The organism is Qipengyuania sp. RANM35 (assembly GCF_041021145.2).
Classification (GTDB): domain Bacteria; phylum Pseudomonadota; class Alphaproteobacteria; order Sphingomonadales; family Sphingomonadaceae; genus Qipengyuania; species Qipengyuania soli.
Genome location: NZ_CM196433.1, coordinates 2544282 through 2654415 on the forward strand (window position 1 = coordinate 2544282; position 110134 = coordinate 2654415).

Sequence of the window (110134 nt, forward strand, 5' to 3'; positions counted from 1 at the left end):
GATCGATACCGGCGCCGCTCTTCAGGAGCACGTGGGTGATCGACTGAACTCCATCGTCGACAAGTATTTCAACCGCGCGATCTCCTCGCATGTCACCTTTGGCAAGGGGCCGGGCGGTTCCTTCACTTCCGATATCGTCACCCATGTCATGCAAGGCCTGATCTTAAAGGGTCACGCCGAAGCCCACGACGTGCACCAGGCATTCGATTCCGCAGCGGGCAAGATCGAAAAGCAGCTGCGCCGTTACAAGCGACGGATCCAGGATCGTCACGAGCAAGCCAGTCACGCCATTCGCGAAGAAGAGGCGGCCTACACAATTCTTGGCGCTCCCGACACGGACGACGAGGAAGAGGTCACCGCCGACAGCCCTCCGATCATCGCCGAAACGCGTGCGATCATCCCCGAATGCAGCGTGGCCGATGCGGTGATGATGCTCGACCTGCAGAACGCCAATGCCCTGCTGTTCAAGAACGCGGGGAGCGAACAGCACAATATGGTCTATCGCCGTCACGACGGATCGATCGGCTGGGTCGAGCCGCGCTAGACAAGCGGAGGACGGTATGACCGGGGCCGCAATAAGCGGGGCGGAGCGTCATTTTCGCGCGCTCGAGAACCTATATGCGTCAGCCCCGGTCAATGCGCTGTTTCGCTCAAGCATCGAAATTCCCGGTGATGGACTCTCGCGCATCACATTCTACGTGTCGGAGGAGTTCTACCACGCTGCAGGAGCTGCGCATGGTACGATCTACTTCAAGATGCTCGACGATGCAGCTTTCTATGCAGCCAACAGCCTCGTAACCGATCGCTTCCTCCTGACAACCTCCTTCAACCTCCATTTCACCAAGCCGGTGCGTGACGGAAAGGTGGTCGCGGAGGGGAAATGGATCAGCGGTCGGAAGCGAGTCTTCGTCGCGGAAGCTCGGCTCATTGATGCCGAGGGAGAAGAGATCGGCCGAGGCACAGGCACTTTCATGCGCTCACACATCGCCCTTTCGGGGCTATCGGGCTACGCACTGGAAGATGCGGCATGAGCGACGCACGGCTCCCTGCCCATCTCGAAGTGAGCGCCCTACTTCGCCTCGTGGAAAGCAATGGCGGCTTCGCGGCAGTGCTTAAACGTGGCGAACGAGACGCGGGAACGATCCTGATATTAACGACTGACCGTGGCAATAATGCCATCCTGTGGGAGCGTATGCCCCATCTCGACGGCACGCGCCCATACACCGCTTCACGCAAGCAAGATATTGAAAATAAGATTGATTTCGAAGAATATGTCGGTCGCAGGATGAAGCAGGACCCCGATGCCTGGGTGATCGAACTGGATATCGTTAACGCAGAACGCTTCATCTCAACCATGGTTACTTAGGTTGACACGGTTTCAGTTGTGACTATGTGGCGCCCCACTTCGATGCGGAGGCGGCGTCAGTTCGGCAATACGGCCGACGCGCTAGCACGCAGACGGGGGATGGCCGGCAGGCCCGCAACGGACCCGATTACCACGACGCAATAAACGCGCGTGGGTCCCAGCCTGCGCCAGACCATCAACCGCCGAATGTTTCGGAATCATGGTTCGCAAGACTACCGGTTTTACCGCGGCGATCGCGGCTGCCGTAACACTAACTTTTGTCGGGATGGATAGTTCCGGCGCAAACGCCCAGGTCGCAGCGAATGCGACTCAGATCACCGCCTCCGAGGCACCGCTGACCGAAGAGGTCGTGCCGGTCTTCGTGGAGAAGGAAGTGGTCCAAGAGCTTCCCGAGGAAGCTCGTGAAGAAATTCAGGAATCCGAGGAAGAGCCGCGCGCACAAAGCCTGCGCGAACTGGTCGCAGCCATGCCGGCGACCGGCGAGCTTTCAGCCGAACTCCAGTGCCTTGCCGGCGCAATTTACTTCGAATCGCGCGGCGAACCCCTTTCCGGCCAGCTGGCTGTGGCACAGGTGATCATCAATCGCAGCCAGGACGGGCGCTTCCCCTCCAGCTATTGCGGTGTGGTCTACCAGCGCTCGCAATTCTCCTTCGTGAAGGGCGGTCGCATGCCGCATATTCGCACGAGTTCCGCTGCATGGCGCAATGCCAAGGCGATCGCGCGCATTGCGCATCGCGGCCTGTGGGACAGCGAAGCCGGCGAAGCACTCTATTTCCATGCCAAGTACGTGAAGCCCAGCTGGAGCCGCAAGAAGGTCGCCACGGCGACCATCGATACGCACGTCTTCTATCGCTGATTGCGGCTGACGCTTGCGTTAAACGTGGCCGTCGCCTGGCGCGGCGGCCCTCCTGCTACGAGTGATCCGCGATCTCGACCCAGACCGGGGTATGGTCGCTGGCTTTCTCGCGTCCGCGATATTCCTTATCGACGCCCGCCGCGGTCATGCGATCGGCCAGCTCGGGTGACAGGAGCAGGTGGTCGATCCGAAATCCATGGTCGCGCTGCCATGCGCCTGCCTGGTAATCCCAATAGGTCCAAACGCCACCGCGTGGGTTGAGCGTGTTGATCGCATCGGTCCAGCCGTCCCCAAGCAAACGGGCATAGGCGTCGCGCGACTCGGGCTGCATCAGCGCGTCGTCCTGCATCGCCTTGACCGACCAGACGTCCTTGTCTTCGGGGATCACATTGAAGTCGCCAAGCACGACAGCCGGGATTTCCTCGGCCCAGATCTCGCGCATACGGGCGCGCAGCTTGTCCATCCACGCAAGCTTATAATCGAACTTGGGCCCGGGATGCGGATTGCCGTTGGGCAGGTAGAGGTTGCAGATGCGCACGCCGTTGACCTCGGCCTCGAGATAGCGAGCCTGTTCGCCCTCGCCGTCCTTGGGACCGTCGATCCCCAGGCCGCGCTTGATTTCGAGCGGCTCGACGCCATCGGCAAGGATGGCGACGCCGTTGAAACTCTTCTGGCCATGCCAGATCGCCTTGTAGCCGATGGCTTCGAACTCGTCGGCAGGGAATCCGTCGTCCATCGTCTTGATTTCCTGCAAGCAGGCGACGGTGGGCCGGGTCCCCTCGAGCCATTCCTTCAGCCGCGGCAGGCGGGCCTTGATACCGTTGATGTTGAAGCTGGCGATTTTCATCGCCCGGACACTAGATGCCGAAACTCGATCCGCAACCGCAACCTGCAGCGGCTTGCGGATTTTCGACCCGGAATGCGGCGCCGCCAAGCGATTCGACGAAATCCACCGTGCTACCGGCGACGAGGTCCAGGCTGACGGGGTCGACGACGAGCCGGACGCCCGCGGTTTCGCTCACCGCATCATCCCCTTCGGGAGCGGCAGCGAGGTCGAACTTGTACTGGAAGCCCGAACAGCCGCCTCCTTCAACCGACAGGCGCAGGATAGCGGGCTTGGCCTGTTTCTGCGCGATAGCGGAAACGCGAGCGGCTGCGGCCTCGGTCAAGGTGGGCGTGGTGTTCATCTGCTGGATGTAGGGTGCCTGGCGCCCCGCCTCAAGCGGTCTGGATATACTCGCGCATGGCCTCGGCTTCGCTCTGGATCTCGTCGAGGCGGGCCTTCACCAGATCGCCGATGGATATGAAGCCGCACATCGCCTCGCCATCCACGACCGGCAAGTGACGGATGCGCCGGCGCGTCATCAGGGCCAGCGCGTCGAGAATGCCTGTCCGTCGCTCGACCGTTATCGGTGGCGAGGTCATGACCTCGCCCATCGACCGGGACAAGCATGCATCCCCTTCGTTTGCCAGCCTGTAGACCACATCGCGTTCGGAAAAGATGCCGACGACCCGCCCATGTTCCATGACCGGCAGGGCACCGATGCGACGGTCCGCCAGGATCGCTATGGCGTCGCGAACGGGTGTGTCGACTCCGCAGGATATGACCTCCGCGCTCGTCCGCCCCGCGATCATGGTACCGATGTCCATTGCCACCTCCTCCGCAAGCTATGCGGGGAGAATGCCATTTTCAGGGCCGAAAAGCGAATCGTGCACACATCAGCCATTGAATCCGTTCAGCCCAATGTCCAAACGCCTTGAACATGAGCAGGAAGTCCCCCCTCGATGATCCCCAGCAGGCAGCATTCGCCTGGGCCCGATTCCGGCGGATCATGCGCTTCATGTTCCTGCTTACCATCGGGGTGGTAGCCATATCGCTCGCGCTGCTGTGGAAGTTCGGGACCGAGGAGGTCTCGATCCACTACTATATCGCCGCGGCTCTAGGCATCGGTTTCACCATGCTGCTGGCGAGCGCGCTGATGGGCCTGATGTTCCTCTCGTCGGGCACCGGCCACGATGAGGCCATCGAGGATCCGCTGAACGACCGCGACTAGTCGGCTTCGGGACGCAAGCGGTACTCCTCTACGGGCACACCGCCGATGAGGTGGCGCTGGATGATCGCTTCGAGCGCTTCTTCGTTGCACGAATGGTACCAGACGTTGTCCGGCCAGACGACCGCGATCGGCCCCGCCTCACAAATCTGGAGGCAGTCGGCCTTGGTCCGCTGGACCTTGCCGCCCGGCCCCACGAGGCCGAGCTCCTTAAGTCGCTTCTTGAGGAATTTCCACGCAGCCTCGCCCTCCTCGCGGCGACAGCATTTCTGCTTCTCGGAAATCGCGCACAGGAAGATCTGCCGCTCGACCGTCGCCCCGCCAATCTTGGCGAGCGCGGCCTCGGCCTTGCGCAGATCCTTGGCCTTTGCACTCATTCGGCGACCTTCAGCCAACGGTCGAGCCACGCGAACACAGTGTTGTGCCATTGCAGCGAGTTCTTAGGCTTGAGCACCCAGTGGTTCTCGTCCGGAAAGACCAGAAGCTGGCTGGGAATCCCGCGCATCTGCAGTGCCGTGAAAGAGGCGATGCCCTGCGTGTAGGGAATGCGGAAATCCTTTTCGCCGGTGATGACCAGCATCGGCGTCTTCCACTTGTCCACGTGGTTCGCCGGATTCCAGCGTTCGTAGGCTGCGGGGTCCTCGTAATATTTCTTGCCGCCATGCTCCCAGATGTCGAACCACAGCTCCTCGGTCTCGTAGGCCATGGCCCGGGCATCGAAAACGCCGTCATGCTGGACGAGGCAGTCGAAGCGGTCCGACCACTGCCCTGCGATCCAGTTCATCATGTAGCCGCCGTATGACGCGCCCATGGCGCAGGCTCGCGTGCCGTCGATCTGCTTGTCGATCGAAAGCGCGTGGGCGAGGCCCTTCTGCAGGTCCTCGAGCGGTTTGCCGCCCCAGTCGTTCCGAATGCTGTCGGTGAAGGCCTGGCCGTATCCGGTGGACCCGTGAAAATCGACCGAGATGACCGCATATCCCTGGCTTGCGACGACGCGCGGGTTCCAGCGGTTCGACCAGCTGTCGTTGAACGACCCCTGCGGTCCCCCATGGACGTAGAGGATGGCGGGCAGCTTGCCCTGAATGCCGTCGGGCTTGGTGATCTGACCCCAGACCGTGTCGCCATTCGCGCCGGGGAAGCTGAAGCGTTCGACCGAAACCGGGGCGAGCGTGCCCATGCGGCTCATCGCGACATCGGTCAGCGGCTTCGCCTGACCCCACTTGCGCGAGAGATACATTTCCGGCGGCGCGCCGATCGAATCGCGGGTGAACAGCAGGCCGCCAGAGCGCAGCGGGACGACATTGCCGATGTGGGCCTCGTTCCCGGCCATAAGGTCAAGCTTTTCGACCGCGCCGCTGCGCGGATCGATCCGGAACGCGGGTGTGTCGAGTACATCCTGAGCCGTTGCGACAATCCAGCGCGAATCCGGCGTCCACGCAAGCGAGCCGAAAGAGAGGTCGGCCTTGGCCGTGAGTGCACTAAGCTTGCCGGTCTTCAGGTCGCGCAGCATGACGACTTGCCTGTCGGCCTCGTAGGTCGGACGTTCCATCGCAACGTATGCGAGGTACCGCCCGTCGGGCGAGGGTGCGGGCAGCATGTCCATCGCCTCGTTCGCAGCGGTCAGGTTCACCGGTCCGCTGCCGGAAAGATCCGACCACCAGATGTCGAGGTTGGTGGAATAGGGCTCCTTCGCATCCGCCTCGCGCGCCACGAAATAGAGGCTCTTGCCGTCGGGTGCGAAGGCAATGTCCTCATTGCCGCCGAAGGGCATGGTTGGCGTATCGCCGCTGGGGCCACCGGCCCCATCCGGACCGTCCGCGGCAATACCATTACCGGCGACTTCCCCGTTCTGGAGCTGGAAAACAAAAGTGCGGTTGTATGTGCCCGGCGTTTCCCAGTGATCCCAGTGCCGCACGAAACCGCCGTCGCCTTGGTAGAGACGCCCCGTCCCCGGACCGGGCGTGAAGGGCTTTGCGCTGTCATCGCAATCGAGCGAGGCGCACGCGCGGGAAATCTCGGTGAAGACAGCGATCCGCTTGGCATCCTGCGAGAGGACGAAACCGTTCACCGCGCGTGGTAGGCGGGTGACCTGAGCTGCATCGCTAACCGTGCCATCTACCGCCACTCGGGCGCGCCAGACCTGGCTGGTCGCCGCGTCGCCGCCATCGGCATCGTCGGCGAGGTAGTAAAGCCATCCGTCGCCGCCGAAGCGTGCATCCGAGGCTTCGAGGTCGAGCCTTATCGGCTTCGCGTCGAGCTGTTTCAGCGAGCGCAGGCAAAGAGCGCCCTTACGCGCATAGGTCTCCGGATCGGTCTCGGTCACCGGATAGACGGCAAGCGTATCCGTGGGATCCACTGCAGGCGCGCCAAGGCGCGGCATGGTGACGAGGTCCTGCGCGCTCATCGGCTCGCGGCTCTCGGCAGCGAGCGGGTTGGCAGCGAGGAGCGCAAAGGCGCTGGCGAACGGGATTGCGACCCGGATGCTTCTTGTCATGTGCGCGGCTCTAGGCCCGCGCGACGGCAAAGTTAAGGGGGTGTCGTCAGGACTTCTTGCCGGCGATGCGGGCGATCTCGGCCTTGACCAGTTCCTCGACCATGGCGGGAAGATTGTCATCGAGCCATTGCGCCAGCATCGGGCGAAGCATTTCGCGCACCAGTCCTTCGAGCGAGGTTTCGCCGGAACGGACGATCTGCGGCGCCTTGCCGGGCTGCGCGAGCATGGCGAGGGCGGCAAAGTTCTGCCGCATCGCTTCGCGCGTGTCGCCGCGGGTGAGGGCGTCCTCGTCCTCTTCATCCGCCGCGTCGACACATTCAGGTTCGGCGTGCGCGTGCTCCATCGCGTAGTCGGAATCGAGTTCCAGGACCTCGATGGCCTCCTCCTCGTCGGCAGGTTCGACGACGTCTTCGCGCTCCGCGGTTGCGCGACGACGGCGTTCGGCGATCATGCCGTCGCGATTGTCGCGCGCAATGACCTTCTTGATCGAGTCAAGGATCTCTTCGACCGACGGTTCACCCGGTTGCTGCATCGTGCCTCACTGCCCCTGTCCCGAATCGGGACCACCGATTCGCCTGAAGCCCTCAATAACCGGTTTGCGAAGTGATTTCATCCTCTTCCGGGACGTCGGCATTTGGTGCAGGCACGTCGACTGTGCGCGTGGACTGCACTTCGGGGTCGGATTCGCTCTCCCAATCGAACCACTTTCCCTTGACCCGGTCGTAGTTCGTGGCCGGATCGTAGAGGATGCCTTCGCCGACGAACCCGAGATCGCGGGCCTCTGCCCGGCCCATGGCTGCGAGCAGCGAGAAGCCGGCGACGTAGGCATTGCGGCGCGCGGTAACGAGCTGGACCTGGGAGCGCAGCAATTCCTGTTCGGCATTGAGCACGTCGAGGATGGTACGATTGCCGATCGAGTTCTCGGCCCGCACGCCTTCGAGGCTTAGCGATGCCGAATCGACGGCCACCTGGCTGCTTTCGATGATTGCGAGGGCTGCCTTCCAGCTCGACCATGCGGCCCGGACTTGCGCGATGACATCGCGTTCGGTGGCGATCACCTGCTCGAGAGCAGCGGCCGAGCGGGCCTGTGCCTGGCGTTCGAGCGCTGCGGGCAAGCCGCCTTGGAACAGCGGCAGGCGTAGCGAGACACCCACCTGGCCGTCACGCCCCGATTGCGAAGGCGCTGCAGTACCATCGGCCAGGCGCAGCGAGTTGAGCGTATTCTGGTAATCGTAGCCCGCGAATACCGAAACGCGGGGCAGGCGGCCCGATCCGGCAACGTCGATATCGTATTCCGATGCCCGCGCACGCTCCTTGGCAGCGAGGAGATCGGGGTTGTTTTCGAGCGCCACATCGACTGCCGAATCGACGTCTGACGGAAGGTTCGGCAGCGGCGGGGGCGGCTGGAGATTGTCGGGAGCTTTGCCGACAAGCGCGATGTAGTTCTCGCGCGCGCTGATGAGGTTGGCCTGCGCGCTGCGAAGATCGCCCTGGGCGAGGGCGAGGCGTGACTGCGATTGCGCCACGTCGGTGCGCGTGAGATCACCGATCTCGAAACGGTCGCTGGTCGCTTGCAGGTTTACACCCAGCACGTCGACCTGGTTGGACGAGAGCGCCACTACTGCCTGGCCTCGCAGCACATCCATGTAGGCGGCAACAACCTGGGTGAATATCGCGCTTTCCGTTCCTCGGAGGTCGGCTTGGCCCGCCTCTACACGGTTCTCGGCGGCTTTGATCGAATTGCGGACCGCGCCACCGGAATAGATCGGCACGCCAAGGTCGACGCCAGCGCTGAAGAGGCGGTCGGGACCGTTCGGCGAAGCGCCCTCGACAATCTCCGTGTAAGTCGCAGTGCTCGAGACATTTGGTCGGCCCGCGCTCTTCTCGATGACGACGCTCTCGTCGGTTGCGCGCTGCCCTGCGCGTGCTGCAAGCAGGAGAGGGTTATGCAGGTATGCTTCGGTGAGCGCTTCCTGCAGCGTGTCGGCGGATGCCGGCACCGCAAGAACGCATCCGGCAAGCGCAGTGGTTACTGCCAGCCGACGGGCGACGCCGTTCAATCGCATTCAGAAACTCCAGCTAGCGGGCCGGTCGAACTGGCGCAGCCGCGGCACGCCGATTTCGGCTAGCGGCAGCAGTGCCAGCGACCCTGCGGCCTTGCGGCCCGTGGCGAGGCGCGTGACACCGTTCTCAACCAGACCTGTCACGATGCGGCCGCCTTCGGCGACCAGCTTGGCAATGGCAGCGGGGAGGTGTTCAACCGCCCCGTCGATAAGGACAAGGCTGTAGGCCCCCTTCTTGCGGCCACCCAGCGCCTCTTCGGGATCCATGGAACGCAGCGAGCCGACCAGTGGCTCCACAAGCGCAGCGAGATAACCGCTGCCACCGACGATAACGAGCACATCGTCACCGGAATTGGGCTGGGCTTCCGCAAGCATCATCCCGTGGAACAGCGGGGACGGCAGCGCCTTGCCTTCGCCAAGCCGGATTGCGCGGTCGGTATAGGCGGTGCTTCGCAGCGCTTCGGGCACGAAGTCCTCGCGGGCGACGGTGCCCATGCGTTCGAGAACGAAGGCTTCGTTGACTCCGCTGGTGCGAAGCTGGCTATCGATCATCGCGCGGCGTGCGGCGGCAAAATCGGACGTGGGGGCGAGGGTCGTGGTCATGGTCTCTTGCACTGTATTATTCGAATAACACGCTAGGTCAAGCTTGCGTTGCTTTAAGCGCAAGCGCCCTTGTGTCCAAGCGCTTTGACCAATGGCGGCAATCGTGACTAGGGAGGAGCGCAAATCTGCAACAAGGGAATGCGCCGCGATGAGCGACATGGTGACCATCAGCGAAGACGACCTGATCGAGAGCGTCGCCGACGCACTGCAATACATCTCCTATTACCATCCGATGGATTACATCCGCGCCTTGGGCGAGGCCTATGAGGCGGAGAAAGGCCCGGCGGCGAAGGATGCGATCGCGCAGATCCTCACCAACAGCCGCATGTGCGCAGAGGGGCATCGGCCGATTTGCCAGGACACGGGCATCGTCAACGTCTTCGTGAAATGGGGCCAGAATTGCCGACTGGGTTCGGACAAGTCGCTGCAGGAGGTTGTCGATGAGGGTGTACGCCGCGCCTACAACCATCCGGACAACAAGCTGCGCGCCTCGATCCTTGCAGATCCCGCCTTCACCCGCCGCAACACGCGCGACAACACACCGAGCGTCCTTTCTGTTGAGATGGTCCCGGGCAACACCGTCAGCATCGATGTTGCGGCCAAGGGCGGCGGCAGCGAGAATAAGTCGAAGTTCAAGATGATGAACCCCAGCGACAATATCGTCGAATGGGTGGTCGAGCAAATTCCCTCGATGGGTGCCGGCTGGTGCCCGCCGGGCATGCTCGGCATCGGCATTGGCGGGACGGCCGAGCACTGCATGAAGCTCGCCAAGCTCTCGCTGATGGACCCGATCGACATGGGCCAGTTGAAGGCACGTGGTGCACAGACCGATATCGAGCAGTTGCGCATCGACATCTTCGATGCCGTCAATGCCATGGGTGTCGGCGCACAGGGGCTGGGCGGTCTTTCGACTGTTCTCGATGTGAAGATTCTCGATGCGCCCTGCCATGCTGCGGGCAAGCCGATCGCGATGATCCCGAACTGCGCCGCCACGCGGCATGCGCATTTCACGCTCGACGGCAGCGGACCGGCCTATCTCGATCCGCCGAACATCGCCGAATATCCCCAAGTCACCTGGCAGCCTGATGCGGCTGCGAAGCGGGTCGACCTCGACAACCTTACTCCGGAAGAAGTGGCCAGCTGGCAGGACGGTGACCGCCTGCTGCTGTCGGGCAAGATGCTCACCGGGCGCGATGCGGCGCACAAGCGCATCAAGGACATGCTCGATGCGGGAGAGCAGCTGCCGGTCGATTTCAAGGGGCGTGCGATATACTATGTCGGCCCGGTCGACCCCGTGATGGGTGAAGTTGTCGGCCCTGCCGGACCGACTACGGCCACCCGCATGGACAAGTTCACCGAGATGATGCTCGACCTCGGGCTGCTTGCGATGATCGGCAAGGCCGAGCGCGGCCACAATGCGGTCGAGGTGATCAGTCGTTTCAAGGTCGCCTACCTGATGGCGACCGGTGGTGCGGCTTATCTCGTCAGCAGAGCGATCAAGGGTGCGCGGGTCGTGGCCTTCGAGGATCTTGGCATGGAAGCCATCTACGAGTTCGAGGTGCAGGACATGCCGGTGACGGTGGCGGTCGATGCGCGGGGCAACAACGTCCACACGCTTGCGCCTGCCGAATGGCGCCGTCGCATCGCCGAAGGGGATTTCGAGCCCGCCGAATGACGTTGCGCTCGACCAACCGCACAGGAATGTCGACCGCGGCTCTGGCAATCGGCGGGCGCGAAGGGCAGAGCTAAGCTGTTTTGACGTTCGACCACTCTCTTGCGGATTCTCCGGCGCGACTGACCCTTCGCACGGTCCTGATGTCGATCATCGGGCTGTGGCTGGCCTATTTCGTCATATTCACCTTGCGCGGGTTTATTGTCGGCCTCGACATCCAGCCCGACTTGCTGATGCGCCGTGGTCTGGTGGTGGCTGGCGGCGTGGTTGCGACCGTGCTGTTATGGATGGTCCTGCGCCTCTTCGATCATCGCTCGCTGGCGCTTCAGATCAGTGCGGCGGTGCTCTTGGCCCTGCCGACATCCATGCTGATCGCGCAGATCAACAAGGCGGTTTTCGCCGACGTGCAGGACAAGCTGGAAAGCAAGATTGCGGCCGAACGCGGCTTCTCGCTCAAGCGTGACGAAGCGGGCAACATCATCATCGAGGCGCCGACACCGGGCAGCGGAGAGTTCGACGATTCGCTCAGGCCGACCTCCCCAGTCCTCGGCAAGGTGGTCCTGCCGGGCGAAACCACACGCGACCAATGGCTGAGGCTCATCGAGCTGGCGTTAAGCCAGTACTTCCTGCTACTGGCATGGGCGGCGATCTACTTCGCGTTGCTCGCCGGGGCACGGGCGCGCGAGGCCGAGCGGCGTGGCGAGCGATTCCGTTCGGCCGCCAAGGCCGCAGAGCTGCGTTCGCTGCGCTACCAGGTCAATCCGCACTTTCTCTTCAACACGCTCAATTCGCTGAGCGCCTTGGTGATGACAGGCAAGGCCGACCGCGCTGAGCAGATGATCCAGACCATCTCGCGTTTCTATCGCCACAGCCTGGCCGACGATTCGACCGGCGAGGTGACGCTGGCGGACGAGATCGACCTGCAAGAACACTATCTCGAGATCGAGGCAGTGCGTTTTCCCGAGCGCCTGCGCGTGAGGGTCGACCTCCCGCCAGAACTCGCGAACTATAAGGTCCCTGGCATGATCCTGCAGCCGCTGGTCGAGAACTCGGTCAAATACGGCGTGTCGGCCAGCGCGAAGCCGGTTACCGTTTCGATCGTTGCACGCGAGGAATACGGAAGGCTCGTGCTGCGGGTCAGCGACGACGGCCCCGGAGTCCCCGCCGGGCAGTCGGGCGGTTTCGGCATCGGGCTTGCGAACGTGCGCGACCGGCTCGAGGCGCGTTTCGGCAACGAGGCGACCGTCACTTCCGGTCCGGCTTTGCAGGGTTACGAAACCGAACTGAGATTGCCTTTGGTGAAACATGGCTGAGGAACCTGCCGAAAAACTGCGCACACTTATCGTCGACGACGAACCGCTTGCGGTGGAGCGCATGCAAGTTATTTGCTCGAAACTGGACGACCTTGCTGTTGTCGGTACCGCAAGTGACGGGGCGCAGGCATTGCGCCTGATCGAGGCGCTGACCCCCGATCTCGTGCTGCTCGACATGACGATGCCGGAAGTCGATGGCCTGTCAGTCGCCCGCAAACTCGCCTCGCAGGCCGAGCGGCCGGCGGTCGTGTTTGTGACGGCGCATGACAACTATGCGGTCGAGGCTTTCGATCTCGATGCGGTCGACTATGTGTTGAAGCCCGTAAAGCCCGAACGCCTGGAACGCGCTATCAAAAGGGCCCTAGCACGGCGCGGCGAAGAAGGCCGCGAGGACAGCCGCTGGCTTGAGGAGCTGTGGATCCCGCATCGTTCCGAATTGATCCGAATTGCTACCTCCGAAGTCGGCCGCATCGATGCAGAGCGGGATTATGTCCGCCTTCATGTCGGTGATGGCGATGATGCGCGCACGTACCTCCTGCTCCAGACGATTGCAGGCCTGGAGAAGCGTCTCGATCCTGCAAAGTTCATCCGCATTCACCGCTCCACTATCCTCCGGCGTGATCGCATTACCGGTCTCAGGCATGATGGCCTTGGGGTATGGTCGGTCGAGATGGAGGATGGCGAGGCATTGCGCATCGGTCGCACTTACCTTCCCAAGGTGAAAGCGATGGCCGGGCGCTAGGTTCGCGCCGTCATCTTTTCTCACGACAATTCCAAAAAGAATGGCCCCGGCCGGGGGACTGCGTCCGGCCGGGGCCAAGGCCCTAAGCGGGGACTGGGGGTCAACCGCCCGAGGTGCGCTGCTCTGTGACAGCTGCGATGTTGGACCGTGCGCGCTCCATGGCCGCGCGGTAGCAGCGGTGCTTGTCGGCGCGTGAAGAGATGGAACGCATGTTCGAAGTGCCATAGCCACACACGACCCGCGCCGCCGAGCGGACCCTTGTGTCGAGCGCGGCCTGACCTTCAACGTGGGAAAGGTCGAGGTCACTGTAGGCGACGCGCATTTCGCGGGCGGCGGAGGGCGAAGCCGAGATTGCGAGGCTGGCTGCGGCAAGTGCAATGATGGGGGATTTCATTTCTTGTCCTTCCTAATTGCTCGACAGCCCCAATGGTGAGTTAGTGTAGTAATACACAAGAGTGGAGGGTGCTTCGACCAACTGCTTGAATTGGCCGACGAAAATTGCCGCCCCGACGACAGCGCCGAGGCGACTTCTCGTGATCAGCCGCCCTTTTCGTTCTGCGCCGCTGCCGCGGCAAACTGGGCATGGGCCTTTGCCTTGGCCGCCTCGAAGCACTTTGCGGCCTGTTTGTCGCGAATGCGCGTCCCTACACGCGCTTCGTTGACGCCACACACTGAGCGGGCAGCGGCGTCGACGCGCTGGGCCAGCCGTGCCTGGCCTTCCGGGGTGGCAAGATTGAGGTCGGCAAAGGGTACGACCATCGTTTCAGCCTGGGAACTGGTTGCCGAAAGTGCGAGGCTTATCGCGGCGAGTGAGACAAGGGTCTTGGTCATGGGATTCCTCCGGGTCTGCGGAGGGCCCGGTTTCGGGGGACTGGGTTCGTAAAGGACCCTCCGCAGCACCAATATTGAATGGCTACATTTGTAGTCGCACGCTGGAATCGACGGACGACACGTGCATTGGACGGGCCGCCGGGTTTGGCCGACGAAGCGTCATTGGCAATCGGCGGACGACGGGCCTATGCCACCGGTCGATGGTCCTTGCGCTGCTCTTTGCTCTCGGCGTTGCCAATTTCGCGGTTCACAAGGCCGTGCTCGAAAGCGAACACCCCATGCTCGACGTTTTGCCGGGTCTTTTCCGACGCGGGGGCGGACGCATGTCGCTGCTCTTCGAATTCATCGTCTTGTTGTCGGCAATGATCATGACGGAGAATGGCTGGCCGGGAGCCGCTGTGCTGTACGCATTCTACAGTCTGTTCAACCTGGTCGCGGGCTGGCTGGTTCTCGACGAGAGAATCTAAAGCGGGAACCGGTCAGGTTCCTGCGTGCTTTTGCCAGCATGGAAAACACGACGAACTGGCTAATCGTGAATGCGAAGAGCGGCAGCAACAGCGATGCTGCCGTAAAGGCCCTTTACGATGCCTGCGCCGAACGCGGTCTCTCGATTGCGAAGCAGATCAGCTTCCCAGACGAAGATCTCCCCGATGCGGGAGTGCTGGAGTCGGCAAATGTAGCGCGCTTATTCATCTTTACCGGCGACGGAACCCTGAATGCCGCCATCACGAAAGTCGCGGGCTGGGGCGGCGAGGTCCTGGTTTTGCCCGGCGGGACCATGAATCTCCTGAGTGTGCGACTGCATGGCGAGGACACCCCGCTCGAGGAAATTCTCGACCGTGTTGCTTGCGGAGCCGTCAAGCCGGTGCGCCCATTGATGGCGACTTGTGAGCAAGGGGAGGCGTTGGCGGGGCTGCTCGTCGGACCGGGCACGGCTTGGGTCAATGTTCGCGAGGCCATGCGCGACCTGGATGTCGCGGGGGTGGCCCAAGGCACTAGCGCGGCGGTTGCCGAAACCACGACCGGCCCGAAGGTCCGCCTGACCGAACCGGCGCGCGGCCATGAGGAAGGTTACCCTCTGATCGAAATAACTCCCAGCGATCGCGGCATGCAGGTCGACGGCTATCGCTCTGACGGTGCTGGTGACTTGCTCCAACAAGGGTGGGCCCTCTTGCGTCGGCGCTTTCGCGAAGGTCCGCACGAGCGCTTGGGCATGCTCGACACGATGACGATAGAGAGCTGCGCGGGTGACCCGATCGAAGTCTTGATCGACGGCGAGCCCGCAACGCTCGGCCCGCGCGCAGAATTCTCGGTGGCACCATGCAAGGTCGATCTGCTAGCGACCGACCATGGCTTCTGACCACCGGCGCATCTTTCACCTCTCCGACATTCACTTCGGTCTAGAAAACAATCGCGCGCTCGACTGGGTGAAGCAGGAGATTGCCGAAAAGCGCCCGGATGCCGTCGCCATCACGGGTGACCTGACAATGCGCGCGCGCCATCACGAGTTCGCTGCCGCCACCAAATGGATCAATTCACTCGACGCCCCAGTAACGGTCGAGGTTGGCAATCACGACATGCCCTACTTCAATCCTGTCGAGCGCTTTATGACGCCCTATAAGCGGTTCCGCGGAATGGAAGAGAAGGTCGAACGCGAGCTCGATCTCGGTAGCCTCGCCATTGTGCCGCTGAAGACCGCGGTTCGCGCGCAACCGCGGCTGAACTGGTCAAAGGGCTGGATCAGCACATCCGCTCTCGCAAAATGCCTCGGTGCCATCGATGCCCTGCCGCCCGGTACCAAGGTGCTCGTCGCGGCGCACCACCCGTTGCGCGAAGTCGGCACCAAGGGAACGGCGCTGACCAAACATGGCGAACGGGCCCTGCGCGAACTGGCACGTCGCGGCGTGATTGGCGTTCTCTCCGGCCATGTCCACGATGCCTTCGACATCATGGAGCAGACGCCCGAGGGCCCGGTCCGCATGATCGGCGCGGGCACGCTGTCCCAACGCACTCGCTCCACCCCGCCGAGCTTCAACGAGCTCGAATGGGATGGTGAGACGGTGAGCGTCTGTGTCCGCAACCTGCAGGACGTCGACACAGCCGACATGCAGATTGACGATGTGCCCGAAAATGCCATGCCGCCGCGTGAACCAGGGGAACCCGTGGCCCCCGTGCGGCAGATCCCGCGCGTCGATCCGCCGGTCCATTAACCAGCTTCGCTAGGGCGGCCTCAACCAGCATTGGCGATGATTCAGCCCACCAAAGCTGGAGGCAAAGATGGAATTCGTGAAAGCGGTACCCCTCGGCGCGATCCTGTCCGGCGTGGTCTCGCTGGTGATCGGTTCGCAGGGCGCAAAGGGTGGGCAAATGGCCATCCACCTCGCCGAGGTCTCCCACTATTCGTTCTACTGGTCGTGGCCGCTGTTCTTCGCAGGGGCGGGCCTGGCCTGGGGCATCATGCTGCTCCAGCGCTGAGCCGCTGCCAGCCCAATCCATTGCCGCAAACGAAAAGGGCGACCCCTCGCAGGATCGCCCTTCCTCGGTGACCGAGAATTCGGTTTCGAAACTTAGCGCTTCGAGAACTGGAAGCTGCGGCGTGCCTTGGCGCGACCGTACTTCTTACGCTCGACGACGCGGCTGTCGCGGGTCAGGAAGCCGGCAGCCTTGACGGTGCTGCGCAGCGCCGGCTCGTACTTCGACAGTGCCTGGGCGATGCCGTGCTTCACGGCGCCAGCCTGGCCCGAAAGACCGCCGCCCTTGACGGTGGCGACGACGTCGTACTGACCCTGACGCTCGGTGATCGCGAAAGGCTGGTCGATGACGAGGCGCAGCGTCGGACGTGCGAAGTACACTTCCTGGTCGCGGCCGTTGACGGTGACCTTGCCGGTGCCGGGCTTCAGCCACACGCGAGCGGTGGCGTCCTTGCGGCGGCCGGTGGCGTAGGCGCGGCCCTGCTTGTCGAGTTCCTGCTCGCGCAGGGGAACGTCGGCGGTCTTGGCGATTTCAGCCGAATCGCCCTGGGGGGCGTCGCCGGCGATGTCCTTCAGATCGGCGAGATCGGTGACGGTTTCGTTGGTGTCGGCCATTATGCGGCAACCTTGTTCTTGCGGTTCATCGAGGCAACGTCGAGCGTTTCGGGCTTCTGGCCGTCATGCGGGTGCTCGGTGCCGGCATAGATGTGCAGCGCGCGCATCTGCGCACGGCCGAGCGGGCCGCGCGGGATCATGCGCTCGACAGCCTTCTCGAGCACGCGCTCGGGGAAGCGGCCGCCCAGCACCTTGGTGGGGGTCGTTTCCTTGATGCCGCCCGGATGGCCGGTGTGCTTGTAGTAGACCTTGTCGGTCATCTTGCGGCCGGTGAACTTCACCTTGTCGGCGTTGATGATGATGACGTGGTCACCACAATCGACGTGCGGGGTGTAGCTCGGCTTGTGCTTGCCGCGCAGGTGGTTGGCGACGATCGCGGCCAGACGACCGACGACGAGGCCGTCGGCATCGACGATGTGCCACTTCTTTTCGACCTCGGCCGGCTTGATCGACCGGGTCACCTTGGTGAGAGCCTTCATGGCTGGTGTTCCGTTTCTAGTGTTCGTGCCGCGCGCGGTGAGCGGCGGCGTCCATTCGGCGAATCCGGTGCATGCCCAAACCCGCGAAGCGCGCGCCAAATGGCGTCAGGGGTGCCCCAAGTCAAGCGATTCTGCGGTTCTTGAGTGCGGTAAAATAAAACCACACAATATCAGCTAGAGCCGCGAGAGGCGCCAGACTTCGCGGGCGAGCCTTTCATCTTCACCGATCCTGGTCATGATGCGCCGCTCGCTTGTTACGAGCAATCCGGTTGCCGGATCCGCGCTCGAACGGGTCTCGACATCGATGCGACCCTCGGTCCCGGGCGCGATCTCGATCTCGCGCTGTAGCGTTCGGGTCTCCTCGAGCGGGAAGAAGAGGTCTCCGGGAACCTCGCTGAGCGATTGCTGTGCCGCCGCTGTCAATTGCGACAAGGCGCGGCGGGCATCGATCAGTTCAGCACCCTTGGCACCCTTGTGTGAGAGGACCGCAAGGGCGGCATCGATAACCTTGGTGGCGTCGACCATGGGTTCGCTGGCAAAATCGGCGATCCGCCCGGATGCGTCGAGAAGCGCCGGAAAAGGACCGGTTCCCTTCCGGCTCCGTTCCATCTCGGCCAGCGCCCCAAGAGCGGGCGGTGCGGACACGAGGCAATCGAGATCGGCACCTTCGACGAGCATTCCCCTGCCGGCGACGGAGAAACGGCACGACCAGCTGCGCTCCACCCGCAGGCTTGCGCCATCGAACAGTTCACGTTCGAGAAGCCGCGTCAGCCGGAAACCGCCGTTCGGGACACTGCGCGCCGCCGTTGTGGCGCGTAACGGCATTGGCAATGCCAACCCGGCAAGCATGAGTATGCCGCCCGCGCCGAGAACACGCAGGCTCTCCCTGCGATTCCAATTGTCCATTCCTGTCGACCCCTAGTCTGCCGGGCGCAGTCCACCCAACCAGGCTTGCGTCGCGCTTCCGGCTGCGTCGCAATGCCAGCCCAATATTGCTGGCGATTCATAGGGATGCAAGTGCTCTAGTCGCGCAATCGCCGCATCGATCAGCTTGGCGTTCGTCTTGAGGATTGCGGGGACTTCGCTACCCTCGTCGATGCGGCCCTGCCACATGAACAGGGAGCTGATGCCCCCGCCCACATTGATGCAGGCAACAAGCCCTTCCTCGATCAGCTTGCGCCCAATTTCGAGCGCGCATTCCTCATTCGGAAATGGGCAATAGATCAGTGCAGTCATGCCCGCCGGCCGAGGGCGTGTGCGCCCCAGGCGAAGCTTGCGACCAGCAGCGCACCGACCACCTGGTGGGCGACGGCAACCCACAGGGCAACGCCTGTCATCACGGTCGCGATGCCCAGCAGGATCTGCGTTCCGAAGGCGCTGTGGATGGCGACGGATGCCTTGCGTTCGATGGGTTTCACCTTGCGTGCCATGACGACGAGCGCGGCAACCGCAACCCAGGCCCACCAGCGGTGGAGGAAATGGATCAGGAAGGGATCGTGCGTGGCGGCATGGAACAGGCCCTTACCGTCATTGAATTCCGGGACCAGGCGGCCCTGCATCAGCGGCCAGGTATCGGAGGCCAATCCGGCATTGAGGCCGGCGACCCAGGCGCCAAGGAGCAACTGGATGAACAGGATCGCTCCGACCCCGCTCGCCATTTTCGTCCAGCGGGCAAGCACGACCTTTCCTGTCGCATGCTGGCGCAGGTCGAGCGCGGTCCAGATGAGGCCCGCGAGTGTGATCAGCGCGGTCAGCAAATGGATCGAAAGCCAGAAGTGGCTTACGTCGGTCATGGTCCCGGCAAGGCCGCTGCGCACCATGAACCAGCCGAACACCCCCTGCAGTCCTCCCAGCGCGAGGAGGGCGAGGAGGCGCGGCTTGTATCCCTGAGGGATCGCCTTGCGGATCCAGAACCATGCCAGCGGCAGTGCGAAGGCCAGGCCGATGAGGCGGCCAAGCAGACGGTGAAACCATTCCCAGAAGAAAATGAACTTGAACGCTTCAAGGTCCATGCCCGCCGGACCCGAAACGTTCCGATACTCGCCGGTGGCCTTGTAGAGATCGAACTGGGCTTGCCAGTCGGCTTGGGTCAGCGGCGGGATCGCTCCGGTGATGGGCTTCCACTGGGTGATCGATAGGCCGCTTTCGGTGAGGCGCGTGATGCCTCCGACAGAAACCATCAGGACCACCATTGCAGCAACGACGAAAAGCCACGTCGCTATGGCACGCGGGCGGGATTGGGAGATGCTCGAATCCATGCCGCCCCTCTGCTGGCGACCGGTCCATTTCGCAAGGGGGAATAGGGCGCGCGACAGGATGGCCACTGAAGGCGACAAACTGACGCGCCAGGCCCTCCCGTGCCTTGAAATATGTTACATCGTCACATAAGTGGCAATTCGCAATGCTTGATCGTGCCATCTCGCCGATTCGCCGTCGCCTTGACCGGGCAGGAATCCTGCTTTCGGGGGCGTGTGCCGTGCATTGCCTGCTGTCGATCGTGCTCGTGTCCGGCCTCGGCATCGGGGGCGAATTCTTCCTTTCCCCGGACATCCATCGTGTCGGCCTCGTCTTCGCCACCCTTATCGCCGCCGTCGCAATCGGTTGGGGAGCTTTGCGCCATCGGATGGCGGCACCTTTCGTCGTTGCCATGACCGGCCTGACTTTTATGGGCGGTGCTCTGGCGGTCCCGCATGGCTACAAGGAAGCGATCCTGACCATCATCGGCGTGGCGCTGGTGTCGCTCGGCCACATCCTCAACCTGCGTCATTCGCATTCCGCCGCTTGCATGGAGCGCTGCGGAGACTAAGTCGGGCCGCATGATTGCCCTGACCGTCAATGGCGAGACCCGCCGCACTGCCGCTACCACCATCGCCGACCTCGTGCGCGAGCTGGAACTCGACCCTGCCAAGGTCGCTGTCGAGCATAACGGGATCATCGCACCGCGCAGCGAACTTGCCTCGCATCCCATAGCGGAAGGCGACGTACTGGAGATCGTGCATTTCGTGGGCGGCGGTCAGGAGGATACGTGGACCGTCGCCGGGCGGACGTTCAAGTCCCGCCTCATCGTCGGGACAGGCAAATACAAGGACTTTGCCCAAAATGCCGCCGCGCTGGAAGCGTCGGGGGCGGAGATCGTCACAGTCGCCGTACGCCGGGTCAATGTCAGCGACCCCAAGGCGCCGATGCTGACCGACTATATCGATCCGAAGAAGGTCACCTACCTGCCCAATACCGCAGGCTGCTTCACGGCCGACGAGGCTATCCGCACCCTGCGCCTGGCGCGCGAGGCGGGGGGCTGGGACCTGGTCAAGCTGGAGGTCTTGGGCGAGGCGCGCACGCTCTATCCCGACATGCGCGAGACGCTGAAGGCGACCGAGGTTCTCGTGAAGGAGGGGTTCCACCCCATGGTCTATTGCGTCGATGATCCGATTGCAGCAAAGCAACTCGAAGAGGCAGGCGCAGTCGCGGTCATGCCGCTGGGCGCGCCGATCGGTTCCGGCCTTGGAATCCAGAACCGGGTCACGATCAGACTGATTGTCGAAGGCGCCAAGGTGCCGGTGCTGGTCGATGCCGGGGTCGGCACGGCGTCGGACGCGGCTGTCGCCATGGAGCTGGGTTGCGATGGCGTGCTGATGAACACCGCGATCGCAGAAGCGAAGGACCCGATCCGAATGGCGCGCGCAATGAAGCTCGCGGTCGAGGCCGGGCGAGACGCCTATCTTTCCGGCCGCATGGGCACGCGCAAGTATGCCGATCCGTCGAGTCCGCTCGCCGGCTTGATCTGATTCCTCAAACGAAAAATTAACCATCTTCGGTGACATTGCCCCTGTTGAACGGGGGCAACCGATCATGGCCGTTACGAATACCGCTACGCTGACCATCGCCGAAATGCGCGAGTTCGCAGGGTTCACTGCCGCAGAGCAGCGCTACATCCGCCGCAGTCTCGACATCGGCCTCGGCCGCTGCGACGCCTTCCGCATCTGGGGCCGCAATGCTGGCGAGAATGCCGCGATCCGCAGCCAGTACGTCGCCTACCAGGAGCTCAAGGCGCTGCGGCAGTCGATCCCGCAGTCATCGGGCTTCGACATGATCGAAGGCTTCGTCGGCAAGCTCACCCGCGTCGCTGCCTTCGACCTTGCACAGGAGCGCATCGAGAGCTTCTCCGCATTCCGCTTTCTCTACGAGCGCCTGATTTCCGCGGAGGCGCGCCCCTGGCTCCCGAGCGCCTTCTGCGCCGCCGCCGCCTTGCCGCAAATCCGCCCGGACCGGCGCAAGACCCTGCTCCAGAGCCTCAGCGAAGCCGCTGCGACCGCGCCCGGCTGGTCAGACCGCGCGCCGAGCTTCTATCCCGAATTCATCGAGAGCGAAGCGGCCTAGAGTTCCTCGACGATCAGGTAGGTCACTGTGGTATCGCCGACATTGACCACCTGGTGCCAGGCCACCCCGTCACTCGAATAACTCGATCCGGTCGCGATCCTCGCGATCCGGTCGCCATTGGCGTCGGTCAACTTCATCGTTCCGCCACTAAGCGCGTAGCCGAAATGGGCGGGGTGGAAATGCCTTTCATGCCCCACGCCCGGCGCAAAGCTGCATTCGAGGACGCGGTGGGTGTCGGACCGGTGCAGCAGTTCGCAAACGGGCTTCCCTTCCCAGCCCGCCTCGAGTGCGGACGGCAAGGGATTGTCGCCCGCGTTCGCAGTGACACAGGCACCCAGTGCCGCAAGGCCGATTGCAGCGCCAATGGTTCGTGCCGGGGCGATCACGCTCAGCCCTTGTAAAGCCCGTCCAGCCGATCGGCGTAGCGTTCCTTGATCTTGTGGCGGCGGATCGACTGCTTGGGCGTCAGCTCCTCGTTGTCGATGCTGAATGCCTCGTCGGCGAAGGCGAACTGGCGGATTTTCTCGATGACCGAGAGGTCCTTGTTCACGCGGTCGATCCCGGCACGCACGGCCCCGCGGAACTCGGGATCGTCCTGCAATGACTTCAGGTCGAACTTCTTGCCATTGGCCTTTGCCCACTCGACCGCCCATTCGGCGTCGGGAACGATGAGGCCAACGATGTAGGGCCGCTTGTCGCCGCTCACCATCGCCTGCGCGATTTCGGGCTGAAGAGTAAGCATGCCCTCCAGCTTCTGCGGCGCGACATTGTCGCCCTTGTCGTTGACGATCATGTCCTTCTTGCGGTCGGTAATGACGATCCGGCCTTTCTCGTCGAGATGGCCGATATCTCCCGTGTGCAGCCAGCCGTCCCTGATCGTACGCGCGGTTTCCGCATCGTTGCGCCAGTAGCCGTGCATGACAAGCTCGCCCCTGCACAGGATCTCGCCATCTTCGGCGATCCTGATTTCGACCCCGCGCATCGGCGGGCCGACCGTGTCCATCTTGAGGCCCGCGCGGGGGCGGTTGCAGCTTATCACCGGCCCGGCCTCGGTCTGGCCGTAACCTTGGAGCATGGTGAGACCCATCGAGTCGAAGAAGACGCCGACTTCCGGATTAAGCGGCGCCCCGCCAGACACCATTGCCTTGATGCGTCCGCCGAACTTCTGGCGGATCTTGGGCTTGAGCAATCGACTGACGACCATGTCCTTGGTCCCGTCGCCAAACTTGCGCACGCCGGCGGCCTTGCGTTCGCCGACACCGAGCGCAGTGTTCATCAGCTTCTCTGCAAGTCCCCCTTGCTTCTCGATCTGCTTCATGATGCGGCTGCGCAGCACTTCGAACAGGCGCGGGACAACGACCATGATCGTCGGACGCGTCTCCTCGATATTGCTGGCGAGCTTCTCCAGCCCTTCGGCATAATAGATTTGCGCACCCACGCTGATCGGCAGGAATTGTCCGCCGGTGTGCTCGTAAGCGTGGCTCAACGGCAGGAAAGAAAGAAAGCGCTCGTCGTCGGCAATCCCGAAATCCTCGATCAGGATTTCCGCTGCACCCGCCGCATTGCAGAGGATTGCGCCGTGATGCTGCAGGACTCCGCGCGGTGCGCCACCGGTGCCGCTGGTATAGATGATGCAGGCGGTGTCGCCGCGGCCGATGTGGGCGATGCGTTCCTCGACCGCCTTGCGCGCCGCTGCCGGGTCCCCCTGGAGCATCGAGGCCCAACTATGGAACTCGAAGCTTCCCGATTGCTGGCGGTTGAGGTCTTCGATCCCGATGACATGTTCCGCCACGCCCGATGCCTGAAGGGCGGTGTGGAGCGGCTTGAGCAGTTTCTCGTTGGAGACGATCACCGCCTTCGCGCCCGAGTTGTCGAGGATGTGAAGGTGGTCGCGTTCGGTATTGGTGATGTACGCTGGCACGGTGATGCAGCCGGCCGCCATGATCGCAAGATCCGCGATGCACCATTCGGGCCGGTTCTCTGACACGAGGCACACGCGGTCACCGCTGTTCAAGCCGAGCTTTCGCAGGTTTTCCGCCAGAAGGCATACCTGGTCGACCGCTTCGCCCCAGCTGATCGTCTGCCAGGACCCATCGCGCTTGGCGCCGAGGAAAGGCTTGGCAGCCCTCGGATCGGCGCGCGTCAGGAAAAGTTCGACGAGATTGTTGGCCGAATCGATCTCGGACAGCACGGCAGGCTCCTCAACTTGGTTCTTATCTTGTGTGACCCAACGGTGCGCCTTGGCTTAGGCTCCCGCCAGCGCGAGGGCAAGCTGCCGGCGCTTTGCCTCAGGGCATGTCAAGATGGCCTTCGAGACGCGGATCGCGCGCACTTTCCCACGAGCCGTTGCGATAGAGAACCGCCCCACCCTTGATGGGTGCCGCGCCGATGATCAGCTGGCCATGTCCCAGCGCCTTGAAGGCATCGGCACTGGTTTCCAGCCAGGTCCCCTGCTCGAGCAGAACGCGGTCACCGAAGGCCATGATGAACGGCAGGCGCAGCGATTCGTGGGCATCGAGTCCGAAGTCGATCGCGCCGATGATGGCGCGCGCCGTGGTTATGGGAATGGTGCTGCCACCTGCGGCACCCACGGCCATGAAGGGATGCCCCTGCGGGTCGTAGATGATGGTCGGCGACATCGAACTGCGCGGGCGTTTCCCGCCTTCGACCCGGTTGGCCACCAGTCGGTCACCGACCTTGGGTGATCGGCTGAAGTCGGTCAGCTCGTTGTTGAGGTAGTACCCCCCGACCATCAGACCGGATCCGAAAGCACTCTCGATCGTGCTGGTGTAGCTGACCATGGTGCCTTCGCTGTCGACAGCGGCGAGATGAGAGGTGCCGTGTTCGACCGGCTCATCCCCGTCGGCGAGCGCCAAGGGAGCGCCGGCCGGGCGACCTGCCTCGACCGTTGCGAGCGAGGTTTCCGGCGAGATCAGCGCACTGCGCGAAGCGATATAGGATTTGTCCAGCAGTCCGGCGACAGGCACGCTGACGAAATCGCTGTCGCCGAGGTAGAGTTCGCGATCGGCGTAGGCGAGGCGCTGGGACTCGACGAACAGGTGCCAGGTGACCGGATTGTCCCTGCCCAACGCGGTGAGGTCGAACCGTTCAAGCTGGCCCAGGATTTGCTGGACCGCGATACCGCCCGAAGTCGGCGGCCCCATCGAACAGATCCGGTAGGAGCGGTAGCTCGAACAGACTTCTTCGCGTTCCTTGGCTTCGTAAGCCTGGACGTCGGCGTATGTCATCGCGCCCGGCTTGGGTGTGTCGGCCGCCACTGTTGCCGCTAGCGCGATGGCATTTGCTCCGCTGTAAAAGGCCTTTGGGCCTTCCTTCGCGATGGCCTCGAAGGTCCGTGCCAGCTCTTCATTGCGTACGAGCGTACCGGCGGGAAGGGCCTCGCCCGAGGGTGCGTAGAAAATTGCCCGCGCCGTATCGCTGAATGCCCCCGTCTCGCGCGAGCGGGTCAGCGCATCGTTCATCCGCGGATTGATCTGGAATCCTTCGCGGGCCAGGCGGATGGCGGGATTGAACAGCTCTGACCAGGCGAGCTTGCCGTGCTCGGCATGTGCCTTGGCCGCGAGAGCGATGTTGCCGGGGACCCCGACCGACAGCCCACTGCGGACGGATTTCTCGAACGAGGGCAGCTTGCCGTCGGCGTCGAGGAACCATTCGGGTGTAGCGCCGGCGGGGGCCTTTTCGCGCCCGTCGTAGGTTGTCACCTCCCCGCCCTCGGTACCGCGTACCAGGAAGCCGCCGCCGCCGATGCCCGAGCTCTGGGGTTCGACAACGGTAAGGGCAAGCATGGTGGCGATTGCCGCGTCGGTGGCGTTGCCGCCCTTGCGCAACACCTCTTCACCAGCGGCCTGCGCGCGGGGATCCGCTGCGCTTACAGCGCCGATGAAGGCAGTGGTTTCGGTGGGCGCCGCTGCTTGCGGCAGAGTCGCGCAGCCAGCGAGGGCAAGGGCGACGAGCGAGACTAATGGTAAGCGGCTCATGCCGCGGGTGCTATTCGCTTCCGACCGCTTCGGCAATCGAAGAGAATCCGTCGCGCTTCATCAACCCTTCGAGCCCCCGGATTATCTTTCGCGGTAGTCCCGGCCCTTCGAAGACCATGGCGCTATAAAGCTGCACAAGGCTCGCCCCGGCCCGGATTCGCGCCCAGGCATCCTCGGCACTGGAAATCCCGCCGACGCCCACCAGGGGGATTGCCCCGCCGGTAGCCTTGCGGAAGTCGCGCATGCGTTGCTGGGCGAGGTCGCGCAGGGGTTCGCCTGAAAGCCCCCCGGTCTCACCGCGATGGTGCGAGCGCAGCTCCGGCCGGGAAATAGTGGTGTTCGAGACGATCAATGCGCCAAGCTTCTTGTCCAGCGCGATACGTGCGATCGCATCGATGTCGGCGGGTTCGAGATCTGGCGCGACCTTGAGGAAGACCGGGGGCCCCTTGTCGCTTCTCATTTCGAGTACGGCATCGATCAGGCCTGTCAGTGCCGATTCATCCTGCAATGCGCGCAAGCCAGGCGTATTCGGGCTGGAGATGTTGACCGCAAGATAGCTAGCCAGTGGAGCCATGACGCGGGTCATCGCCGCATAGTCGGCTATCCGGTCCAGGCTGTCCTTGTTTGCCCCGATATTGATACCGACGATGCCGGGACGGTGGCGCCGCCTCTCGAGGCGGAGCCTCGCGACATCTGCACCGGCATTGTTGAACCCCATGCGATTGATGACCCCCCGGTCCTCGACCAGCCGGAACAGGCGTGGCTTGGGATTGCCGGCTTGGGGGAGCGGGGTGATCGATCCGACTTCGGCGAAACCGAAGCCCAGGCCAAGCAGTTCGTCGGGAACTTCGGCATCCTTGTCGAATCCCGCAGCCATGCCGAGCGGGTTGGGGAACTCGATGCCCGCGACACTGATGGCGAGCGGTCCCGGTCGCGGCGGAGTGCGCAGGGGGGAAGCGGCAAGTGCGCGGACTGTAAGGCGGTGGGCGCGCTCCGGATCGAGTGCGAAAAGTACGGGGCGGGCGAGATCGAAGAACATGGCGGCGCGCTATGACGCACCGGGTGATTCGTGTCGACTATGGCGCATATCGCCGCTCCCACGCACCTGTCTTGCGGAGGGACAGTCTCGATTTTTCCGAAAGTGTCGCTTGCATACAATCAAGCGCGACCGATTCTGCCTATCTAGGGCTTGCGACCCGAAGGGCTCGGAGCAGCTTTGCAACGAGTTCTCGACTTCAAGGGGCGGCTCCTAACAGGGCCGCCCTTTTTTTCGCACTTGATTTATTTCTGACTTTCGGTGCGAATCCATTCGTTGTCGGCTGCTATTGCCGATGGCGAATTTATACAATATCGAATCGCAACTTACTTCGGGAGCGACAGTCTTGTCCGGTTCGCCAGGGGGCAACGAACCTCACCAGTTCCATTTCGTGCCAGCGCCTCCCGACTTGGCGCCGTACCTCAATTCGCTCTACATCTGGCAGACCGAATTCCCCACTCTCGACGAAGTCCTGCCAGCCTACTCGGCGCAAATGACTGCGTTCGTCACGGGCAAGGCGCGTATGGCGTTCGATGACGGCATCGTCGGCGAGACCAGCGATGCCTTTTTCCTCGCCCCGCTTTGCCAGGCACGGCATTTCAGCGTCCGTGGTCCGGCCAAGCTCTTCGGGGTCTCCCTCAACTTTCGTGGCTGGGCGGCGCTGTCCGGTCTGTCGGTCCACGATCACCATGACAGTTTCCTTCCTTCTGAGATGGTGATTGGTGAAGCCCTCGCGGACGAATTCGCCACCCTGGCCCCGCGCTGGCGCAAGGGGGATCTGGACGACGACGGTTTCCTTGATGCCATGGCCGACATCGTCAGGCGCGGCATAAGCGAGCTGCCAAAGACCCATTTGCAGGTGATCGACCGCACGCTCGAATGGCTGTCGAGTTCGTTTCGTCCCGATCTCGAGTCGCTCTATTCGACCCTGCCTTATTCCAAACGCCAGGTGCAGCGGCTCGTTGCACAGTTCTTCGGGCAGTCGCCCGTGCGACTCGTGCGACGTTATCGTGCGGTCCGCGCGGCGACGCTCTTGTCGCTTCCCGCACTACCCGACGAGGTGGAAGCCGATATCCACGCGGCCTTCTACGACCAGGCACACCTGATCAAGGAACTGCGTTTCTTTACCGGCCGGACGCCCAAGCGCCTGCTGCCCGAGGGCGAGTCGGCGATCAACGAAATGCTTGGACCCGAAGGATACAGCTCGGTCGACCTCTTCGGCTCGAGCGAGGCACGCCAGTTAGGCCAGGACCCGCTGGACTGCTAACGACTCGCAATAAGCGGAAATGCGTTGAATTAGCCTTCGCTCATGCATAGGTCGCCAATCGGAACGAATTGGTCCGATTAAAACATGCGCCTGTCAAACCTTGCCGATTACGCTGTCGTTACGATGAGCGCTGCGGCCCGCCACTGCGGCGGGGGGCGGACCAGTGCGGCAGAGCTGGCGGCGGAAACCGGCCTGCCGGTGCCGACGGTGCAGAAGCTGGTCAGCAAGCTTTCTGCAGCGGGCTTGCTCAGGTCCACGCGTGGCACGGGCGGCGGCCTGCAACTCGCGCGTCCCGCGGCAGCCATCACTGTGGCGGACATTGTCGAGGCGGTCGAAGGGCCGATCGCGCTGACGGCTTGCGTCGAAGGCGCGGAATGTTCGGTCGAGCACGAATGCTCGGTGCGGCCACACTGGCCGGTCGTGAACGAAGCACTGCGCGGTGCGCTGGCGGCCATCCCGCTGACGCAGCTGGCGCGAATCGAAGAAGTAGCATGAGCGAAGAGCTAGAAATCCAGGACCGCGAGGCCAGGGAAGCGGCAGCCAAGGCGGCCGAGTACGAGCACGGCTGGTCGGCCGACATCGAGACCGAGTTCGCCGAAAAGGGCCTCAGCGAAGACACCGTCCGCTTCATCAGCGCCAAGAAGGGCGAGCCCGAGTGGATGCTCGAATGGCGCCTCAAGGCCTTCCGCCTGTGGCAGGAAATGGAAGAGCCCGACTGGGCCAAGCTCGGCTATCCGGCGATCGATTACCAGGACGCCTATTACTACGCCGCGCCGAAGAAGAAGCCGACGCTGGCTTCGCTCGACGAACTCGATCCCGAGATCAAGGCGGTCTACGACAAGCTCGGCATTCCCGTGGCGGAGCAGGAGGTGCTCGCCGGGGTCGAGGGCGCGCGCAAGGTCGCAGTAGATGCGGTGTTCGACAGCGTCAGCGTCGCTACCACTTTCCGCGAGGAGCTGAAGCGCGCGGGCGTGATCTTCCTCTCGATCAGCGAGGCGGTGAAGGAATATCCCGACCTTGTGAAGAAGTGGCTCGGCAAGGTCGTGCCGCAGCACGACAACTTCTTCGCCACGCTCAACTGCGCGGTCTTTTCCGACGGCACCTTTGTCTACGTGCCTGAAGGCGTGCGCTGTCCGATGGAGCTTTCCACCTATTTCCGCATCAATGCCGAGAACACCGGGCAGTTCGAACGCACGCTGATCATCGCAGAGAAGGGCGCCTACGTCAGCTATCTCGAAGGCTGCACCGCGCCGATGCGCGACGAGAACCAGCTTCACGCCGCAGTGGTCGAGCTGGTCGCGCTCGAGGATGCCGAGATCAAGTATTCGACCGTGCAGAACTGGTACCCCGGCAATGCCGAGGGCGTGGGCGGGATCTACAATTTCGTCACCAAGCGCGGCCTGTGCCAGGGCGCGCGCAGCAAGATCAGCTGGACGCAGGTGGAAACCGGCAGCGCGGTGACATGGAAATACCCGTCATGCGTGCTCAATGGCGAGGACAGCGTCGGCGAGTTCTACTCGGTCGCGGTGACCAACAATTTCCAGCAGGCCGACACCGGCACCAAGATGATCCACAACGGCAAGGGCAGCCGCTCGACGATCATCTCCAAGGGCATTTCGGCGGGCAAGTCGAACAACACCTATCGCGGGCTGGTCCGTGTCGCCGCCAATGCCGACGGAGTACGCAACTTCACCCAGTGCGACAGCCTGTTGCTCGGCGACAGATGCGGCGCGCACACCGTGCCTTATATCGAGGTCAAGAACCCCTCTGCGCAGATCGAGCACGAGGCGACCACCAGCAAGATTTCCGACGACCAGCTGTTCTACGCCATGCAGCGCGGGCTGGACGAGGAGGAGGCCGTGGCGCTGATCGTCAACGGCTTCGCCAAGGACGTATTGAAAGAACTGCCAATGGAATTCGCCGTCGAGGCGCAGAAGCTGCTGGCGATTTCGCTTGAGGGGAGTGTGGGGTGATGCATTGGGCCCGTCTGACTTCTGACTCAAGGGATGCCGGTGTTCTCATGAGCGATTGCTCCAATCGCCTCGAGGCGGCGAGAGAATATGCAGCACTCCTCAACGATGAAGACGAAATCCACGCCGGTCTCATCCGCGTTTGGGAAGAGGGAACGTACGAGACTGGCGGTTCCGACTTTGCCTTTAGCTTTCGCGAAAACGGAGTTCTGACACTTGGCGAAGTGAGCCGAGAGGATCAAACGAGATGACCGACCGCAAGACCCTCCAGCTTCGCGATCCCTCCGAGACCGCTGACGACACCCCCGCGCTCAAGAAAAAGGGTCGCGGGTGGGAAATCTCCGAGAAGCGCCTCGATGCGCTGCACGAGCGCGCGCGCGACATGCGACGTCATTCTTCTCCGGCGCACAAGGCGCTGGCGAAGAAGTTCGCCGAGGCCGACATGGGCCGCTACAAGTTCACCCGCCACGCGGTGGTCGGTAGCGCAATCGTCGACCTCAATTGCCACAACCTCGGCCTTGCGATCATGATCGACGAGGACGATGCGGACGAGGCGCTTGGCCCGGAAATCACAAAGCGCCGCGACAAGAGCCTCGAGGCGGTCGGCATCCGAGTCGAGCGCGTCGCGGCTTCCGATATCCTGGAGAACATGGACGAGGTGCTCCAGCGCCTCACCGTCGCGATGCGCGAATGCATTGCCGACAAGAAGGAAAAGGCCCGCGCCCACGCCGCAGCCAATCCCAACCAGCACTATTCGCGGCCGAACCGTAAACCGGCGCCGCGCAGGAACGACTACTGATGCTCGAAATTACCGACCTTCACGCCACCGTTGCCGACAAGCCCATCCTCAAGGGCCTCTCGCTCACCGTCGCCGCGGGCGAGGTCCATGCGATCATGGGCCCCAACGGCGCAGGCAAGTCGACGCTCGCCTATGTGCTGGGCGGTCGCCCCGGCTACGAGGTGACCGGCGGCAGCGTGCGCTTTAACGGTGAAGACCTGTTCGCCATGGACCCGCACGAGCGTGCGGCGGCGGGCCTGTTCCTCGGCTTCCAGTACCCGGTCGAGATTCCCGGCGTGTCGAACCTCCAATTCCTGCGCGAAGCCTTGAATTCGCAGCGCAAGCAGCGCGGAGAGGAACCGCTGTCGGGCGGCGACTTCCTCAAGCTCGCACGTGAGAAGGCGGCTCTGCTCAAGCTCGATCCCGAGATGCTCAAGCGCCACGTCAACGTCGGCTTTTCCGGCGGCGAGAAGAAGCGCGCCGAGATGGTCCAGATGGGTATCCTCGACCCGAAATTCGCGGTGCTCGACGAGACCGACAGCGGCCTCGACATCGACGCGCTGCGGATCGTCGGCGAAGGGATCAATGCGATCATGCGCAGCCCCGAAAAGGGCGTGCTGCTCATCACCCATTACCAGCGCCTGCTCGACGTCGTGAAGCCCGACCGCGTGTCGATCCTCTCGGCCGGACGCATCGTCCAGACCGGCGGCCCCGACCTCGCCCTGCGTCTCGAAAACGAGGGTTATGATGCGGTGATGGCGGATGCATAGGCGACCAGAACCACTGCCTGCCGGAATGCAAGGGCGTTGGCGCGATCCTGACGATGGAGCACTGCTGGTCATCGACGGCTTCAACGTCCTCCATCGCGACCAATCTGTAGCCCACGATTTCTTCAACGTGGAGGAAGATGAAGGCGCTCTTATCGTCACGCTGGGCGTCGACGATGTGAAACGGGAAGACTCATTCCAGCGAGAAAATGTTGCCGGCTTGGTTATCGATCCCGACGGAACGATGAATGCCTACAACACCCGCTTCGGCGCGACGTTCGAGAGGATTGGCGATGCCTGAGGCGGCGACCCTCCCAACCCGGCGCGAGGAGGCGTGGCGTTACTCTGCGGTCGACCGGCTGCAGGGCGTGGCGCTCGACGACTGGCGCGTGATCGATGTTACGGCGGGCGAGAGCTTCCGCGACACGCTGGTCATTGCCGACGGCGCGGCGACGAAGCCGACCGAACTCCACCGCTGGCGCGTCACCGTGGGAGAGGGTGCGACCTGCGAACTTTTCGCGGTGCTCACTTCCGCCGAATATGCGCGTCTGGAGATCGAGGTGACGCTGGCCAGGGGCGCGCATTTCGAACTGGGTGGCATCACCGTGGGCGGGCGCGAGACCGTGCGAGAGTTCGTCACCCGCGTGGTCCATGCCGAGCCCGAGGCGACCAGCAACCAGGTCGTTCGCGCGGTCCACTGGGGCCATGGCACGGGCAATTTCCTCGGCAATATCGACGTCGTGCGCGATGCGCAGAAGACCGATGCGGCACAGGACTTCAAGGGCCTGCTGCTCGAAAAGGGCGCGAGCGTGAACGCGGTTCCGCAGCTCGAGATTTTTGCCGACGACGTGAAGTGCGCCCACGGCGCCAGCATCGGCCAGCTCGACGAGGCGGCGCGCTTCTACATGGCCGCGCGCGGGCTTTCTCCCGACCTTGCCCGGCGACTGCTGGTGCAGGCTTTCCTCGGCGATGCGCTGGTCGCGCTCGACGATGACGAGCTGCGCGATGCCATGATGCAAGTCGCGCTCGACAAGGTGGACCGGGCGCTGTGAGCGACGCTGCCACCCTCACCCGGAAAGCCGACTTCCCTGGCCTCGTAACCGCCGACGGGCAGCCGTGGCATTACCTCGACACCGCCGCGACGGCGCAGAAGCCGCAAGTCGTGATCGACGCGATGACCCGTGCGCTGGGCCGCGATTATGCGACCGTCCACCGCGGGGTCTATTCGCGTTCGGCCAACATGACGCTGGCCTATGAAGCGGCGCGCAAGCGGGTGGCCGATTTCATCGGTGCGCGCTCCGAGAACGAAGTGGTCTTCGTGCGCGGCGCGACCGAGGCGATCAATCTCGTGGCGCAGAGTTGGGGCATGGTCCACATCGGCGAAGGCGACCGGATCGTGTTGTCGACGCTCGAGCACCATTCCAACATCGTCCCGTGGCAGATGGTCGCCGAGCGGACCGGCGCGCAGATCGATGTCTGCCCGCTGACCGAGGACCACCGGATCGATCTCGGCGCACTCGAGGCGTTGCTGACGCCGCGCACGAAACTGGTCGCGCTGGCGCATGTTTCCAACGTCCTGGGCAGCGTGCTCGACGCGCGAGCAGCGGCGGACCTGGCGCATTCGGCGGGGGCGAAGATTCTCCTCGACGGATGCCAGGCGGCACCGCGCATGGCGCTCGACATGGCCGCGCTCGATTGCGACTTCTACGCTTTCTCGGCGCACAAGCTGTATGGTCCGACAGGCATCGGCGTGTTGTGGGCGCGCGAGGACATCCTCGATGCCATGCCCCCGTACCAGGGCGGCGGTGCGATGATCGAGCGGGTGACCTTCGACAAGACCACCTACGCCCCGCCGCCGCAGCGCTTCGAGGCGGGCACGCCGATGATCACCGAGGCGATCGCGCTCCATGCGGCAATCGATTATGTCGCGGCGCTCGGCCCCGATGCCCTGTTCGCCCATGAGGCGGCGCTGGCGCGGACCCTGCGTGAGGAACTGCGCAACCTCAACTCGATTACCTTGTTCGGGCCTGAGGACAGCGCGGGCATCGTCAGCTTCGCGATGGAAGGGGTGCATCCGCACGACCTCGGCACCATATTGGATGAAGAGAACGTTGCGATCCGCGCGGGACACCATTGCGCGCAGCCGCTGATGGACCACCTCGGTGTCCCCGCAACCGCGCGGGCCAGCTTCGGCCTCTATTCGGACGAAACCGACATTGCTGCGCTGCTGCGCGGCATCGAACGCACCCAGAGGATCTTCGGATGAGCGAGGACATGGACGACAAGGATTTCATCGCCGCCCCGGCTTCGATCGAGGACGTGCTCAGCAAGCCGCCCCGCGCCCGGGTTGAGGACGCCGTCGATCCCGACGAGACCGCGGGCGAGAAGCTCGAGCGCAAGCGCGACTACCTCGAGGGGTTCCTGCAGAAGAAGCCGGAAAACCTGCCCGCAGGCGCGCCGGGCGGCGAGCTATACGAGGCGGTCGTCGCGGCGATGAAGGAAATCTACGACCCGGAAATCCCGGTCAACATCTACGATCTCGGGCTCATCTACGGTATCGATGTGACCGCTGATGCCGATGTCGCGATCACCATGACGCTGACCACGCCGCACTGCCCGGTCGCCGAATCGATGCCGGGCGAGGTCGAGCTGCGCGCCGCTTCGGTGCCTGGCGTGCGCGATGCCGAGGTCAATCTCGTGTGGGATCCGCCATGGGGCCCCGACAAGATGACCGACGAGGCGCGCCTCGAACTGGGTATGTTGTGATGACCGAAACCCGCACCCGTCCCGCCCCCAAGGCTGCCGTGATCCTGACGCCGCGCGCCGAGGAGCGTATCGCCGAACTCATGGCCAAGGCGCCTGACGATGCCATCGGCGTGAAGCTGTCGACCCCGCGTCGCGGCTGTTCGGGCCTTGCTTACTCGGTCGACTACGTGACCGAGGAAGCGAAATTCGACGAGAAGATCGCCACCCCCGGCGGCATTTTCTATATCGACGGCGCCAGCGTGCTCTACCTCGTGGGCAGCACGATGGATTGGGTCGAGGACGATTTCACCGCCGGCTTTGTGTTCGACAACCCCAACGCCAAGGGCGCCTGTGGCTGCGGCGAGAGCTTCATGGTATAGGGCTCTCGATGAGCCGCCTCGATCGCCTTTTCGACGAAATCCAGCGCATGGTCGACGCGGCCAGGCCCGCGGCCGAGCGAAAAAGTGCGATCGCGGCGAAGATTGCCGCTGCGGCGCGCGCCGGTGGCAAGACCTCGCGCAAGCGCAAGCCGCCTGAATCGGGCATCGCCATCCCTGCCGTCCCGCCCAAGGGGCCGCTCCCCATGCAGGGCGGCGCCGAAGCCCCGCTCACTTTCGACTGATCAGCGCCTGAGCGCCCGCACGCAGGCGGCGCGGTCGACGTCGAGGCCATCGCTCGCGCGGCGTGCATCGACGTAGGTCGCGCTGGGTTCTGCGCGCGGTTGCAGCGGGTAGAGGTAGACATCGAGCACGCAGGCATCGCCGACGAACTGCAGCTTGCGCGCATCCCCCTCCTTCACCGTCAGCCGCGGCGGGCCGAAAATGTTGGCGAGGGCGGTTTCGTTCTTCCCGATCACGCCCTCCAACCCCGGCAGGTTCATCACCTTGGGCGCGCGGAAAGCGGTGGTGGAGGGCGCAGGCTGCGTCACCTGCGGCGGCGGCGCGGACCTGACGACCGGTCGCTGCGGCGCTGGCGCGCCCACCTGGGGCGCGGGGTTCGATCCGCATGCGGCGAGGAGCGGGATGAGGAGGATGGGGAGTCTACGCATGAAGTCTTTCGGTCCGCCCGCGATGGACGAGGTGGGTCGCACTCGCCGCGCCGAGCACGGGTGCGAGAAGATTGACGAAGGGAACGAGCAGCATGGCCGCGACGATGCCGCCGAGCGCGAAGCGGGTCAGAGCACCGATGGGCGCGATCTCGTCCGCATTCCGGCGATGGCGCAGCCAGACCATGTCCTGCAATTCGCGGCCCAGCAGCAGCGCGTTGACCGTCCAGAAGACGAGCGCGGTGCCGATACCGGTCACCAGTAGGGCCGCGGCAAGCGGCAGGGCGAGGAGGTTGAAGCCCACGGTCCTTCCGAGCGAGCGAAGGCTGTTCGCCAGCTCCTCGCGCAGCGGGAGCCGGCGCAGGCTGGCCGAAGCGTGGGGATAGTGTCGCGATTCGACGGCCTCGACGACTTCGTCAGCGAAGAATTGCAGGACGAAGAGCGCAACTACGCGAAACAGCAACCACGCGGCTACCAGCATCCCGGCCGCGGCGAGAAGCGCACCGAACCCCTGAGGGTCGCCCCCGGCGTAGCGCTCCAGCGCGGCCTCGAGGAGGAAATACAGCCCGACACCAAGCCCTGCGAAAATACCCAACGATATCAGCGCGGTCTTGCCGAGAACCCGGAGGATCGCCGGATCGCCGAGCTGGCCGACCGAGAGGGCAAGGGCGCGCATGAGCGAGATCATCAGGCGGCGGGCTTGGCGGTGTGGTGCGCCCGAGTCAACGCCGCCCTTGGCCAATGCCCGACGAACCGCTAACCGCGCCCGACGTATCCAGAATCCCCTACCCGGAGTACCCATGACCGAACCCCGCTACGACGTCATCGCGATCGGCAATGCCATCGTCGACGTGATGTCCCCATGCACCGACGAGCTGATCGAGGAGCTCGGCCTCGCCAAGGGCGGGATGACGCTGGTGGACGAAGACGGCGCCCGCCGCCTCTACGATGCCATGGGTCCGGCGAAGGAAATTTCCGGCGGCTCGGCGGCCAATACGCTTGCCGGGATGTCGGCACTCGGCGCGCAGTGCGCCTTCATCGGCCAGGTCGCCAAGGACCAGCTTGGCGACGTCTTCAGCCACGACATTCGCGCCGTCGGCATCGATTTCGACACGCCTGCACGCGAAGGCCAGCCTTCCACCGCGCGCTGCCTGATCTTCGTCACGCCCGATGGCGAGCGGACGATGAACACCTTCCTCGGCGCGAGCCAGTTCCTGCCGCCCGCCGCGCTCGACGACGAAACCATTGCCAGCGCCGCGATCCTCTATCTCGAAGGCTATCTGTGGGACCCCGAAGAGCCGCGCAGTGCCATGCGCCGCGCGATCGAGGTCGCCCGCAAGGCCGGTCGCAAGGTCGCCTTCACGGCCAGCGAAAGCTTCGTCATCGACCGCCATGGCGACGATTTCCGCGCGCTCATCGACGAAGGCCAGATCGACATCCTCTTCGTCAACGAGCACGAACTCGCGTCGCTGACCGGGGAGAGCGATTTCGAGAAGGGTGTTGCGGCGGTTGCGGGCAAGGTTCCCGTGCTCGTCGCCACGCGCAGTGCCAAGGGCGCCATCGCGGTAGCGCATGGCGTGCGCGCCGAAGTCGAGGCGGAGCCGGTTGCACAGGTGGTCGACACCACGGGCGCGGGCGACCTCTTTGCCGCCGGCTTCCTTACCGGCCATGCCCGTGGCGCCAGTCTCGAGCGGTGCCTGCGCATGGGTGCGATCTGCGCCGCCGAGATCATCTCGCACTACGGCGCGCGCAGCGAGGTCGACTTGAGGGCGCTGGTGGCCGAAAAGCTCGGCTAAAGGTCCGGACGCAGCGTCCGGTCGATCTCCATCAGTTCGACCGGGGCGCCGCGCACTTCAACGAAGGCCACGCGCACGCCTTTGCTCGGCGAGTTGGGGGCGATAAGCACCTTGTGATCCGCCATTGCCGCTTCGAGGTCGTCCACCTCGAAGGCGACGTGCGGCACGGTCTTGACGAGATCGGGGTAGGGCGCACCCTCCCAGTATCGCTGCCACTGGATGCCGAAGGGGTTGTCCTGGTGATCGCTGACGGTGATCTGCAGGTGCGGCAGGTCGATTTCGCCCTCGAACCCGTCCTGCGTCGGAATGCCGATATGGTTGAAGCGTGCGCCGCGGATCATCGCACGCCGCCCATGTTCAATAGACCGGCTTTTCGTAGTTCGGGTCGCGCAGGCGCAGCATGTGGCGCGCGATCGTATCGACCTGCTTCTGGTTGAGGTCGAAATCCATTTCCTCGGGATAATTGTGCGCGTCGGCCAGCCAGATCGCCAGGGTCGCATCGGTCAGCCCCGGGCTGTTGGCGATATCAGCGAAAGGCGGAGACTTGGGGTTGGGCGAAAGGCCCGGCGGCTCCACTGCATGGCACCCGCCGCAAGCTGCCTGCGCAAAGGCGAGGTCGGTGGCCGCGTCGGTCCCGCCTTCCTCCGCGAGGATAGGTCTCGGAACTGACGAGACATGGGTCGCACCGGGTTCACTGGTCGCAATGCAGGACGTCAGCGCGATGGCGAAGCCGGCGATGAGGGCGGGTGTGCGATAAGCCATTGGGCAATTGTGCGCCCGCCATGGCTGTCAGATCAACTGCAAAATCGGCACTGCTGCTTGCGCGCCTTGCGTCACGCGTCGCGTTCGCGCCTCACCTCGCGCTGGCCGATGTCGCGGCGGCAGAAGCCATCGGGAAAATCGATTGCGTCGACGGCCGCATAGGCCTTGCGCTGCGCGTCGGTCGCGCTTGCGCCCTTGGCGGTAACGTTGAGAACGCGTCCGCCGCTTGCGACCAGCTTTCCGCCATCCATCGTCGTGCCGGCGTGGAAGACCTTGGCCCCGTCGGTCTCGGCATTTCCGAGATCGATGGCGCCGCCCTTCTTGGGCGTGCCGGGATAACCCTCGGCCGCCATGACCACCGTCAGCGCGAATTCGTCCGCCAGCTTCGGCGCGGCGACTTCGCCCAGCTTTCCCTGTGCGCAGGCGAGCATCAGTTCGACGAGGTCGTTTTCCAGCCGCATCATCAGCACCTGGCACTCGGGATCGCCGAAGCGGGCGTTGTATTCGATCAGCTGCGGCCCCTCGCTCGTCAGCATCAGCCCGGCATAGAGGACGCCCGAATAGGGCATGCCCTCTTCGCGCATGGTCCTGACCGTCGGCTCGACGATTTCGCGCATGGCGCGGGCCTGCAGCGCCTCGGTCAGCACGGGTGCGGGCGAATAGGCACCCATGCCGCCGGTGTTGGGACCGGTGTCGCCATCGCCGACGCGCTTGTGGTCCTGCGCGGTGCCGATGGGAGTGATGGTCGTGCCGTCGGTGAGCGCAAAGAAGCTCGCCTCTTCGCCGGTGAGGAACTGCTCGATCACCACCTCGCTCCCGGCGGCGCCGAACTGGCCGTCGAACATGTCGTGAAGCGCGTGCTGCGCTTCATCGCGCGTTTCGGCGATGATCACGCCCTTGCCCGCCGCGAGGCCATCGGCCTTGAGCACGAAGGGCGGGTCGAAGCGTTTCAGCGCGCCCCAGGCCTGTTCGAGCGAGGCGCAGCGTTCGTAGCGGGCTGTGGGAATGTTGGCCCGCTTACACAGCTCCTTGGTGAAGCCCTTGCTCCCTTCGAGCTGCGCTGCCTGCCTGGAGGGACCGAAGGTATCGATCCCCGCGGCGCGGAGCGAATCCGCAAGCCCGTCGACCAGTGGCGCCTCAGGCCCGATGACCACGAGAGCGATGTCGTTTTCGCGCACGAAAGCGATTACTGCGTCATGGTCGGTCGCGTCGAGCGCGACGCATTCCGCCTCCTGCGCAATGCCGGGATTGCCTGGCGCGGCCCACAGCTTGTCGCACATGGGCGATTGCGCCAGCTTCCACGCCAGCGCATGTTCGCGCCCGCCGCTGCCGAGCAGAAGGATATTCATGGCCGACGTTCCCCAGGATTACGAAGATGAAGATGAGGGGCTGGTAGCGAAGGGTCGCGCCGGGGACAACGCCGAGCCGCTCTCGATCAGCGAAATCTCGCAGATGCTGAAGCGCACGGTCGAGGACCGTTTCGGCTTCGTGCGCCTGCGCGGCGAGCTGTCGGGAGTGAAGCGGGCGGCATCGGGCCATCTCTATTGCGCGCTCAAGGACGACAAGGCGGTCATCGACGGGGTGATGTGGCGCGGCAGTGCCGAGCGCCTGCCGTTCCGGCCGGAGGACGGGCTGGAGGTCGTCGCAAGCGGCAAGCTCACCACCTATCCGGGTCGCTCCAAGTACCAGATCGTCATCGACCGCATGGAGCTGGCGGGCGAGGGCGCACTGCTCGCGCTGCTCGAGAAGACCCGTGCACGGCTGGCGGCGGAGGGACTGTTCGACGAACGCCGCAAGCGGCCGCTGCCGTTCCTGCCGAGGACCATCGGCGTCGTCACATCGCCCACCGGCGCGGTCATTCGCGACATCCTCCACCGCCTTGCCGACCGCTTTCCCAGTCGCGTCATCGTCTGGCCGGTGCTGGTGCAGGGGCAGGGCGCGGCAGAGCAGGTGGCCGCGGCAGTGCGCGGCTTCTCCGCCATGTCCGAGGGCCATCCGGACCGCCCCGACCTCGTCATCGTCGCGCGCGGTGGCGGCTCGATCGAGGACCTGTGGTCCTTCAACGAGGAGGTCGTCGTCCGCGCCATCGCCGAATGCTCGATCCCGACGATCAGCGCGGTCGGGCACGAAACGGACACGACGCTGGCCGACTATGCCGCCGACCGCCGCGCACCCACACCCACCGCGGCCGCCGAAATGGCCGTGCCGGTGCGCGCCGAACTCGCCGCGACGCTCAAGGATTTCGGTGCGCGCAAGGAGCGCGCTATTCTGCGGCCCGTGCAGCTGGGGCGCGAACGGCTGGAAGCGCGCGTCCAGCGCCTGCCGCGGCCCGAGGCACTGCTCCAGCCGCAGGCGCAGCGCCTCGACGATCTGGTGGGGCGCCTCGGAAATGGCTTGCGGGAAAGGGCCAATCGGGCGCGCGAGCGGCTCCAGTCGGATCGCGCACGGCTCAATGCCCCGCTGCTCAGGGCCAGAATCGAGCGGGCGCAGGACCGCCTGAGCGCGGTGGCGCGGCTGATGACCTCGCTCGATCCCGACAATGTGCTCCAGCGCGGCTACGTCCGCGTGGTCGGATCCTGCGGTACGGTGACCGACAAGGCGGTCGCGGCGAAGGAGGCCCTGCTGACGCTCAAATTCCGCGACGGCGACCTTGCGGTTACTCCATCCGCCAGTGCATCGCCCCCGGTGCGGCGCAAGCCCGCGCCCCAGGGAACGCCGCCGAAGCAGGACGATTTGTTCGGATAGGCCCGAAGTGCTAGGAGCGCGGTCATGCTGATGAACAAGAACTCGACCCCCTCCAACGGCGAGGCCCGGCTGCATTACGGGCCGAGCGGCTTTCGCGTACTTCGCGCCGGCCAGTTCGTGACCTGTGCGATGAGCGGCGTGCCCATCGCGCTCGAGGAACTGCGTTACTGGTCGGTCGAGTACCAGGAACCCTACGCGACTGCGCAACTGGCGACCGAGCGACTGAAGCCGTGACCGCGCGCCGGGTCGCACCGCTCCTTCCGACTATCGCCCTTGCCGCCTGCGTCCCGGCATCCGAGCCGGTCGGGACGAGCGTGCCTGCGCCCGTGGCGGAGACGGTCCAGCCGATTCGCACCCCCGCTCCCACCCCGGCGCCCACACCTGCTCCCGCCAGCATGCCGCCATCGGCGGTCTCCTCGCGCCCGCAGGTTTTCACCTTCGCCGGCGAACTGACGCAGGGCGGATTCCTGCGCGGCACCGTTCCGGGCGGGGCGGTCTCGGTAAAGCTCGACGGGGAGAGCGTGGCTTTCGCCAGCGACGGGCGCTTCTTCGCCGCTTTCGACCGCGATGCAGGCACCAGCGCCACGCTGGTTGCGACCATGCCCGACGGGCGCGAGATCCGCAGTCCCGTTAGCGTCTCCCCGCGCGACTGGCAGATCGAGCGCATCAATGTCGCCCGCACCCCGGGCGGGGCCTCCGATTCGTACATGAAGATCCGCCAGCCCGAGCTCGACGCGATCTGGGCATCGCGGCAGAAGCAGACCGGGGCGCAAGGCTGGCGGCAGGAGTTCATCTGGCCGGTGAAGGGCCGCATCTCGGGCCGCTTCGGTTCGCAGCGCATCTATCGCGGCGAGCCCGGTTCCTACCACACGGGCCTCGACATTTCGACCGGGACCAGCGGCACGCCCTATGTGGCGCCGGCTGACGGCGTCGTGGTGCTCGCGGTGCAGGGCTACAGCCTCGAGGGCAATCTCCTGATCATCGACCATGGCAACGGGCTCAACAGCGCCTTCCTCCACTCCTCGCGCCTGTATGTGAAGAAGGGGGACGCGGTGAAGCAGGGCCAGCATATCGGCGATATCGGCATGTCCGGCCGTGCCACCGGGCCGCACCTGCACTGGAGCATCAAGTGGCGTGAGGCGCGCCTCGATCCGCTGCTTTTCACCGGACCGATGGACTGACGGCCCCCGGGAGGAATGGTGCGTAGGGCAAGGTTGTTACTGGGCCTCCTCGTGGCCGGCACGCTCGGTGCTGCGACGTGGTTGCGCAGCGACCTGCCGGCTGCTGATCCCAAGCCCGCAGTCCGCTTCGCGCGCCTGATATCGCCACCCGCCAAAGTTGGCCCCTTCACGCTCGAGAAGGCCTGGCAGCTGGTCAATCCGAGAAAGAACTTCGGCGGCTATTCGGCGCTGGTTGCACTGCCCGATGGTACGCTGCGCGCCGGCAGCGATGGCGGTTCGTCACTGGATTTCCAGCAGCCGGATATCGATCCCGGCAATGGACGTGTGCGCTGGATGGCAAAGGCCGAAATGGCCGACAAGCAATCGGTCGATCTCGAAGCCCTGACCAGCGATGCGGACGGTCGCACGATCTGGGGGGCGTATGAGATGAGCAATTCCATCGTTCGCTTCACCACCGACATGGAGCGGCGTGGCGAAATACGTCCCGCGGCAATGGCCGACTGGGGCAGCAATTCCGGTCCCGAAGCATTTACCCGCCTTGCCGACGGACGCTTCCTCGCGATCGAGGAGCGGGAACTGGAATGGGACGGCGCGCGCCATCGCGCAGTGCTGTTCGACGGTGATCCCGTAGCGGGCGGCAAGGCGAGGAAACTGACCTTCGTGGGTATCGCGGGTTATCGTCCGGTGGACCTGGTGGCAGTCGGGGGCGGGCGGGCGCTGGTGCTTTTCCGCGACCTCGTCTTCGGCCTCCCGCCGCGATTTCGCACGGCGATCGGTATCATCGACCTGGATTCGGCGAAGGATGGCGGGGAGATCCGCACCAGCGTCCTCGCCAGGTTCGACGGGCGCATTCCGCAGGACAATTACGAGGGCATGGCCCTGACCCGGGATTCACAGGGCACGCATGTTTGGCTCATCTCGGACGACAATCTCATGCACTACCAGCGCACGCTGCTGCTCAAACTGCGCTGGAACGAGGGCCGCGAACGGCAAAAGGCGCGCGAGTGAACCCGCGCGCCCTTGCTGTTGTCCGTTGAGGAAGAGGCGCCGGAGCGCCCCAAACCTTGCAGCGTTCTTAGGAAGCCGCCGCAGCCTTCTTCAGCTCGCGCTTCACCTTGAGCGCGTTGGCCGAAAGCTTCTCGTCCTTGGTCTTCAGCAGCCAGTTGTCGAGGCCGCCGTTGTGCTCGACCGAACGCAGGCCCTGGGTCGAAACGCGGAACTTGAAGCTGCGGTCGAGCTTCTCGCTCAGCAGCGTGACGTTCTGCAGGTTCGGCAGGAAGACCTTCTTGGTCTTGTTGTTGGCGTGGCTCACATTGTGACCGACCTGGCGGCCCTTGCCGGTGAGTTCGCAAATGCGCGACATGATACGTCTCTCGTTCAAATGGCTGGGCGAGTTCCCTTGGCCGCATTTTGCGGGCGCGGGGCTCATTTATCCCGGAAAGCGGCGCGCATAGCGGCGACCTCGCGAATCGTCAAGCACGTTGCGCCCCCGGATGCGAGGGGCTAGCGCGGCGCTGCGATGACCGGCTGGACCCTTCCCGTACCCATGGCCCGTGCCCTGGCTCAGGCCGAGCAATCGGCGGCTGCGGGCGAAGTGCCCATCGGCGCCGTCGTCACCTGCAGGGGCGAGGTCGTTGCCGAGGCGCATAACGAGCCGCGCGCCACGCACGATCCCACCGCCCATGCCGAAATCCTCGCGATTCGGCGAGCGGCAGAGGCGCTGGGCAGCGAGCGCCTGACCGACTGCGAACTGTGGGTGACGCTCGAACCCTGCGCCATGTGCGCCGGGGCCATCGTCCATGCGCGCATCGCCAAGCTCTACTACGCCGCGAGCGACCCCAAGGGCGGCGCGGTCGAACACGGCGCGCGGGTGTTCGAACAGGACCAATGCCTGCACAAGCCGGAGGTCTATTCGGGCATGGGTGAAGCGCGGGCGGCGGAGCTGCTGCGCGATTTCTTCAGGGATCGGCGGTAGGCGCGACGGTCATCACGAGGTTTGCGGAAACCCGCTATCGCGCCTAATCTTCGCCCATGTCGGACAGTGACGATAAAGGACGGCATCTCGGTCCAAAGGACGCTGTAGGGTGCCTGGCGGGAGGGTTTGCCGCCTACATCGCGCTGCTTTTCATTGCATTCGGTGTCTACGGCGGCTCGCCTTGCCATGGCGATGCCTGCACCATTCGAAACATTTTCAGCGGAGTGGTCGCAATCGGCCTGGGCTTCCTTACGTGGTTCACCATCAGGTCACGGTGACTTTCGTCCGCATTCCACCTGACCAGCTTTGCCCTGACTGCTACAACCCTCGCCAGATTTTCACCGATGCCTTATCGCGCGCGCCGAGCCGACCCCTCTCGCATGCCTTCGGCATGAAGCGTTTGTCATAACAGAGGCGCAATTCCTCCAGCCAGCCGCGCGAGTTGAGCTTCACGCCTACTGCCGAGGCCTTCCAGCCCGGGTTGGCGTCGACGAAGCGGGTGCGGATAGTCCCTGCGGTCAGGCCGTCCTCGCGGCTGATGCGGTCGAAATCGGGCATGGCGAGGCCGTCCCACAATATGCGGGTGACCTTGAAGTAGGTCGCCGGGCGACGCGCCATGCAGCTGCCGTGCTTGGCCCATTGCCGCGCCAGCAGGGCCGCCGAGGGCGACAGGCACATGTTCGGCTTGAGGTCCTGCGGGCGCGGCTGGGTCCCGGCGGCGCACCATTGGGGCCAGCTGCGCGAGCCTTCCGGCCACAGGCCGTGGACGACCATGCCGAAGCTGCCGCTGCGCCCCGAGCATTGCTGGCGATCGGCAGCGCGGGTCTCGCGTCCGCGGCAATATTCCGGGCTCCAGCTCAGCGACAGCGTGTAGCCGGTGACCGCGCTGTGCCGTGGCGGCCCGTCCGGCGTGACTTTCGGCACTGCCAGCGTTCCCGGAATGCGGCACTGGTAGGCCTGTGCCAGCGCCGTCGCGGGTTGCAGCGCCAGCAGCGCTACGGCTGCCGACGGCAGGCCGCGCAACAGCTTCCCGATGTCAGACGCCCCGCTTCTCGGCGAACCACGCCTTCGCATCGGGCTGGAACAGGAAATAGATCGCCGCCACGGTCATCACCGTGCTGACCAGACCCGAGATGATCGAGGGGTCCATGCGGGAATCGAACGAGGCGATGTAGGACACCACGCTCCAGCCGGTGAACAGGGCGATGATCCACTTCACCATCTCGATCCTGAGGACCGAGACGAGGAACCACAGCGCCAGGCTGATGACCACGCCGAAAAGCAGCGAGACAACGATCACTCCGCCCCCCATCGTGGCTTCGAGGCCCTGTGCGGCCATCTCCGCATTCGCGGCATCGACGATATTTCCGTAATTGAGCGCGACCCCGACCAGCCCCACGGCCACCGAGCCGAGATAGAGCATGTCGAACTTCTTCACCGATGCGGGCTTCATGCAACCTCCCAAGTTCTTTCTCGCGGCAAATGCCGCAAAGCTAGAGCGGGGTAAAGTCGAGACCGATGTCTGCTGCCGGCGCGCTTTGCGTCAGGCGCCCCACGGAGACGAAATCGACGCCGGTCGCGGCCTTGGCCTTGATCGTCTGAAGGTTGATCCCGCCGCTCGCCTCGGTCGGAACGCGGCCCGCCACCAACGCCACCGCCTCGCGCAGCGTCGCGGGGTCCATGTTGTCGAGCAGGAGCCGTGTCGCGCCCGCGGCCAACGCCGGTTCGATCTGGTCGACCCGGTCGACCTCGCAGATGATGTCCTTCACGCCCGCCGCGACCGCGCGGCGCACCGCCTCGCCCACCGATCCGGCGACGAGGACGTGGTTGTCCTTGATCATCGCTGCATCCCACAGGCCCATGCGATGGTTCGCCCCGCCACCCATGCGCACGGCGTATTTCTCCAGATGCCTGAGGCCCGGGATGGTCTTGCGCGTGTCGAGCAGGGTGCAATCGGGATTGTCCATCGCGCGCACATACTCGGCGACCATGGTGGCGATGCCGGAGAGGTGCTGGACGGTGTTAAGCGCGCTGCGCTCGGCCGTCAGCATGGCCCGCGCATTGCCTTCCAGCCGCATCAGGTCGGTGCCTGCCGGGACGGTTGCACCCTCGTCGACGAGGATGTCGATCTGCATGTGCGGATCGAGTGCACGAAAGAAGGCCTCTGCTACAGGAAGCCCAGCAACCTCTATGGCATCACGAGTGTCCATTACACCGGAGAAGCGCGCATCGGCGGGGATGACGCTCTCGCTGGTGACGTCGATCCCGCCGCCCGGAAGCCCTTCGCCGAGGTCCTCCGCCAGCGTTTCGCGCACGAAGCGGTCGAGGTCGAAGCCTTCGAGAGTGAATGCCATCAGTGGACGAAACGGGCCACGACGTCGCGGTACGAGCGACTGACCTTCACCTCGGCACCGCTATCCAGCACCAGGAAACATTCGCCATTGGTGTGCGGCTTGACCTGCCGGACCTGGTCGAGATTGACGATGGTCGAACGGTGGACGCGCTGGAACTTGCGCGGGTCGAGGCGTCGCTCGAGATCCTTCATCGTTTCGCGCAGGATCAGCGAATTGTCGCCGGTGTAGATGCACATGTAGTCGCCGGCGGCTTCGATATGCTCGATCGTGCCGACCTCGACCCGGAAGATCTGGCCGCGGTCCTTGACGTTGATCAGCTTCTCGTAACGGCTCGCGGCCTCGGCATCGTCCTCGGTCGAGAATTCCTCGGCGGCCTCGGGCGCGACTTCGGACAGCACGCTCTTCAGCTTCTCTGCCTCTTCGGTCGATTTCTTCTCGGCAAGGCGCTGGCGCACGCGCTCGATGGTGTCGGCGAGCTTGTCCTCGTCGACCGGCTTCATCAGGTAGTTGACCGCATTCGCTTCGAACGCACGGATCGCGTGTTCCTGGAAAGCGGTTACGAAGACGAACAGCGGCGGCTCGATCTCCATTACCCCTTGCACGACCGAAAAGCCGTCAAAGCCGGGCATCTGGATGTCGAGGAACACGAGATCGGGTTTCAGCGTCTTGATCGCGCGGATCGCCTCGCGCCCGTTCTGGCAGGTTTCGATGATCTCGACGTCCTCGAACGGTTCGAGGCGGAGCTGGAGACCCTGGATGGCGAGCTTCTCGTCGTCGACGAGGATGGTGCGAATAGTCATGATGCCTGTGGTGCTTTCCGGGGAGGTTGCAGCGGAATAACGGGCGAGGCGCCCGCTTGTTTCTGGGAGGCTGCGATTTGAGCGCCGCTATCTGGCGCTGCGGTGAACGGAGCGGGCGCTTCGTCGCTCTCATAGGGCAGTTCGATGAGAACCGAGAAGCCGCCGCTCTCGGGCGAGCGGATTTCGAACCGGTGCTCGTCGCCATAGGCCTGGGCGAGCCGGTCGCGGATATTGGCAAGGCCGACGCCGGTGGAATCGCGCCGCGCGTTCGTCGGCCGCACTGCAGGGAGCCCCGCCTCGACACTGTTGAACGACATGCCCGGCCCGGTGTCCGCGACGGTCACGCGCAGGCGCGGGCCGACGACCTGTGCGACCACGCTGATTTCGGCACCCTCTTCCTGCGGGCTGACGCCGTACTTGATCGCATTCTCGACCAGCGGCTGGAGCAGCATGGACGGAAGGCAGGCCTTCGCTGCTTCGGGCTCGATACGGAAATCGGTGCGCAGGCGCTCCTCGAACCGCATGCGCTCGATATCGAGATAGAGCTTCAGCGTCTCGACCTCCTGCGCGACCGTGACCTTGCCGCCGGGCTGAGTGACGAGGGTATGCCGCAGGAAGCTGGACAGTCGCGTCAGCATCGCATTCGCAGTCTCGGTCTGCTTGAGCAGGACCAAAGTGCTGATCGAATTGAGCGTGTTGAACAGGAAATGCGGGTTGAGCTGGTAACGCAGCATGGCGAGCTGCGCACTGGTTGCCTGCGCTTCCAGCCGCTCCAGCCGGTCGGCCTGTTCCTCGACCTGGAGGAAGAAATTGATTGCGTAATAGAGCGCCGACCACGCGCCCAGCAGGGTCAGGTCGATAAAGTAGATGCCGACGAACAGGCTGGCAAAGCTGCCCGAAGTCGCGCCCCCGGCAAGTTCGAGCACCCAGCTGTCGATGAAGGCATAGAGCCCGGTCGCGACCATCAGCACGACCGCCGTCGCGCCCCATGTGATCAGCGGGCGCTGCTTGATCAGCTGAGAGTAGATCACCGCCAGGATGAGGCTGACCGAAAAGCCGGTGATCGTGGCGATGAGGATGATGACCAGGCGGTCGGTCGGCTGGCCATTGGCAAGCGACGACATGGCGCGCAGCATCGCGGTCCCGCCCCAGCCGGCCAGCTGGAGGTTCCAGAACGCCTGGTTCTTGTTGGCAAAGAACGGCGTCGGTCGAATGGGCAGCACTGCCATTGCCGCCCCCTCTAGCCCAATTGCGACGAATTGCACCAGTCGCTACACTCACCCATGCTGACGAAGCGAGGGAGAGACGCGATGGGCGTGCACGAAACGATCGACCACGAGAACCGCGAACGGGCAAAGTTCCGCGAGATGAAGCAAGGCACGGCCGAGGATTGGGCGATCATCGGCGGCGAATATCGCGCCTTCGCCAAGGGCCTGCCCGACCGCGTGCTCGACCATCTCAAGCTGCTCGACGGTGATTTCGGCGGCTTCCCCGTCGACCGGCTGGAGCATTCGCTGCAGACCGCGACTCGCGCGCATCGCGACGGACGGGACGAACAGTATGTCCTGATGGCGCTGTTGCACGACATCGGCGACACGCTCGGCAGCTACAACCATCCCGAAGTCGCGGCCTCGATCATCAAGCCCTTCGTTTCCGAGCAAGTCCACTGGATCTGCCAGAACCACGGGGCCTTCCAGGGCTATTACTACTTCCACTTCCTCGGCATGGACCAGAACGCGCGCGACAAGTTCATGGGTCACCCGCATTACGAGGCGTGCCGCGAGTTCTGCGAGAAGTACGACCAGTCGGCCTTCGATCCGGACTACGACAGCGAGCCGCTCGAATTCTTCGAGCCGATGGTGCGCCGCGTGATGGAGAAGCCGCTCGCCTCGATGTACGCCAAGGCTATCGCCGAGGAGTAAGCCTCAGATCTTGATGTCGAGCGCCTCGGCGAGGCGCGACGTCGGCACGAGACCTTCGACCACTTCGCCACCGGCGATCCAGCTCGGCGTGCCGGTGAAGCCCAGCGTGCGGGCAAGGGCCATGTTGCGCTCGAGCTCCGCGGTCACCTCTTCCGACGTGGCGTAGGCGCTTGCGGCCTCCAGATCGACACCGGCGATCCTGGCTGCCTGCTCGATGGTCGTTGCGTTGGGCGGGCCGAGCTTGAACATCTCGTGATAGAAAGAGGCATACTTGCCCTGCTTGGCCGCTGCGAGACCGATGCGCGCCCATGTCTCACTGCCTTCGAAGATCGGCCATTCGCGAATCACGACCTTCAATTCGGGGTCTGCGGCGATCAGGCGATCGACCTGCGCCACGCTCTGGCGGCAATAGGTGCAGGCGAAGTCGGTGAACTTGACGAGCACCTTCGATCCGTTCGGATTGCCCAGCACCGCGCCGGGGAAGACGTCGTCGACCGCATCCTTAACCTCGGCCAGCCGCTCTTGCGACTGCCCCTGCTGGTAAGCCTGCGCCATTTCGGGAAGGATTTCGGGATTGGCGACGAGATAGTCGCGCACCTGCCCATTACCTAGGCCGGAAATGGACCAGATACCCGCCCCGGCTAAGCCGAAAACCAGCGCGATGATTGCGGTGACGATGTAGTTTCTCATGCCCCCTCCTATGCGGCCCTAAAGCCTGTCGCAATTGCGACCGCGCTGCATCTCGCACTCGCGTTCCAGCATGGCACGGGCCTCAAGGCCGATATCCTGTGCGCGCAACCAGTCAGGGGTGCCGTTTTCCAGACCGGCCTCCGCTGCCTGCGCACTGCGCAGGGCGAAGGCGTATTGCCCGCTCATCACCTGTTGTTCCGCGCTGGCGAGGCGGGCGCGCGGCATGTCGCCCTTGGCCGCATAGACCACGCCGAGCTGGTACCATGCGAAGGGATTGAGGCGATCGCGGCCGACTGCGGCGCGCAGAACTTTTTCAGCCTCGTCGTAATGTGAGCGGTCTTCGGTGGCGATGAGCGCATGGCCGAGGAGGCCGGCGATCAGCGGCTCGGCATTGGTCAGTTCGGTCGCCTTGCGCAGAGGCTCGATCGCCTCGGCGGGGCGCCCGGATTCGAGCAGGACCTGCCCCTTCAGTTCGAGGAAATAGGGATCCTGCGGATCGACCTTGAGCAACGCATCGGCCGCTTCGAGCGCGCGGTCCACGCGGGCGTTCTTGTGATAGGCATAGGCGCGGGCATAGAGGGCGGGGATACTGCGATCGCTCTCGGGATAGTCGCGCAACGTCTCGTTGGGCTTGGCGATATAGCCGGTGAGTTTGGCCTTGATCCGTTCGAAATTGCGCTGGTTGCGCGCGTTGGCGGGCTTGTCCCACGCGGGATCGGTCTCGTAGACCTGCTTCAGCGCCGAGATACGATCTCCCGACAGGGGGTGGGTGCGGTAGAAGCCGGCCTCGTCGCTCTGGCTGTAACCATAGCGGAATTCCTGGTTGAGCAGCTTGCCGAAGAAGCTCAGCGATCCACGTCCGGAAATCCCTGCGCCGGACAGATACTTTGCCCCCGCCGCATCGGCCGAGGATTCCTGCGTCCGGCTGAAGGCGAGGAACTTGCCCAGTGCCGCCTGCTGCCCGGCGGCCATGATGCCCATGGCGGCATCACCCGCCCCGGCCAGCGCCGCGCCGAGCCCGGCAAGCATCGACAGGATGGTGATCTTGGTCGCATTCGCCGCGCCTTCGCCATAGCGCAGGATGTGCCCACCGGTGATGTGGCCGATTTCGTGGGCGATGACGCCCTGCACTTCCTCGGCGCTGTCAGCTGCCTCGATCAGCCCGCTATGGATGTAAACGGTCTGTCCGCCGGCGACGAAGGCGTTGATCGAGGGGTCATTGAGCAACACCACTTCGACATTGCCGGGCTTGAGACCTGCGGCTTCCACCAGCGGATCGGAAATTTCCTTGAGGAAGTGTTCGGTCTCGGCGTCGCGCAAGACGCTCTGGGCCGCGACCGGTTGGGCGGCGAGAATGCCGAGGGCAAGAAAGGCCAGCAGGCGCGAGAGCAAACGCATTGCTCCCTTGCTAAGGCTTTCCGGCCTGAACCGGAACTGAAACTGCAGTGTTCTCGCGGACAAAGGCGACGATCCGGGCAGCGACGTCGCGGCGGTCGCGCCATGGAGCGGCGAGCCAGATCAGCGGGGCGTTGTGGTCCGCGTCCGGGTAGAACAGCGTTTCGACCTTGGACCCCTTGGCCTCGAGTGCGGCGGCAAGCGCACGCGTGTTGCGCGGTTTGACGAGGGTATCCTCTTCGCCATGGACCAGCAGCATCGGCGGCGCATCGGCCCTGGCGTGGTTGACCGGCTGGCTTTCGGCCCCGGCACCGACCGAACCGAAGCTGGCCCTGGTCGAATCGCTGTCGAAGGGGAAGAAGTCATAGGGTCCGGCAAGCCCGACGACCCCGCGAATGCTCGCTTCGGGCACGCCGCGTGCTGCCAGCCACCTGGGCTCGAGTGTCACCTGGACGACATTGTAAGCGCCGGCCGAATGGCCCGCCAGGACGATACGATCGGGATCGCCGCCCAGCCTTGCTGCATTGGCGCGGGTCCAGGCGATCGCGGCTGCCGTGTCCTCGAGCATTGCCGGATATCGTCCCGATTCGCCCAGGCGATAGGCGGCGAGAACGACCAGATAGCCTTCGGGCGCCATTGCCCGCGCAACAAAGCCGTAATCGTCCGGATCGCCCCAACGCCAGCTTCCGCCGTGGACGAACAGGAACACCGGAATCGGTTCGCCGTCCTTGCCCTGGCGGTAGACGCGGACTTTCTGCTTCGCCGCATCGCCGTAGCGGGCCTTTTCGACCAGAACCACGTCGCGCTTGCCGCCTGCGATCCGGTCGACCGCGTCGAGGACGGCGGGCCCGTTGTTGCGGATGGCGAGCAAGAGCGCGCCACCGGCGAGGAGCAGCACCAGCACGATGCCGCCGAGTATCTTGATCATGCGTCTCATTTCTTCCGCGGGTCGGTCGTTTCGACTGTTTCGACGATGGCTCTCGTCTCCTCGTCGCCGAGGAGGCCGATCGAGGCAAGGAAATCGCGTCCGGTGGCGTAACTGTCGCCCAGCCAGAGCGGTATCTTGGCCGCTTCGATGGCCTTTTGCGCCGCGAGTTCCTCGGGGCTCATGGCCTCTCCCACTTTGCGAATGAAGATTGCCCGGATCCTGCCGGGATGTTCTGCGGCAATTGCCGAGAATGCAGTGAGGTCGCCCTGGCTGTCATCGCCGATGAGGGCGAACTTCAGCTCCGGATAGGTGGCGAGGATGACCTCGATGGCGACCAGCTTGTGGGCCCCGTGACTGGCGGAACCGAAGGTGTCGCGGTTGAGGCCCCAGTCGCGCAACATGATCGGACCCAGCGGCAGTCCGCGTCCGCGAATGTAGGCGACCAGATAGGAGAACAGGTTCCACGGGCTGGACGAGACGTAGAAGAAGGGACGGTTGGTCGCCGGCTGGCTTTCGCCGGCGTGTCCGTCGCCCGCCGGCAGGATGTTCCCGCCACCCAAGGCATTGTAGAATATGTCGGCACCTGGAACGAGGATGCGTTCCTCGGGCATTTCGACCAGCACGCGGCGCCAATTGCGCATCACCGCCCCGAAATCGCCGGTGATGCCGGTTTCGACGATCGTGTCGTCGATGTCGGAGATGACCGCCAGGCCTGTCGCAGTACCCGGAGCGAGCACGTGTCCGTCGATGCAATGCGCACCCGTCCCGTTGGTCCAGTGGAAGACAACCGTCTCCCATTGCGGTTGCTCGGCCAGGGCCCACTCCGGATCGAGCCGGATGTCGAAGTGGACGAAGCCCTCCTTGTCGGTCAGGCCCTGGTGGCGATGACTGGTACCGCCGGGGCGCGCGATCTCGAGCTCGACGGCAAGATCGGGGACCTCGTGACTGACGAACTGCGCCAGCATGGTGCGCACCGCGCGCCAGCGGCCGCCCTTCTCGAACCGGTCCACTCGCGAGCGCAGGGCCCGGGCAGTGATGTGGAGCCGCTCGCGATTGCGATAGCCGAAATAAGACTGGATGCGGACCGGAGCGGTGGGGAGAAACGGCATCGCTCGGGCGCTACCCAATGGAGCGCCTGGGCGACAAGGAATTTCTCGGTGTGGAAGGGGTTTAGCCCAGCAGCTTGCGCGCCGCGCGTTCGACCAGCGGGACGTCCTCTGGCACTTCGCCCAGCACCACCAGCTCGCCCTCGGGCGTGCGGCGGACCATGACAAGTGCGAACTCTGGGCCGTCCGTGCCCAGGCTGTCGAAGTTGACCGGGTCGACCTTACGCAGCTTTTTCGCCAGGGCCGAACGTACGCCGTCGGTATCTTCTACGGGCTTGCCCTGCTCTTCCTTGCGCGCGCGGCGCTCGGCATTGACGACGCCCTTGAGGCCGCCCTCTGCTTCGTGAAGGAAGCCGGCGAGAGCGCCACGTTCAACTCCGATACGATGAGCGTGCATCAGCACGGCGGCATATTCGGTGAGGCGGGTCTTGTCGTATTCCGCGCCGAACACGAGCTTGACGACCGGGGTCATCGGCGCGCGATCCTGAACGGTCAGGCCGTTGTCGGATAGCAGTTCGTCGAAACCTTCGGGGTCTGCCTCGGTCTCGAGGCTGAAGTCGTAGGCAAGGCCGACTGCGGCGTAGAGTGCCTTGCGGCTGCGGTCCTCGGTGTTCTGTGCCGCCTGGGCGAGTTCGCGCGCAGCAGCGAGGCAGTCGTAGAGGCCCTCCGGCGATTCCTCCGGCACCATGACCGGCTCGTCATCCTGGATTTCCTCGGAGACTTCCGCATCGACTGTAGCGACCGGTTCGGGCGCATCCTCGAGGATATCCTCGAGTTCGAAAATCTCGTCTTCGTTGTCGTCGTCTTCGGCGATTGCCTCGAACCCGAGCTCGTAGGCGTCGTCCTCGTCCTCGTCCTCGTCCTCATCCTCGTCTTCGCCCGCGGCATCGAAGCCGGGGGTGTCGACGGAAATTTCATGGCTGAGCTCGAATGCCTCGCTTTCGACCACTTCGGATGCGGCGAAGTCTTCGTCGATCTCATCCACGACCTCATACGGATCGGGCAAAGAGAAGGTAATGGTCGGCGGTTCCGGAACGAACTCCTGCGGAATGGCCGGACCATCGTCCATGGCGGACAGGTCAACGGCTTTCTTGGTCCGTTCGCCGCGGCTGACCAGCGAAGTGAGGCTGCTCGACACGTCTTCGTCCGCCAGCGGATCGACCACGTCGTCGACGTCCTCGTTCTCAAGGTCTTCCTCGTCGTCCCAGTCGGGCAGGCCATAGTCGGCAGCAGTCTTCAGGCCGCCGTCGAAATCATCGTCGCCCTCGTCCGAGAGCTCGTATCCCTCGTCGTCGCGCAGGCTGCCGATCGGATTGCCAAGCGCATCGACGCCGCGATGCGGTTTGATCGCTGCGTCTGAAACTTCCTCGACCGCGCCGAAAGCTGGTTCGGGCAGTGCAGAGAGCGAAGCGTCAGCAGCCCCAGCGATGCTGCCTAGCTCGAGCACGTCGGCATCGTCCTCTTCGCCCTCGGCTTCGTCATCGTCCCAGCCATCGGCATCGACGGCGGTCAGGGTTTCGGCAGTCTCGATGTGGTGCTCGTCGTCGGCAAGGTCGTCGTCGAAGTCGCCCAGGGCCTGACCGATCTGCAGCAGCAGTTCGTCGGCGGTCTGCTGGTCGACCATCTCCTTCCAGTTTATCACGCCGTAGATGTAGTCGATCGTCTCGTTGTCGCTCGAATAGGGCAGCAGGATGCCGCGATAGAGCACGGTCACACCGCGTTCGTTCACGAATTCCGCTTCGAAGCCGATCGCCGCCTGGTTGGCGAGAATCTGCATGTAGTGATCGGTGATGCGGCTGAGGACCGAACGGCTCGGAACGTCGGACAGCTTGCCCATGGCACCGGCTTCGCCGCATTCCTCGACGAGTTCGGAGCCGACGAACAGGACATCGGGATCCTCGATGCCGTCGACCAGGCCGAGGAGGACCGAATAGGGGCCGAAATCATCGAGCTTCTCCGGTTCGAGATCGTCGATATTGGGGTAGTTCAGGTCGCCGAGCAGGCTCGCCCAGTGGTTGTAGGCGCGCACCTGCATGCGCCGCTCGTCCTGCCCGACGGGCGAGGGCGGCGGATCGAGATCGGCATCCCCCTCATCGACGAAATCGTCGAAGGGTTCTTCTTCGTCATGCGTGCCGAAATAGCCGCCAAGCCTGTCCATTGGATTCCACTGCCCCCGAAAGAGTTGTGCTCATTCGGAAGAGGGTATGACCCCTGCGTGGTAAACATTGGGTTAAATACGTTTGCCAACTCTGCCCGGCGGGGGGGTCGGCGCATCAGAGCATGTAGCGCATGCGGATGGTAAGTGCCTGGTCCTCGCCACCGATATCGATGGCAGCATCGGAAAACTTCGGCGGGCCCATGCGCACTGCCGCATCACGCGAGAAACCGAAGCCTTCCTTGGGCATCATGCCCAGAGCCCGGTCGGCCTTGCCGTTGGAATTCTCGTCATGGAGCAGGGCGATCGCGTATCGGCCCGGTTTCACGCCGGTGAAGGTGAAGCTCACGCTACCCTCGTGCGCCTGGGCTGTCGCGCCATAGGCACCGGGCACGCCGCGGCACTTCGGGAAACTCTTCATATCGGCGGTCATGCAGGCGCGAACGATGCCCTTGGCGTTGCGCACCTCGGTAACCTTGACGGTAATCGTCGCCCCGTCGGCGGGCGTTGTTGCACCACCGAGCATGGCGGCCAGGGGCAGGGCCAGCAAGGCGGCGAAGCGGCTCAAATGTTCGCGCTCAGTCCGTGGTCGGTGCCACAGAGCCGGTCCCAGAAACGGAAATAGAGGCCGTAATTGCATCGATACTCTTCATGGTGACGCTGGTGATGGCTGGCCGTTATCAGCCATTCTCCCAACCGCGAATGAACGAGGCGGCGGGGAAACATCTCCCAGCCCATGTGGTTAGTGACGCCCATCACCGTCATGACCAACAGCACGAGGCCGAGCATGGCGACATGGATGGGTACGAGGAAAACAAGCGCCGGGATGACCACCGCGCCCGTAACTGCTTCCCACGGATGGAAGCTCATCGCGGCCCAGGCCGTCGGCGGGCGGCTGGCGTGGTGGACGGCATGGGCGATGCGGAACAGGCGCGGGCGGTGCATCCAGCGATGGGTCCAGTAGAACCAGGTGTCGTGCGCGAAGAGATAGATGAGCGGCGCCATCGGCAGGTACCAAACGGGGTAGTCGCTCCAACCGGTGTAGATCCGGGTCCAGCCATGCTCCTGCCAGCCCCAGGCGACGACACCCGCAGGGATGCCGTAGATGGCCGCCGAGGCGAGCGACCAGCTGATCTCGCGCCGGATCTGCGGGCCCAGTTTCGTGTGATAGCCGGGGCGGACATGCCGCGTTAGCAGGGCGAAGCCGCCGCTGGTCGCCAGATAGCGCACCGCGACGATGGCGGTCATGGCGAGTGCTGAAAAGGCGATCCCGGTCCACATTCCTGCGCCACCCTATGCCCGACGTGTGCAGATGCGAACAGGGGCGTTGCTATTCGGCAGTGCCCCAGGGCGCACAGTGTGGATCGATGGCAACGGTCATCCGGCGCAGCGCCGCGCGGGCGAGCCGTTCGACCTCGACCTTGCGGCGTGCAGCGGCAAGCGGGTGCAGTGGTGCGGGGCGCAGGATCTCGCCGTCGTAACCGTCGGCCACGATAATGCCGCAACAATCAGGGCGATAGTCGGGCCCCTCCAGCGGAGAACGATCGAGCCCCGGCGGCAGGCCCCAGTAGAAGCGGTCGCAAAAGTCGAGATAGTCGGGCCACTTGCCGTCACCCAGCAGGTCTCCTCGCTGGACCTTGATCTCGACGATGATGATCCGGCCCTTGGGGTCGACGCCCATGAGATCGGCGCGGCGACCGTTGCGCAGGGGCATTTCGGGAATGCACCAGATGTCGTTGCGGGCGAACAGCCGTGCAATGCCGCGCGACACGCTCGCCGCTGTTTCCGCCTGTGCCAATGCCGAATCCGTCATCCGGCGAAACTGGAACAGATGGCGAACGACGTCAACCGTCGATCGAACGTGAAAATCGGCTCAGTCGGTCTCGACGATGCTCAGGATGGCAGCGCGCGCGTGGTGGAATTCGCGCCACAGCGTCAGCGCGGCGGCGGTCGTGTCCTTGCCCTGCGCCGTGATCGCCAGAAGGGCGCGCAGCCCAGGCTGTATCACGGCGGAGAGATCGTCGATCCCGCGGGCGACCGCCTCGAAGGTGTAGCCGCCGGTTTCGGCAGCGCGCAAAGGCAGGGCGAGCACTTCGTCGGTTGGTTCCTCGCGACCCAACTGGGCAAGGTGGCCGACTGCGGCGGCGGCCTCGTGCACCGCTTCCCACTGGTTCGCCAATGTCGCCACATCCCCCAACAGGCGGGGCGACGCGGCAACCGGCGGCAACATGGTGGCCTGACTCAGGTCGAATTCGTGGGACATCGCGCTCATGCATGCGATGATTAACCCTGCATGCTTGCCAAATGGCTAACGCGCGAGGCCATGGCCCGCTCGCGATTTGCACTGGCGAGCCACCCCGCCCTTTGCTAAGCGCCCCGCTCGCCGAAAGGCTGCCCTCGCGGCTCCAGGCACCCGTAGCTCAGCTGGATAGAGCGCTGCCCTCCGAAGGCAGAGGCCACAGGTTCGAATCCTGTCGGGTGCGCCACCTTTGACATTTATGCCTCCTTGTTGAGCTGGTTATGGCCCTTGATGGCTAACCGATTGCGAAGGTTAGCCATTAGCTTCTCTGCAGCTGCGTCTGATAAGGTCTCTTGATTGGCTGCTGCAGTGTATCGGGCGACCTCGCTATCTGTCGTGTGGCCGGTCCATGATTTTATCTGCTGATTGCTACAGCCAGCCTCTGCAAAACGTCGAGCTGCCGCTTTTCGAAGTCCATGCGCGGTACATTCGGGTAGCCCAGCCTCATCGCACCATTGGCGTATTTTGTTACCGAAGCCTTTGCGGCTGTAGGGCTTCCCGTGTTCGCTCAATAGGAAAACCAGAGCGCCGCCCGGTGCGGCCATAATTGCCTCAGCTAGCGGCGGCAGGATCGGAAGTGAGACGGTGACGCCAGTTTTTTCCTGCGTGATCACAAGGCGTTTATGCTTGATGTGCTGTGGACCCATAACCCGCGCATCACCGCCTCGCTGACCTGTCCAGAGCATGAGGGCGAGCGCAAGCCGCGCCTTGCTTCCAAGCGGATGGCAAGCCTCATATTGTTCGATCTCCAGTTCCGTCCACGTATGGAAGCCGCCACCTTTTACTTCGTAGGGTCTCGTGGCAATTACCGGATTTGTTTGTGCCATGTCTTGCCGGATGGCGAACTGCATCAGTGCACTGAGGCGCTTGCGCAACATGTTCGCTGCTGTGCGGTACGGCAACATTTCGGCCATCATGTCCTCAACATGGCGTGCCTCAAGGTCACGAACCTTGGCGCTGCCGTATTTGACACGCCATCGTTCGATAACACCTCTGTATACCTCGCGCGTTCGGTCCGATGGGTTCAGGAAATCCGGTGAGCGGTAGTACCGCCCGATTAAGTCATCAAATGATCCCGGCGCTGCACGTCCTGCACCTGGCTCGATGGCAGGAGCGGCCAGGCCGCGTTTACAGGCTTCATATTCCTGACGGAAACCCTCAGTTCCTGGCGGATGCTTAAACAGGTATTGAGCGAACCCCTTCCGGCGGAAGCGGTAGCGCGGCTTTCCATGACGATCCCGATATTCGGAGGTCCATTTAGGAAGCCATCGCTTAGCCATGCGCTTTCCCGATCAGAGCATCAAAAGAGTTGTTGGCGGATTGCTCGCCTTCGCCAAATATGACCACGATCTCTCCCGTCGGACAAATCTTGCAGCTACTAGGCTGGAATCCGGCACTCTTTGCTGCAACCAGTGCTCTCTTGACGTCGCTTTGCTTGAAGGAAGAGGGCAGCGTCATTGGCCACTGCCTTTCATCGCACTTGGGCGACGAGATAGGTGTTCTGCCAGCCTGCACCCTAGATGCTCAAGATTGACCAGAGAAATCGTTGCGCCACGATTTTGATCCATCTTGGATAGGTCATCGATAGCAACTGCCGTGCCGCCAGCGCGCTCGATGAGAATGAATTTGCTCGATTGAGTTTTTCCGAAGGAGCTCTTGAGCCATGCAGCATGTGAAACATCGTTCACCCACGAGGAACGATGCTGAAGTGCGTGATGACGCAATGCGTCGCAGAATTGTTGTGCGATGTGCGAAACGCTCTTCGGCCCGAAACCATGATCGGCCAGTTCGGACAGCAAGAACAATTGGGCGACCGTCTTGAGGTCGAGTTTTCTGGTTTCATCCTTTGGGGCAAGATTGCGCCGCCGCAGGTCGCGCAGCGTCACGGGACTTAGGCCCGAGAGCTCTTGTAATTCGCTCGGCGTCCAAGTCATATGAGTGAAGATTTGCGGATGCTTCCGTTCCATTCCGTGGGATATACCACGCTTTCAAAGCGTGTCAATTACCACGGTGTCCACGCATTTCCTGCTCTCTTGTCATTATCCGGGCTTGGCTGCAGCCGAGCATCGCAGCAGGTCGGGCAAGCTCATTTGTGATTAGCAGATCGCTGGTAATGGCCCTTCAGGCTTCACTGCCTCCCCAATAGGCTGATTGCCGACTCATCTGAGGAAGCAAGGTCGACTTAGCTGCCATCGAAAGCTTCGCCAAATTCGGCATCAAGAGATATTAGAGAAGCTAGCGTCCCTAGCTCACTGCTGGCAAAGAGGGCATAGCGACCCTCCCTGTAAGCTTTTTCCATTGCTCATTGTCTATCAATGTTGAACGATAGACGCGAAGTCGAGAACACCCGGGCAATGATTTAATGGTTTCCTTTACGACGGGAACCAGAGAGGGGGCTAGCCAAGGGCTGAGGGTGATTCTCTTTATGGCATCTAGCCCAATTGGTATCGGATATGCTGAGCGCTCTACGGCTTCGTCGACATAAACTGCGCGATACTCGGCTTCGTCGCCATATGGCCAGCGTTTCATAAATGGTAGCCGTTCTAGGTCTACATCGTTCATCCTAATGGCATTGGAGACCAGCTCGTAGTCCACCATTCTATGCTGGATGCATTCTAGCCGGTTGAACGCAGAAAGTAGCTTCTGACTATCGAATTCCAAACAAACGCCATCCATTCCGTGGGAAAACACCTGCCAGTGGTGATAAGTTTCCTCTCGAACTGCGAAGCATATAGCCAGAAGGGCCTTGGCCCCCTTTAATCGCTTATACTCGGCCATGAAGAAGGCATCGTTCCTGTCGCTCCATGTGTCCGGGCTGAGTAGTGTAAGGGACTGGTGTCGCAGAATGTGCAATGCGGAGGCCAGATTGGTATAGCGACGAAAAGTTCGCTCGGTCATAAATGCGTCCCGGTTCCCTCTATTTCAGTGCGCTGCTTCAAAGCAAGAGAGCCAACCGGTAGGCGATGAAGGTTGGCAAGGGCTTCGCGCCGATTGCCGACATGGAGCTATTTCAGAAGCTTCATGAAGCATCCGACCCTGGCTTTGAAGCACTACCGATGGTCTATATCAAATCAAGGCGTCAGATCGCTAAAGAAGACCAAATCTTCCGTCGCTTGGGTTTCGCGTGAACACTGTAAGGTTAAGTCCAGCCAGCTCACTTTCGGGAGGGTGTTGATTCTCGACAATGATCACTTGGCTGCTGTCCTGATGGTGTGCCTTCAAGTAGCTGTAAAATCGCTCTTTTAGGTCGGTCCCTTGGAGCGCGACATCCTCATCTCCTTCGGGCTTAAAGTATGCAAGCAAAGGAGAATCTAACAAGAGAAAGCCCGGATGTGGCAACTCATGCTCCTGGCAATACTCAAGTAGGGCAATCGAAACGGCAGCGTGAGTTATCGCTCGAAGCCCTTTGCCCCGGCTGCCTCTTGGCTTTCCATCGATGATGAAATCACTCGCGCTCTTGTCGTAGTGGACACGGCAGTCCCCAGGAAAATTCCAAGCCTTGAGTATCTGCTCGAGCTTCTGGGAAAACTGATGCGCAACCACATCCGAGAAACCAACATCGACCTTCGCCTTCTCTGTTGGCCCTCCGTCGAGATCTGCGATATCTGCACGGCGCATTTGAAGCTTATCCAGTCGCTCGAAAAGCTTTAGTGACCCACGGACCATCTCCCGTTTCTCGATGATATCGGTAAACTTTGCTCGAGCTTCGTCGACTTCAGGAGCCAATGTCTGCCGGATTTGATTTTCCACTTCGTCCAATGCGCGCTCGAGCTTTTCCAACGATTGTGAGAGTCTGCCCCTCTCTTCCTCCAGGTCCGCTTCCGTGGCCTGAAGCTCGCTAGACAATTGTTCGATCTTTCCGATTTCTGCTGTAGCTGCCTCGACAATCACGGCGACATTGCCTTCGCACTCTTGATCTGCATGCTGACCACTAGGATCCGCACCGCACAACGGGCAGGATGCTCTTTCGATGTAGGCAAACAGGGATCCGCTCTCCTGGATCGCACGTAGGCGCTCAAGGTCTACCCCATAATGCTCACCCAGGAGTGCAAACCGAGCCTGCAGCTCGCCAATCTCAGCAAGCCGGTCATCGGTTGCGTTACGCTCGGCAATCAACTCTCTGCGCCGCGCCATTTGATCGTTGAAGTTTCTCTGTGCGTTCGCAACGCTCTCCTTGTGCTCGGTTGCAGACGTTTCAAGCCTTTGGAGCTGTTCTTTAAGTCCGCTTCGTTCTTCACCCATATCAGCAATATCGGATTCGAGATCCGCGATCAGCTCGTCCAACAAGTCCAGCTGCCCTGCGTGGTCTGGCTCATCGCCACCCGCGGCAACAACTCCAGAATCATCGACTCCGGTAAGCAGTAACTTGATGGTGGCTAGTTCGGCTGTTTTCAGGGTGAATTGCCCACCCCAGAAGGGTGATCCCTTTTGCTGGATCTCGCCCTCTTGTACTATGACGAGCCGTGCTAGGTTGCGAAAGCTGAGGCTATTTGTCGTGCCTTTAGCGCTGCTCTTTAGGATGCGCTTCCCAAGAAGACCTATTTTATTGAGCAAGAACCCCGAGAGATTGTCGATACGCTCGTGTGCATGAGATTGGCGAAGCTTTTCGGTACGTTCGCCTTCGTGCAAAGCGAAATCGCCGCCCGACATCGAGCGCTCAAGTGTCCAAGAGGTGCCATCGGTACAGGAAACTTCTAGCTCAATTGAACTATATCCCTCCCGTTCAGGGATTTCCTTGAGATCGGACCCACCAAGCATGAAGTCGACTGCTTCGGCCAGGAAGGATTTTCCAGTGTCTGAGGCACCGCAAATGACATTGACGCCCGAACTGAAGTCTAGCGATGCCTCCTTTGAAGGTCCGAAGAATCGAATCTTATCGAGCCTAAGGTAGCCGCTCATGAACCAAGTCCTGGAAGCTGCCTGGGTTGAAACTCGGTTGTCCACTTTTCGAAGAATCGCTGCGTGATGGCCCGCATAGCTTCAGAACTCTTGTCTCCAAATGCTTGGACTGCCCAGCGAGCTCGGGCTCGGAGCTCGATCAAATATGGCGCTGTCAACGCCTCCAAATAGGGGGCTGCCGCCTCTCCAGCGCGGAAATGGATCCCATCCGGATGCGCGACCCTTTCTACCAAGCCACGACTTGCCATGAGCAAGAGGCCCTTCTCGATTATCTCCCTGCGGACGAGCAACTCGCCGGCTCGCATCGGCAACGCAGCGTGAAGACTGGCTGGTCCACCAACATCTCCAGAATGTACGACAAGGTAATCAAGCTCAATCAGCTTCTGCAGATCGCAAGAATCTGGGTGAGCCGCCTCGAGGATTGATAGTGCGCGGACACCGGTCTCAAGAGGACTGTTAAATGGGCTCACAGTCTGACTCATCGGTTGAGGTCCACGTCAAGCGGTCTACGTTGGCTAATTGATGACAGATTCCCTGTCTGTCTTGGATCTTGGTCGCTGGAGCGAGGGGATTAGACGTCGACACAATCGACGCAGCTTGTGCCATTGTTGCTCTCATGCGCTCGAAACCAGATGAGTGACGCCCTGTGGCAATATCGATGACGCCCTGAAAAACCTCGTCCTGTAATGACGCGAAAGTTCCCTCAGGGACAGTGTCGCGAGAGAAATTTCTGAGGGCCTCCGCGCTATAAAAGCGTTCGCGTTGCCTGGCGAAGTCCAGCTTCAAGGGAGGATGTCGATCCAGCAAAGTAAAGTCTGGCACAAGTTCACCCAAGTGATCTCCATAAGCGTCGAGCAATTGACGTACATATCGGATTTCATCATCGCTTGGTTCTTTTGGAGGTTCTTCCGCTGCGGGGCGGGGCGGAAGGCCGACGCCAAAGCGCGCGGCATGGTAAGGTGTTTTCTCGTGTTGTGAGATTAGTTCCAATACCGACTTCGAACCGAAAATCGAAAAGTCGAAAGCCTCGAAATAATTGAGGAGATCGCCGTCGAGCAGCACGTCGCCTTTCGCGGTGAGTTTTTGTTTACACTGCTTGTCCCAAGCGTTCTTGACGCTCTCCTTAAGTTTTTCGGGGTTCAGCAGGAGTTTCGCGGCCGTAGTGCCGACGTCCTGACTTGCCACAAAGTAGTGCTTCCGAGGGACGCTAAATTCCTCCAGCCATGAGTAGTAAATGATCTTTGCAATCTCGATTTGGATGTCTGCCGGCCTTAGCGGGTGGCCGTATCGCTTGCATTGGAAGTTGTCCCAAGGATCCGCGAACCCGTCAGCTGTGGTAAAACAAGCGACATCCAGGCCCATGTCTCCGGAGCCGGCAAATCGCCGGACCATGGCATATTCTCGCTTTAGAGAGCTGGCCCACTCCTCGGTGAAAACTTCCCAGTCATCGGGGGAAAATATTCTGACGCGCGCAGCTTTAGGTATTGGCAAACCAGCTTGGACATGGTCGGCGGACGGAGTGTCAGCCACTCGCCTTGGTTGGATGTCTTTCAGGTCGCTATCGCTAACCAAATCCCTGCCCTACCTCACAAATTTCGAACGGCCTTAAAGCTTAGGCACCTTGAAGGAACAAGCATAAATTTCTGAAAAGTTGCGACTTACGCCGCCGCTACTGCTGCTTTGAACATAAACCCGAGAATAGTTGGCATTCTGGTGCGATTTCAAATTTACGTTCTTACAAGGCGGTTGAGAGCCTTCCCTCTGGGAACCGCCCTGCTCAGCAGGGCAAATACAGTTCAACAGTGGAAGGCTAAGACGGTAGTGCGCAAGAATACCGGCACCTTGGGTAATTTGAGCACCCAAGAAAGGGGCCGAATCTTCCATTCCTTTGGATGAGCACTCCGGAGCAGCCTTTTGTCGGGCAGCATTGCTGCGGATCTGGCACATCAAACAAGCCTTTTGGGTGCGCGCTTCGATGCCTAGATCGCAGCTCGCGGTATTTTGCCTTTTTGAATTCCCAAGGATGGACGTTGTTATCGTAGGCCCATATGCCTCGCCGATATCTTCGTGCATCTTCTAAGGCATCAAAGTAGCTGTCTTCCGGGCCATACCGTTCGAGGACCCACGCCCAGCCGTTTAGGACCATCTCCAGTTCTATGTTCCGCGTAACGATTGGTGAAGAGCACAGACTTCTGATTTTCGCCCCCACCGACTGCTGATCTTCGATGTCAAGCCTGGACCTTTCATCAGCGAGGTATGGCACACAAACGATGCGTCCATGCCTATCGACGATCTGGCCTGTATCCATCTTTGTTAGTATGACGAGTTCGAGCCAGCGATCGCCAATTAAGGAACTCAGGAAGTCCTTAGCCTCTTGTCCACCCGGCTGTTCCATTTCAGGGGCATCGATGAAGCCGAAGCGAACCGTCGCTTCGAATGTTACATTTCTCAGAGGGTGCCGGATCTGAGTCAGGAACCCGTCGCCGTCGAAGACCTTCAACACTGGCACCCTCAAGGTTTCAGCGCCGGGTTCTTCAAAAGCGAAAAGGTGCTCAGCTGGCATGGATCTCCTCTGACACGGAGGAGGGATAAAAATCGTCTTCGACTAAGGCTAACAAGTCATCGTGGATTTGAGGCCAAGGCCTGTCGAGATTGATTGTCGTAATGCGAACGCGGTTCCCAGCAATCTCATAATCCTCGCCAACTTCGTAGCCGACACTCGGATAGATCAGCATTCCATCAACACGCTTTCCTGGTTCGCGTATCCGAGCGTGATGGAGGTACGTGAATAGCTGATAAAGGTTTGAAGAGTTGATCTTTGGCGCGGCCTTGTCTCGCCCCTTGAGCGTCTCTTTGTAGTATTTCGCATCGGCTACAATTGTCCGGCTGGCTGAGCGCAGAATTATGTCCGTTTGCATTACCGGCAGCAAACTGCTCCCTGAGGGCGTCAGGCTCACAGCGTCCCACAGATACTGGTCTCTACTGACCGCGAAAGCCTTCTGCTCGTGAGCATAGAAGTTGCGGAGAAAGTCCTCGAAAACGGCGGACATTGTAGCTTCGTTTTCCAGGACATCGGCGAAACGTGCATCTGATCCATTTTCGTCCGGTAACGCCGATTGGAAGACAAACTCGCAAAGCTTCATCAGCATTGCGTAAGAGCGATCATTTCGAGAGATCTGGACACGTCGGAATGCGTTAGAGGATAGCCGAATGTCGCTTACTGCTTCGAGCCGGCGCACTAAGGTTCCAAGCTCGTGGCGGTACTCTTTCGTCACGCTTGAAGATCTCCCCAGCATCCGGGCGGTAGCTTTTACGATCTGGTTCTTCAGGATATCGGTTTGGAGTTCATCGAATTGGCACGCGGCTTCGCCGCGTAATAGCGTTTGGCGCTTAATGATTTCGTCCAGGAGAAGGCGTCCGCGTGGCCCCTTTAGATCTTCGTTGAGTGCGACGTAGCCGCGCGACAAGCCACGCCGGATGATCCTGTGAAGGTTGTCGATGAGCAGCTTTGCAAACAGGTTTTGGAGCTCAGGCGCGTCGTCTTTCCCAACCTCCACCATGTCGCCGCTAGGGAAGCTCTCCCAAGCGTAACAGAAGATATAGTAGAGGTTCCTGATCGGTATTGGCACGGTCAGTCAGCGAGAAGCTGCTCCACCCACTTGTTGGCCCTCTCTCTTTCGTCGAACCAATACTCCTCGAGGAGAGGCCTGATCTCTGTCTCGATCGTGAGGCGATACCAAGCTTTGGCATCATCTACCTGGCTAGTTGGCACGAAGAAGCTGTGCCCAATCCGATAACCGTCCCCAAGGTTGTGATGATCTGCGCCGATTACGTCGTTCAATTGGTTCATTCTGCCGACGATTTTGCCAATCAAGGCATCTGGCACCCCTGCCCTAACAAGATGAGCTTTGAAGCCAGAACTCGAGAATTGGGGCTCCATCGTCACGAAAGCGAACCGCCGGCGCAGCGCGTAGTCCACAAGAGACAGCGACCTATCCGCTGTGTTCATCATCCCAATTAGGAAGACGTTGTCCGGGATGTAAAATCGGGGCTCTCCCTTATGGGCATATGTAAGTTGAACCGCCCACTCAGGTGATCGCTTGTCGGCTTCCATAAGAAGCATGAGCTCGCCGAAAATTTTAGATAGATTCCCGCGGTTTATCTCGTCGATGATGAAAACGAAGGTTCGATCAGGCTGTCTAAGTGCATCCGAACAGAACCTATGGAAACTACCATTGTAACGGGCGAAGCCCCCAGCACCGTCGGGGCGATAACCTTGGACAAAATCCTCATAGCCGTAGGATTGGTGGAATTGGACCGCCTCAACGCGTTTAGTGTCCTTGGCTCCAATGAGAGTGTAGGCAAGCCGCCGGGCTATGAATGACTTGCCGACCCCTGGCGCCCCCTGAAGGACAAGATTTTTCTTCAGCTTCCAAGTCGACAGAATGCGCTCAAATTCGCTTTGGGGCATGAAGAGGCCGTCCATTGCTTCGACCAGCGTGAACGGCTCAAGGTCTGCGTCCTCGTCCTCTACCTCAGTTTCGAACATGTCGCCCACCGTCTCTCTCTCGGCAATTTCGTCGTACGTCCGCATGAGTGCGTCCAATGCGGCTGTAATCGTTCGGTCATCGGGGAGGGCGTCGACGTCAAATTTCATGTAGGCGACTGTTCCACGTTCGTAGTTCTTGGCCAGTCGGCCATCGCACTTGAGGTCGACGTCGTTTCCGAGCGTGAATCCATGTGCGGCCAAATCACCTGCCTGAGCTCGATACTTTGCAGCAAGCTCTTGAAGGATTCGGGCGCCTTCGGTCGGTCCATTTTGATCGATAACACGGGTCACGCCTTGAGCCAGCGTGAGATACACAGACTGCAAATCCTGTGAGATTAGGAATACGCAATAGACGCCTTCTTGGGTCGTCGATGTAACGTTTGTATTGAGGATCGATACCCAAGGAACGCGGGCCCACACACCCTTGCCGGGGCTCCAGCCAACCGTAAAGTGAGGGCGTCTCTTGATCGGCGGACATGCGCCAAGCCACTCTCTGAGATCGCTGGCAGCTTCCCACAACGGCTTGGAAACTTGAAACGGACCGCTACGAGCAGTGTCAAACTCTAGGATCAAATTTTCAAATCGATCGGCGAACTCACGTGTGGCGCTCTCTGTCGCGGACACGCGATTGGCTCCTGGACGAATGGACTCCATCAGCGGGCGGAAGATCTCAGCCATTTCGGTTATCTCGACCTCCAGATCACTGCCATCTACTTCGTTTTCGAGCAGATAGCGCGACACTGCACCGCCCGCCTCTGACTTGCCCTGCTCAGACTTCAGAAAGCCAAGCCACGCATGGAAGCTCTCAAAGTCATTCTCGTTCGGGGTCTCGCGGGTCTTCGTGCGGTAAAACCAAGCGCCCGATTCCGTTAGCTGGTCGCCAATTTGGGAAGCGAGAGGGCTTTCGGGATTTGGCAGGAGGTCGAAAATCTTAGGAGCGGCAGCTCGTACCTCATCCTTGATCGCGGCGTTTGAAAACCCACTGGGGTGCGTCGATGGGGCAAAGCCAAATTCAATTCCTCGACTCGATGCTATCATGAAAAGCTGAGGACTGCCGGCGAACGGTTTGGCGTTCGACTTCCGGTAGATACCGAACCATAGGTCCTTAGGGATTGCTCCTCGGACACCACTCTTGAGATGAAATCCGGAAGTAAGACGAATTTCGTAGTCATCTGAGCCTAGGACGCGAATGACTGCCTTTGCGAAATTCCCAAGAGCGGCATGAACACTGACATGTGCGGCTCGTTCTTCCGGATCGAGATCTGCATAGCGCAGCCCTCTGTAGGATTTCTGACGCGCCTCCTTTAGTAGCTTAATATCGCGAGAGGTAATCGTCGTGGCACCGTCACCCGCGGAGCGGGACTTACCTTCCCGATAGTTCCTGTAGTAGTTTATCGTTGTACGGTAATTGCTGAGGTCTCTTAGCAAATCACTCTTCAGATCAAGCTTGGATGGGTTGGGTTTGCCGACCGCCTTGTCCTGTGCGGAGTATTGTAGCCTTTCCATGACGCCATCGAGGCGATCCTGATCATACAATTCGTCAAGATTGCCATAGGCGGATTGAAGCTGACGAATCTCAAACAACTTCGTGTTGACCGTATTGGGCGCATAGTTTTGCTCAAGCCATGTGCGGAAGCCTTCTTCACTCATGGTACGCGTCCATGTCCTTGATTGATCGATCCTAATTTTCGAATTGAACAGTTCGGATCGTCAAGGTCAATGCGAAGTTCAATCTTTGGATTTTATGTGTGCGAACGAATTGAGAGCAATCACCACCAAGAATCAGCATGTGCGCAGGTCGGCTGGAGCAGGCGCCACCAATACGACTTCATTGGAGCATTGGCCCTGCACTCGCAGTCTGATCAGGCCTCGGGGAAACGCTCTTCATTTTCGGCCGTCTTGGCAATGGCCGCTTCAATGGGATCTATACCGAGTTCGCCAGCCAACAATGTTAGGTAGATAAGAACATCGGCAATTTCGCTCGCGGCCTCGGCGACGAAACTTGGGTCCTTGGCAACGGATTGGATATCTGCATCCGACTTCCATTGGAATAACTCGAGCAACTCTGCGCTTTCGATAGATACCGACATGGCGAGATCTTTTGGCGTATGAAACCGCCGCCAACTTCTCCGGTCTCGAAAGTCGATGAGCAAGCGATGGAGCTTGCCTAAGTCGCCATCCTGCATTGCCTTTGCCCTACAACAGTACCGATCGAAGATCCCTTTCAACCCTTGGCGATCTTGCGTGAAAAACCAAGGAGTTTGCGAAATTACCTGGTGACATTCACTCTTCCCCGCCGCCATCCGCATTATCGAAAAATCGAAACGTTGGCTTTCGACGCATCCACCTTCTAGGATTGAGAAATCCTGGCTTGTCGACTGTAATCGTTCCAAGTTGTGTATTGCCGACCGATGCTTGGATGAAGGAAGCGGCGATCGCGATAACTTCCAGGTGCACCCCATCTATCACCTCCGAGCTTTTCGGCTCCAAGATCAGATAGAGCTCTGAATTTCCGCGACCATCTTCAGGTCCGCCATAGCGCATAAATTGTGATGCCCCATCCAGGTCTCCGTAGAATTTCGGGCGCCTCAGATCAAAATGATTACCGCCGAGCTTGTTTGCGACATATCGAAGGATCTCTTCGGTGGTGAACCATCTACTCTTGTAGAGCAGCCTCTTCTGTCGAATGAATGATCTTCCATCCAAGTGAACCAATCGCATAGGAAGTAGCGGAAATATGTCGTTTTCTTCAGGCGCAAGCGGAGAGTGGTGAATCCCTTCGATCGGGAAACCATTCATCATAACGCCGGCAGTAACGAAGAAATCTATCGTTCCCGTATTGGCAACGCGCTCGACGATTGGAGCGGTGTCTGACACTGGGAATTTTATCGGCTCGATCAATTCACGGCTAATACGCTCGAGATCCCCATCAACTAACCACCGGCGAAGAATTGTGGATGCTGCTCGAATATTTGCCTCAGGGACTGGGGCATTGTGCTTGAAGGTAAGGTCGAAGAGCAATTTCACATCGCCGTGCAAGAGTCTCAGGAGCTCTAAGAACTCATCTGGCTTCCCGCTCGACATGACTGCCTTAGCTTCCTCTATCACGGCGGCCACACCACCAACTCGTAGGCGCAAATCAGCCACGTACCATAGGATGCCTCTATCAAGGCGAACAAGAATCTGAAAAGCTTTGGCCGGGTTTTAAATTCGCCTTATTCTGGAAGCAGAATAACAGGAGCCTGCTTCCACGCAGTTAGTATGCCGGCTTGATCGATACCTGTCCCCCTTCTCAATCTGGTTTTGGAAGCTTCTCGGTGAACCCGTTGAAAAAGTCGTCGACCCAGATTTCGGTCTCGATTTCAAACTCGACGCGCTTGTGCTTGGAGGGCCTCCAGAGAGGTTTCTGGGCTACCCAATTCTGACGATACGAAACGAGCTCCTCCAGCGCCTCATCCCATGAGAGGCCGGGGCCCTTCATGAGGAGTCGTCGAAATAGTTCTCGCCTGAAATTGTTCTTTGATTGGTGGCTGGGCGTAAATCGAACTTGAGGCTCGCCATCTCGGAACACGATGCGTACCCAATAACCAAGGTATGCGAATCCCTCCCTAGCATCGCGTATGTTTATATGTTTGAAATGTATCGGCCCGCCGTTGAGATTAACAAACCGCTTCTCAAGGGCTCGTGCAACTTCCTTTGCCTCTGGCTGGGTGCGAACGCCTATGACCCCGTCATCCACGTAGGTCACTATACCCAGGTCTCCGCTGAGTTGACGGAGTTCACGTCCGAGAAGCGCGTTCGCTAGAATGCCAGAAGACATTGCTCCCTGCGGCATGCCACGGCGGGCCGGATCACATTTTCCTCCGAGGGTTAACTTTGTGATGTTGTTAACGCTCCGAGTGAGTGTCGCTTCACGGTTAAAGTACACGACGCTCTTGAGTACCTCTTTGGGCAGTCTGAACCCTTCGAGGTGCTTTGGCCTCACGGACGAGAAAAAGTCGGCGAAATCGAAGACGACGAACCAAGACCGTCCTTCTTCGATGATTAGCCGTTCAATTTCGAGCATGGCGGCATTGGCGCCCTTGCTCTCGAGGTTGAATTCGTAGGGGCTCACGATCCTGCGCGCTTGAAGCAGCATTGCGAGCGTTTTCTGGGCGGCCCTCGTCCTTTGTCCTGGAGACGTAATGACACGCTTCTTGCCATTGGATTTTCTGATCGCGTGGACCTTGCAAGCGTCAGGTCGCTCTCCGCTCAATGGGTTTAGTTTGATCATCCTTTCAAAGTCTGGCCAAGCGATCGGCGTCATGGGTTCTGCTGTCCCGCGGTGGCGAGTAACTTGAAAGAGGGTCCCGCAAAGGCGAGCGGGGAAACTTCTAAGAATTCTTGCCTCCAAGCGAGAAGCGCGCGCCTCGTCATCTCTGCGACTTTCCCTCTCCACCTTCCTGAGGTCTTTCGCATGGCGGGCGACTTGTCTCTGCAAGAAGGTGGTCAGGTCGCGATCCCATTCAGAAGCGCGAGCCAGCCGAAATAGCGAACGTTCGCAAACTGACTTGTATCGTTCGATGGCAGGTAAGCCGGACATGGCGCCTCTATTTCATGAAATTCTTGGCCCGTTGCACGTCCAGCTCTGCGAAGCGTGCCAACAATGCCTATGCTAGACGATTGCATTGAGTTGCATTGAGTTACACCGAGGCGGGTAAGCCGCTCCCCAGGATCAGCGCTGCGGCGCGAAGCCGAATGCGCGGGTCATCATCCTCGAGCATCTCGATGAGGGCCGCCACCGCCCTAGTGGTGGAAGCTTGCAGGAGATGAAGAGCTTCACCCCAGGCTCGCCCGCTTAAGGCTTTGATAGCAACAGACCACTCAGGCCGAGTTTTCCAGTTTGCAAGTGTTGACGTGGCAATGCCGAGTTCGGCGCAAATCTCAGAGTCTTTGCGCCCATGCAGATATGCAAGGGTGGCAGCCCTAGCGATTCTTGCCCTCAGGGCTTCCGATTTGGCTTTCTGTCCAGACATCTCGATTTCTCCAGAAAACTACAATTTGCTGGACCGACCACGGACGAGTTCAATTGATTGGCTGTCTATGAATGCATCGAGCTCTGAAATTTTGTAGCGAGCTTGACGGCCGATTTTGTGGAACGCGGGGCCTTTGCCCAGCATGGCCCACCGAGCTAGGGTTGAGAAGCTTATCCCAAGGTAGTGCGCTGCTTCTTCGCGGTTGAGCAGGGGCGAGTAGAGGGCGTTTGCCATTTGGACACCTATGAGCAGAGTGGTGAATGTGCATTCGCACATGCATGTTGGGTGAGAGACGGCGTCACAGAGGCCGCAAACGGCAATTGCCATCGATTGCCGGCGATGAGTTCGGCATCTTTCATTGCTCTTCGAGAATGTGATTGGTTCGTCAGGCGCGAAGGGAGAAGGGATAGCCTCGCTAAGTCGAGGTTAGCCAAAAAGCTCGGGACGCCCCAGAACTCCGTTACGAAGTCTAGGGGGGGTAGCCATCTAATGCGTCTGAATTGTAGGAAGTGTTGAACCCCTGTCGGGTGCGCCACGCGGTTGGCACTGCCAGAGAAATTCCTAGATAAGCCGGCACCGCACAGGCTAAGGCTTGGGCCGACCATGGACCTCACGATTTACCGTTTCGACCAGCTGCAGATGAACGCCTTCGGCGGCGAGGGCGAGCGCATGCCTGCGCGTGCCGTCGGAAGGGCAAGGGTTGTGCGGCCGCGGATCGGGGTCATCTACAATCCCCGCAGCCACCGCAACCGCGGGCAGGACCTCGATTGCACGCAGGGCGCGGACATTACCGTCGCCCAGCCCAAGCGGCGCGAGGACATAGCCACCGCTCTTGCCGAATTCGCCGAGCGTGGCATCGATTATCTCATCATCAACGGCGGCGACGGGACGGTGCGCGATGTGCTGACCATGGGCCAGGGCGTGTTCGGGGCGAACTGGCCGGCGCTCGCCATCCTGCCCAAGGGCAAGACCAATGCGCTGAATGTCGACCTTGGCGCTCCCGCGGGATGGAACCTTGCGGATGCGATCGCCGCCTATGGCGATGGCAAGCGCATCGTTCGCCGTCCGCTCGAGGTGGTTCGCGAGGGTGCTGGCGAGCCGCCGATGATCGGCTTCATCTTCGGCGCCGGCGGTTTCACGCTGGGCGTGGAGACGGGACAGGATGCGCACAAGCTCGGCTTCTTCAACAGCCTCGCGGTTGGCGTGTCGGGTGCATGGGGCCTCGCGCAGGCGCTGTTCGGCAGTGACGAAAACAAGTGGCGTCGCGGGACCGGCATGGTGCTCGAATACCTGCCCTCGCACGAACCGGTGCCGCGCTCGCGGCATGGCAATCAGCAGCGCAGGGCGTTCCTGCTGTCGTCGACCCTGCGCAAGATGCCGGGCGGCATCCAGCTTTTCGGGCCCGAGCGTGACGGGCTGAAACTGTGCCTGCTCGACAAGCCGCTGCGCCGGATCATCGTGTCCGCCCCTGCGATCCTTTTCGGGTGGCGACCGGCCTGGCTGGGCGAAGCAGGCTTCCACCAGCTGGACGCGGAAGCGTTCTCGGTCGACATCGACGAGGCGGTGATCCTCGATGGCGAGGCCTTCCCGCCGGGCCGCTACATCATCGGGCAAGGTCCGGACCTGACCTTCGTCACCCCGTGAGCGAAACGCTCGGCCAGCGCGTGCGCGCTTCGCTGGCGCGTGAAATCCGTCCCGAAGTCGCCGCCTATGCCCGCATGCTGGGCGAGGAGGCGAGCGCGCTCGGCGTGCTGTTTTACGGTTCGAACCTGCGCACCGGATCGCTCGAGGGGGTGCTCGATTTCTATGTCCTGCTGCCCGGTCCGCAGCGCGAGCGCGTGTGGCCGCTCGTGAGCTATCGCGAATGGGAGTACGGCGGCGAGGTCCTGCGAGCCAAGATCGCGACCATGTCGCTCGAGCAGTTTGCGGCAGCAGCCACGGGCAAGTCGCGCGACACGACGATATGGGCGCGTTTCGTCCAGCCCAGCGCGCTTATCTGGGTGCGGGACGAGGCTGCGCGGGAAGCGATCGCCGATGCGGTGACCGGAGCGGCGCGGACTGCTGCAAGGCTCGCCGCGGCCTTGGGTCCGGAAACCGGCGAGGCCGGGGACTACTGGCGGGCGCTTTTCAGGGCGACCTACCGCGCGGAGTTCCGGGTCGAGAAGCCCGGGCGCGAGGATTCGATTCTATCGGTCAATCGCGAGCATTTCGACGGACTGCTGCCCACTGCATGGCAGGCCGAGGGCATCGAGTTCGCAAGCGAGGGTACGAAATTGCGGCCGGAATTGCCGGAGGAAGGACGCCGTTCGATACTGAAATGGTGGAACAGCCGTGCGCGCCTCGGCAAGCCGCTCAATGTGCTGCGGCTGGCCAAGGCGACGACGACCTTCGACGGCGCTGCCGACTATGCCGCGTGGAAGCTCCACCGGCATACCGGCATCGAACTGGAGGTCACGCCGTTCCGCGCCCGCCATCCGCTGCTTGCGATGCCGGGCGCCCTGGTGGAATTCCTAAGAAAGCGTCGCGCTCAGCGGTAGCGCATCTCGATGGTGATCGAGCGCACGCCCGGGCCGACGTCGAAAGCGGCCTTCTTATAGTTCGGCTTGCCCAGATTGAAGACGCTGACGCTCGGGTCGTTCGACATGGCGCCGCCATCGCCGAAGATGTCGGTCTTGCCGTTGCCGTTCAGATCGTGCCTTGCGGCGATGCCATAGGACCCGGGTCCGGGGACGGGAACGCAGAAGGTCATGCTGCCGGCTTTTGCCGGTGCCTCCATGCGATTGATCCACTTGCCCTTCTCGAGCCAGTCCTGCTTGGTGGCGCGGTAGCTCTGCACGCGGATGGTGCCGCGCGATTCCTTGATGTCGGTGATAGTGACGCGCACGGCGGAGCCGGCACCCGCGCTGCAGTTCGCGGGATTGTTGGAAATCTTGTCGCGGTACTGGGCCTGGACCGGAACGGCGATTGCCGTGGCGGCCAGGGCAGCGCCGGCCATGCCGGCAAGGGCGAGTTTCGTCTTGGTCATTTCGATCCCTGTTGCTTCATTCACATGGCCGCAGACATCGCGGCCAAGGCCGAACCACGGCCTTCTTCACCTGGCTTTTTAGCATTTGGCACTGAATTGCGGCTGAATTTGCCCGCCAAGTGCCGTTCATGCTTCCTGCAGCCGCCCGTCGCGCACATGGAAACGCAGGCTCGCCACGTCAACCAGCGCACCGCGATGACCAATGATGAGGACGGTGCACGAACCCGCGAGGGCAGCCACAGCTCCGGCGATGAGGCGCTCGCTCTCCCGATCGACCGCGCTGGTTGCCTCGTCGAGGATCAGGAGGTCGGGCTCGCGCAGCAATGCGCGGGCAAGGGCGATCCTCTGCCGCTCGCCGCCCGACAGGTTTCGCCCCCCTTCTCCCAGCTGGTAATCGAGGCCATCGGGCAGGTCTGCCACGAAGCGCGCTGCCGCCCGATCCAGTGCGCGTTCGCACTCCGCGTCGCTGGCATCGGGCTTCGCCCAGAGCAGGTTGGATCTCACGGTACCGGTGAACAGGACCGGCTCCTGCTGGACGTAAGCGACCCGCGCCCGCCAGCCATGCCTCTGGGCCGGTGAAAATCCGTGCCCATCGAGAAGCATCTGGCCTGAGTCAGGAGAAATCAGGCCACCGAGGAGATCCGCAAGCGTGCTCTTGCCCGCGCCCGAGGGACCCTCGACGGCTGCGATGCTGCCACGTGGGATCGAGAGCGTGACACCATCGAGCGCCGCGCGGCCTCCAGCGTGCGAGACGCTGGCCGAGGACAAGGCAATGCTTTCCCGCATCGGCGGACAGGCCTCGGCAGGCATCTCGGCAACAGCCTCGACGCCGGCGATGAGGTCCTGCGCCTCCGCAATGGCAGGTGCGGCGTGGTTCCATCCCTGCCAACCTTCCTGCAAGGCTTCGACCAGGGGAATGCCGCGCACGGCAATTGCTGCGAAGGCGATGAGGTGGGCCGGCCGCACACCCCAGCGCTCGACCGCCAGCCAGAGGAAGATCGCCAGGAGGATTGCTGCTGCCACTTGCAACACCGAGCGCACGAAGGCCGACTGGCGAAGATACTGCCGCTCCGCTCTGCGCAGGTCGGAGAAGGCCACACTGACACGGACTGCCTCGTCAGCCTCCCTGCCATAGCTCTTCACGATGCGGAGGTTGGACAAGGTCTCCTCAAGCCTCAGGTAGACTTGCTCGTAACGTACCGAAAGCGCCTCGCCGAGCGAGCGCGCCGTACGCCGCGTTCCAGCGAAGAGAGCAACGGCCAGCGCTGCGGCAACAAGCATGGAAAGCGCGAAGGGTGGCGACAGAAACAGCCCGGCTAACAGCAGGGCGAGCAGGGCAACGAGACTGCGGACGAACGCCGTGGCATGGCCCACCGCCTCGCCGGCGCGGTCGACCGAAGTGATCAGCAACGCGCGATTGGCGCTCTGGCGCATACCCGAAAGGGCACGCCATTCCGCTCCGAGCAAGGCTCTAACGGCCTCACTGCGGAGACCATCGACGAGGCGCACCTGGAGGTCGAAGGCGGCAAGCCCGCGCCACGCATCGACAAGGGCTCTTAGCGTTACCAGTCCCACGAAAATCGCCAGCAGAACGCCAAGCGACCAGTCGGGGAAGCCAGGAATGAGGTTCTCGCCTCCGCCGAGCGATGCCAGCAACGGGACGATAAGGACCAGGCCGAAGCCCTCGGTCGCGGCTGCAATTGCGGCCAGCACGATGAAGCCCGCGACACGTTTGCCACCGGCGTAGGACAGGAGCGAGCGCAGGAACGGGTTCATGTCGTATCCCGTCTGCCCGCGCTCGCCCGGCGCTGTCAAAACTCGTTCCTTCCCTCGACCGTCCCGATAAAGCGCACGGCCATCAGCGCGCGCGGCAAGGCGGTGCGTAGCGGCCAGTCATGTTCGATCGTGAAGTCGGGTGCTTCGGGCCAAGTGTCGAGCATGCCGATCAACCTTTCGAGATCGAGGTTCTCGGCCAGCCAGCCATGGTCCCTTGCGGAATCAAACGCTGCGCGCATCGCCTCCCTCTCGCGCGACATGCGCACGTGCCAGTCGACATTGTGTTGCCCGTGGAGGATGTTGGTACGGATACCCTCTGGGACCCGGCCGCGTCCCATCAGGCGGGCAAGGCGCCGGTCGGTCCCATCCCAAGCATAGGCGCGCAGCGGGAGCGAGAGACAGAACTCGGCCAGAGGACGATAGGCGCAGACGTCGCGTTTGCGGATGCGGTAGAGTTGTTCGAACGCCAGGTCGACGTCGCGCGCCGGACCGTCCGCGTCCTGCCATTCGCGCTCGATCATCGCCCAGCGGGTGAGATCGTAGGTGAAGTCTTCGAGCGCGGCCTCAGTACCCCTTGCCGCTGCCTGCCGTCTCTGCCTCTCCCACCCTCTCGAGGATAGAGGTGACAACAATGCTGCGAAGTCACGCCGGGCGGGATGGACGAGGGCGCGAAGGACGCTGCGCAACCAGCGCGGCGCGCGCGGGAGAAGGCTCAAGGCGATGAGCTTGCGGAGCAGAGACCGGGGATCGCCGCTTCTCGCTTCGAGCAATCGCTGCAATTGCCGCAGCCGTCCCGGACGGACGTATTCGGTATAGGCCTCCAGCCCTTCATTGCTGAAAGTGAGGTTGCCGAAATCTGCCACCAGAAGGGTGTCGCATCCCAGTTCGCGCGCCTTGGCGTAGACATCGTGGTACATGCCAACGTTCGACAGGCCCTGCGCAAACACGCCCGATGCAGCGTACATTTCCTTTGCCCGGCGGTCGAATGCCCCGGGGTGGCGGTCGGCAATATGCCAATCGAGTGCCGGGTTGCTTTCAACGAATTCCCTCACGAGGCCTGTCTCGTCGCCCATGGTGCCGGGCGGCGTTTCGCCCTGCCACTCCTCGTCCGGGGCAAACGTAATGGCCGTCAGAGTCTCCCCTTGCGGAAGTCTGTCGAGCAGGGCGCGTGCGACGAGCGGGGAATCGAGGCCACCCGAAAGCGCCAGGGCGGGTTTCGCTGCCCAGGCCAGCGCCTTGCCGGCCGCTTCGTCCAGCAAGACGATGGCCTTCGCAACGGCGGCATCCTCGTCGAATTCGTTGTCCGGCGCCGGAGCGGGAGGCGAATACCAGCGGTGGGTTTCCCGTCCGCTGGGCGTGAGCGAAACGATCGCGCCCAAAGGGACCATACCGATGCCGCGGTACCATGCCGCCTCGTCGCCAGAGCGCCAGTCGAGTGCGAGTTCGTCGATAATGCGTTCGTAGTCGAGCTCGCGCGGCGCTCCTGCGGCGAACAGCACGCGGAGAAGGGGCGAGGCGACCGCGCGGTTCGCGTCGCGGTGATAGTAGAGTGGCGGCGCTTCCCAAGGGGACCTGCTCAGCCTCAGGCAGCCGTCCGGCAATACCAGAACCGCAGCATAGCAGCCGATGACCCGGGCATCGGCATCGCTTCCCCACCTTGCGACTGCTGCAGCATAGAGAGCCGCAGGGTCGTCCGCAGCCACCTGCAGCGTCCCGGCCAGTTCCGCGGCGTTGTCTATCCACCCGCAGAAGGCCGAGCCTGTCGCGTAACTTGTGGCGATGCAGTCGCGAGGCCCTGCGCCGAGGCAAAACCCGGCTGCCGAGCGGACTTCGACGCCCGTGTCATCATAGAGCGCGAGGCTGGCCCTGATGGCCTGGGCGGGCGGCTCTTCCGCGCCGCCCCAGCGGCTCCACGCAGCGATCATGATCTCGGGAGCCGGAAAGCGTGATCAGGATTTCTTGGAATTGGCGGCCTGGTTGTTGGGGAAATTGCGCACGGCGATGTCGCGGATCGACCCGACCTTGTCGAGCCGCGGTTTGCTCCATGCCGGCTTCGCATTGCTGCCGCTCTTTTGCTCTTCCGTCATAGCATCGCGCCCTTCACTGGTTGGCGGTACATTAGCAAATCACTGCAGGCACAGGAAGTCATACCAATTCGACCAATGCAGCCCGTTCGAGGTCGGAGAGTAGCTCATGGATATCGTCTGCGATCAGGCGCACATCTCCGTCATGGGCAATCGCCATGCTTTCGGCGATGAGCGCAGCATCCGATACGCCGTCGATCGCATGCCAGACGGTGCGGGCCGTGCCCGACAGCGAGAACAGGAAACCGCCGTCGAGATCGACAATCAGAGTCTCGTCATCGACCTCGGTCGCGACGAAGTTCGCGGTCAGCTTGCGGGGAATCGCCATGCCATGGGCCTAGCCCCTCGGCGCCATGTGGAAAAGGCGGCGCGGCGCGCTTGTTAACCGTCCTTTCGCGCGCGTAGGGCTGGGCAAGGCTAAGGCGACAGGGCCCCCGCGCAGATGACTCCACTGATTTCCCCTTCCATCCTCTCGGCCGATTTCGCACGGCTGGGCGAAGAAGTGCGGGCGATCGACGAGGCCGGGGCCGACTGGATCCATGTCGATGTCATGGATGGGCATTTCGTGCCCAATATCACCATCGGTCCGGCAGTGGTGAAGGCGCTGCGCCCGCACACCGACAAGCCCTTCGACGTGCACCTGATGATCGCCCCGATCGACCCCTATCTCGAGGCCTTTGCCGAGGCGGGCGCGGACATCATCACCGTCCATCCCGAGGCGGGGCCGCACATCCACCGCACGGTCCAGGCGATCAAGGCGCTGGGCAAGAAGGCGGGCGTGGTGCTCAATCCGGGCACGCCGGCAAAGATGCTCGACTACCTCATCGACGAGATCGATCTTGTCCTGGTGATGAGCGTCAATCCCGGCTTCGGCGGGCAGAGCTTCATCTCCAGCCAGCTGCGCAAGGTCGAGGCGATCCGTAAGATGATCGAGAAGAGCGGGCGGCCTATCCATCTCGAGGTCGATGGCGGGGTCAATGTCGAAACCGCGCGCCTGTGCGTCGATGCGGGGGCGGACGTGCTCGTGGCGGGATCGGCGACATTCAAGGGCGGACCGGCAAATTACGCGGCCAACATCGCCGCGCTGAAAGGCGGACAGTGAACGACATGGCGCGCACCCTCCTCCGCGAGGCGAAGGGTGCCTCGCCTGCTGCAGCTTCCCCGGCGCTCCCGCTGGGCGCTGCGGATGAGCCCCTGGTCGTCACCCGCACCGACGAAACGCTGGCCGATGCCGTACCGCTCGAACCTGCCCGCTCTCTTGTAATTTCCGATTTCCAGCCGCCGCACGCAGGGCCGGTCGACAGCATGCTGCGCTGGGCTTACCGCCTCGGCATACCCGGCTCGGTGCTGGCCTCGCCACTGCGCAAGCCCGTTGCCCCGCGCCTGCTCGGCACGGTGGCAAGCGCGCTCAACGGAGATCGGGCGTCGGGAATGGCCCTGCGTGCGGGCCAGTTCCTTGTCCACGGGCTAAAAGCGCCTATCGACAAAGTCGATTTCGCCAGCAGCGCGCCGCTCACGCCCCCCTTCCTGCGCGCCGTGCACGGTTTCACCTGGCTGCGCGACCTTGCCGCCAGCGGCCCGCGCGAGGAATGCTCCGGCATCGGCGAGAAGCTGCTCAAGAAATGGCTCGCCGCTAACCCCGAGCCGGCCAAGGGTGCCGCCTGGACCGTCGAACATGCAGGCCTTCGCCTGCTCGCATGGCTCACCCATGCGCCGTTGATCCTATCGGGCGATGCCAAGCTGCGCGCCCGCGCGCTGGAGCAATTCGAAGCGACTGCCCGCTGGCTTGACCGGCAGGTTGCCCGGGCCGAGGACCGGCTGGGCCAAGTCGCTGGGTGGTGCGCCATCGTGGCTGCAGGGCTGCTGCTGCCCGATGGTCGTCCGCGTCGTCTCTATGGCGAGGCGGGCCTTCTGCGCGCGCTAGGCGAACTGGTCAGCGACGATGGCGGCGTTCTCTCGCGCAGCCCGCTGGCGCAGATGGAAGCCATCGCCCTGCTGGTCGATCTCAAGGCTTGCTATGCCGCAGTGAACCGCGACCCGCCGCAGGCGCTCGACACGATGATCGGCCTGCTCGTGCCGCCGCTCCTCACCTTGCGCATGGGCGACCGCGCGCTTGGCAGCTGGCAGGGTTCGGGCGCCACATCGGCCGCGCGCCTCGACGCGCTGGTCTCGGCAAGCGGGGTGCGCGCACGCCCGGCCAAGGACATGCGCCACTGGGGCTACCAGCGCGTCGATGCCGGCAAGGCCGTTTTGGTCCTCGATGCCGCGCCACCACCTCGTGCCCGCCACGCGCGTTTCGGCTGCGCTTCCACGCTTGCTTTCGAGCTATCGCATGGCGAGCAGCGCCTGATCGTCAATTGTGGTGGCGCCGAACTCGCCGGTGGCCAGACCCCGATCCGCATCGAACAAGGACTGCGCGGCACGGCAGCCCATTCGACGCTGGTGCTCGACGAGGCGAATTCGACAGCGGTCCTGATCAAGGGCCAGATCGGTAAGGGCGTCGAGGAAGTCGACGTCGCCCGCACGACCGTGAAGCAGCGCGGCCGCGATGCCACGCGGCTGGAGGCGGTGCACAATGGCTATGCCGCGCGCCACGGGCTGATGCACCGGCGCATCCTGCTGCTTTCCGCCGACGGGGAAGAACTCCGTGGCGAGGATCTGCTCGAGCCTTCGGGTCGCAAGGGGCAGCGCGGCAAGATCGGCTTCGCCATCCGCTTCCACCTCGGATACGGGATCGAGGCGGGCCTGTCGGAGGACAAGCGCGGCGTGGGCCTCGCACTTCCCGACGGAAGCTACTGGCAATTCCGCCTCGGAGGCGATAGCGGCGAGGCCGAAATCGGACTCGAGGACAGCCTGTGGGTCGACGGGCACGGCCGCCCGCGCGCCACACGGCAGATCGTGGTCGAAGGACTGACGCCGCGCAGCGGGGGGCGCTTCCCCTGGCTGCTCAAACGAATGGGATAGAATTCATGACCGACGTAGCGATCAAGCGGGCACTGCTCTCGGTGTCCGACAAGACCGGCTTGGCGGAACTGGGGCAGGCTCTGGCAGCGAAGGGCGTCGAACTGGTCTCGACCGGCGGCACCGCCAAGGCGCTGCGCGACGCGGGCCTCGAAGTGCGCGACGTTTCGGACCTGACCGGCTTTCCCGAAATGATGGACGGGCGGGTCAAGACGCTCCACCCGATGGTTCATGGCGGGCTTTTGGCGGTGCGCGACAATCCGGACCATGCCGCGGCGATGGCGGAACACGCTATCGGTGCGATCGACCTTGTCGTCGTCAACCTCTACCCCTTCGTCCAGACGGTCATGCGCGGTGCCTCGCGTGACGAGATCATCGAGAACATCGATATCGGCGGCCCCTCGATGGTGCGCTCGGCAGCCAAGAATCACCAGTTCGTGACCATCGTCACCGACCCGGCGGATTACCCGACGCTGATCGCCGAACTGGAAGCTACCGGCGCCACCACGCTCGACTTCCGCCGCAAGTGCGCGGCCAAGGCCTTCAGCGCCACCGCCGCATACGATTCGATGATCAGCCAGTGGTTCGCCTTCGCCGACCAGCAGCAGCTCTTCCCCGACATGCTCGCGGTGAACGGTAACCGCGTCACAGAACTGCGCTATGGCGAAAATCCGCACCAGAAGGCGGCGCTTTACACCCCGGTCGGCCCGCATGGCCGCGGCATTGCGCAGGCCGAGCAGCTCCAGGGCAAGGAGCTCAGTTACAACAATTACAACGACGCCGACGCCGCGCTCGAACTGTGTGCGGAATTCCGCGGGCAGGATCCGGCCGTCGTTATCGTGAAGCACGCCAATCCTTGCGGTGTCGCACAGGCGAACACCCTGCTGGACGCCTGGAATGAAGCGCTTCATTGCGACAGCGTTTCGGCCTTTGGCGGCATCGTCGCGGTCAACACCGAACTCGACGGTCCGACGGCCGAAGCAATCTGCGAAATCTTCACCGAAGTGGTCATCGCTCCCTCGGTAAGCGAGGAAGCCAAGGCTGCCTTCGCCAAGAAGAAGAACCTGCGCCTGCTCGTGACCGGCGAGCTGCCCGATCCGCGCCGCGGCGGGCTGGCAATCAAGCCGATCACCGGCGGTCTCCTCGTCCAGAGCCGCGACAATGGCGCGATCACCGCGGAAGAGCTGAAGGTCGTGACCAAGCGTGCGCCGACCGAGCAGGAATTGAAGGACTGCCTCTTCGCCTGGACCGTCGCGCGCCACGTCAAGTCGAACGCCATCGTCTATGCCAAGGACGGGGCGACTGCGGGTATCGGAGCGGGCCAGATGAACCGCCGTGATTCCAGCCGCATCGCCGCGATGAAAGCCGCCGAGGCTGCCGAGAAATACGGCTGGCCGCAAAGCCGCGCGGTGGGAAGTGCCGTCGCCTCCGACGCCTTCTTCCCCTTCGCCGACGGACTGCTTGCTGCGGCCGAAGCGGGTGCGACGGCGATCATCCAGCCAGGCGGTTCGATCCGCGATGACGAGGTCATCGCCGCTGCCGACGAGGCAGGGCTGGCGATGGTATTCACCGGGATGCGCCACTTCCGCCACTGAGTTACCGGCGCGTTCATGATTATGAACCTCGAACGACATGCGCATTAAGCATGTTGCAATAGCTCCAACTGTAACCACGTCGGCAAAGCTGACGAAAGAACCCGTGACATGAGCCTGTTCACCCCTGACCTCTATCGCAATTTCGGCATCGGTTTCGGTGCTGGCGCGCTTGCGATCCTCATCGCCAACGGCGGCGATTTCCTGTCCGCCGTGCCGCAGGTCATCGCGTCCATCTTCTGATGCGCAGGGCCGCTTCTCTCCTCGCGGCCACCATCGCAATTGCTACGGCTGCCTGCCAGGGCCCGGCGCTTGCCGCCGAGAAAGTGGTCGAGGCACCCGCGGCAAAACGGGTCGCGAAAGAGGGCAAGGGCCTCAAGACCGCAGTATTCGCCGGTGGCTGTTTCTGGGGCGTGGAGGGCGTCTTCAGCCACGTGAAGGGCGTCAAGGGCGCGGTGTCGGGCTACCACGGCGGGACAGAGCGGTCCGCCAGCTATGAGGTGGTATCGAGCGGCGTCACCGATCATGCCGAAGCGGTGAAGGTGACCTACGATCCTGCCGTGATCCGCTACGACCAGCTGCTGCGCATCTTCTTTTCGGTCGTGACCGACCCCACCCAGCTCAATCGCCAGGGTCCCGATACGGGCACTCAGTACCGAAATGCCCTGGTCCCGATGTCGGCAGAGCAGAACGCAGTCGCAAAGGCCTACCTTGCCCAGCTGCGAACGGCGAAACTGTGGGACAAGCCGATCGTCACCCGGATCGAGCGTGCGCAGGGGTTCTATCCCGCGGAAAGCTACCACCAGGACTTCATGCTGAAGAACCCGCGTCACGGATATATAGTTCGGTGGGACGCGCCCAAGGTGGCTGCGCTCAAGCGGCTCTACCCCGGTGCCTACAGCGAGAGCTTCCAGCGCAACTAGCTTGATACTCGCCCTGCGCGGGCTTACCTCCGTGCGCATGGCAGGACATTCCCACGCTCACAAGGAACACGAGGGCGCTGCCCTCATCGATGCGGCCCGCAGCACGTTGATCGACAGCGGCGAGCAATGGACCGGCATGCGTCAATCCGTGTTCGAGGAACTGGCCAAGCACGACAAGCCGGCCAGCGCCTACGACATCGCGGACAACCTTTCCGCTGCCCGCGGCAAGCGTGTCGCGCCGAACAGCGTCTATCGCATCCTCGACCTCTTCGTGCGCACCAACCTTGCCAACCGGATCGAGAGCGCCAACGCCTATCTCGTCAACACCCACCCCGGGTGCCGGCATGACTGCATCTTCCTGATCTGCGACGATTGCGGGAAGGCGACCCACATCGACGACGAGCGTGTGACCGGAGCGCTGCGTGAAGCGGGGAAGGATGCCGGTTTTACCGACGTGCGCCCTGTGGTCGAACTGCGCGGTCTATGCGACGATTGCGCCGCCTGATCGGTCGAACTGCGAAATCGAGAGATTGTTGCCTTCGGGGTCGAGGAACCAGGCGACCTTGACCGGTCCGGCCGACCAGACGCCGTTCTCGTCCTGGCCCATCCCATCATAGACCTGAAACGCGACGCCCTTTGCCGTGAGATCCGCCATGGTCGCGGCAATGTCCTCCACCCGCCAGCCCAGGACAGTATGCGGTGAGGGTATGTGGCTGGCCATGTCTGTGAGGCGCAGCATCGCCCCGTGCCCCAGATCGAAAGCGACGGCGAAATCATCTTCGCCAAGCAAAGGCAGGCCGAGAATCTTCGAATAGAACGGCTTCGACAGCGAGCGATTAGCGGTAAGCACGAACGCAATCGGTGGCGAAAGCGGAGGCAGCGACATTGGGCGAATCCCGTTTTTTCTTGCCGACATTCTAGGCGCCTGCATTTCGACTGCAAGGCGTTCTCTCGGAGCGACAAAACGGGGCCGGTCAGCGATGAAGCGTTCATCGACAGGCATGAATTCAGCGTGTAAGGCCGCTTCCCATGACGACGCGCCCCGATACGCCGCTGCTCGACACGGTCGATACGCCCGCAGATCTCCGCAAACTCGACAAGAGCCAGCTGCGCCAGCTGGCCGACGAGTTGCGCACGGAAGTGATCGACGCCGTAGGTTCGACCGGTGGGCACCTCGGCTCCGGTCTGGGTGTGGTCGAACTGACCACCGCGATCCACTACGTCTTCGATACGCCGACCGACAAGCTGGTCTGGGACGTCGGCCACCAGTGCTACCCGCACAAGATCCTGACCGGTCGCCGCGACCGCATCCGGACCTTGCGCCAGGGCGGTGGCCTCAGCGGCTTCACCAAGCGGGCGGAGAGTGAATACGATCCCTTCGGCGCGGCGCACAGCTCGACCTCGATCTCGGCAGCGCTCGGTTTTGCGATGGCCAACAAGATGCAGGGTCGGCCCGGCCGCGGGATCGCGGTGATCGGTGACGGCGCGATGAGCGCGGGCATGGCCTATGAGGCGATGAACAATGCCGAACAGGCGGGCAATCGCCTTATCGTCATCCTCAACGACAACGATATGTCGATTGCCCCGCCGGTCGGCGGCCTGTCCGCCTATCTCGCGCGCATGGTGTCATCGAGCGAATATCTCGGCCTGCGCTCGATGGCCTCGAAGATCGCCAAGAAGCTCGGTCGCCGCGTCTGGGGCGGGCTCGAAAAGGCCGAGGAATATACCCGCGGCATGGTCACCGGCGGTACGCTGTTCGAGGAGCTCGGCTTCTACTACGTCGGGCCGATCGACGGGCACAATCTCGATCACCTCATTCCTGTGCTGGAGAATGTGCGCGACAGCGAACAGGGCCCGGTGTTGATCCATGTCGTCACCAAGAAGGGCAAGGGCTACGCCCCGGCCGAAAACAGTGCCGACAAGTACCATGGCGTCGCCAAGTTCGATGTCGTCACCGGCGAGCAGAAGAAGTCTTCCGGCGGTCCGCCCGCCTACCAGAATGTCTTTGGCGAAACGCTGGCCAAGCTGGCGGACAAGGATCCGCGCATTTGTGCCATCACTGCGGCCATGCCGAGCGGCACGGGCGTCGACAAGTTCGCCAAGGCGCATCCCGACAAGAGCTTCGATGTCGGAATTGCGGAACAGCACGCGGTGACTTTCGCGGCCGGACTTGCGGCCGAAGGCATGCGGCCATTCTGCGCGATTTATTCTACCTTCCTCCAGCGCGCCTACGACCAGGTCGTCCACGACGTCGCAATCCAGAACCTGCCGGTTCGCTTCGCAATCGACCGCGCAGGGCTCGTGGGCGCAGACGGGTGCACTCATGCGGGCAGCTTCGACATCACCTATCTCGCGACCCTGCCGAACATGGTGGTCATGGCCGCTGCGGACGAAGCCGAACTGGTCCACATGACCTATACCGCGGTCGAGCACGACAGCGGTCCGATCGCCTTCCGCTATCCGCGTGGCAATGGCGTGGGGGTCGAACTGCCCGAAGTCCCGCAGAAGCTAGAGATAGGCAAAGGCCGCGTGGTCCGCGAGGGCAGCAAGGTCGCCATTCTCTCGCTCGGCGCCCGCCTCGCCGAAGCGCTCAAGGCCGCCGACCAGCTCGAGGCCAAGGGGCTTTCGACTACGGTTGCCGACTTGCGCTTCGCCAAGCCGCTCGACACTGCGCTGATCGAGAAGCTGATGCGCACGCACGAAGTCGTCGTGACGGTCGAAGAGGGCGCCATTGGCGGTCTCGGCGCGCATGTCCTGACCTTCGCCAGCGACAGCGGCCTCACCGACGGCGGCCTCAAGGTCCGCACGATGCGCCTGCCTGACACCTTCCAGGATCACGACGACCCGGCGAAGCAGTATGACGAGGCAGGCCTCAACGCACCGCACATCGTCGACACTGTCCTGAGCGCCCTGCGGCACAACAGTGCCGGCGTGGAAGAGGCCCGCGCTTAGTCGCCCTTGGCCCGCGCGATCGCCTGGTCCATCTGGGGCCTTGCCCCTTCCCAGGCATAGGCGCTGCAGTCTTCGCTGTCCTTCACCTGCCACCTGGCGGGCTTGGTGTAGATGTAGCACATCTTCTTGATCGTCTTCGCGACCCGCTTCTCGAGCTTGCGTTCACCGCTTGCCGTCGTGAGATCGAGGTCGCCGATGGTCACGACCTGGGTTACGGGCTCGAAACCGTCGGGGACCTTCTTCTTGCCGGTGACCACGATCTCCGGTTCCTCCGCGGCGGCAGGAATGGCGAGGCCGACAAGGCCGATCGCAGCAAGGACCGGCAATGCAACTATGCGCTTGTTCATCTTGGTGACTCCTTTGCTAGCATGACAGCGGACGGACATGGTCGCGCCGCACTGTCCCTCTTCCAGGGGGCGAGCGCCTGATCTTGATGCCCGGTCGCTCCGATCGCCTCTCGACGGTCGTGCCTTGCCGGGTCCTGTTCGCCATGTGCGAACTTGCGCGCGCGAGACTGGGGTGACGAACCGATCCCCGACTGGCATGAGCAGGGTGAAAGGATGCGCCGCCCATGTCATTGCTCCAGATCAAGTCTGCCAACCACGTCACCACGCTGACGCTTGACCGTCCCGACACGATGAATCCGCTCGGGGCGAAGGGAGATGGCGACGCATTTGCCGCGGCCTGCGATGCGATCAATGCCGATATGGACGTGCGCTGCGTGATCCTCACCGGTGCCGGACGGGCCTTCAGTGCGGGTGGCGACATCAAGGCGATGAAGGAGCGGACAGGGACCTTCGGCGGGACCGCCCCGGAAATCTCCGACGGCTATCGCAACAACATCCACAAGGTGCTGCGCGCGCTATACGGCCTGCGGGTTCCGCTGATCGCTGCAGTCAACGGGCCGGCGATCGGGCTGGGGTGCGACCTCGCGTGCCTTGCCGATATTCGCATTGCCAGCGACCGGGCCAAGTTCGGCGTCACTTTCCTCAAGCTCGGCATCATCCCGGGCGATGGTGGAACCTGGATCCTGCCGCGCATCATCGGTGAGGCGCGGGCGGCGGAGCTGTTCTACACCGGGGACGTGATCGACGCGGCAACTGCTCTCGACTGGGGCCTCGTCAGTCGCGTTGTGGACGGAGAAGGGCTGATGGCAGAAGCCGAAGCCCTTGCCGCCAAGGTAGCGGCCATGCCCCCGCACGCATTGCGCCATGCCAAGAACCTGATGCGCCAGGGCCGGTCGGTGAGCTACGACACCGCACTCGAGCTCGCGGCAAACACGCAGGCGCTGATGCACCTTACCGATGATCACATGGAAGGCGTCGACGCGCTGATCGAAAAACGCGCGCCTGCCTTCAAGGGCACATAGGCTAACCGATCCAGCGCCAGATACCTGCGGGGATGCCATTGGCGTGGATGTGGCCATAGGTCGCGCCGAGCCAGATCAGCAGCCCTCCGATCCAGGCCGTGGCTCCGCCCTTGGCAAGCTGCCCGAAGCGCGGCCAATAGCTGGTCTGCGCCTCCCATTCGGCCCATGCGGCGCCCATCAGGACTTCCTTCTTGCGGTCCTGCATGTGCGCACCGACGAGCGCGAGAAAACCGAGCGCGCCTGCAAGCACTAGCTGGCGCGGGGTCGGGCTGAGCATCACATGGACTCCTGCCCACAGCGCAAAGGACCACATCATCGGGTGGCGGGTGACGAAGAACACGCCATGCGGACCCATCGCGGCATGGGCCGCGGCGCGCGGATCGGGTAGGGCAGGGTTACGGACGAAGGATCCTGCCAGCAGGACAGATGCAACCAGCATGACCAATGTGGCGATGACCCACGCGACATCGCCCATGCCGTCCCACAAGGGAAGCCCGCCGGGGCCGACTACGCGGAATGCGAGGACTGCCCAGACGAAGGTGGCGAGCGACACGAGAGAGTAAAGGCCACGGAACCCGTTCTCGCCGAGTCGTGCGACGAGCGGCGCGCGAAGGGGATGCGACAGGGCGAAGTGCGTGCCGACGAAGGCAATCGCGGCGGCAACGAGCGAAAGCAGAGGCTGGTCCATAACGAAACCCCCATGTTGACGTTGTAAACATGAGTAGCACGATCATGCCGATTGGCAAGGTCTGTCGTGCGCCAGCCTATTCCCGAGCTTCGATGTCGAGCAGCTTGACCTTGAACAGCAGTGTGGCGCCGCCGGGAATGGGGCCCTTGCCCTTCGCGCCGTAGGCAAGGTCTGCAGGTGTCGCGATCTCGATCGTGTCACCAACGCCCATCTGCGGGATCGCCACCTGCCACGCCTTGATGAGGCGATCGAGCGGGAAGGTCGCAGGTTCACCGCGGTCGAATGATGAATCAAACGTAGAGCCGTCGGTGAAGGTGCCGGCGTAATGGACGGTCACCGTGTCCGCCACGGTGGGATGCCTGTCGCTGCCCGCATACTCGATATAACGCCAGCGCAGGCCGCCATCCATGTAGTGCCAGCCGTCCTCGCGCTCGAGGCCGGCCAGATAGGCCTGCTGAGCGCTCATCCAGGCAAGGTCCTGCGACCGGTCGGGTCCGGCATCCTGCGCCGAGAGCGCATGGAAGCCGACCGCCAGCGCCGCAGCGCCCAGCGCGATCAATGTCGTCCGCATTTCCTTCTGGTCCTTACCAGTCATAAGCCTTGGGCTGGTCGCTCTCGTCGAGATCCTTGTAGCGATCCCGGAGCCGGGTCTGATGGCTCTCGAGCGGTTGCTTGACGCCATCAATGTAGACATCGGTCGGGACCGAGCCGACTTCGAGCGGGTCGCCGTCCCAAATTACCACGTCGGCTACCGCTCCGGGCGTCAGCTGCCCGCCCTTCGCGCCCAGCCCGCTTATCTGCGCGGGGATTGAACTTATGGTGGCAAAGGCCTGCCCCCAGCTCAGCCCGTCCGCGCCCGGGATGCGCGTCAGGGCGACGAGGTTTCCGGCATACTGGTTGAGATTGCGCGGATTTTCCATCGCATTGGCGTTGATCGCCACCTTCACGCCCGCCTTGACCATGCGGCCCACGTTAGATTGCGTCGCGGCGAGCTCTTCGAAGCTGGCCGGCAGATCGTCGAGCCCGTCTGCGATGACGGGAACGCCCGCTGCGGCGATCTCGCGGGCCGCCAACCAGCCCTCGCTTGCTCCGAGGAGGACGAGGTCAAGCTTGGGCATTTCACGCTTGAGGCCCAGCACTGCGCGGATATCGCTCGCCCGCTCGACACCGACGTAGAGCGGTTGCTTGCCGTTGACCACGGCGCCGAGTGCCTCTGCGTCAGCGCGCGGCAGGATGGCGCTTTCGGCGTCCCAGCGACCGTTCGCATAGGCAGCCGCTTCACGCAGCGCCTCGGCCAGCTCGACGAATGTGGCCGCGCGGCTGCCGCCGGAAATGCGCGCCCCGCGTTCGCCAAGCGCCACAATCTGAAACGCCCTCGCCTTGGTCACCGGCTGTGCATCGGCGCCGAGGTCGATGATCGCCCCCTGTCCGCCGAAGATCGAGCCGCTGGGCGAAGTGACCGTAGCTGCGCGCGTGATGCCCGCGCCGCGATGCACGAGAATGTGCTGGGATGACGGGTTTATGGCGGGTGCCACGTCGAGCGCAGCGCCCCAGCGCGACTTGCCGGGGCGGCTATCGTTGGATTCGCTCACTCCCGAAACATCGGACAGGCCTAGATTGGTCATGGTTGCTACGAGCCCGGGTGTCACCCACTTGCCCTGCGCGTCCATTACCATGTCGGTTTCGAAGGAACTGACGCCGGACCGAGGGCCTGCATAGGTGACGCGACTACCCGCGACTATCACGACCCCGTCCGGAACCGGCTCGCTGCCGTCACCAGTGACGACGGTGGCGTTGACGATGACGAAATCCTCTGCTGCGGCAGGGGCGGCAAGAGCCAGCGTAGCGGCAGCGGCGAGCAGTGCGCGGCGGATCATTTCACGTCTCCTTCGCCGGGCTGGCCCAGCTCGAAATCGCTTACCGGTCGACGTTTGCGATCCAGCGCATCGAACATCAGTGCGCCATCGATCCAGACCTTTTCGGGTCGCGAATAGACCGACAGCGGATTGCCGTTCCACAGCACCACGTCTGCCATCTTGCCCGGCTCGAGACTGCCGGTCATCTTCTCGATGCCCATCGCCTTGGCTGCGTTGTAGGTGAACCACCCGACCACTTCCGCATCGGGAATGTCGACACCGATGCGGTGGCCGGCGGCCTGCGCCTTGGCGGCTTCCTGGTTCAGGCGCTGGATGCCATTGGCATCATCGGAGTGGATGACTACGCAGGCGCCCTGTTTGGCCAGCAGCGCGGCGTTCTCGAGAATGCCGTCGTAGCTTTCCATCTTGAAGCCGTACCAGTCGGCCCAGATGGCACTGCAGACGTCGTGTTCCTTGAGGAGATCGCCGATCTTGTAGGCTTCGACCGCATGGTGGAAGGCGGAAACCTTGTAGCCCATCTCGTCCGCCATATCGAGGACGAGCGCCATCTCGTCCGCGCGGTAGCAATGGTTGTGGACGAGGATCTGCCCCTCGAGCACGCCCTTCAACGTCTCCTTGGCGAGGTCGCGCTTCTTGCCGTCATATTCCTTCGCCTCGAGCCAGGTCTGGCGGTTGACTGCGAAGTTGCCCATGCGGGTCGAGGGCATGCGCCCCTTACCGCCATAGACGCGCTTGGGGTTCTCGCCGCAGGCCATCTTGAAGCCATAGGGCGCACCGGGGAACTTCATGCCCTGCACGGTGCGGCTGGGGACGTTCTTGAGCGTAGCCGAGCGGCCGCCCATGAGGTTGGCCGAACCGGGCAGGATCTGCAGCGCGGTCACGCCGCCATTTGCAAGCGCACGGGTGAAGCCGGGGTCCTGCGGCCAGACCGAATGCTCTGCCCAGACTTGCGGTGTCATCGGCCCGGTGGCTTCGTTGCCGTCCTCATGCGCCTCGACTGCTGGGGTCGGGTAGTCGCCGAGGTGCGAGTGGATGTCGATTACGCCGGGGGTCACGAACTTGCCGGTGCCATCGATCCGGTCGTAGCCTTCGGTCGATAGCGCGGCATCGCCGGTCGCCACGACCTTCCCGTCGCGAATGAGTACGGTGCCATTGTCGATGCGGCCGCCCCTCCCGTCATAAACAGTCGCGGCGACGAGCGCGGTAGGGCGACCGGGATAGGGCTTGTAGGTCGAAGGGAATGGCGCCTCGCCGTCCTCTCCCGACGGCGCCTTCCAGCCCTTGGAAGAAGCCGATGCCGTATCGTTGCCGGAGCCGGTGGTAGCGCAGCCCGCAACGGCGATTGCCGCTGCGCAGGCGAGCAGTGCGTGAATTTTCATGGAACCCCCAATGCAGTCGGGCCGGAGCATTGCTGCCCCGGCCCGAACCGTCAAATGCATTCGTCGGCGCCAGCGCGGCTTTCGCCGATTGGTGCCGAAGCCCGTCAGCGGGTTTCCGGATGGACGCCGGCTGCCTGCGGTTCGCCCGGACCTTCCTGCTGTCCGAGCAGGTCATCGCCAGCATCATCGTCACGCAGAGTGTCGAGATGCATGAGCTTCTTGACCAGCGGGCTGACCACGATGACGAAGATGCCGATGCCGACAGCCACGAGACCCATGGTCCAGTAGATGTTGAGCGCCGCTTCGCGGGTCATGTCGCCCCCTTCGCCTTCACCCATCAGCGAACCCATGAACCCGGCGACATAGTTGCCGCCCGCGGTGCCGAAGAAGAAGGCCGCCATCATCAGCGATGCCATATGCTTCACCGACAGGCGGTTCATCGCCGAAAGGCCGACCGGGCTGAGGCAGAGCTCGCCGGTGGTCGACAGCAGGTAGAAGAGGAAAATGAACAGCACCGGCACCAATGCGTTGCCGGCATTGTTCGCGCCCCAGACCAGCACCACGAAGGCGAGACCCATCTGGACGATCCCGAGACCCATCTTGGCCGGGGTCGAGGGTTCGAGCCCGCGCTTGGCCAGCACCTGCCAAAGACCGGCAAAAAGCGGGCCGAGCAGGATGATGTAGATCGGGTTGATCGACTGGAACAGCGACGTCGGTACGCCCTGGCGATCGACGAAGCGATCGGTGAACAGGTTGATCGAACCGCCCGCCTGCTCGAACAGGCCCCAGAAGACCGGCATCAGCAGGATGAGGAAGATCATCGCGAAGACGCGGTCGCGCGCTTCATTGTCGAGCTTGAAAGCTTCCTTGAGGACATAGAGCAGCAGCGCTGCGCCCGACAGGAGCAGGATCCAGCCCACGGCCTCCTGGTACTGGATCAGCATCCAGATGACAGCCACGCCGGCGAAGCCGACGAGGTAGAGGAAGTGCTCGAGCTTCAGGCCGGCAACGCGGTCGTGCAGCTTGGCCGGGACCGGCGGTTCGCCGCGGCCCATGAGCAGCGGCTTGCCAATGATGAAGACGACGAGGCCGAGCAGCATGCCGATGCCCGCAGCGCCGAAGCCATAGGCCCAGCCGATGGTTTCGCCGAGGTAGCCGGCGATGATCGTACCGGCAGCCGCGCCGAGGTTAATCCCCATGTAGAAGATGGTGTAGGCGGAATCGCGGCGGATGTCGGTGCGCGGATAGAGCTGGCCGACGATCACCGAGATGTTCGCCTTTAGGAAGCCCGAGCCGACGATGATCAGCGACAGCGCAAGCCAGAACATGTTGAGCGCCGGATCGCTTTGTCCGCCGTCGCCTTCGAAGGCCATGCAGAAGTGACCCAGCGTCAGCAGCACCGCCCCGAACAGCACGGCCTTGCGTTGACCGAGATAACGGTCGGCCAGCCAGCCGCCGAGGACCGGGGTAATGTAGACGAGACTGGTGTACGCACCATAGATGAGGTTGGCGTTGCCGTCCGAATAGAGCCAGTGCTTGACGAGGTAGAGCGTCAGCAGTGCGCGCATGCCGTAATAGGAGAAGCGCTCCCACATTTCGGCAAAGAAGAGGACGAACAGTCCCTTGGGATGGCCGAGAACTTCCGGTTTCGGGCGTGTTACCGCCCAGGCACCGATAACCAGGAAGAAGGCGAGGACGACCGACGCGATCGCGACGATCCAGTCCGCCTCCTGCCACAAAGCCATGTCTTTCATGCGAATTCCCCGTAGATTATCTTGGTTCGACCCTCCCCGGGCCGAGAATGGCGGGCACCCTAGCGGCTGAAACGCCTATGTGAAGCATTAGTTACAGCTGTCACCGCCTTGCGCTGCGCTGAACAGTACAAGGCGGGAACCTTGTGCGCCGCGCTGTATTATGGCACTGTAGCAGCAAGTCTTCGGGGAATCGCCATGTCCAGCCAGTCAAAGCCCGTTTACCTCAAGCTCCGCGACATGATTGCGGCGGCCATCATCGACGGTCGCTATCCCGAGGGCGAGATGCTTCCGTCGGTACGGGCGCTTGCTGCCGAACAGGGTGCCAACCCACTGACTGTGGCCAAGGCCTACCAGCAGTTCCAGAACGATGGCCTCGTCGAGGTGCAGCGCGGGGTCGGCATGTATGTCGTCGCCGGAGCCGCAGACCGCCTTCTCAGCAGCGAACGGCGCGAATTCCTGTCGCGTGAGTGGCCCGAGATCCGGGCGCGCATGGAACGGCTCGGGGTGAGCGTGGCAGACCTTCTCTCGGACGCCTGACCTACTGTTCCATTTGATGATTTCGCGGGTTGCCCGCGGCAGGACCATCTGCCAGAATGCATGGATTCCTTGGCGCAGTCGATGACTGCGGGGGGCGGGTCGCGAAAAACAACAGACGGGGTCGTGCCTGCTCGCAGGCATCCGGGAGAGCGCGTATGATCCGATCCGAATTGCTGGCGGCAATGGCCCAAGACAACCCCGACTTGCGCGTCGAAGAGGTCGAACAGGTGGTCGACATTTTCTTCGAGGAAATCGCCCAGCGCCTGGCCGAAGGCGGACGCGTCGAACTGCGCGGCTTCGGTGCCTTCTCGACCCGCGAGCGAGAAGCGCGCAAGGGACGCAACCCGCGCACCGGCGATACGGTCGACGTGCCAGCGAAGAAGGTCCCCTACTTCAAGCCGGGCAAGGACATGCGCCGCCGTCTCAACGACGCGTGATTTCCGCGCGGAGCGCGATTGCGCCGCAAAGCTCCAGCCGTTAACGCCTGACCCGCTTGCGGGTGTGGCGGAATGGTAGACGCCGGGGACTTAAAATCCCCTGTCCCTTGGACGTGTGGGTTCGAGTCCCACCACCCGCACCACACTCCACTACATCGACCCGTCCGTGGGACGCCTGCCAGCCGGTCCCGTATGGGTAACAAACCACAACCAGCGCCTTATTCCGGTGTTAACACCTATGTGGCTATTAGCCACGAAGGAACGGGAAGAAACTAAAGCCTGACTTCGCGGCCCGGTTGGGGCCGTGGTGGCTAGGGAAGAGAAATTGATGGATTTCACGTCGGGACACGTGAGCGATCAATTCGGGTTGGCAGCGGCGAGCGACCAGAGGTCGGCGCCGCGTTACACCTCGTTGATACGCGCAGCAAAGCTGGTTTGCGGGCAGGGTGAGTTCGTCTGCGTCATACGCGACGTATCATCGACAGGGGTCAGCCTGCGAACATTTCATGCACTTCCTACCGATGTGTCCATTGCGTTGGAATTGCAGAACGGCGAAACCTATGAATTGCGCCAGGTCAGAAGGAACGGGTTCGAAGCAAGCTACCGTTTCCTGAAGCCGGTGCCGGTCGAACGACTGATCCACGAGAACTGGAATTTCCCCAAGCGGCAACTGCGGCTCAATCTCGTAATGCCGCTCACCATCTCGACGCTCACGCAGAAAGCCAATGCGCTCTCGCTCAATATCTCGCAGCAGGGGGCGAGGGTGGAATGCGATGCGGTGTTCGCAATCGACCAGAACGTGCGTGTCTACAATGACTTCGTCCCGGAAATCCGCTGCAAGGTCCGCTGGCGCCGCGACGCGAATTACGGTCTCGCATTCGACAATTTCTTCACGCTGCGTGAATTCGCTCTGCTCGCTGCACGCGTGCAGTGTCCGATCCTGCTGACTGAAGAGAACCAGTAGGCGCACTTCCAAGGCACGCAGACTGCGCGTGTTAACCATGCCCTAACCAATTTCCTTCATTCCCCGGGAAGACAGCCATTCGGGGGAATTGATGGGTAAGCAGGCGAGTGAACTCAGCGTCGACGTAGCGATCATCGGCGCCGGTCCTGCCGGACTTACAGCGGCGTACCTGCTGACCAAGCAGGGCAAGACAGTCGCGATCATCGAAAAGGACGATACCTACGTCGGCGGCATCAGCCGTACGGTGGAACACGAGGGCTATCGCTTCGATATCGGCGGCCACCGCTTCTTCTCGAAGAGCCAGCAGGTCGTCGACCTGTGGAACGAGATCCTGCCGGACGACTTCATCCAGCGGCCGCGCATGAGCCGCATCTATTACGAGGGCAAGTTCTACAGCTACCCGCTGCGTGCGTTCGAAGCTTTGTGGAACCTCGGCATTCTGCGCTCGACCGCCTGCATGGCGAGCTATGTCTGGTCCAAGGTCTTCCCTATCCGCGACGTGAAGAGCTTCGAGGACTGGACGAGCAACCAGTTCGGCAAGAAGCTCTACGGCATCTTCTTCAAGACCTACACCGAGAAGGTTTGGGGCATGCCTTGCGACGAGATGAGCGCGGACTGGGCGGCGCAGCGTATCAAGGGCCTGTCGCTGTGGAGCGCAGTCATCGACGGGCTCAAGCGCAGCCTCGGGCTCAACAAGAAGCCTAATGACGGAATGGCGACCAAGACGCTCCTCGAAACCTTCCGCTATCCGCGCCTCGGGCCGGGAATGATGTGGGAAGCTGCGCGGGACAAGGTGATCGCAAGCGGACTGGGAAACCTGTTCATGGGTCACAGCTTGAAGCAGCTGAGCGCCGACGCGCAAGGCGGCTGGCGCATGAGCGCGAGCGGACCGGAAGGTGAAATTGTCGTCAGCGCCAGGCACGCAATCAGCTCCGCGCCGATGCGCGAGCTTTCGAAGCGCCTGCACCCGTTGCCGGCTTCGACGCTCCAGGCGAACGAGCTCAAGTACCGCGACTTCCTCACCGTCGCGCTGATGGTCGAGGGCGAAGACCTGTTCCCGGACAACTGGATCTACATCCACGACAGCAAGGTGAAGGTCGGCCGCGTGCAGAACTTCCGCAGCTGGTCGCCGGAAATGATTCCCGATCCCGACATGGCTTGCGTCGGCCTCGAATATTTCTGTTTCGAGGGTGACGGCCTGTGGTCGATGGCCGACGAAGACCTTGTCGCGCTGGCGAGCGAGGAAATGGAAATCCTCGGGCTCGTCGACCGGAGCAAGGTAAGGGGCGGCACTGTCGTGCGACAGGAAAAGGCATACCCCGTCTATGACGAGGACTACTCTGCCAATGTCGATGCGATGCGCCGCGAACTCGAGGACAAGCACCCCACGCTCCACCTCGTCGGCCGCAACGGCATGCACCGCTACAACAACCAGGACCACGCGATGATGACCGCCATGCTGACGGTCGAAAACATCCTCGCCGGCAAGCGCATCTACGACACCTGGTGCGTCAACGAGGACGCCGAGTATCACGAGGCCGGCGACGAGGGGGCCGACAAGGTCCTGCCCGCTCGCGAGACGCTGCCGGTCAGCGAGGACCAGGCGGCCGCGCTCGCTTCGGTGCGCGATGTGCCCGAGCGGGTCGCCAGGTCGAAACGGGCCGCCTGACGGCTGCGCGAGGGAACGGATCATGGGGGCATATTTCGACAGGCTGCGCGACATCAGGTTCCTGCGCTACCTGTTCGCCAGCGTTGGCGCATTGGCAGTCGACATGGGCAGCTTCCTGCTGCTCCTTTCCGCCCATGTGACCGCCGCGCCCGCCTCCGCAGCGGGTTACAGCCTGGGCATCCTTGCCCACTGGATGCTGTCGAGCCGTGCAGTCTTCGCCGATAGCGTTGCCGCAGGGGGCAATGCCCGTCACATGCAGAAAGCCGGGTTCGTCGGTTCGGCGCTTCTCGGCCTGCTGCTGACTACGATGATCGTGGGCGCGGGTGATGCTGCGGGGATCGATCCGCGCCTCGCCAAGGTCGCCGCAATCGGGGTCAGCTTCATCGCCACATGGATCGTGCGCAGTCGCTTTGTGTTCCGCGCACGCACGGTGACATGATCGGCTTTGCCGAACGCCGCAGGCTTGCGCCTGTGCCGATGCCCGAGCATTCGGCGCACCGCCTGCCGTGGCGGGCGCTTCATGACGCACACAGTGTCGCCGCACTGGTCTTGCCGTGGCTGGCCTTCACACTGCTGATCGGCTGGACCATGCGCAACCAGATCGGGACACTCGCTATCGCCGATCCCGACGATGCCATGCGCCTGCTCGAAGTCCGCGACTGGCTCGCTGGGCAGAGCTGGTGGGACGTGACCAACTACCGCGCCGGAGGGGCTGAGGGCTTCTCGATGCACTGGTCGCGGCTGGTCGATGTGCCGATTGCTGCACTGGTTCTGCTGTTCGACCTCTTTCTGCCGGCCGACGCTGCCGAACGTGCCGCGATCGCCTTGCTCCCGCCGCTGCAGATGCTGATCGCACTTTTCATCCTGCGCAGCACTTTGCGCTGCCTCGGCTTCCGTGACGCCGCGGCAAATATCGTCCTGCTGGTCGCACCGCTGCTTTCGCTGGTAGTCGGCAATATGGTGCCGATGAAGATCGACCACCATGCTTGGCAGGCCATCTGCGCCATCGGCATCCTGCGGCTCATGGTCGACCGGCGTGCCATGACGCGCCAGACACTGTTCGCGGGCGCACTGGGCGGGCTGCTGGTAACGATTTCGGTCGAGGGTCTGCCCTTCGTCGCCGCGGCATGTGCAGTATTTGCGCTTCTCTATCTGATGGACGCCCACGATCGCGGGCTCGCGCTGTTTCTCGCCGGTTTGGCAGCTTCGTCCGCACTCCTCTTCCTCGTAACGATCCCTCCCGCGCTCTGGGCATATCCGCATCCTGACGCGATAGGTTGGCCGCACCTCGCCGGTTTCACTCTGGCAGCACTGGCTGCGTGGGCAATCTCACGCCGTGCGAAGCCTGCGCTTCCGGCGGTGCGGATCGCCTTGCTTTCACTCGTTGCCATCGCCGGTGCCATGCCGGTCCTTGCCATGTTCGGCCTCGAAGGCGTCGCGCCATTCGGCGATATCGACCCGCTCGTGAAGGAGTACTGGCTCGACGGGATTCAAGAGGTGAAGCCTGTCTTCCGGCTCTTGCCCGATGCCGCCGCCATGCTGGGCTGGATGGTGGCGCTCTACCTGCTAGCGCTCGCAACGCAGCTGCGTAAACGGCTGGGTGGCGACAATCCGCGCGGCTGGTTCATCACCTTTGTGCTCGCCGGACTGATGCTCGCGCTCTCGCTGGTTGTATTCCGCGTCGCGCTCCTGGCGCAGCTGCTGATGACGCCTCTGCTGGCGGCGATGCTCCACGACACGTTGCGCACCGCTTCGCGCTTCGACAACCCTGTCTTGCGCGTCTTCGGCATTGCCATCGCGCTGATCGTTCTGAGCCCCACAGCGGGATCGCTCACGGGCAAGGCCATCGTCGCCAATGCCCATTCACAGGTTCGCGGATCGTCCGACATCGTCGCGAGCGATTGCGATCTGACGCGTCTCGCCGGCCTGCCTGCCGGACGCATGCTCACCTCGATCGACATCGCGCCGCAAGTCATGCTGCGAACCGGGCACTCCACGGTCGCCGCTCCGTATCACCGCAACCAGGCGGCTTTGCGCGGCGCGATCCTAGCCTTCACTTCCCCGGCCGAAGAGGCGTCCGCAAGGCTTGCCGCCCTTGATGCCGAGTATGTGATGATCTGCCAGGGCACGCCGGATACCGCGAGTTATGCCGCGGCGGAGGATGACAGCCTTGCTGCTGCCCTGCTTGCCGATCGCGCTCCCGCCATGCTCACTCCGGCAGCCGGGTTCGACAGCGGCGCGCTCCGCGTCTGGCGGGTTCGCTAGGCGGGACGGAAGTCCAGCGCCACGCCATTGATGCAGTGGCGCTTGCCGGTCGGGCGCGGGCCATCGTCGAAGATGTGACCGAGATGCCCGCCACAGGTCGCGCAATGCACTTCGGTACGTGCGTAGCCGAGCTTGTAGTCTGTCGACGTGCCGACGGCTTTTGGCAGCGACTGCCAGAAGCTCGGCCAGCCGGTGCCCGAATCGTACTTGGCCTTCGACGAATAGACCGGTGTCGCACAGCCGGCACAGGCGAAGGTGCCGCGCCGGTGCTCCTTGTTGAGCGGCGAGGAGAAGGGGCGTTCGGTGCCTTCATCGCGCAGTACCCAGTATTCGGTCCTGGTCAGCCGCTTGCGCCACTCGGCGTCGGTCAGGGTGACCGGAAACCCCTTCGCTTCGGCGCGTCCCGAGCCGCAGGCGGTTAGGGCGATGAAACTTGCGGATGCGCCTATCCAGCCGAGAAGGCCGCGGCGGTCGAGTGAAGGCGTGTGCATGGCAATCCGTCTCATGGCGCGGGGATAGTACCCCGCGCCTGAACTACGCTTGAAATGGCCGAAAGGTTACTGCCGGCCCGATCAGAAGTTGGTGATCTCGACCTCGAGCTTGCGGAAGCCGTGGACGAAATTCGCCTTCACCCGCTCCACGTCACCCGCAAGATGCACGCGCATGCGGCGCTTGTGCATTTCCTCGAGCAGGACGCGCAGCTGCAGTTCGGCAAGACGTGCGCCCACGCAGCGGTGGATGCCGTAGCCGAAAGCGATGTGGCGGCGGGCATTCTCTCGCGTGAGGTCGAGCTTGTCGGGGTTCTCGAACACTTCTTCGTCGCGGTTGGCCGACAGGTACCAGAGGACGACCTTGTCGCCTTTCTTGATTTGCTGGCCGAACACTTCGGTGTCCTCGACACAGGTCCGGCGCATGTGCGCAAGCGGCGTCTGCATGCGGAGCATTTCCTGCACCGCGTTGGGGATTACCTCGGGGTTCTGCTCGAACAGCTTGCGCTGGTCCGGGTTCTTGTCGAGCTGGTAGACGAAACCGCTCATGGAATTGCGGGTCGTGTCATTGCCGCCGACGATCAGCAGGATGAGGTTGCCCATGAATTCCTGCGGGCTCATCTGGTTCATCGCCTCGGAGTGGATCATCATCGAAATGAGATCGTCACCCGGCTCCTTGTCATGCGTGCGCTCGATCCACAGCGACTGGAAATAGGCCGCCATCTCGTGGAGGAAGCCCCAGCGCATGTTGTCGAGCTCGCGCACGGTGGCGAGTTCGGTATCGCCCGACCAGTCGGACCAGAAGGTCAGCAGGCGGCGGTCTTCCCAGGGGAAACCGAACAGGATCGCAAGCATTCCCGTGGTCAGTTCGATGGAGACCTTGTCGACCCAGTCGAACACCTCGCCGCGCGGCAGCGTGTCGAGCAGTTCGCCGGTGCGCTGGCGAATCTCGCCTTCCATTTCGGCCATGCCGCTGGGCGTGAACTTGGGGGCCACGGTACGGCGCTGGCCGGTGTGCTGCGGGCGGTCCATGGCGATGAACATCGGCAGCTCGCGCCGTTCCTCGATCCCGGCTTCCTTCAGCTCTTCATCGGTCAGGCGGTTGAGGATGGTGATGCCACCATGCTCCCAGCTCGACGAGAAGATGTCGGGCAGCGCCTCGATGTGCTGTATCGCCTTGTGGCTGACCACCGCCCAATAAGGCCCGAACGGGCTTTCGGGGATGTAATGGAGGGGCCCCGCCGCGCGCATTTCACGGAAGATCGGGTGCCAGGTGTTCTCGGCGTAGATGTCCGACCGGCTGACGTCCCACTTGTGCGGATGCTCGAGCTTGTCCTCGGGGTGCTCTTCGAAATGCTTCTTCAACGCCTGGTAGGCGCTCGGCTCGGAGCGGCATTCGGGACGGGCGACGGCGGCGGTTGCCATTCTTCTCTCCTCTCGCGCCGACTCTTTGTGCCGGCCTTCTCTCGAAACGCATCCTGCCGCAACTGACAGGAGTGTCAATAGTGCGTTGCAAATTGGAACCTATCTATCAGGCCCGCAACGAGAGAAATTGCACCGGTGCGACCGTTCAAGTGGGGCTTATTGCGCCGGAACGTCCCTTTGTGGCGCGACCCGCCTTGCCTGACTTCATCACCCGGCGCCGGAACAGCGTCGCCCCGAAGCGGACGAATAGCGCCACGCAAAGTCCCTGCCATGCGAGGGCCAGTGCATGGGGCCAGATTGCCTCGGACTGGGCGGCGCGGGCCAGCATGGCGAAGGGCGAGGACAGGGGGAAGATCGCTGCGAACAGCTCCATCGGCGATCCCGGCCGGGTGATTGAGCCTGCGGCGAGGAAGAACACCAGCAGCTGCGCCATGGTCACGGGCATCGACAACGTCTGCACCTCGCGCACCGTTGCCGCCATCCCCCCGATGGTCAGGAAGATCGACCCGAGCAGCAGGTAGCCCATCGCGAAATAGGCGATGCCGAGGGCGATGAAGGCGGGCCAGCCCAGCGCGGGCTCGGGCAGCTGGGGCAGGCTCTCGCCTGCAACGAGCCCGACCAGGCCGCCGAAGCTTGCCCACACGATGATTCCGACGAAGCTCACGCCAAGCATGGCGAACAGTTTGCCGAGAAACACTGCGTCCATCGGAACGGCTGCGGCGAGTACTTCGATGACCTTGTTCGCCTTCTCTTCGACTAGGTTCGAAAGCACCATGCCTGCCAGCAGCATCATCAGCAGGAACAGCAGCAACTGTCCCGCCTGTGCGGTGCTGATGCGATCGGTTCGCGCTGCTGCCGCGCTGGTGGCGACGGGGTCCTGTTCAACCTTCGGGAAAGCGCTGGGCGACGAACCTGCAGCGGTCGCAGCTATCAGTGCTATCGATCCGCGCCAGCGTTCGATCTGTCCCTCTGGTGCAGTCAACCTGGGGGCCGCGATGGTGCCCGTCACAACGGCGGAGAAGTTCTGCTCCGGCCGCTTGAGTATTTCTCCCGGCGGATCGCCGCTCGCCTCGGCCACCAGGCCGGGCAGGGCATAGCCGACTTCGGGTGCCAGCGTATCGCGGGCTGCCATCATCGCCGCATTGTCGGCAGGCGACATGGCGATGGCCACGGCATTACTGACCGATTCGCGCTGCACCTGTCCCCCGATTCCGCCGGCCAACCCGCCAATAAGGAGCGGGAAGAGCGGGCCGAGCAGGAAGAAGAAGAACGCGCGGCTGAACAGGATCGCGTGAAAATCGCGCCGGGCAATGACGCGCGCGGCCTCGAAGCGAGAGAGACGGGTGGTATCGCTCATCGTGCAGCCTCCTCGGCATTGTCCTCGGCAAGCGCACGGGCAGCCGCCTCGCCAGCGATTTCGACGAAGGCGTCGTGCAGGCCGGCGCGTTCGATCGAGAGCGACAGGATACCCGCTCCGCCGTCGATCAGGCGCTTGAGCAGCACCTCGATCCCGGTGTCGGGAACAGGGAAATACCAGAAGTGCCCGGCCCCGGCCTTGGCATCATGGCGGGCATCTTCTGGCAGGGCGTTGCGCCATTCGCCGCTCTCGGCCCGGGTTTCGAGCCGTACCTGCGCCGGTATGCGATCGCGCGCCACGTCGACCGAGCCGGCATAGGGCACCTTCCCCCCGGCGATGATCGCGACCTCGTCGCACAGCCGCTCGGCATGATGGATCACGTGAGTCGAGAAGATCACTGTCGTGCCTTCGTTGGCGAGGCGGCGGATCATCTGTTCGAGCTTGCCCTGGTTGATCGCATCGAGCCCGCTGAAGGGCTCGTCGAATACCACCAGCTTCGGCTGGTGCACCAGCGTGCCGAGCAGCTGCACGGTCTGCGCCATGCCCTTCGACAGCTGGCGGATCTGGCGGTCGATCGCGTGACCCATGCCGTGCGCCTCGAGCAATTCGCGCCCGCGCGCCTTGCCCACTTCCAGCGGAAGGCCGCGCAGCGCGCCGAGAAAGGCGATGGCATCGTCGCATTTCATCGCCGGATAGAGCCCGCGTTCTTCCGGCAGGTAGCCGATCAGCTTCGCGACCTCGTGTGGGCGATCGTTGCCGAAGACGCGGCGCACGCCCTCGTCGGGGTCGATGATGCCCAGCAGCATGCGCAGGGTCGTGGTCTTGCCCGCGCCATTTGGGCCGAGGATGCCGTAGATCGCGCCTTCCGGCACCGAAATGTCGACGCCGTCGACCGCCAGCGTGTCGTCGAAACGTTTGACCAGTCCACGCGCCTCGATGGCGAGGCCTGGTTGACTGTCAGCAAGGGGTCGCGTCATGGCGCCTGTCTCGGTAAGCATGCCGGGTCATTAACCGCTGCCAGTGAACGGGAGCCTCCGCAAGATTGGTTAATCCGGCCTCAACAGGCGCGCTGCGCCAGGCCCTTATCGAAGAGGCCCGAAAGCTCGGCTTCGTCGCCTGCGGTTTCACCGTGGCGGGGCGCGATGACTTGCGTGCCGCGCGTCTGGAGGAGTGGCTGGGCGCGGGTCATCATGGCTCGATGGAGTGGATGGAGGCGCGCAAGGAACAGCGCGCCAGCCCCGAGGATCTATGGCCCGAGGCAAGAAGCGTGATCGCGCTCGGCATGAGCTATGCGCCCGACATCGATCCGCTGGCGCTGGAAGGGCAGCCGGACAAGGCGCGTATCTCGGTCTATGCACAGGGGCGCGATTATCACGATGTCGTGAAGAAGGCGCTCAAGGCGCTGGCTCGCTGGCTCATCGAACGGGAACCTACAAGCGAGCTCAAGGTCTTCGTCGACACCGCGCCGGTGATGGAGAAGCCGCTTGGGCAGGCAGCCGGGATCGGCTGGCAGGGCAAGCACACCAATCTGGTCAGTCGCGAGCACGGCAGCTGGCTGTTCCTCGGGGCGATCTACACGACGCTGGAATTCGAACCCGATGCACCGGGCAAGGACCGGTGCGGATCGTGCCGCGCCTGTCAGGATGCCTGCCCTACGGACGCCTTCCCCGCGCCCTACCAACTCGATGCGCGGCGCTGCATTTCCTACCTGACCATCGAGCACAAGGGACCTGTGCCCGAGGAGTTGCGCGAGAAACTGGGCAACCGCATCTACGGATGCGACGACTGTCTTGCCGTCTGCCCGTGGAACAAGTTCGCCGATGTCGCGCATCGCCACCTCAAGCTCGCTCCGCGCGATGAATTGATTGCGCCCGATCTCGCAACCTACCTTGGCTTCGACGACGCCGGGTTTCGCCAGCATTTCTCGGGCTCGCCAATCAAGCGCATCGGCCGCGACCGCTTTGTCAGGAACTGCCTCTATGCGGCGGGCAACGGCCGACTGGCCGCGTTGCGGCCCCTGATCGATCCTCTGTGTAGAGACCCGGACCCCGTCGTCGCCGAAGCCGCAGCGTGGGCACTCTCCCGCATCGGTTAGGGCTTGTTGTGTTGCCCCAATAAGGGCGCGGGGGCGGGTTCGGCCTGCTCCCAGCCCGAAAACCGGGATGGTTCTCGCATCTCCAGATGCGCGCCTTCGCTCGGATGCTCGCGCCGGGTCATAAAGCCGGTAGCGGTGAGATGCGGTTCGCTCGCCATGTCGGCCATGTCGCGCACGGCCATGGCAGGCATGTCATTGGCATGCATCAGCGCGACGACTTCCGCAGTGGTGAACTGCGGCGTGAGGGCGGCGATCCGGTCGTAGAGTTCAGGCACCGCGGCAATGATGCCGGGGAGGGTGGAGAAACGCTCCTGCCGGGCAAACTCCTCATCGCCGAGGATCGCGATGACCTCACAGAAGTGCTGCGGTCGATAGGGCACGACACTGACATAGCCGTCGGAAGTCGGGAAGGGCTGGCGATGCGGGTCGATCTGGCGGGCGTAGCACGCTTGCCCGACCGGCGGATCGAAAGTGATGCCGCCGAGATGTTCCTTGAGCATGAAGCTGCTGAAGGCCTCGAACATCGGGACTTCGACATGCTGACCCTCGCCCGTGCGCAGGCGGTGGATGACGGCGGCCATCACCGCATAGGCGGCATGCAATCCGGCAACCTTGTCCGCGATGAGCGAGGGCAGGTAGCGCGGACGCGGATCGCCATCGACGCGCGACAGCAAGGTGGTCGTCCCGGTTCCGGCCTGGATAACGTCGTCATAGGCCTGCAGGCCGGCATAGGGACCGTCCGACCCGAAGCCGACGCAATGGACATAGATGATGTGTGGCGCGAGTTCGCGCACGTCCTCGTAGCCGAAGCCCAGCCGCCCGATCGCCTCGGCGCGGACATTGTGGATGAAGATGTCAGCCTCGCCCAACATTTCGCGCATGGCCTCGCGGTCGGCTTCGAGCTTGAGGTCGAGCATGACCGACTTCTTGCCGCGATTGAGCGCGATGAAGGCAGGGCCCATGCCCAGCGTCTGCGCAGGAGTGGCGGCATAGCGGAAACCGTCGCCGCCGGGCGCCTCGACCTTGGTGACGTCGGCTCCGAAGTCGGCGAGGATCTGGGTGCAATAGGGCCCGAAGACCACCGAAGTCATGTCGACCACCCGCAGACCGTCGAGCATCGCGCGACCGTCCGCAGGATCGATCATTGCATTTCCTTCAGCTGGACTTCGGCATCTGCGAGGAGTTCGGGCGCGATTTGCGCGCGGTCCATCACCAGCTTGCGCCCCTGCACGTAGTCCTTGGTGTTGTTGACGCAGTCGAGCGCGATCACAGCGCCCTCTTTGAGGTAGATCACGCTGAACTTGCGCGCCGCAGGATCGCCGCGCAGCACGGTGGCATCATAGCCCATAGAGATGCCGACAGTCTGGAGCTTCAGGTCGTACTGGTTGGACCAGAACCACGGCACCGCGTCGTAATCTTCCTTCTCGCCCATGATCGCCTTGGCCACCAGCGTTGCCATGTCGTTGGCGTTCTGGACCGATTCGAGGCGGATTACGGCGTTCCCCGCATAGGGATTGGCGTGGCTGGCGCAGTCACCGATGGCGTAAACGTCGTCGAGCGGCGTGCGGCAATAGGTGTCGACGTCGACCCCGTTGGAACCCGAGGCCCCTGCCGCGATCAGGGGCCCGACCGAGGGAACAATACCGATCCCGACGATTACGATCTCACATGGGATGGTTTCGCTGGCATCGGTAACGACTGCGGTGACCCGACCGTTCTCGCCCTCGATCCGCTCGACGCCGGTCGACAGGCGCAGATCGACGCCATGCCCGCGATGCTCCGCAGCGTAGAAATCCGAAAGCTCCTGGCCTGCCACACGGGCGAGGACACGGTCCTGCATTTCGATGACCGTTACTTCACAGCCGAGCTTGCGCAGGACGGCAGCGGCCTCGAGCCCGATGTACCCTGCTCCGACGATGGCTGCCCGCTTCGCACCGGCGGCGAGTTCGTCGCGCAGAGCGTCGACGTCCCGGCGATTGCGGACATAGTGGATGCCAGTCAGTTCGGCTCCCGGGCAGGACAGGCGACGGGGATCGCCACCCGTTGCCCAGATCAGCTTGCGGTAGGTGACGCGCGTGTCGTCCGACAGCAGCAGCTCGTGCGCCTTGGCATCGACCTCGTTAACGTTTCGACCGAGGCGCAGTTCGATCTTGCGATCGGCCCAGAACTGTTCGGGCCGGATCTGGATGCGCTCGAACGGCTTTTCGCCAGCGAGGTATTCCTTCGACAGCGGTGGGCGCTCGTAAGGCGGGTTACGGTCGCGGCTGACCATGAGGATCGAATCCTCGTGACCCGCCTGGCGCAGGGCGATCGCGGCCTGGGCACCACCATGCCCCGATCCGACAATTACGACGTCGAAATGCTCCATCGCGCCGCTGGCTGGCGTCAAAATCGCCGGCGGTCAAGCATTCGCGCGCCTGTGGATCATCGCGCCAGGAGGTTGCGTGCCATACTTGCGACCTGCGCCAGCATGGCCGGAGCGACTGGCGTCTGCGCCTGAGCCCGAGCGATCATGCTGCGGAAGTTACGCACTGTCGCGTCCTGCTCGTCGGCCCACTTGCCGGCCATGGCGAGCATGTCCTTCTTGGCGTCCTTGCGTCGTGCGAGGCGCCGCAGGAGCTCTAGCCGCATCTGCTGGAAATCGCGCGCCAGTCCCGAAACCAGCAGGCGTTCCCAAACGTCCGAGGGACTCATCAGAGCTGCGGTCGACTGGGCCCAGTCAAGGCCAAGGCGATGACCGATATCGGTGAAGGCACGGGTGAGGTTGCCCGGCTCGATGCCCGTTTCGCTCGAAAGGCGCGCGAGGCCAACCGAACCGTCGAGATCGTAAAGGTGCGTCACACGCGCGGCCAGTTTCTCCGGCGCTCCGGCCTCGACCAGCTGGGCAAGCAGGCGCGACGATTGGGTGCGCGATTCGCTCGAGAGCAGGTCCTCGGTCGCCTGCGAAAGGAAACGGACACCCTTGCCGAGATCATGGACCATTGCGCTGGGGACGACCTTGCCGGCCGCGCTGCGCAGCACGTCGGACATGAGGTTTCCGACAGCCGCCGCCAAGCGATCGAACAGCATCAGGCGTGCCTTCTCGGGCATGGCGGCGCTGTCGATTGCTGCCCACAGGTCCTGGAGATCGAACAGGCTCTCGGTCGCGACGAATGCCGCAGCGACTTCGGCAAGTTCGACGCCTTCTTCTTCCGCGAGCTCGAACGGGTGGATCACGCCGAGGCGGTTGACCATGCGGTTGGCGAGCTTCGTGGCAATGATTTCGCGACGCAGGCGGTGACCCGCGATTTGCGCCTTGTACTTGCCGCGCATGGGTTCGGGGAAAGCCGCGAACAATGTGGCGGAGAGCAGGGCATCGTCGGCCAGTGCGCTCGTCTCGATCGCGGCTTGAAGCACCAGCTTGGTGGAGGACAGCAGGACCGCGAGTTCAGGGCGGGTCAGGCCCTGACCGTCCGCAGCCCGGCGATGCAGCGCCTGATCGTCGGCCAAACCTTCTGTTCGGCGATCCAGGTTGCCGCCGGCTTCCAGCGTCTCGATGATGTGGCGCTGCGAATTCATCGCCCGTGCCCCGCCGAAGCTGGCGATGGACAGGGCCAGCGCCTGCAGGCGGTTGTCTTCGAGCACGATGGCGGCGACTTCGTCGGTCATCGCTTCGAGCAGTTCGACGCGCTTGGGTTCGGAAAGCTTGCCCGAGCGTTTGGCCGCGGCGAGCGCGATCTTGATGTTGACCTCGTTGTCCGAGCAGTCGACGCCGGCCGAATTGTCGATGAAGTCGGTGTTGATCCGGCCACTGCCCTGCGCGAATTCGATTCGCCCGGCCTGGGTGATCCCGAGGTTGGCGCCTTCGCCGATGACCTTGGCGCGCAATTCCGCCGCATCGACGCGCAGCACGTCGTTCGCAGGGTCGCCCACGGCCACGTTGTTCTCGTGGCTGGCTTTCACATAAGTGCCGATGCCGCCGAACCAGATCAGGTCGACCGGTGCCTTGAGGATGGCCGAGATGAGCGCTTCCGGCTCCATCTCGTCCTGCGCGATACCGAGCTTGGCCTGCATCGCCTTCGAAAGCTTGATCGACTTCGCATCGCGCGGGAACACGCCACCGCCGCGAGAGATCAGCTCGGCATTGTAGTCCTCCCAGCTCGAACGCGGCAGGGCGAACATGCGCTTCCGCTCCTTCCAGCTGACGGCCGGATCGGGATCGGGGTCGAGGAAGATGTGGCGGTGGTCGTAGGCGGCGACCAGCTTGATCGCCTTCGACAGCAGCATGCCGTTGCCGAACACGTCGCCCGACATGTCGCCGCAGCCGACGACCTCGACGCTCTCGCTCTGCACGTCGACGCCCATCTCGAGGAAGTGGCGCTGGACGCTGACCCAGGCACCCTTGGCGGTGATGCCCATCGCCTTGTG

121 protein-coding genes and 2 tRNA genes (2 of these 123 only partly in view) are annotated in these 110134 nt (G+C 62.8%); 52 read left to right on the forward strand and 71 right to left on the reverse strand.

Translation table 11 applies throughout. The features are described from left to right. The 4 genes from hpf to RAM60_RS12760 all read left to right on the forward strand — a co-directional run. Positions 1-544: the 3' portion of a ribosome hibernation-promoting factor, HPF/YfiA family gene (hpf, locus tag RAM60_RS12745; RefSeq protein WP_200981712.1), read on the forward strand. It extends 26 nt beyond the left edge of the window; the window shows 544 of its 570 coding nt (coding positions 27-570); the start codon falls outside the window, past its left edge; its stop codon occupies positions 542-544. 16 nt (positions 545-560) lie between these two features. Then, complete coding sequence (locus tag RAM60_RS12750) at positions 561-1031, forward strand: PaaI family thioesterase (protein ID WP_369026458.1); 471 nt, start codon at positions 561-563, stop codon at positions 1029-1031. Continuing rightward, positions 1028-1366 carry a DUF1491 family protein gene (locus RAM60_RS12755; protein WP_369026457.1) on the forward strand — a complete coding sequence of 113 codons (339 nt, stop codon included), beginning with the start codon at positions 1028-1030 and terminating at the stop codon, positions 1364-1366. Before RAM60_RS12750 ends, RAM60_RS12755 begins: the two co-directional genes overlap by 4 nt. Before the next feature lie 199 nt (positions 1367-1565). Beyond that, positions 1566-2222, forward strand: a complete 657-nt coding sequence (locus tag RAM60_RS12760) for a cell wall hydrolase (protein ID WP_369026456.1) — start codon at positions 1566-1568, stop codon at positions 2220-2222. 55 nt (positions 2223-2277) lie between these two features. Here the strand turns inward: RAM60_RS12760 and xth are convergent, their stop codons facing one another. From xth to RAM60_RS12775, 3 genes are read right to left on the reverse strand one after another with little or no spacing between them, the layout of a single operon-like run. Beyond that, entirely contained in the window at positions 2278-3069 is a 792-nt protein-coding gene (gene xth / locus RAM60_RS12765) for an exodeoxyribonuclease III (protein WP_369026455.1), read from the reverse strand. Positions 3070-3079: 10 nt separating this feature from the next. Continuing rightward, entirely contained in the window at positions 3080-3409 is a 330-nt protein-coding gene (locus tag RAM60_RS12770; protein WP_200981717.1) for a HesB/IscA family protein, read from the reverse strand. A gap of 31 nt (positions 3410-3440) precedes the next feature. Beyond that, entirely contained in the window at positions 3441-3872 is a 432-nt protein-coding gene (locus RAM60_RS12775) for a CBS domain-containing protein (protein WP_369026454.1), read from the reverse strand. A 113-nt stretch (positions 3873-3985) separates the two neighbouring features. Here RAM60_RS12775 and RAM60_RS12780 point away from each other — a divergent pair, with 113 nt between their 5' ends. Next, positions 3986-4276, forward strand: a complete 291-nt coding sequence (locus RAM60_RS12780) for a hypothetical protein (RefSeq protein ID WP_200981719.1) — start codon at positions 3986-3988, stop codon at positions 4274-4276. Here RAM60_RS12780 and RAM60_RS12785 read toward each other — a convergent pair. From RAM60_RS12785 to RAM60_RS12805, 5 genes are read right to left on the reverse strand one after another with little or no spacing between them, the layout of a single operon-like run. Then, on the reverse strand, positions 4273-4650 hold the full coding sequence (locus RAM60_RS12785; protein ID WP_369026453.1) for a (2Fe-2S) ferredoxin domain-containing protein: 378 nt from the start codon (positions 4648-4650) through the stop codon (positions 4273-4275). The two genes, RAM60_RS12780 and RAM60_RS12785, sit on opposite strands and share 4 nt — an antisense overlap. Continuing rightward, complete coding sequence (locus tag RAM60_RS12790; RefSeq protein WP_369026452.1) at positions 4647-6767, reverse strand: S9 family peptidase; 2121 nt, start codon at positions 6765-6767, stop codon at positions 4647-4649. The genes RAM60_RS12785 and RAM60_RS12790 overlap by 4 nt, the downstream gene beginning before the upstream one ends. Positions 6768-6813: 46 nt before the next feature. After that, entirely contained in the window at positions 6814-7299 is a 486-nt protein-coding gene (locus RAM60_RS12795; RefSeq protein WP_369026451.1) for a DUF2497 domain-containing protein, read from the reverse strand. Between the two features lie 52 nt (positions 7300-7351). Beyond that, positions 7352-8833 carry a TolC family outer membrane protein gene (locus RAM60_RS12800; protein WP_369026450.1) on the reverse strand — a complete coding sequence of 494 codons (1482 nt, stop codon included), beginning with the start codon at positions 8831-8833 and terminating at the stop codon, positions 7352-7354. Further along, entirely contained in the window at positions 8834-9433 is a 600-nt protein-coding gene (locus tag RAM60_RS12805; protein ID WP_369026449.1) for a protein-L-isoaspartate O-methyltransferase family protein, read from the reverse strand. A gap of 148 nt (positions 9434-9581) precedes the next feature. Here RAM60_RS12805 and RAM60_RS12810 point away from each other — a divergent pair, with 148 nt between their 5' ends. From RAM60_RS12810 to RAM60_RS12820, 3 genes are all read left to right on the forward strand, one after another. Next, the gene (locus RAM60_RS12810) at positions 9582-11108 is read left to right on the forward strand and encodes a fumarate hydratase (protein WP_369026448.1); all 1527 of its coding nucleotides are present in this window, start codon (positions 9582-9584) and stop codon (positions 11106-11108) included. A gap of 80 nt (positions 11109-11188) precedes the next feature. After that, positions 11189-12418, forward strand: coding sequence for a sensor histidine kinase (locus RAM60_RS12815; RefSeq protein ID WP_369026447.1), 1230 nt, complete (start codon positions 11189-11191; stop codon positions 12416-12418). Continuing rightward, on the forward strand, positions 12411-13160 hold the full coding sequence (locus RAM60_RS12820; RefSeq protein ID WP_369026446.1) for a LytR/AlgR family response regulator transcription factor: 750 nt from the start codon (positions 12411-12413) through the stop codon (positions 13158-13160). Before RAM60_RS12815 ends, RAM60_RS12820 begins: the two co-directional genes overlap by 8 nt. A gap of 100 nt (positions 13161-13260) precedes the next feature. On the opposite strand, the gene RAM60_RS12825 is transcribed toward RAM60_RS12820, so the two are convergent. Both RAM60_RS12825 and RAM60_RS12830 read right to left on the reverse strand, forming a co-directional pair. Next, positions 13261-13554, reverse strand: coding sequence for a UrcA family protein (locus RAM60_RS12825; RefSeq protein WP_369026445.1), 294 nt, complete (start codon positions 13552-13554; stop codon positions 13261-13263). A gap of 143 nt (positions 13555-13697) precedes the next feature. Further along, positions 13698-13991 (reverse strand): UrcA family protein, encoded by a 294-nt coding sequence (locus RAM60_RS12830; RefSeq protein WP_369026444.1) that lies wholly within the window; start codon positions 13989-13991, stop codon positions 13698-13700. Positions 13992-14191: 200 nt separating this feature from the next. Between RAM60_RS12830 and RAM60_RS12835 the strand changes: the two genes are divergently transcribed. The 4 genes from RAM60_RS12835 (at position 14192) to RAM60_RS12850 (ending at position 16466) form a co-directional block, all read left to right on the forward strand. Beyond that, complete coding sequence (locus RAM60_RS12835; protein WP_369026443.1) at positions 14192-14458, forward strand: hypothetical protein; 267 nt, start codon at positions 14192-14194, stop codon at positions 14456-14458. Between the two features lie 38 nt (positions 14459-14496). Further along, positions 14497-15351 (forward strand): diacylglycerol/lipid kinase family protein, encoded by an 855-nt coding sequence (locus RAM60_RS12840; RefSeq protein WP_510639812.1) that lies wholly within the window; start codon positions 14497-14499, stop codon positions 15349-15351. Beyond that, positions 15341-16201: a metallophosphoesterase family protein gene (locus RAM60_RS12845; RefSeq protein WP_369026441.1), complete on the forward strand. Its 861-nt coding sequence runs from the start codon at positions 15341-15343 to the stop codon at positions 16199-16201. The genes RAM60_RS12840 and RAM60_RS12845 overlap by 11 nt, the downstream gene beginning before the upstream one ends. Before the next feature lie 67 nt (positions 16202-16268). Continuing rightward, positions 16269-16466, forward strand: a complete 198-nt coding sequence (locus RAM60_RS12850) for a hypothetical protein (protein WP_200981732.1) — start codon at positions 16269-16271, stop codon at positions 16464-16466. 92 nt (positions 16467-16558) lie between these two features. On the opposite strand, the gene rpsI is transcribed toward RAM60_RS12850, so the two are convergent. The 5 genes from rpsI to RAM60_RS12875 form a co-directional block, all read right to left on the reverse strand. Next, positions 16559-17077 carry a 30S ribosomal protein S9 gene (rpsI, locus tag RAM60_RS12855; protein WP_246449793.1) on the reverse strand — a complete coding sequence of 173 codons (519 nt, stop codon included), beginning with the start codon at positions 17075-17077 and terminating at the stop codon, positions 16559-16561. Then, positions 17077-17556 carry a 50S ribosomal protein L13 gene (gene rplM / locus RAM60_RS12860; RefSeq protein WP_369026440.1) on the reverse strand — a complete coding sequence of 160 codons (480 nt, stop codon included), beginning with the start codon at positions 17554-17556 and terminating at the stop codon, positions 17077-17079. Before rplM ends, rpsI begins: the two co-directional genes overlap by 1 nt. 174 nt (positions 17557-17730) lie before the next feature. Further along, a complete protein-coding gene (locus RAM60_RS12865) occupies positions 17731-18462 on the reverse strand; it encodes a hypothetical protein (RefSeq protein ID WP_369026439.1) in 732 nt (243 codons plus the stop codon). Between the two features lie 12 nt (positions 18463-18474). Continuing rightward, the gene (gene cutA, locus RAM60_RS12870; RefSeq protein ID WP_369026438.1) at positions 18475-18792 is read right to left on the reverse strand and encodes a divalent-cation tolerance protein CutA; all 318 of its coding nucleotides are present in this window, start codon (positions 18790-18792) and stop codon (positions 18475-18477) included. After that, positions 18789-19814 carry a COX15/CtaA family protein gene (locus RAM60_RS12875; RefSeq protein ID WP_369026437.1) on the reverse strand — a complete coding sequence of 342 codons (1026 nt, stop codon included), beginning with the start codon at positions 19812-19814 and terminating at the stop codon, positions 18789-18791. The genes cutA and RAM60_RS12875 overlap by 4 nt, the downstream gene beginning before the upstream one ends. A gap of 143 nt (positions 19815-19957) precedes the next feature. Between RAM60_RS12875 and RAM60_RS12880 the strand changes: the two genes are divergently transcribed. The 3 genes from RAM60_RS12880 to RAM60_RS12890 all read left to right on the forward strand — a co-directional run bounded on the left by RAM60_RS12880 (position 19958) and on the right by RAM60_RS12890 (position 21933). Then, positions 19958-20362 (forward strand): MerC domain-containing protein, encoded by a 405-nt coding sequence (locus RAM60_RS12880; RefSeq protein WP_369026436.1) that lies wholly within the window; start codon positions 19958-19960, stop codon positions 20360-20362. 10 nt (positions 20363-20372) lie between these two features. Next, positions 20373-21341: a sulfur carrier protein ThiS gene (thiS, locus tag RAM60_RS12885; RefSeq protein WP_369026435.1), complete on the forward strand. Its 969-nt coding sequence runs from the start codon at positions 20373-20375 to the stop codon at positions 21339-21341. A gap of 64 nt (positions 21342-21405) precedes the next feature. Beyond that, positions 21406-21933: a hypothetical protein gene (locus tag RAM60_RS12890; RefSeq protein WP_369026434.1), complete on the forward strand. Its 528-nt coding sequence runs from the start codon at positions 21406-21408 to the stop codon at positions 21931-21933. On the opposite strand, the gene RAM60_RS12895 is transcribed toward RAM60_RS12890, so the two are convergent. The 4 genes from RAM60_RS12895 to RAM60_RS12910 form a co-directional block, all read right to left on the reverse strand. Further along, complete coding sequence (locus tag RAM60_RS12895; protein ID WP_369026433.1) at positions 21930-22319, reverse strand: cupin domain-containing protein; 390 nt, start codon at positions 22317-22319, stop codon at positions 21930-21932. The genes RAM60_RS12890 and RAM60_RS12895 overlap by 4 nt on opposite strands. A gap of 2 nt (positions 22320-22321) precedes the next feature. Then, a complete protein-coding gene (locus RAM60_RS12900; RefSeq protein WP_369026432.1) occupies positions 22322-24124 on the reverse strand; it encodes an AMP-dependent synthetase/ligase in 1803 nt (600 codons plus the stop codon). Between the two features lie 97 nt (positions 24125-24221). Beyond that, positions 24222-25931 (reverse strand): gamma-glutamyltransferase, encoded by a 1710-nt coding sequence (gene ggt, locus RAM60_RS12905; protein ID WP_369026431.1) that lies wholly within the window; start codon positions 25929-25931, stop codon positions 24222-24224. Between the two features lie 10 nt (positions 25932-25941). Further along, the gene (locus tag RAM60_RS12910) at positions 25942-26970 is read right to left on the reverse strand and encodes a quinone-dependent dihydroorotate dehydrogenase (protein WP_369026430.1); all 1029 of its coding nucleotides are present in this window, start codon (positions 26968-26970) and stop codon (positions 25942-25944) included. A gap of 343 nt (positions 26971-27313) precedes the next feature. Between RAM60_RS12910 and RAM60_RS12915 the strand changes: the two genes are divergently transcribed. The 11 genes from RAM60_RS12915 to RAM60_RS12965 all read left to right on the forward strand — a co-directional run bounded on the left by RAM60_RS12915 (position 27314) and on the right by RAM60_RS12965 (position 35116). Further along, positions 27314-28234 (forward strand): helix-turn-helix transcriptional regulator, encoded by a 921-nt coding sequence (locus RAM60_RS12915; RefSeq protein ID WP_510639819.1) that lies wholly within the window; start codon positions 27314-27316, stop codon positions 28232-28234. A gap of 84 nt (positions 28235-28318) precedes the next feature. Then, entirely contained in the window at positions 28319-28729 is a 411-nt protein-coding gene (locus RAM60_RS12920) for an SUF system Fe-S cluster assembly regulator (RefSeq protein WP_341713158.1), read from the forward strand. After that, entirely contained in the window at positions 28726-30207 is a 1482-nt protein-coding gene (gene sufB, locus RAM60_RS12925; RefSeq protein ID WP_369026428.1) for a Fe-S cluster assembly protein SufB, read from the forward strand. Before RAM60_RS12920 ends, sufB begins: the two co-directional genes overlap by 4 nt. A 244-nt stretch (positions 30208-30451) precedes the next feature. After that, positions 30452-31003: an endonuclease domain-containing protein gene (locus RAM60_RS12930; protein WP_369026427.1), complete on the forward strand. Its 552-nt coding sequence runs from the start codon at positions 30452-30454 to the stop codon at positions 31001-31003. An 8-nt stretch (positions 31004-31011) separates the two neighbouring features. Then, positions 31012-31752 (forward strand): Fe-S cluster assembly ATPase SufC, encoded by a 741-nt coding sequence (gene sufC, locus RAM60_RS12935; RefSeq protein WP_510640410.1) that lies wholly within the window; start codon positions 31012-31014, stop codon positions 31750-31752. Positions 31753-31777: 25 nt separating this feature from the next. Further along, positions 31778-32050 (forward strand): hypothetical protein, encoded by a 273-nt coding sequence (locus RAM60_RS12940; protein ID WP_369026425.1) that lies wholly within the window; start codon positions 31778-31780, stop codon positions 32048-32050. After that, positions 32043-32801 carry a SufD family Fe-S cluster assembly protein gene (locus RAM60_RS12945; RefSeq protein ID WP_369026424.1) on the forward strand — a complete coding sequence of 253 codons (759 nt, stop codon included), beginning with the start codon at positions 32043-32045 and terminating at the stop codon, positions 32799-32801. The genes RAM60_RS12940 and RAM60_RS12945 overlap by 8 nt, the downstream gene beginning before the upstream one ends. After that, positions 32798-34015: a cysteine desulfurase gene (locus tag RAM60_RS12950; protein WP_369026423.1), complete on the forward strand. Its 1218-nt coding sequence runs from the start codon at positions 32798-32800 to the stop codon at positions 34013-34015. The genes RAM60_RS12945 and RAM60_RS12950 overlap by 4 nt, the downstream gene beginning before the upstream one ends. Then, positions 34012-34515, forward strand: a complete 504-nt coding sequence (locus RAM60_RS12955; protein WP_200981750.1) for an SUF system Fe-S cluster assembly protein — start codon at positions 34012-34014, stop codon at positions 34513-34515. Before RAM60_RS12950 ends, RAM60_RS12955 begins: the two co-directional genes overlap by 4 nt. Beyond that, positions 34515-34874 carry a HesB/IscA family protein gene (locus RAM60_RS12960; protein ID WP_369026422.1) on the forward strand — a complete coding sequence of 120 codons (360 nt, stop codon included), beginning with the start codon at positions 34515-34517 and terminating at the stop codon, positions 34872-34874. Before RAM60_RS12955 ends, RAM60_RS12960 begins: the two co-directional genes overlap by 1 nt. Before the next feature lie 8 nt (positions 34875-34882). Further along, positions 34883-35116 (forward strand): hypothetical protein, encoded by a 234-nt coding sequence (locus RAM60_RS12965; RefSeq protein WP_369026421.1) that lies wholly within the window; start codon positions 34883-34885, stop codon positions 35114-35116. On the opposite strand, the gene RAM60_RS12970 is transcribed toward RAM60_RS12965, so the two are convergent. Next, positions 35117-35542, reverse strand: a complete 426-nt coding sequence (locus RAM60_RS12970) for a hypothetical protein (RefSeq protein ID WP_369026420.1) — start codon at positions 35540-35542, stop codon at positions 35117-35119. Continuing rightward, entirely contained in the window at positions 35535-36227 is a 693-nt protein-coding gene (locus tag RAM60_RS12975; RefSeq protein WP_369026419.1) for an EI24 domain-containing protein, read from the reverse strand. The genes RAM60_RS12970 and RAM60_RS12975 overlap by 8 nt, the downstream gene beginning before the upstream one ends. A 112-nt stretch (positions 36228-36339) precedes the next feature. On the opposite strand from RAM60_RS12975, the gene RAM60_RS12980 reads away from it, so the two are divergent. Beyond that, positions 36340-37335 carry an adenosine kinase gene (locus RAM60_RS12980; RefSeq protein WP_200981754.1) on the forward strand — a complete coding sequence of 332 codons (996 nt, stop codon included), beginning with the start codon at positions 36340-36342 and terminating at the stop codon, positions 37333-37335. Here the strand turns inward: RAM60_RS12980 and RAM60_RS12985 are convergent. The 3 genes from RAM60_RS12985 to purD form a co-directional block, all read right to left on the reverse strand. Continuing rightward, positions 37332-37676, reverse strand: a complete 345-nt coding sequence (locus RAM60_RS12985) for a VOC family protein (RefSeq protein WP_369026418.1) — start codon at positions 37674-37676, stop codon at positions 37332-37334. The genes RAM60_RS12980 and RAM60_RS12985 overlap by 4 nt on opposite strands. A 16-nt stretch (positions 37677-37692) precedes the next feature. After that, positions 37693-38097: a hypothetical protein gene (locus tag RAM60_RS12990; protein WP_369026417.1), complete on the reverse strand. Its 405-nt coding sequence runs from the start codon at positions 38095-38097 to the stop codon at positions 37693-37695. A 71-nt stretch (positions 38098-38168) separates the two neighbouring features. Further along, positions 38169-39446, reverse strand: a complete 1278-nt coding sequence (gene purD / locus RAM60_RS12995) for a phosphoribosylamine--glycine ligase (RefSeq protein WP_200981757.1) — start codon at positions 39444-39446, stop codon at positions 38169-38171. On the opposite strand from purD, the gene xseA reads away from it, so the two are divergent. From xseA to RAM60_RS13015, 4 genes are read left to right on the forward strand one after another with little or no spacing between them, the layout of a single operon-like run. Further along, positions 39445-40842 (forward strand): exodeoxyribonuclease VII large subunit, encoded by a 1398-nt coding sequence (gene xseA / locus RAM60_RS13000; RefSeq protein ID WP_369026416.1) that lies wholly within the window; start codon positions 39445-39447, stop codon positions 40840-40842. The two genes, purD and xseA, sit on opposite strands and share 2 nt — an antisense overlap. 24 nt (positions 40843-40866) lie before the next feature. Further along, complete coding sequence (locus tag RAM60_RS13005; RefSeq protein ID WP_200981759.1) at positions 40867-41076, forward strand: DUF2093 domain-containing protein; 210 nt, start codon at positions 40867-40869, stop codon at positions 41074-41076. Then, positions 41073-42023, forward strand: coding sequence for a M23 family metallopeptidase (locus RAM60_RS13010; protein ID WP_369026415.1), 951 nt, complete (start codon positions 41073-41075; stop codon positions 42021-42023). Before RAM60_RS13005 ends, RAM60_RS13010 begins: the two co-directional genes overlap by 4 nt. Before the next feature lie 33 nt (positions 42024-42056). Further along, the gene (locus RAM60_RS13015; RefSeq protein WP_510639827.1) at positions 42057-43031 is read left to right on the forward strand and encodes an esterase-like activity of phytase family protein; all 975 of its coding nucleotides are present in this window, start codon (positions 42057-42059) and stop codon (positions 43029-43031) included. A gap of 67 nt (positions 43032-43098) precedes the next feature. On the opposite strand, the gene rpmB is transcribed toward RAM60_RS13015, so the two are convergent. Beyond that, positions 43099-43386, reverse strand: a complete 288-nt coding sequence (gene rpmB, locus RAM60_RS13020) for a 50S ribosomal protein L28 (protein ID WP_200981761.1) — start codon at positions 43384-43386, stop codon at positions 43099-43101. A 156-nt stretch (positions 43387-43542) separates the two neighbouring features. Here rpmB and RAM60_RS13025 point away from each other — a divergent pair, with 156 nt between their 5' ends. Beyond that, entirely contained in the window at positions 43543-43998 is a 456-nt protein-coding gene (locus RAM60_RS13025) for a nucleoside deaminase (RefSeq protein ID WP_369026413.1), read from the forward strand. 318 nt (positions 43999-44316) lie between these two features. On the opposite strand, the gene RAM60_RS13030 is transcribed toward RAM60_RS13025, so the two are convergent. Genes RAM60_RS13030 through RAM60_RS13050 form a run of 5 tightly spaced genes read right to left on the reverse strand, consistent with a single transcriptional unit; the run spans position 44317 to position 48381 of the window. Further along, positions 44317-45021, reverse strand: a complete 705-nt coding sequence (locus tag RAM60_RS13030) for a ribonuclease T2 family protein (RefSeq protein WP_369026411.1) — start codon at positions 45019-45021, stop codon at positions 44317-44319. Positions 45022-45034: 13 nt separating this feature from the next. Beyond that, a complete protein-coding gene (locus tag RAM60_RS13035; RefSeq protein WP_369026410.1) occupies positions 45035-45451 on the reverse strand; it encodes a hypothetical protein in 417 nt (138 codons plus the stop codon). Positions 45452-45491: 40 nt separating this feature from the next. After that, the gene (nadC, locus tag RAM60_RS13040) at positions 45492-46352 is read right to left on the reverse strand and encodes a carboxylating nicotinate-nucleotide diphosphorylase (RefSeq protein ID WP_369026409.1); all 861 of its coding nucleotides are present in this window, start codon (positions 46350-46352) and stop codon (positions 45492-45494) included. Beyond that, positions 46352-47152, reverse strand: coding sequence for a LytR/AlgR family response regulator transcription factor (locus RAM60_RS13045; RefSeq protein WP_369026408.1), 801 nt, complete (start codon positions 47150-47152; stop codon positions 46352-46354). Before RAM60_RS13045 ends, nadC begins: the two co-directional genes overlap by 1 nt. Then, the gene (locus RAM60_RS13050) at positions 47149-48381 is read right to left on the reverse strand and encodes a sensor histidine kinase (protein ID WP_200981768.1); all 1233 of its coding nucleotides are present in this window, start codon (positions 48379-48381) and stop codon (positions 47149-47151) included. Before RAM60_RS13050 ends, RAM60_RS13045 begins: the two co-directional genes overlap by 4 nt. A gap of 81 nt (positions 48382-48462) precedes the next feature. Here RAM60_RS13050 and RAM60_RS13055 point away from each other — a divergent pair, with 81 nt between their 5' ends. Further along, positions 48463-49074, forward strand: coding sequence for an HD domain-containing protein (locus RAM60_RS13055; RefSeq protein ID WP_369026407.1), 612 nt, complete (start codon positions 48463-48465; stop codon positions 49072-49074). A 3-nt stretch (positions 49075-49077) separates the two neighbouring features. On the opposite strand, the gene RAM60_RS13060 is transcribed toward RAM60_RS13055, so the two are convergent. The 9 genes from RAM60_RS13060 to RAM60_RS13100 all read right to left on the reverse strand — a co-directional run bounded on the left by RAM60_RS13060 (position 49078) and on the right by RAM60_RS13100 (position 57620). Continuing rightward, positions 49078-49764 carry a DsbA family protein gene (locus tag RAM60_RS13060; RefSeq protein ID WP_369026406.1) on the reverse strand — a complete coding sequence of 229 codons (687 nt, stop codon included), beginning with the start codon at positions 49762-49764 and terminating at the stop codon, positions 49078-49080. 18 nt (positions 49765-49782) lie between these two features. Beyond that, complete coding sequence (locus RAM60_RS13065) at positions 49783-51162, reverse strand: M48 family metalloprotease (RefSeq protein WP_369026405.1); 1380 nt, start codon at positions 51160-51162, stop codon at positions 49783-49785. A 10-nt stretch (positions 51163-51172) separates the two neighbouring features. Next, positions 51173-52087, reverse strand: a complete 915-nt coding sequence (locus RAM60_RS13070; protein ID WP_369026404.1) for an alpha/beta hydrolase — start codon at positions 52085-52087, stop codon at positions 51173-51175. A gap of 5 nt (positions 52088-52092) precedes the next feature. Further along, positions 52093-53196: a phosphatase domain-containing protein gene (locus RAM60_RS13075; RefSeq protein WP_369026403.1), complete on the reverse strand. Its 1104-nt coding sequence runs from the start codon at positions 53194-53196 to the stop codon at positions 52093-52095. Positions 53197-53257: 61 nt separating this feature from the next. Further along, positions 53258-55351 (reverse strand): hypothetical protein, encoded by a 2094-nt coding sequence (locus RAM60_RS13080; protein WP_369026402.1) that lies wholly within the window; start codon positions 55349-55351, stop codon positions 53258-53260. Between the two features lie 115 nt (positions 55352-55466). Beyond that, a complete protein-coding gene (locus RAM60_RS13085; protein ID WP_369026401.1) occupies positions 55467-55916 on the reverse strand; it encodes a DUF2141 domain-containing protein in 450 nt (149 codons plus the stop codon). Continuing rightward, the gene (locus RAM60_RS13090) at positions 55913-56629 is read right to left on the reverse strand and encodes a sterol desaturase family protein (RefSeq protein WP_369026400.1); all 717 of its coding nucleotides are present in this window, start codon (positions 56627-56629) and stop codon (positions 55913-55915) included. Before RAM60_RS13090 ends, RAM60_RS13085 begins: the two co-directional genes overlap by 4 nt. Positions 56630-56678: 49 nt before the next feature. Beyond that, positions 56679-57161: an MmcB family DNA repair protein gene (locus RAM60_RS13095; RefSeq protein ID WP_369026399.1), complete on the reverse strand. Its 483-nt coding sequence runs from the start codon at positions 57159-57161 to the stop codon at positions 56679-56681. Between the two features lie 60 nt (positions 57162-57221). Beyond that, on the reverse strand, positions 57222-57620 hold the full coding sequence (locus RAM60_RS13100; RefSeq protein WP_369026398.1) for a hypothetical protein: 399 nt from the start codon (positions 57618-57620) through the stop codon (positions 57222-57224). A gap of 137 nt (positions 57621-57757) precedes the next feature. On the opposite strand from RAM60_RS13100, the gene RAM60_RS13105 reads away from it, so the two are divergent. After that, a tRNA-Arg gene (locus tag RAM60_RS13105) sits at positions 57758-57834 on the forward strand. A gap of 10 nt (positions 57835-57844) precedes the next feature. Here RAM60_RS13105 and RAM60_RS13110 read toward each other — a convergent pair. The 13 genes from RAM60_RS13110 to RAM60_RS13170 form a co-directional block, all read right to left on the reverse strand. Then, positions 57845-58927, reverse strand: coding sequence for a tyrosine-type recombinase/integrase (locus RAM60_RS13110; protein ID WP_369026397.1), 1083 nt, complete (start codon positions 58925-58927; stop codon positions 57845-57847). A gap of 174 nt (positions 58928-59101) precedes the next feature. Further along, positions 59102-59533 carry a hypothetical protein gene (locus tag RAM60_RS13115; protein WP_510639836.1) on the reverse strand — a complete coding sequence of 144 codons (432 nt, stop codon included), beginning with the start codon at positions 59531-59533 and terminating at the stop codon, positions 59102-59104. A 1201-nt stretch (positions 59534-60734) separates the two neighbouring features. Beyond that, positions 60735-62546, reverse strand: a complete 1812-nt coding sequence (locus RAM60_RS13120) for a hypothetical protein (protein ID WP_369026395.1) — start codon at positions 62544-62546, stop codon at positions 60735-60737. Further along, positions 62543-63028 carry an ABC-three component system middle component 2 gene (locus RAM60_RS13125; protein ID WP_369026394.1) on the reverse strand — a complete coding sequence of 162 codons (486 nt, stop codon included), beginning with the start codon at positions 63026-63028 and terminating at the stop codon, positions 62543-62545. Before RAM60_RS13125 ends, RAM60_RS13120 begins: the two co-directional genes overlap by 4 nt. Continuing rightward, positions 63003-64076 (reverse strand): ABC-three component system protein, encoded by a 1074-nt coding sequence (locus RAM60_RS13130; RefSeq protein WP_369026393.1) that lies wholly within the window; start codon positions 64074-64076, stop codon positions 63003-63005. The genes RAM60_RS13125 and RAM60_RS13130 overlap by 26 nt, the downstream gene beginning before the upstream one ends. Positions 64077-64356: 280 nt before the next feature. Further along, positions 64357-65109 (reverse strand): thermonuclease family protein, encoded by a 753-nt coding sequence (locus RAM60_RS13135; protein ID WP_510639839.1) that lies wholly within the window; start codon positions 65107-65109, stop codon positions 64357-64359. After that, a complete protein-coding gene (locus RAM60_RS13140; RefSeq protein ID WP_369026392.1) occupies positions 65099-66106 on the reverse strand; it encodes a 5-methylcytosine restriction system specificity protein McrC in 1008 nt (335 codons plus the stop codon). Before RAM60_RS13140 ends, RAM60_RS13135 begins: the two co-directional genes overlap by 11 nt. A 71-nt stretch (positions 66107-66177) precedes the next feature. Continuing rightward, a complete protein-coding gene (locus tag RAM60_RS13145) occupies positions 66178-68745 on the reverse strand; it encodes an MrcB family domain-containing protein (RefSeq protein WP_369026391.1) in 2568 nt (855 codons plus the stop codon). A 212-nt stretch (positions 68746-68957) separates the two neighbouring features. Continuing rightward, positions 68958-69281 (reverse strand): nucleotide pyrophosphohydrolase, encoded by a 324-nt coding sequence (locus RAM60_RS13150; RefSeq protein ID WP_369026390.1) that lies wholly within the window; start codon positions 69279-69281, stop codon positions 68958-68960. 97 nt (positions 69282-69378) lie between these two features. Then, positions 69379-70242 carry a hypothetical protein gene (locus RAM60_RS13155; RefSeq protein WP_369026389.1) on the reverse strand — a complete coding sequence of 288 codons (864 nt, stop codon included), beginning with the start codon at positions 70240-70242 and terminating at the stop codon, positions 69379-69381. A gap of 145 nt (positions 70243-70387) precedes the next feature. Beyond that, complete coding sequence (locus RAM60_RS13160) at positions 70388-71401, reverse strand: reverse transcriptase domain-containing protein (RefSeq protein WP_369026388.1); 1014 nt, start codon at positions 71399-71401, stop codon at positions 70388-70390. A gap of 376 nt (positions 71402-71777) precedes the next feature. Beyond that, complete coding sequence (locus tag RAM60_RS13165) at positions 71778-72110, reverse strand: terminase gpP N-terminus-related DNA-binding protein (RefSeq protein ID WP_369026387.1); 333 nt, start codon at positions 72108-72110, stop codon at positions 71778-71780. Positions 72111-72128: 18 nt separating this feature from the next. Then, positions 72129-72437: a helix-turn-helix transcriptional regulator gene (locus tag RAM60_RS13170; protein WP_510639843.1), complete on the reverse strand. Its 309-nt coding sequence runs from the start codon at positions 72435-72437 to the stop codon at positions 72129-72131. Positions 72438-72713: 276 nt separating this feature from the next. Here RAM60_RS13170 and RAM60_RS13175 point away from each other — a divergent pair, with 276 nt between their 5' ends. Next, entirely contained in the window at positions 72714-73754 is a 1041-nt protein-coding gene (locus RAM60_RS13175; protein WP_369026385.1) for a diacylglycerol/lipid kinase family protein, read from the forward strand. Next, positions 73751-74647, forward strand: a complete 897-nt coding sequence (locus RAM60_RS13180; protein ID WP_369026384.1) for a hypothetical protein — start codon at positions 73751-73753, stop codon at positions 74645-74647. Before RAM60_RS13175 ends, RAM60_RS13180 begins: the two co-directional genes overlap by 4 nt. On the opposite strand, the gene RAM60_RS13185 is transcribed toward RAM60_RS13180, so the two are convergent. The 5 genes from RAM60_RS13185 to RAM60_RS13205 all read right to left on the reverse strand — a co-directional run bounded on the left by RAM60_RS13185 (position 74638) and on the right by RAM60_RS13205 (position 79323). Continuing rightward, complete coding sequence (locus RAM60_RS13185; RefSeq protein WP_200981780.1) at positions 74638-75135, reverse strand: DUF2141 domain-containing protein; 498 nt, start codon at positions 75133-75135, stop codon at positions 74638-74640. The two genes, RAM60_RS13180 and RAM60_RS13185, sit on opposite strands and share 10 nt — an antisense overlap. 126 nt (positions 75136-75261) lie before the next feature. After that, positions 75262-76950, reverse strand: a complete 1689-nt coding sequence (locus RAM60_RS13190; protein WP_369026383.1) for an ABC transporter ATP-binding protein — start codon at positions 76948-76950, stop codon at positions 75262-75264. Further along, positions 76947-78836, reverse strand: a complete 1890-nt coding sequence (locus tag RAM60_RS13195) for an asparagine synthetase B family protein (RefSeq protein WP_369026382.1) — start codon at positions 78834-78836, stop codon at positions 76947-76949. Before RAM60_RS13195 ends, RAM60_RS13190 begins: the two co-directional genes overlap by 4 nt. A 24-nt stretch (positions 78837-78860) precedes the next feature. Beyond that, complete coding sequence (locus tag RAM60_RS13200; protein ID WP_369026381.1) at positions 78861-78998, reverse strand: hypothetical protein; 138 nt, start codon at positions 78996-78998, stop codon at positions 78861-78863. A 58-nt stretch (positions 78999-79056) separates the two neighbouring features. Continuing rightward, the gene (locus RAM60_RS13205; protein ID WP_369026380.1) at positions 79057-79323 is read right to left on the reverse strand and encodes a PqqD family protein; all 267 of its coding nucleotides are present in this window, start codon (positions 79321-79323) and stop codon (positions 79057-79059) included. Positions 79324-79437: 114 nt separating this feature from the next. Here RAM60_RS13205 and rpe point away from each other — a divergent pair, with 114 nt between their 5' ends. The 6 genes from rpe to RAM60_RS13235 all read left to right on the forward strand — a co-directional run bounded on the left by rpe (position 79438) and on the right by RAM60_RS13235 (position 84976). Then, complete coding sequence (gene rpe, locus RAM60_RS13210; protein ID WP_369026379.1) at positions 79438-80097, forward strand: ribulose-phosphate 3-epimerase; 660 nt, start codon at positions 79438-79440, stop codon at positions 80095-80097. 5 nt (positions 80098-80102) lie between these two features. Further along, positions 80103-81959 (forward strand): heparinase II/III family protein, encoded by a 1857-nt coding sequence (locus tag RAM60_RS13215; RefSeq protein ID WP_369026378.1) that lies wholly within the window; start codon positions 80103-80105, stop codon positions 81957-81959. A gap of 5 nt (positions 81960-81964) precedes the next feature. After that, positions 81965-83551: a bifunctional phosphoribosylaminoimidazolecarboxamide formyltransferase/IMP cyclohydrolase gene (purH, locus tag RAM60_RS13220; RefSeq protein WP_369026377.1), complete on the forward strand. Its 1587-nt coding sequence runs from the start codon at positions 81965-81967 to the stop codon at positions 83549-83551. Positions 83552-83659: 108 nt separating this feature from the next. Beyond that, positions 83660-83791, forward strand: a complete 132-nt coding sequence (locus RAM60_RS13225; RefSeq protein WP_281388117.1) for a hypothetical protein — start codon at positions 83660-83662, stop codon at positions 83789-83791. Further along, positions 83791-84471, forward strand: a complete 681-nt coding sequence (msrA, locus tag RAM60_RS13230) for a peptide-methionine (S)-S-oxide reductase MsrA (protein WP_369026376.1) — start codon at positions 83791-83793, stop codon at positions 84469-84471. The genes RAM60_RS13225 and msrA overlap by 1 nt, the downstream gene beginning before the upstream one ends. A gap of 37 nt (positions 84472-84508) precedes the next feature. Then, positions 84509-84976 carry a Fur family transcriptional regulator gene (locus tag RAM60_RS13235; RefSeq protein ID WP_200981789.1) on the forward strand — a complete coding sequence of 156 codons (468 nt, stop codon included), beginning with the start codon at positions 84509-84511 and terminating at the stop codon, positions 84974-84976. Here RAM60_RS13235 and RAM60_RS13240 read toward each other — a convergent pair. Further along, a complete protein-coding gene (locus RAM60_RS13240; RefSeq protein WP_369026375.1) occupies positions 84953-85357 on the reverse strand; it encodes a VOC family protein in 405 nt (134 codons plus the stop codon). The genes RAM60_RS13235 and RAM60_RS13240 overlap by 24 nt on opposite strands. A 143-nt stretch (positions 85358-85500) precedes the next feature. On the opposite strand from RAM60_RS13240, the gene dxs reads away from it, so the two are divergent. Further along, positions 85501-87423 (forward strand): 1-deoxy-D-xylulose-5-phosphate synthase, encoded by a 1923-nt coding sequence (gene dxs / locus RAM60_RS13245; RefSeq protein WP_369026374.1) that lies wholly within the window; start codon positions 85501-85503, stop codon positions 87421-87423. On the opposite strand, the gene RAM60_RS13250 is transcribed toward dxs, so the two are convergent. Further along, complete coding sequence (locus RAM60_RS13250; RefSeq protein WP_369026373.1) at positions 87420-87770, reverse strand: UrcA family protein; 351 nt, start codon at positions 87768-87770, stop codon at positions 87420-87422. The genes dxs and RAM60_RS13250 overlap by 4 nt on opposite strands. 224 nt (positions 87771-87994) lie before the next feature. On the opposite strand from RAM60_RS13250, the gene RAM60_RS13255 reads away from it, so the two are divergent. Continuing rightward, positions 87995-88792, forward strand: coding sequence for a crotonase/enoyl-CoA hydratase family protein (locus tag RAM60_RS13255; RefSeq protein WP_369026372.1), 798 nt, complete (start codon positions 87995-87997; stop codon positions 88790-88792). Between the two features lies 1 nt (position 88793). Here RAM60_RS13255 and RAM60_RS13260 read toward each other — a convergent pair whose 3' ends face one another. The 5 genes from RAM60_RS13260 to RAM60_RS13280 all read right to left on the reverse strand — a co-directional run bounded on the left by RAM60_RS13260 (position 88794) and on the right by RAM60_RS13280 (position 94490). Further along, complete coding sequence (locus RAM60_RS13260) at positions 88794-89480, reverse strand: NnrU family protein (RefSeq protein WP_369026371.1); 687 nt, start codon at positions 89478-89480, stop codon at positions 88794-88796. A 76-nt stretch (positions 89481-89556) separates the two neighbouring features. Further along, positions 89557-90075, reverse strand: coding sequence for an FKBP-type peptidyl-prolyl cis-trans isomerase (locus RAM60_RS13265; RefSeq protein WP_510639851.1), 519 nt, complete (start codon positions 90073-90075; stop codon positions 89557-89559). Further along, positions 90065-91357 carry an amidohydrolase family protein gene (locus RAM60_RS13270; protein WP_369026369.1) on the reverse strand — a complete coding sequence of 431 codons (1293 nt, stop codon included), beginning with the start codon at positions 91355-91357 and terminating at the stop codon, positions 90065-90067. The genes RAM60_RS13265 and RAM60_RS13270 overlap by 11 nt, the downstream gene beginning before the upstream one ends. After that, entirely contained in the window at positions 91354-92736 is a 1383-nt protein-coding gene (locus RAM60_RS13275) for an amidohydrolase (protein WP_369026368.1), read from the reverse strand. The genes RAM60_RS13270 and RAM60_RS13275 overlap by 4 nt, the downstream gene beginning before the upstream one ends. A gap of 104 nt (positions 92737-92840) precedes the next feature. After that, positions 92841-94490 carry a peptide MFS transporter gene (locus RAM60_RS13280; RefSeq protein WP_369026367.1) on the reverse strand — a complete coding sequence of 550 codons (1650 nt, stop codon included), beginning with the start codon at positions 94488-94490 and terminating at the stop codon, positions 92841-92843. A 195-nt stretch (positions 94491-94685) separates the two neighbouring features. Here RAM60_RS13280 and RAM60_RS13285 point away from each other — a divergent pair, with 195 nt between their 5' ends. The 7 genes from RAM60_RS13285 to RAM60_RS13315 all read left to right on the forward strand — a co-directional run bounded on the left by RAM60_RS13285 (position 94686) and on the right by RAM60_RS13315 (position 100362). Then, positions 94686-95027 carry a GntR family transcriptional regulator gene (locus RAM60_RS13285; RefSeq protein ID WP_369026366.1) on the forward strand — a complete coding sequence of 114 codons (342 nt, stop codon included), beginning with the start codon at positions 94686-94688 and terminating at the stop codon, positions 95025-95027. A gap of 155 nt (positions 95028-95182) precedes the next feature. Continuing rightward, positions 95183-95464, forward strand: coding sequence for an integration host factor subunit beta (locus tag RAM60_RS13290; RefSeq protein ID WP_369026365.1), 282 nt, complete (start codon positions 95183-95185; stop codon positions 95462-95464). 58 nt (positions 95465-95522) lie between these two features. After that, positions 95523-95607: transfer RNA gene (locus RAM60_RS13295), tRNA-Leu, on the forward strand. A gap of 206 nt (positions 95608-95813) precedes the next feature. Beyond that, positions 95814-96428, forward strand: a complete 615-nt coding sequence (locus RAM60_RS13300; protein ID WP_369026364.1) for a PilZ domain-containing protein — start codon at positions 95814-95816, stop codon at positions 96426-96428. Positions 96429-96519: 91 nt separating this feature from the next. Further along, positions 96520-98097, forward strand: coding sequence for an NAD(P)/FAD-dependent oxidoreductase (locus RAM60_RS13305; protein WP_369026363.1), 1578 nt, complete (start codon positions 96520-96522; stop codon positions 98095-98097). 22 nt (positions 98098-98119) lie between these two features. Next, complete coding sequence (locus RAM60_RS13310) at positions 98120-98536, forward strand: GtrA family protein (protein WP_369026362.1); 417 nt, start codon at positions 98120-98122, stop codon at positions 98534-98536. After that, entirely contained in the window at positions 98533-100362 is a 1830-nt protein-coding gene (locus RAM60_RS13315; protein WP_510639855.1) for a hypothetical protein, read from the forward strand. The genes RAM60_RS13310 and RAM60_RS13315 overlap by 4 nt, the downstream gene beginning before the upstream one ends. On the opposite strand, the gene msrB is transcribed toward RAM60_RS13315, so the two are convergent. The 4 genes from msrB to RAM60_RS13335 form a co-directional block, all read right to left on the reverse strand. Then, positions 100359-100853: a peptide-methionine (R)-S-oxide reductase MsrB gene (msrB, locus tag RAM60_RS13320; RefSeq protein WP_510639857.1), complete on the reverse strand. Its 495-nt coding sequence runs from the start codon at positions 100851-100853 to the stop codon at positions 100359-100361. The two genes, RAM60_RS13315 and msrB, sit on opposite strands and share 4 nt — an antisense overlap. 81 nt (positions 100854-100934) lie before the next feature. Beyond that, a complete protein-coding gene (locus RAM60_RS13325) occupies positions 100935-102275 on the reverse strand; it encodes a cytochrome P450 (protein ID WP_200981805.1) in 1341 nt (446 codons plus the stop codon). Positions 102276-102420: 145 nt separating this feature from the next. Next, a complete protein-coding gene (locus tag RAM60_RS13330; RefSeq protein ID WP_369026359.1) occupies positions 102421-103632 on the reverse strand; it encodes an ABC transporter permease in 1212 nt (403 codons plus the stop codon). Then, positions 103629-104609: an ABC transporter ATP-binding protein gene (locus RAM60_RS13335; protein ID WP_369026358.1), complete on the reverse strand. Its 981-nt coding sequence runs from the start codon at positions 104607-104609 to the stop codon at positions 103629-103631. Before RAM60_RS13335 ends, RAM60_RS13330 begins: the two co-directional genes overlap by 4 nt. A gap of 65 nt (positions 104610-104674) precedes the next feature. On the opposite strand from RAM60_RS13335, the gene queG reads away from it, so the two are divergent. Further along, the gene (queG, locus tag RAM60_RS13340; RefSeq protein WP_369026357.1) at positions 104675-105727 is read left to right on the forward strand and encodes a tRNA epoxyqueuosine(34) reductase QueG; all 1053 of its coding nucleotides are present in this window, start codon (positions 104675-104677) and stop codon (positions 105725-105727) included. On the opposite strand, the gene RAM60_RS13345 is transcribed toward queG, so the two are convergent. The 3 genes in view from RAM60_RS13345 to RAM60_RS13355 are tightly spaced (at most 56 nt apart) and all read right to left on the reverse strand, a layout consistent with a single transcriptional unit that may run on beyond the window. Then, positions 105724-106872: a CaiB/BaiF CoA transferase family protein gene (locus RAM60_RS13345; RefSeq protein ID WP_369026356.1), complete on the reverse strand. Its 1149-nt coding sequence runs from the start codon at positions 106870-106872 to the stop codon at positions 105724-105726. The two genes, queG and RAM60_RS13345, sit on opposite strands and share 4 nt — an antisense overlap. Continuing rightward, on the reverse strand, positions 106869-108095 hold the full coding sequence (locus RAM60_RS13350) for an NAD(P)/FAD-dependent oxidoreductase (protein WP_369026355.1): 1227 nt from the start codon (positions 108093-108095) through the stop codon (positions 106869-106871). The genes RAM60_RS13345 and RAM60_RS13350 overlap by 4 nt, the downstream gene beginning before the upstream one ends. Before the next feature lie 56 nt (positions 108096-108151). Beyond that, a protein-coding gene (locus RAM60_RS13355) for an NAD-glutamate dehydrogenase domain-containing protein (RefSeq protein ID WP_369027321.1) crosses the window boundary here: on the reverse strand, positions 108152-110134 show its end. 2715 nt of this gene lie beyond the right edge of the window; only the last 1983 of its 4698 coding nucleotides appear in the window; its start codon lies off the right edge, out of view — the gene reads right to left on this strand; its stop codon occupies positions 108152-108154.

Excerpts from the sequence above, each read along its gene's own strand:
- RAM60_RS13275 (WP_369026368.1), bottom strand. The coding sequence starts at position 92,736 with ATGAAAATTCACGCACTGCTCGCCTGCGCAGCGGCAATCGCCGTTGCG.
- RAM60_RS12755 (WP_369026457.1), top strand. The coding sequence starts at position 1,028 with ATGAGCGACGCACGGCTCCCTGCCCATCTCGAAGTGAGCGCCCTACTT.
- RAM60_RS13305 (WP_369026363.1), top strand. The coding sequence starts at position 96,520 with ATGGGTAAGCAGGCGAGTGAACTCAGCGTCGACGTAGCGATCATCGGC.
- RAM60_RS13170 (WP_510639843.1), bottom strand. The coding sequence starts at position 72,437 with ATGGCAATTGCCGTTTGCGGCCTCTGTGACGCCGTCTCTCACCCAACA.
- RAM60_RS13315 (WP_510639855.1), top strand. The coding sequence starts at position 98,533 with ATGATCGGCTTTGCCGAACGCCGCAGGCTTGCGCCTGTGCCGATGCCC.
- RAM60_RS12965 (WP_369026421.1), top strand. The coding sequence starts at position 34,883 with ATGAGCCGCCTCGATCGCCTTTTCGACGAAATCCAGCGCATGGTCGAC.
- RAM60_RS13075 (WP_369026403.1), bottom strand. The coding sequence starts at position 53,196 with ATGCCGTTTCTCCCCACCGCTCCGGTCCGCATCCAGTCTTATTTCGGC.
- RAM60_RS13070 (WP_369026404.1), bottom strand. The coding sequence starts at position 52,087 with ATGATCAAGATACTCGGCGGCATCGTGCTGGTGCTGCTCCTCGCCGGT.
- msrB (WP_510639857.1), bottom strand. The coding sequence starts at position 100,853 with ATGCACACGCCTTCACTCGACCGCCGCGGCCTTCTCGGCTGGATAGGC.
- RAM60_RS13235 (WP_200981789.1), top strand. The coding sequence starts at position 84,509 with ATGGCAGGACATTCCCACGCTCACAAGGAACACGAGGGCGCTGCCCTC.
- RAM60_RS13045 (WP_369026408.1), bottom strand. The coding sequence starts at position 47,152 with ATGACTATTCGCACCATCCTCGTCGACGACGAGAAGCTCGCCATCCAG.
- RAM60_RS13255 (WP_369026372.1), top strand. The coding sequence starts at position 87,995 with ATGTCATTGCTCCAGATCAAGTCTGCCAACCACGTCACCACGCTGACG.
- RAM60_RS13335 (WP_369026358.1), bottom strand. The coding sequence starts at position 104,609 with ATGACGCGACCCCTTGCTGACAGTCAACCAGGCCTCGCCATCGAGGCG.
- RAM60_RS13260 (WP_369026371.1), bottom strand. The coding sequence starts at position 89,480 with ATGGACCAGCCTCTGCTTTCGCTCGTTGCCGCCGCGATTGCCTTCGTC.
- RAM60_RS13055 (WP_369026407.1), top strand. The coding sequence starts at position 48,463 with ATGGGCGTGCACGAAACGATCGACCACGAGAACCGCGAACGGGCAAAG.
- RAM60_RS12990 (WP_369026417.1), bottom strand. The coding sequence starts at position 38,097 with ATGGCTTATCGCACACCCGCCCTCATCGCCGGCTTCGCCATCGCGCTG.
- RAM60_RS12805 (WP_369026449.1), bottom strand. The coding sequence starts at position 9,433 with ATGACCACGACCCTCGCCCCCACGTCCGATTTTGCCGCCGCACGCCGC.
- RAM60_RS12940 (WP_369026425.1), top strand. The coding sequence starts at position 31,778 with ATGCAAGGGCGTTGGCGCGATCCTGACGATGGAGCACTGCTGGTCATC.
- RAM60_RS13140 (WP_369026392.1), bottom strand. The coding sequence starts at position 66,106 with ATGGTGGAGGTTGGGAAAGACGACGCGCCTGAGCTCCAAAACCTGTTT.
- RAM60_RS13280 (WP_369026367.1), bottom strand. The coding sequence starts at position 94,490 with ATGAAAGACATGGCTTTGTGGCAGGAGGCGGACTGGATCGTCGCGATC.
- RAM60_RS13135 (WP_510639839.1), bottom strand. The coding sequence starts at position 65,109 with ATGCCAGCTGAGCACCTTTTCGCTTTTGAAGAACCCGGCGCTGAAACC.
- RAM60_RS13185 (WP_200981780.1), bottom strand. The coding sequence starts at position 75,135 with ATGACCAAGACGAAACTCGCCCTTGCCGGCATGGCCGGCGCTGCCCTG.
- xth (WP_369026455.1), bottom strand. The coding sequence starts at position 3,069 with ATGAAAATCGCCAGCTTCAACATCAACGGTATCAAGGCCCGCCTGCCG.
- RAM60_RS12795 (WP_369026451.1), bottom strand. The coding sequence starts at position 7,299 with ATGCAGCAACCGGGTGAACCGTCGGTCGAAGAGATCCTTGACTCGATC.
- RAM60_RS12910 (WP_369026430.1), bottom strand. The coding sequence starts at position 26,970 with ATGTTCTTCGATCTCGCCCGCCCCGTACTTTTCGCACTCGATCCGGAG.
- purH (WP_369026377.1), top strand. The coding sequence starts at position 81,965 with ATGACCGACGTAGCGATCAAGCGGGCACTGCTCTCGGTGTCCGACAAG.
- RAM60_RS13325 (WP_200981805.1), bottom strand. The coding sequence starts at position 102,275 with ATGGCAACCGCCGCCGTCGCCCGTCCCGAATGCCGCTCCGAGCCGAGC.
- RAM60_RS13330 (WP_369026359.1), bottom strand. The coding sequence starts at position 103,632 with ATGAGCGATACCACCCGTCTCTCTCGCTTCGAGGCCGCGCGCGTCATT.
- dxs (WP_369026374.1), top strand. The coding sequence starts at position 85,501 with ATGACGACGCGCCCCGATACGCCGCTGCTCGACACGGTCGATACGCCC.
- RAM60_RS12875 (WP_369026437.1), bottom strand. The coding sequence starts at position 19,814 with ATGGATTCGAGCATCTCCCAATCCCGCCCGCGTGCCATAGCGACGTGG.
- RAM60_RS13225 (WP_281388117.1), top strand. The coding sequence starts at position 83,660 with ATGAGCCTGTTCACCCCTGACCTCTATCGCAATTTCGGCATCGGTTTC.
- RAM60_RS12920 (WP_341713158.1), top strand. The coding sequence starts at position 28,319 with ATGCGCCTGTCAAACCTTGCCGATTACGCTGTCGTTACGATGAGCGCT.
- RAM60_RS12800 (WP_369026450.1), bottom strand. The coding sequence starts at position 8,833 with ATGCGATTGAACGGCGTCGCCCGTCGGCTGGCAGTAACCACTGCGCTT.
- RAM60_RS13110 (WP_369026397.1), bottom strand. The coding sequence starts at position 58,927 with ATGGCTAAGCGATGGCTTCCTAAATGGACCTCCGAATATCGGGATCGT.
- RAM60_RS12770 (WP_200981717.1), bottom strand. The coding sequence starts at position 3,409 with ATGAACACCACGCCCACCTTGACCGAGGCCGCAGCCGCTCGCGTTTCC.
- RAM60_RS13160 (WP_369026388.1), bottom strand. The coding sequence starts at position 71,401 with ATGACGCCGATCGCTTGGCCAGACTTTGAAAGGATGATCAAACTAAAC.
- RAM60_RS12930 (WP_369026427.1), top strand. The coding sequence starts at position 30,452 with ATGACCGACCGCAAGACCCTCCAGCTTCGCGATCCCTCCGAGACCGCT.
- RAM60_RS12790 (WP_369026452.1), bottom strand. The coding sequence starts at position 6,767 with ATGACAAGAAGCATCCGGGTCGCAATCCCGTTCGCCAGCGCCTTTGCG.
- RAM60_RS13195 (WP_369026382.1), bottom strand. The coding sequence starts at position 78,836 with ATGATCGCTGCGTGGAGCCGCTGGGGCGGCGCGGAAGAGCCGCCCGCC.
- RAM60_RS12960 (WP_369026422.1), top strand. The coding sequence starts at position 34,515 with ATGACCGAAACCCGCACCCGTCCCGCCCCCAAGGCTGCCGTGATCCTG.
- RAM60_RS13005 (WP_200981759.1), top strand. The coding sequence starts at position 40,867 with ATGCTGATGAACAAGAACTCGACCCCCTCCAACGGCGAGGCCCGGCTG.
- RAM60_RS13285 (WP_369026366.1), top strand. The coding sequence starts at position 94,686 with ATGTCCAGCCAGTCAAAGCCCGTTTACCTCAAGCTCCGCGACATGATT.
- purD (WP_200981757.1), bottom strand. The coding sequence starts at position 39,446 with ATGAATATCCTTCTGCTCGGCAGCGGCGGGCGCGAACATGCGCTGGCG.
- RAM60_RS12985 (WP_369026418.1), bottom strand. The coding sequence starts at position 37,676 with ATGATCCGCGGCGCACGCTTCAACCATATCGGCATTCCGACGCAGGAC.
- RAM60_RS13265 (WP_510639851.1), bottom strand. The coding sequence starts at position 90,075 with ATGACTGGTAAGGACCAGAAGGAAATGCGGACGACATTGATCGCGCTG.
- RAM60_RS13150 (WP_369026390.1), bottom strand. The coding sequence starts at position 69,281 with ATGCAGGATGGCGACTTAGGCAAGCTCCATCGCTTGCTCATCGACTTT.
- RAM60_RS13215 (WP_369026378.1), top strand. The coding sequence starts at position 80,103 with ATGGCGCGCACCCTCCTCCGCGAGGCGAAGGGTGCCTCGCCTGCTGCA.
- RAM60_RS13310 (WP_369026362.1), top strand. The coding sequence starts at position 98,120 with ATGGGGGCATATTTCGACAGGCTGCGCGACATCAGGTTCCTGCGCTAC.
- RAM60_RS12760 (WP_369026456.1), top strand. The coding sequence starts at position 1,566 with ATGGTTCGCAAGACTACCGGTTTTACCGCGGCGATCGCGGCTGCCGTA.
- RAM60_RS12785 (WP_369026453.1), bottom strand. The coding sequence starts at position 4,650 with ATGAGTGCAAAGGCCAAGGATCTGCGCAAGGCCGAGGCCGCGCTCGCC.
- RAM60_RS13145 (WP_369026391.1), bottom strand. The coding sequence starts at position 68,745 with ATGAGTGAAGAAGGCTTCCGCACATGGCTTGAGCAAAACTATGCGCCC.
- RAM60_RS13090 (WP_369026400.1), bottom strand. The coding sequence starts at position 56,629 with ATGTGGACCGGGATCGCCTTTTCAGCACTCGCCATGACCGCCATCGTC.
- RAM60_RS12840 (WP_510639812.1), top strand. The coding sequence starts at position 14,497 with ATGGAAAACACGACGAACTGGCTAATCGTGAATGCGAAGAGCGGCAGC.
- RAM60_RS13345 (WP_369026356.1), bottom strand. The coding sequence starts at position 106,872 with ATGATCGATCCTGCGGACGGTCGCGCGATGCTCGACGGTCTGCGGGTG.
- RAM60_RS13060 (WP_369026406.1), bottom strand. The coding sequence starts at position 49,764 with ATGAGAAACTACATCGTCACCGCAATCATCGCGCTGGTTTTCGGCTTA.
- RAM60_RS12970 (WP_369026420.1), bottom strand. The coding sequence starts at position 35,542 with ATGCGTAGACTCCCCATCCTCCTCATCCCGCTCCTCGCCGCATGCGGA.
- msrA (WP_369026376.1), top strand. The coding sequence starts at position 83,791 with ATGCGCAGGGCCGCTTCTCTCCTCGCGGCCACCATCGCAATTGCTACG.
- nadC (WP_369026409.1), bottom strand. The coding sequence starts at position 46,352 with ATGGCATTCACTCTCGAAGGCTTCGACCTCGACCGCTTCGTGCGCGAA.
- RAM60_RS12825 (WP_369026445.1), bottom strand. The coding sequence starts at position 13,554 with ATGAAATCCCCCATCATTGCACTTGCCGCAGCCAGCCTCGCAATCTCG.
- RAM60_RS13200 (WP_369026381.1), bottom strand. The coding sequence starts at position 78,998 with ATGACGGAAGAGCAAAAGAGCGGCAGCAATGCGAAGCCGGCATGGAGC.
- RAM60_RS12880 (WP_369026436.1), top strand. The coding sequence starts at position 19,958 with ATGCTTGATCGTGCCATCTCGCCGATTCGCCGTCGCCTTGACCGGGCA.
- RAM60_RS12835 (WP_369026443.1), top strand. The coding sequence starts at position 14,192 with ATGGTCCTTGCGCTGCTCTTTGCTCTCGGCGTTGCCAATTTCGCGGTT.
- RAM60_RS13240 (WP_369026375.1), bottom strand. The coding sequence starts at position 85,357 with ATGTCGCTGCCTCCGCTTTCGCCACCGATTGCGTTCGTGCTTACCGCT.
- RAM60_RS13290 (WP_369026365.1), top strand. The coding sequence starts at position 95,183 with ATGATCCGATCCGAATTGCTGGCGGCAATGGCCCAAGACAACCCCGAC.
- thiS (WP_369026435.1), top strand. The coding sequence starts at position 20,373 with ATGATTGCCCTGACCGTCAATGGCGAGACCCGCCGCACTGCCGCTACC.
- rpmB (WP_200981761.1), bottom strand. The coding sequence starts at position 43,386 with ATGTCGCGCATTTGCGAACTCACCGGCAAGGGCCGCCAGGTCGGTCAC.
- RAM60_RS13270 (WP_369026369.1), bottom strand. The coding sequence starts at position 91,357 with ATGATCCGCCGCGCACTGCTCGCCGCTGCCGCTACGCTGGCTCTTGCC.
- RAM60_RS13175 (WP_369026385.1), top strand. The coding sequence starts at position 72,714 with ATGGACCTCACGATTTACCGTTTCGACCAGCTGCAGATGAACGCCTTC.
- sufB (WP_369026428.1), top strand. The coding sequence starts at position 28,726 with ATGAGCGAAGAGCTAGAAATCCAGGACCGCGAGGCCAGGGAAGCGGCA.
- ggt (WP_369026431.1), bottom strand. The coding sequence starts at position 25,931 with ATGAGCCGCTTACCATTAGTCTCGCTCGTCGCCCTTGCCCTCGCTGGC.
- cutA (WP_369026438.1), bottom strand. The coding sequence starts at position 18,792 with ATGACTGCACTGATCTATTGCCCATTTCCGAATGAGGAATGCGCGCTC.
- RAM60_RS12865 (WP_369026439.1), bottom strand. The coding sequence starts at position 18,462 with ATGGACAATTGGAATCGCAGGGAGAGCCTGCGTGTTCTCGGCGCGGGC.
- RAM60_RS13125 (WP_369026394.1), bottom strand. The coding sequence starts at position 63,028 with ATGAGTCAGACTGTGAGCCCATTTAACAGTCCTCTTGAGACCGGTGTC.
- RAM60_RS12980 (WP_200981754.1), top strand. The coding sequence starts at position 36,340 with ATGACCGAACCCCGCTACGACGTCATCGCGATCGGCAATGCCATCGTC.
- RAM60_RS13025 (WP_369026413.1), top strand. The coding sequence starts at position 43,543 with ATGACCGGCTGGACCCTTCCCGTACCCATGGCCCGTGCCCTGGCTCAG.
- RAM60_RS12780 (WP_200981719.1), top strand. The coding sequence starts at position 3,986 with ATGAGCAGGAAGTCCCCCCTCGATGATCCCCAGCAGGCAGCATTCGCC.
- RAM60_RS12850 (WP_200981732.1), top strand. The coding sequence starts at position 16,269 with ATGGAATTCGTGAAAGCGGTACCCCTCGGCGCGATCCTGTCCGGCGTG.
- RAM60_RS13035 (WP_369026410.1), bottom strand. The coding sequence starts at position 45,451 with ATGAAGCCCGCATCGGTGAAGAAGTTCGACATGCTCTATCTCGGCTCG.
- RAM60_RS13205 (WP_369026380.1), bottom strand. The coding sequence starts at position 79,323 with ATGGCGATTCCCCGCAAGCTGACCGCGAACTTCGTCGCGACCGAGGTC.
- RAM60_RS13095 (WP_369026399.1), bottom strand. The coding sequence starts at position 57,161 with ATGACGGATTCGGCATTGGCACAGGCGGAAACAGCGGCGAGCGTGTCG.
- rplM (WP_369026440.1), bottom strand. The coding sequence starts at position 17,556 with ATGAAGGCTCTCACCAAGGTGACCCGGTCGATCAAGCCGGCCGAGGTC.
- RAM60_RS13065 (WP_369026405.1), bottom strand. The coding sequence starts at position 51,162 with ATGCGTTTGCTCTCGCGCCTGCTGGCCTTTCTTGCCCTCGGCATTCTC.
- RAM60_RS12890 (WP_369026434.1), top strand. The coding sequence starts at position 21,406 with ATGGCCGTTACGAATACCGCTACGCTGACCATCGCCGAAATGCGCGAG.
- RAM60_RS12975 (WP_369026419.1), bottom strand. The coding sequence starts at position 36,227 with ATGATCTCGCTCATGCGCGCCCTTGCCCTCTCGGTCGGCCAGCTCGGC.
- RAM60_RS12810 (WP_369026448.1), top strand. The coding sequence starts at position 9,582 with ATGAGCGACATGGTGACCATCAGCGAAGACGACCTGATCGAGAGCGTC.
- RAM60_RS12830 (WP_369026444.1), bottom strand. The coding sequence starts at position 13,991 with ATGACCAAGACCCTTGTCTCACTCGCCGCGATAAGCCTCGCACTTTCG.
- RAM60_RS13165 (WP_369026387.1), bottom strand. The coding sequence starts at position 72,110 with ATGTCTGGACAGAAAGCCAAATCGGAAGCCCTGAGGGCAAGAATCGCT.
- rpe (WP_369026379.1), top strand. The coding sequence starts at position 79,438 with ATGACTCCACTGATTTCCCCTTCCATCCTCTCGGCCGATTTCGCACGG.
- RAM60_RS13120 (WP_369026395.1), bottom strand. The coding sequence starts at position 62,546 with ATGAGCGGCTACCTTAGGCTCGATAAGATTCGATTCTTCGGACCTTCA.
- RAM60_RS12820 (WP_369026446.1), top strand. The coding sequence starts at position 12,411 with ATGGCTGAGGAACCTGCCGAAAAACTGCGCACACTTATCGTCGACGAC.
- RAM60_RS13350 (WP_369026355.1), bottom strand. The coding sequence starts at position 108,095 with ATGGAGCATTTCGACGTCGTAATTGTCGGATCGGGGCATGGTGGTGCC.
- RAM60_RS12955 (WP_200981750.1), top strand. The coding sequence starts at position 34,012 with ATGAGCGAGGACATGGACGACAAGGATTTCATCGCCGCCCCGGCTTCG.
- RAM60_RS12775 (WP_369026454.1), bottom strand. The coding sequence starts at position 3,872 with ATGGACATCGGTACCATGATCGCGGGGCGGACGAGCGCGGAGGTCATA.
- xseA (WP_369026416.1), top strand. The coding sequence starts at position 39,445 with ATGGCCGACGTTCCCCAGGATTACGAAGATGAAGATGAGGGGCTGGTA.
- RAM60_RS12750 (WP_369026458.1), top strand. The coding sequence starts at position 561 with ATGACCGGGGCCGCAATAAGCGGGGCGGAGCGTCATTTTCGCGCGCTC.
- RAM60_RS13250 (WP_369026373.1), bottom strand. The coding sequence starts at position 87,770 with ATGAACAAGCGCATAGTTGCATTGCCGGTCCTTGCTGCGATCGGCCTT.
- RAM60_RS12845 (WP_369026441.1), top strand. The coding sequence starts at position 15,341 with ATGGCTTCTGACCACCGGCGCATCTTTCACCTCTCCGACATTCACTTC.
- RAM60_RS13050 (WP_200981768.1), bottom strand. The coding sequence starts at position 48,381 with ATGGCAGTGCTGCCCATTCGACCGACGCCGTTCTTTGCCAACAAGAAC.
- RAM60_RS13080 (WP_369026402.1), bottom strand. The coding sequence starts at position 55,351 with ATGGACAGGCTTGGCGGCTATTTCGGCACGCATGACGAAGAAGAACCC.
- rpsI (WP_246449793.1), bottom strand. The coding sequence starts at position 17,077 with ATGGCCGACACCAACGAAACCGTCACCGATCTCGCCGATCTGAAGGAC.
- RAM60_RS13100 (WP_369026398.1), bottom strand. The coding sequence starts at position 57,620 with ATGAGCGCGATGTCCCACGAATTCGACCTGAGTCAGGCCACCATGTTG.
- RAM60_RS12945 (WP_369026424.1), top strand. The coding sequence starts at position 32,043 with ATGCCTGAGGCGGCGACCCTCCCAACCCGGCGCGAGGAGGCGTGGCGT.